Below are 115,343 nucleotides of genomic sequence, written 5' to 3'. Positions count from 1 at the left end.
ATGGCGACTTATCGATAGGGCAAATGTTTTTTAAACGAAGTGGTAATTTATACAGAGCTTATATTAACGATAATACCATTACGGTAGAGACAGATAAAGAAGGCACTGATAGAGAAGAATTTAAAGGTAATCTTTATGATTTTTTAATTGCTGAAGTTGATAATCTAGAAATGGATTATAGGGAATATTTGAAAAAATAGTAATATAACGGAGTTTAATATTTCACCTAAAATACAAGTATGAGTTATAGAGGATTAAAATGGTTGAAATTTAATTTTGTAATGCACCCAAAGGAGCTTAAAGAGGTATTTAATAATTTAAATTACTTTATAGCTATAACTAATAGAAGGATTAGCGAAGATTATCAAATACGAGATAAGGCTTCAATCTTTACCGATTACAAAGCATATTATGAAAAAATAATTTCAGGAGAGGAATGGTCAAAAGAAGATTGGAAATTGGATATCTACACTCAAATAACTGACAATCCTGAACTGGTAAATTATGAAGTTTTTGAGATAGAGGAAGAAAATGAAATTAAGAGGTATAAAAGAGCTATACAGCTTGAGCCAGTGATAAATGTAGCCCCTTTTAATTTGACCGTACAAAATGAAAAATTAAGTGTTGCATTTCATGATTCAACAAGAAACTCGAGCTTGGGTATTCAATTTAGTTATCCTAAAGAAATTCTCTATTTAAAAACGAATGAAGTGATGTTGACAGAACAGCTTTCTACTTTTCAATTGTACTCCGAATTAATCAAGCAAATTAAGAAAAAGTGTAAAAAAGCAAAAGCTATGAAAGAAGGGAAGGTGTTAAGACCTAATTTTTGGATAAGTGAATTAGCAATTGCAGAAGTTAATAGTAATGTCAATTTGAAGAGCAATGATATAATTTTAGTTTAACTGATGGTGTAAATACTTTCAGAATGGTTGTTTAACTAGACTAAAAAAGATATTTTTTGCTACCAGCTAAACATATAAATATGAATAAAACTATTATAGAATTTTTCAAAGAGATACTTACAATTATAGTCGGTATTTTGATTGCACTTTATATCAATAATTGGAATGAAGATCGAAAAGATGCAAAGTATATAGATCAGATATTTATATCAATGGATAAGGAGTTGAGAGAAACCAATAACGATATAGATGAAAAATTAGTTAGGCAAAGAACTTTAATCGATTCTCTAGAATTTTATATGAAAGATGATGAGTTATCGTTAAGCAAGGTAATTGAGAAATCAGAAGGTATTTTTGTTCCTTTAATTAAACTTAATTCTTGGAAAGCTATTTCTAATTCTAAAATTGAATTGATAGAGTATGATAAAATATCTGTATTGTCAGATATTGAGGAACAAAAAGAACTTTTGAAAATGAAAGCGGATAAACTTATAGATTTTATTTACGTGAATTATAAAGAGACCGGAGAAATTAAAAAGGAGTTTCTAAAAGTATACATGTTAGAGATTATAAGCACTGAAATAGATATTCAAAAAGATATTCGAAAAATAATTAAAGAGTAATGATAAAATAAGCATACTGTCTGTAACAATTGGATTTAAGATTTAAAAAATATAAATTGATTAAAATACTTAGAAAGCTATTCTGGTTATTACTTTATTTACTGTTCAACACGGCATTATTTTTCATTGAAGTACGTATTTTATTTGATACCAACGACTCAAGTAGTAGTGGTGTTTCTGGATTTGATTCGATTGATGCTCTATTAGTAGGTTTTAATGCTTTTTTTGATGTTTTGCAAAGCGTAGCACTATTGTTCTTTTTTTATGCATCTATAGCCTCGGCTATTTTTGCTTTACTACTATTTATTCCGGTGCAGATATATTTTATAAATCGGAAATTTAAAAACCATAGAAGAAAGTTTTTGTACAGTTTATTGGCTTCTTTTGCTTTAGTAATATTGTTGAAATTGCCAAAGTATATTTTTATGTTTATAGAAATGACTTATTCGTAAAACTACTTCAGATTTTTTTTTAGTTTAACTTGTTAGCTAATATTAAAAGATGAAATATAAATTATTATTAATCTTCACAATTTTCTTCTCAAAAGCTTCTGTTTCGCAAGTCGAGGATACTATACATGGGCAAGTAATTTCTTCCGTCACTAAATTTGCGCCAGAAGGAGGAATTTCTATTATTGAAAAAGGAACAATTAAGGGAACGATGGCAGATAGTACTGGGATTTTTAAACTAGTCCCAATTAAGAAAAGTGAAAAATATGATTTAGAAATTTCAGTGGGTTTTTATGGTACACTCAATTATGAATACTTATCTGAATGGACTAAAAGGAGAAAACCTAAATCTATAATTGTTTCAGCAACTTGTAACCTAGATAGCGTTATGCAAGATTGGAGAAAAACAGAAATAAAACTTTATATTATTGGTAGTATAGCTCCTGTTGCAAATTCGAAATCTGATAATAGATTTGAAAAAAAATACAAATTAAAATATTTTGATTTTGGATGTGAGCCAGCGGAAGTTTATGAATGTATAGAAAAATATAATAGACGTGCATTTATGTTTTTGGATTTGAAATATCAAGGTAAATGGAGAAAAAAAGTGCGTAAAGACGTAATTGGTTTGAACTAATATTTTTAATAAATATCTTCTAAGTAGAAAATGGTTCTGATTGATTTGTCGTTACGGAATAAGCCGTTTCAAACCACGTATGGTTTATCTTTAATTAAATAATTTAAAAATGGACATCACTCAAGACTGGAATAAGATAAGAACACATTTCAATAAGAGTTTCAATTCAAATTTTCATATTTCCGTTGCCTCAGTAGACGAAGAGAATAACCCGACTGTTACACCAATTGGTTCTTTGTTTTTAAATGATAATCAAACCGGATTTTATTTTGAAAAGTTTCCGAAGAAATTACCGCTACACGCGCAAATGAATAGAAACGTTTGTCTTCTTGGTGTAAACAGTAGTCGGTTCTTTTGGCTTGGAGCATTGTTCAAAGAAAAGTTTTCTGACTATCCGGCTTTAAAATTATATGGTGAGCTTGGTGAAAGAAGATTAGCGACTGCACAAGAAACAAAACGACTGAACCGAAGAATGCGAATGACCAAAGGCTTAAAAGGAAACACCTATCTATGGGGTAAGATGGAATATGTACGTGATATCAACTTCACTAAAGCAGAGAAAATAAATTTGGGTAAAATGACAGCAGGTTTATAAAATATAGTGAGAGTTTTACAACGGTAATTTTCAAATATTAAATGTGCCCCTTAGCTGTAATTAAAGAGCACAAAAAATAAATAATACTACTGGTGTTTTTCTTAAATAACCCCAAGTTTATAGAACTCTTCTAATTGAGAATTACAACTAAAATTAACCTCTAAATCTTTTATAATTCCTGTACCCACACCATATACCCAACCATGTAAAAATAATTCTTGTCCTCTTTCCCATGCGTTTTGTACAATAGAAGTTTTAGCAAGATTGTAAACCTGTTCCATAGCATTGAATTCAACAAAACGGTCAAAAAGCACCTCTTCATTTGTTATATCGCCGAGCTCTTTTTGATGTTGCCTGTAGACATCTCTAATATGTCTGATCCAGTTATCTGCTAATCCGTAAGATTTACTTCCCATGGCAGCTTTTACACCACCACACCCGTAATGACCACACACAATAATGTGTTTAATTTTAAGCACATTTACCGCGTAGTCTAAAACACTAAGCATGTTCATGTCTGAGTGTACCACCATGTTGGCTATGTTTCTATGTACAAAAACCTCACCAGGTTTACCTCCAATTATTTCGTTGGCTGGTACGCGACTATCAGAACAACCAATCCATAACAAAGGTGGTTGCTGACCTTTCTCTAATTTCTTAAAAAAATCTGGGTCATCATCCAATTTAGATTCGACCCATTTTTTATTATTTTCAATTAAGCTTTTATAAAAATCTAATTTCATATTCTTTTCTTTATACTATTAATGCTCTAAATGGAATACTTGGTGTCCGAAGTATCTTCTAAAACTGTCCGGATTATCTAAAGTTTCCTTTTCAGCAATCATTTTAATATTGATGTTATTATTCTTCGCCTTAATAGAAAATTCATCTAAATATTCAAGAATATCATAGTCAAGTATCTTTGTTTTTCTAAAATCCAATTCAAGATAAGAATCACTTTTTAAGGCATCTAGCTCTTTCATAATTGGGCCCTTGTTGATAAAGGTAACCTCTTCGGCAAAATTTATGTGAAATATATTTCTTTTACCGTTGTTCTCCTTTACCAGTAATTGGTGAGAGTTGTAATATGACTTTAAAAGAACTACAATTAAACCTACGGTTAACCCTATTAAAATACCCTTTAATAAATCTGTAGTTACAATACCGATTACCGTAATAATAAATGGAATAAATTGAGCTTTACCTAATTTATACATTTGAATAAAAGATTTAGGGCTAGCAAGCTTAAAACCTATTACCAAAAGAACACTCGCTAAAACAGCCTGTGGTATTAGGTTTAGTAGGGTAGGGATTGCAATGACACTTATAAGAATCAGTATACCATGCAAAATGGCAGAAAGTTTGGTCATGGCTCCGCTCATTACATTTGCAGAACTACGCACAACAACTTGGGTTATTGGTATACCACCAATTAAACCAGAAATACTATTTCCAATACCTTGGGCGATCAGCTCTCTATTGGTGGGTGTTTGTCTTTTTAAGGGGTCAAGCTTATCTGAAGCCTCAACACTCAATAAAGTTTCTAAGCTAGCTACAATGGCTATGGTGAAGGCTGTTATATATACCTTTTTATCTGCTAATGCAGAAAAATCTGGGAGTGTAAATTGCCCCATAAAAGAAGCTACATCTTTAGGTATAGGTACACTTACTAGCTGACTTTCGTGTAACTCAAGAAAACCAGATTTTCCAAAAGTGATATAAATTACTATTCCCGCAATTACAGCTATTAAAGGAGCAGGAACGAGTTTGAAAATTTTACTTTTTTTTGCTAGAATACCATCCCAAATCAACAATATGCTTAGTGAAATAATTGTAATTAATATGGCGCCAGGGGTAATTTGATCATGCAAACCGCTTAAATCGATTCTGTCGGTATTTACATCGCCGCTAAAGCCAAATGCTAGAGGAATCTGTTGAACGAAAATCATGATACCTATAGCACATAACATACCTTTAATTACCGCAGAAGGAAAATAATATCCAATTACGCCTGCACGAAATACACCTAGTAAAATTTGAATGATACCAGCCAAAATTACAGCGGTAAGAAAAAGCTCGTAGCTTCCTAAATCAGCAATAGCATTAAACACAATAACAACTAAGCCAGCAGCCGGACCACTGACCCCAATTGATGAGCCAGAAAGGTAACCGACTAAAACACCACCAATTAAACCAGCTATTAGTCCTGCAAAAGGCGGTGCTCCACTTGCTAAAGCTACACCTAAGCATAGTGGTAATGCGACAAAGAATACAACAAGACTTGCGGGTAAGTCTTTTTTCCAATGTTTGAATAAATTCATAAAAAATTTAAATTTGAATATATGAGAGATAGTCCCCAAATGATATGAAATACCATTAGGCGATTTATTTTAATAATTTAAGTGAAGTATTTACTATTGGTTATGCAGTAAGTGAAAAGTGAATTATTAACCTCTATATTCAGGTGGAGGTGTTGGTTGTGAGATTTCAATAATTTTAAAAGCCAAGTTTAGTTTTGTGTTAATCACAAAATTATTGGAGCTTAAATAAGCTTTTAAAAGATGCTTTTCTCGATGAGGTATGTCTATATCTAAAATTTCTTCATCAATGTCAGATTCAGATTCATCTGGATTATCTTGTTGTTCCATATCAAAAACAACAGCATTGTCTTCAGAATACCGTGACAATAACTCATTGGTTAGCCCTAGACTAAAAACAAGCAAAAGAATGCTAGAAACTATATATTGATGGAAGATTTTCAATTATTAGAAAAGTAAAATATTATAATTGTTAAATTATTCTCGTTAAATGTAGATATGTGTTATTAATATTGTACTAAAATTATGTTAAACAATAATGTTAATTAAATTAATTTTAGAAATAAACGAATTCGTTGCGAATATCGTAATCGTTAAACTAGTAGTTATGGGTTTTTAAATTGAAGTACGCTAGCGCTATAAGTAATTTATAAGCGGTATTTTTAATATCCACAAAAATAAGAACACTTTGAAACAGACCATAGCACGTGTAGCATTAGTAGTTGGTGATTACGATAAAGCCATTGAATTTTACACCAAGAAATTAGATTTTAATCTAATAGAAGATACCGACTTGGGCGATGGTAAACGTTGGGTCGTAGTAGCTCCGCCAGGGTCTAAAGAATGTTCGTTAGTATTGGCAGAAGCAGCTAACGAAAAACAACTGGCAAGTGTTGGTAACCAAACGGGCGGTCGTGTTTTTCTGTTTTTATACACCGATGATTTCTGGAGGGACTATTACAAAATGATGGAACGTAAAATCAAATTTGTGCGTTCACCAGAAAAAATGCCCTATGGTATGGTAGCCGTTTTTGAAGATCTATACGGTAACATGTGGGATTTATTGGAGCCTATTAAAAATCTACAACAAGAGCAGCAACAGCAACAACAATAATTAGTCGTTTTATCTCTACTAAAACATGTGGAAATATCTTAAAAGCATATTCAATTTCAAAGGTCAAATGCCTTTGACAGGTTTTAGTACTTCTAAGAACATTTTTACATTGAAAAATTTGTTGTGTGGTATTGGTAAATCTGAAATTCGCGAACAGGAAATTCTAATAAACGAGTATCCTTTTGAGCCATCGATTGCCTATCCTACAGCATTAATTTCTGCAAAAGATATCGAATGTATGTCCGTCGATTTTACGGTTTGTAAAATCCATGTAAAAGAAGATATTATATTTATTTCGGCAGAGTATAAAGAAAGATTAAAAGAGTTTGCAGTGAGTAACAATATCAGACTAATATCTCAAAGTTGGAACTGGGATTGGATTCTAGAACCTTACCTAGATACAGAATTTACTAAAGAAAATGAAGAACGTTGTTTGGCAAGACTTGTAGAAAATGGATTTACATCTTTAGAAATTGAAGCTATCAGGGCAGAAGTAAAAGACCAGATGTACGCCTATAATTTTGATACCATGTTGTGGGATTGGTGCAGTCTAGGTTTGTCTGATGTTCTTTCTGCTATGCGTGCTAAGTATTCTCAAGCGGAGTTTAGAGTTTTTTACAAAAGAGCATTGGAAATTGAAAAGCGTACATGAATCAGCACAGTATTTCACACAAATAAATTCAAATAAAAAGGCAAAAGTCAACATCTACTTTTGCCTTTTTTACTCGTATATAAATTTATAATCTAGCGTAAACAAGATTTAAGCATCCAAATTAATTTTTCTTGTCCTGATATTAAATCGCTTACTAAAGCGGCAGTTCCTTCATCATCGTTATCAGAAGACAACGCTATAATTTCTCTTTCTTGAATTAATAACTCGTTCAGGTTATCTATAATTAAAGATATACCAGTAGCTCCGTCAGTCACTTCTTTAATACTTCTAATGGTCTTATGCTCTAGGTAATCTTCAAACGTATGTAAAGGTTGTTGTTCTAAAGTTAAAATACGTTCGGCAATTTCATCAATTGTTTCATTTGCCTCAGTATATAATTCTTCAAACTTTTCATGTAAAAGAAAGAAATTGCTGCCTTTTACATTCCAGTGCATTCCTCTCAAGTTCATATAATGAATTTGATAATCTGCTAAAAGTGTGTTTAGTTTAGTACTGATAGCAATTTTATAATCTTGGTCTAATCCTAATTTAAGTTCTAAAGTTTCCATAAGTCTATTGTTTTAATTTCCTGATGTAAAATTACGCACAAAGCCCGTGTATTAGGGTAACAAAGGTTACACAAACAATACGTTTTACCTATACAACCATCGAATTTAAATAATGATAAAAGTTGTCTTTTAGGGTAATTGTAGTTCACAAAATAGATTCGTAAATTAGGAAGGTTAAAACGATACCGAACGAGCATGCAAATTCCTGAAATTCCTAATTTAATTCACTACGCGATTCCGTTTTTTACGGTGACAGTAATTCTAGAAGTTATTCTATCGGTTAAGGTAAAACTTCATGACTACGAGTTTAAAGATGCCGGTACATCTATTCTTATGGGTTTGGGTAATGTTGCCATAGGGTTGGTAACTAAGGGCATTGCGCTAGGGTTCTTTTATCTGTTGTATAATTTTTATCACATTTTTGAAATTCCGTTTGCTTGGTGGTCTTGGTTGATTTTACTTTTTGCAGAAGATTTATGCTATTACTGGTTTCATAGAACTAGCCATGTTAGCCGATTTTTTTGGGCGAGCCACGTGGTGCATCATTCCTCTAAAAATTACAATTTAAGCACCGCATTACGACAGTCGTGGTCTGGCGGATTTTATACCTTTATTTTTTGGACTCCGTTAGTACTAATCGGTTTTCATCCTGTAATGATTTTGGTACAGATGTCCGTCAGTCTTATCTATCAATATTGGATACATACCGAAATGATCAAAAAAATGCCCAAGTGGTTCGAAGCCATTTTTAATACGCCCAGTCACCATAGGGTACACCATGCTACCAATCCCCAGTACTTAGACAGAAATCATGCGGGAGTATTTATTATTTGGGATAGATTATTCGGCACCTTCGAGCCTGAAGTTGAAAAACCTGTTTATGGTTTGGTAACGAACATAAATACCTATAATCCTATTAAAATTGCCTTTGCAGAGTGGTACAAGATGCTAGGCGATTTCTTCACATCAAAAACTACATTGTCAAACAGGTTTAAATACCTTATGAAACCACCTGGGTGGAAACATGATGGTACTAGTATTCTTTCTACAGATTTAAGAAGGGAGTGGGAAGAGCAGAGGAACATGGATAGTTAAGTTTTTTCACGGTTTTTTATTCCTTGGTGATGTAACAATCGTGTTGATTAGTCGTCATATCATCAACCACCAGAAGAATGAACAATAAACTAGTAGCATATATAGGTATTTTAGGAGTTAGCTTGTTTGCAATTGCGGCAATTGTTGGTCCGTTATTAATTGATGATTACAGTGTGGTTAGTCAGTACATAAGCGAATCTTTTGCGTCTGATACTGAATATGGTTGGTATTTGCAGTTCTTCGGATATGTACCTAGCGGAATTCTCATTACCATTTTTTGTTTTAGTGCTCCTAAATATTTTCCAAGTTCCAAATTAATAGTAGCCGGATTTTTCGGATTAGCATTATTCTATGGATTAGGAACGTTACTAGTTGGATTTTTTCCGTGTGATGCAGGTTGCCCAACAAACGTCTTAGACTCTAGCCTATCGCAATTAATACATAATGCTATGGGTTCATTGACCTATATTTTTCTACCTATAAGTATTATCGCAATCGGACTCGGATTAAAGAAATTTGAAGGCTATAGTAAATTATCACAAATAGCAATGGCAACAGCTATCATTAGCGGAATTTTTATATTCATATTATTCTCCAATCCAGAATCAGATTACCGCGGCGTTTTACAACGCATTATAGAAACCTCGTTTATTACTTTTATGGTTTCTGGTGCTACAGCTATTAAAAATGGTACTATAGCAGAAAAATAGTATCTCTTTTAGTTTTAAGCCATTAGCGCTATTAATCTTAAATTATTTATTTTTGAGTACCATTAACGATACTTAAATATGAAAAAATTAAGCTTCTTACTAGTCATTATTGTGTTTACAATTTCATGTAAATCTGATAAAAAGAATGAAGAAAAAACTGAGGAGGCAGTAGCACCTACAACACAAGATGTTGAAGTAAAACAAGATGCTATAGAACCTACGGTAGATAAGCCAAAGGACGAATTATTTACAGATAATTTCGATTGGACTGAAATACCTTCATCGTCAGTGAATATAGGAGAGTTTCCATATTTAACTCCACCTGAAGGATTCTTTGTAAAAACAAAACAAGGAAAACCGGCAAAAGACGGTTTGACCAAGTTTTCTGATTTCGATAGGTTAATGATGTATACTGGCGAAGCATTTTACAATGCCGATGGCAAAATGGCAAAAATGCTGTATGGAATGTCGGAAAAAGGAAAAGCTTTTAACAAATTACTATTTGATAAGAGTGTAGACGGCTATTTAGAAAGTATAGGTGCTGAATTGATATTTAAAGGCAGTGTACCTAGAAAACAAATGTATGCACTTGATAAAATAGACCCCATGGCACAGAGCGACTATATTGTTGGTCGAGCCTATAATAGTGACCCCATTAGGCATTATGCATTGAATCATAAAAGCGGTAAAATAATGTTTCAGGTTTGGTCTAACAAGTATGGGGCAGAGGTAGGCGTTGTTGAATTAGAAGACTTTGTACAAACCATAAAACCACCTACGGCATCTGAAATGAAAGATGATATTGATACCAATGGTAAAGCTATTTTAAATATAAATTTTGATACGGATAAGGCAACTCTAAAACCAGATGCGTTAGAAATTGTAGATCAGATATTCATATTATTAGACTCCAATCCAGATTTAAAATTATCTATAGAAGGGCATACGGATAATACGGGTACAGATGAAAGAAACAAAGAATTATCAGAACAAAGAGCAAACACGGTAATGTATGCCTTAGCCGGTAAAGGAATTGACATTTCAAGATTAAAAGCTGCAGGTTTTGGTTCTGAAAAACCTTTGGTTTCAAATGAAACTGATGAAAATAAAGCTAAAAATAGAAGAGTAGAATTGGTGAAGATGTAATTTATATTTAGTATTAAGTACAAAGTAGTTAGTATTAAGTATTGTGTTTTTTGGTAATTGAGCGTAGCCGCAATTAGTGTGTTCCAAACAAACAGATAGCCGCGCTATGCTCGCTATGACGAACGGTTAAAAAAATCGTCTTTGCGAGGAGCTTTTCGCGACGTGGCAATCTGTTGAATTAAAGTAATAAAGTATGTTATAAGTACCTATGTCAGTCTGAGCGCAGTCGAAGACCTTTGTGAGTTAGAGAGAGTCCTCTCGTGTTCCAGTCCCTTCGACTGCGCTCAGGATGACAATACGTTTAAGCTATTGAGCGTAGACGAAGTGAAAGTGTTCCAAACAAACAGATAGCCGCGCTATGTTCGCTATGTCGAACAACGAGCAACGATTTAGGTCACTGAGCGGAGCCGAAGTGACCGGACAACGGACAACCAACAACTACTCCTTATAAACAACTCCATTTTTCATTACAAAAGACACATTTTTAACAGCTGAGATATCCTCAACCGGATTTCCTTTTACCGCAATAATATCGGCTAGGAATCCTTTTTTAAGATTGCCTAATTGATTTAAGTGAAACATGCTAGCATTGTTGGAAGTTGCGGATATTAAGACATCTAAAGGCTTCATTCCGTAATCTACCATTAATTCCATTTCACGATAATTTTCTCCGTGTGTAAAAACACCCACATCACCACCAAAAACAATTTGTACTCCAGAATCCAGCGCCATTTTAAAAGATTTGCGTTTTTGTTGTATACGTTCAGGTTCTGGGTCTGTCGCTTTGTTCCAACCTCTGTATTGTGTAATGGCATCACCAGCGGCAAGGGTAGGGCATAGTCCGATACCTTTATCTTTCATCATTTTAAAAATTTCAGGCGTACCACCATCACCATGCTCAATAGTTTCAACACCACCAAGTATTGCTCTTTTCATTCCTTCGGGAGTACCAGCATGTGCGACTACATATTTTCCTGCTGTAGTAGCGGTCGCCACCATTGCATTAATTTCTTCTTGTAAAAATGTCGCTTTAGAATCGGCACCGGGAGTCCAGCGATAATCCGCATAAATTTTTATTAAATCAGCACCGTTACCCATTTGTCTACGAACCGTTTCGATGCATTGGTCGACTCCGCTTGCGGCTTCAGCACCCAATGGTACGGTTACGCCGTCATGAAATCCTTTTGGGCCGTATGCTCCTGTAGCCACAATAGCAGGTCCGGCAACCAATAATCGTGGACCGACTATAATTCCGTCATCAATAGTTTTCTTTAAGTATACATCAGTATACCCGGCACCTTCGGCGCCTAGATCTCGCATAGTGGTAACACCTGCCAAAAGTGAATTTTTTACATGAACAGTACCTCTTACGGCACGCTCAACGGGAGATTCTTTTAATACCTGGTCATTCCAATCCGTTTCATTGTATGGGTGTAATAAAACATGAGAGTGACCTTCAATAATGCCAGGCATTAAAGTGCTGCCAGCCAAATCTATTTCTGTGGTGTTATCTGGTATTTTAATTTCTTTCGCATTTCCTGCATAGGTAATTTGATTCCCATCTACTAAAACCACCCAATTGGTATGTAATTCGGTGCCGTCAAATACTTGGTCTGGTTTTAAGAGTGTTTGAGCAGAACATAGACTTATAGAGAGTAAAAAGAAACATACTATTGATTTCATAAAAGTAGATTGTTTAGTTGGCAATGGCAGAATTTAATAAGTTATCTAAGTCCGTTCTGGTATGCTGATTTCCATTAGAAAGCACCATATAAATATCTTGTGTGCTTTTTATGTTTTCTAACGGATTACTGTTCAATAAAACCAAATCTGCAATTTTGCCTTCGGTAATAGTACCATAGTCTGCATCTTGTTTCAAAAATTTAGCTCCGTTGTAAGCGGATGATTTAAGGGCATCTAGAGGAGAAATTCCGGTAGCGACCATGGCTTGCATTTCTTTATGTAATGAAATACCAGGATACGTATAACTGTTATATGCACCGCTATCTGATCCAGCCAAAAGAGACACTCCGTATTCATTCAGTTTATAAGCAAGTCTGCCGAAAAAATCATCAAGTGCTTTACGGTCTTCCACCTGCTTTACGGTCGAATTTTTTACACGGTCAATTCGACCCTTATAGGTTTGTTGAATTCCGTCACTCATATATTTTAAATAGGTATCATTTGAATGATCAACTTCATCTAAATAGCTGAGCACTCCGCCAATATGCAGCGTAGGTACTACAAATACATTTTTCGATTTTAAATGCTCAAATGTATTCAAAGCTGTGGAGTCTGAGTATGAAGATTGGAGTAGGGGCATGGCATCCCAAAATCCGATTTCTTTATTAATTAATTGTTGTGTGATTTGTTTCTCTTGAGAAGAAGAGCCTTTCATAATATAATATAGATGTTCGACTGCATCAATACCGGCATCTATAGTAGCGTCAAGTTCAACTGTAAAAGGCATATGACCAGAAGTAATTAAACCACGCTTTTCTGCTTCCTGTATCACCTTTATGTAATTCTCACCCGAAATACGGCTATCGTAAATTTTGACAAAGTCAGACGGTATAGCTTGTAGAGAATCTAAAGCCTTAGAAATATCTTCATCAGTATCCACTTCTAAAGAACCGGCCCAAGTACCACCGGGTCCGTCAATTTTTGGTCCCGATGTAAAAATGGTAGGTCCTACGAGTTCATTGTTTTTAATAGCCTTTCGCCATTCTAAAACAGACGAAGTAAGATCGCCACCAGCATCACGTACTGTCGTAATTCCGTTAGCCATAAATAGCTTTAGGAAATTTTTATTTGCGCTAATTAAGGAATCACCACCTCTAAAATGTGTGTGGTTATCCCAAAAGCCAGGTACAATAAATTTACCTGTTGCATCGATCGTAGTTTCGGCTTCAATACTGGTCAAATCAGCATCAGAAGTTATTTTAACAATTCTATTATTGGTAATTAAAATGTTGGAAATAGAAACAGAACCGTTTTCCAAACTAATTACATTTCCATTTTTTATTAAAACATCACAAGTTATAGCCTTCTTCTCTTCACAACTGCTAAGTGCGATTATTAATATGAAAGCAATAAGCTTCGTTGTAAAAGGTAATCTCATTTTTGTTAGGTGATTTAGTAACGGAAAGTTAAATAGAAAATGTGGTAAATATTTGTTTACTATCTGATATTACATTGAAATTAAGACATCGATAAAGATTGTATACTTAATTAATAAAGTGATTTCAAAAACGGTATTAATTTTACTTTTTCATAGACTGCCATCCGCCACCATTTCTGTATTTAATATTATCAGCGGCGTGCTGTATAATTTCTTTAATTCTTTTAGACCTTGTTTCTTGGCGTTTTGCTTGGTTTAAAAAGTACAAAAAGCTTTTACGTTGGCTATGGGTAAAGTTTTTAAAGTTACTAAATGCATCAGGGTTTTTATCGAAAGCTAATTGTAATTCTTCAGGTATAACTCCGTTTTCTACATCATCCAAAGAAGTCCAAGAACCATTTTCTTTCGCCACTTTTATAGAGGCTAATCCTGCGGCATGCATTCTGCCATTAGCTTTTAACTCTTTTATATAGTTCTTATTGACTTTGCTCCAAACGCTTTTAGGTTTTCGCGGACAAAAGTATTGTCTTCGCTTACCTTTACCCAAGCTTTTTACGGTACTATCGATCCACCCATAGCATAGTGCAACTTGTACAGCTTCTTCCCATCGCATACTTTCGTTTTCATGAACTACAGCATAGAAAATAAGATGAACTCCCGAGTGTTCAGAATGGTTATTGTGCAACCAATTTTTGAATTCAATATCGTTTTTAAAATATAACTCGGGTATATTTAGCATAATTGTACTAAATGGTTAATAATCTATCATAAATGTACAATGATTAAAATAAAGTATTGGTTAATACAGATGTGCGCCCTATTTTTATGTTTTCTAAAATCAACAACAACAACAACAACAACAACAATTTACGTATGAAAAAAATCTTCATTGCGCTGCTTTTGGGCTTTGCGCTTATTATTGTCTCATGTGGTGGCAATAAACGAGAAGGAGAACCTAAAGTTTTGGTTTTCTCAAAAACAATGGGTTTTAAACATGGATCTATACCTGCAGGGGTTGCAGCCATTCAAAAGTTAGGAACAGAAAATGGTTTTGCAATCGATACTACCAAAAATGCAGAGCTATTTACAGATGAAAACCTAAAACAATATTCGGCTGTTATCTTTTTAAGTACAACGGGTAATGTTTTAGACCAATTTCAAGAAGCTGCTTTTGAGCGATATATTCAAGCAGGTGGTGGTTATGTAGGTGTACATGCTGCGGCAGATACCGAATATGACTGGGGTTGGTACAATGACTTGGCAGGAGCTCAATTTTTGAGTCACCCAAGGGGAATGCCGACGGCAGATTTTATTATTAAAGACAAAAATTTTGTTGCTACACAGTTTTTTACCGACTCTGTGTGGAACAGAACTGATGAATTGTATAATTACAAAAACATCAATCCTGATATAAACGTTCTTATGACTTTAGATGAATCTACCTATGAAGGCGGAAAGAACGGCGATTTTCACCCTATAGCATGGTATCATGATTTTGATGGCGGACGCGCATTTTACACAGGTGGCGGTCATGCTGATGCTAGTTTTACAGAAGATTTGTTTTTAAAGCATTTGTTAGGCGGAATTCAATATGCCATAGGTGAAAACTTAAATCTTGACTATTCGAAAGTAACTTCTCAAATACCACCAGATGCTGATCGTTTTGCAAAAGTAACATTGAGCGAAGGTCAGTTTTTTGAGCCTACAGAAATGGCTGTTCTGCCGAACGGTAATGTATTGGTAGCACAACGTAGGGGAGAAGTAATGTTATACAATGATGAGACAAAAGAACTTAGTGAAGTGCTTAAGCTTGATGTTTATAGCAAAACATTGAACACACCCGGTGTAAATGCAGAAGAAGGATTAATGGGCTTACAAAAAGATCCAGATTATGCCAATAACCATTGGATCTACTTATTCTACTCACCAACTGGTGACGAATGGGTAAACCGTTTGTCAAGATTCAAATTTGAAGATGGTAAGTTTGATGTAGCATCTGAACAAGTAATTATGGATGTGGACAGCCAAAGAGAAATCTGTTGTCATACCGGTGGTTCTATAGCATTTGGTCCTGATGGTTTACTATACCTATCTACAGGTGATAATTCTACGCCTTTTAATGAGAAAGGTGTTAAGTATGTAAATAACGGATTTGCACCTCTAAACGATATTCCTGGGCATGAGCAGTACGATGCGCGTCGTTCTTCTGGTAATACGAATGATTTACGTGGTAAAATCTTAAGAATAAAGGTAAAAGAAGATGGTACATATGATATACCTGAAGGAAACTTATTTCCAGTAGGTACAGATAAAACGAGACCAGAGATTTATACTATGGGTCATAGAAATCCGTATAGAATATCAATAGATATGAAAAGAGGATATGTGTATTGGGGCGATGTTGGTCCTGATGCAAGAGCAGATAGTTTAGGTGTTAGAGGCCCTAGAGGATATGATGAAATGAACCAGGCTAAAAAAGCGGGTAATTTTGGTTGGCCACTATTTATAGGAAATAACTTCGCCTATAATGCATACGACTATGAAACAGGAAAAACAGGTGCACCATTTGATCCTGAAAAACCTATAAATAACTCTCGTAATAATACAGGATTAACAGAATTACCACCAGCAATGCCAGCGTATGTGTATTATCCATATGTAGATTCACAAGATTTTCCGCAAACAGCTACAGGTGGTAGAAATGCAATGGCAGGTCCTACATACTATTCAGATATGTATCAAGGCGATGAGAAGCTTCCAAGTTATTACGACGGTAAGGTGATTATTTATGATTGGATGCGCGGTTGGATGTTTGCCGTTCATTTAGATGAAAACGGAGACTTTAGTAAAATGGAACCTTTTGCTCCCGAGGTCAAGGTCAATAGTTTAATTGATATGGAAGTAGGTCCTAATGGTAAAATCTACCTGTTAGAATACGGAAGCGGTTGGTTCTCTCAAAATGCGAATTCTTCTTTAGGATATATCGAATTCAATGGCGGTAACAGACCACCGTTAATCAATGAGGTTACTGTTAGTGAAACAGCAGGTAAAACTCCCTTAACAGTTAACGCAACAGTAGAAGCAAGTGATCGCGAAGATGATACTATTAAATATATATGGGATTTTGGAAACGGCGACACCAAGGAAACTACAGAGCCAAATGCTAGCTATACCTATGCAGATGCCGGCGTTTATAAGTTGAAAGTAACCGTTGCAGATGATAAAGGCGAAGAGGCAATTAGCGAAAGCACCAGTATTGTTGCTGGTAACTCAAGACCAGAAGTAGCTATCTCATTAGGTGATAGTACACCGGCATTTTATTTGCCAGGACAGAAAATTGCCTATGACGTTTCGGTAACAGATCCAGATGGTACTGAAATCGATGCAAGCAATATATTTGTAAGTGTCGATTATTTAGAGGGGATGGATAAGGTAGCCATGAATTTAGGTCATCAACAAGTTTCTGCAGCCGTTACTGGTAAAGCATTGACTCAAGCAATGGATTGTAAAACATGTCATAAAGAAGCAGAAGCTTCTATAGGACCAAATTACAAAGATGTTGCGGCGAAGTACAAAGAGCGTAAAGATGCCTTAAAGTACTTGCAAGGTAAAATTAAAACAGGAGGAGCAGGAGTATGGGGCGAGGTCACTATGCCAGCTCACCCTAATATAACATCAGATGAATCTAGACAAATCGGATTGTATATTCTTTCATTAAACGGAGATGATAAAAAAGTAAAATCGTTACCGGCTAAAGGAACAATTACAGCAGAATCTTCTGCACCAGGTAATATGTTGGTAATTACAGCTAGTTATACAGATGCAGGTGCCGAAGGTACTATACCATTAACAGGTTCTAAATCTGTTGTTATACCTGCTAAAACAGAAAAATAATATCAAATACATTGAATTGAAAAGCCCGCTAAATAGCGGGCTTTTTTATTACGAATAAATAACGATTAATACTAGCTTAGTTTCTTGCTGATTAGTTCGCCGATTTGCATTAGTAAGTCTATTTCAGGTGCTGTAAAGTCATAAGGTACAGGTTTTGCGATACCAATGGTACCATAAAGCTTTTCATTGAATAGTAATGGTGCGGCTAATGAACCTTCTACTTTAGTATCTTTTGCAGAGGGTCTGGCTACGCCAGAATCATCCGTTTGTAGATTACACATTTCAACAGGTTTTCTGCGTTCTGCAGCAATACCCGCCATGCCTTTTCCGATAGGTATAGTAGATAACTTTGGAATCAAAAACTCAGGAATACCTATTTGTGATTGAAGCTGCAATAAAGCGTCTTTATCTAAAAAATGTAAGGTACCGGTAGAGCAATCAAAATGCTCTAAAGTTATTTTTAAAAGGGCATCCCAATTAGGCGTATCCTTTGATAATTGAGTTTCTATAGCTGCTATAATTTCTTTAGAGTTGTTCATTTTATATATTTCTAAGGATTTTTCAATTCAAAATTAATGATTTCGCTGATTTCATTTGCTTTGTCAACAATCATAAAGTGTTCTCCACCTTCAATAAGTTTCATTTTAGTAATACCTCTAGCAGGAATCAATTTATCTTTTGTACCATTAATCTTTACAACGTTTAAAGATTGCTTTAAATTCTGCCAAGTAGTAAATTCTTGTAAAGCCCATTTCACAAAGTTTAAATCGGTATCATCCAATATCTCATAAAATAGTTTAGCATTTTTGGCTCCGATGATATACCTCGCAAGAAACCTTGGTGGATTGAATAGAACAGGAGGAATAAGCTTTAAAATTCTAGATTTGCCAACCCATTTATAAATGGGTCTTAATTCATTTTTTGTCTGTGCAGAAGAAATAAGAATTGCTTTTTTCGGTTGAAGTATTTGGTTTATTTCTGTAGCTATTAATCCGCCGAAACTAACTCCGATTAAGCAGAACTCAACATCGGTGTCAATAACTTCGCTAAGCCTTCTCGAATATTCTTTAATAGATTTGTTGTGGTAAGGAGTAATCCAATCTATTGCTATTAGCTCATAATCTAGAGTTAAATGATTAAAAACTCTTTGATCGGCACCTAATCCACTAATAGCGTATATTTTCAAAATAAACTTTTATATAAATCTTTCAAATCAATAATTTGGAAGATGAAAAATCTAATGATAAAGATACGTTTAATCTCTTTTTTAAGGTAATCTATATTACTCTATATTGTCTTTACCGGGTAGTTCTCTATAGGCATAATATGCAAGAACAGCATAGATAGCTTTTTCAATGGCAATTCTTATCGGAAACAATTCTTCTCCTAAAGACTCATCTATGGAGCGCAACTGCATGTAGTAATTACTAATAAGTGGATATTTTTTATTAGCTGCAATATGAGCATTTGCATTATTAAAAGCTTCCGTTTTTTGTTCCTTAATAGGTTTACAGGTAACTAAAATAGGTTTATTGTTTTTGTGCAACATGGCAGAAAAACCGAACAGTCTACAAATGAGTCCACGGTGTGCATATTCTGAGCAAAAGCCTTTAGAACTCGGAGCAATAACTTTATTCAAAACAGGACAGAGTTTATCCTCAGTATTATTTTGCAATTGCGCTAACCATTGTTCCGTTTCGCCATTTATTAAAAGATGATAGGCTAGTGGTAAAAATTCTAATGCAGTAGCATTGATGTCCGGTTTTAAACAGCATAGTCCGCAATTGGCAACACAGCTAAGTCCTGTAGATTGTTGAAAGGAGCCTAACTCCTTATCCAATTGGTTGAAAATACGATCTACCGCTTGAACTTTTTGATATATGGTCACTTACATGTTTAAGGTAGCGCGAAGGTAGGCTATGTTTTAATGCGGTAAACAATTTAAAAAATTAAATAACTAGTGATGATTATTGATTCTAACTTAGAAGTTAACGTTTTGATATTGAATATTTTAAAATGTTGTTATCAACTTAGAACTTTGAGGTCTTCAGGCGCAAAGGTTCTTGGTCTGTATTAAGGTTAATATGAAAACCAATGACACCTAATACCTGTTCTTCTTCAGTAAGAACTTGCACTTCCCATTCACCTGGCGTTACATTGCTTTTATAGGTATAACCTCTAAAACCGCCATCTCTACCACCTGTAATATCATAACCGATATCATCTACGGTTACCCATTCTTTGGTTTTGTCATTATATTTTCTCCACCGATGAAAAATGGACTTTTTTAAATCTGTAGGTGCAAAAATTGAAGAAAAAATATACACCCTTTGGTCTGGAGTATAGTTATAATCTAGTTTGTGTTTCCTCCAAAAAATGAACGATTCTTCAGATTCGTAGGTTACCTCATAGTTACCATTCTTTAATACAACATCATGGGCAACAATGCCTTTATCTAATGCTAATGGAACTGGTGGTATTAATCTTAGAAAATAGAACAGATTAATAATGCCGTAAATCGCTAAAATTATGGCAATCATTTTACCCAGTTTAATTTCTTTACGAGTACTCGGACTTTTGCTATAGATGAAGGTGAGAAGCACCAAGGTACTTACTAGGCTAACCGCACCGGAGATTAAGAATATGGTAGTATTTAATTCCTTCAAGAAAACAGGAATCATAAACGTGAAAAAAGTGAAACTAATAAAGTAATAGACTCCGAATTGTAAATATTTATTAGAGATTCTTTTTTTAAGAAACTCATTTGCAATAAGCAATAGCACAAGTATTATAAAGAATGATGCTGTTTTAGATAAAGAAACACTTCTAGAGAAGTAGATTACATAGGCACTAGATAATCCTCCGAAAAAGAACTGAATAGCTAAAGGCAAATATTCTTCATACCTGTCTAAGTAAGTATTTTTCCATTTACCATCATCAGCTAAATTATAGAGGTAAAGCGCAATAGATAAAGAGGTCATGTGTAGACATAAAACCGTAAGGTCATACGTACGGTCAATACGACCTAAAGTTAAGGTGTCAAAAATGAATCCTCCCATAAAGAACAGTATTGGCGCATATTTAGAATGCCTTCTTATAAAACTTCTGAAGGCACTATTTCTATATCTGGCAAGCGTTTTTTTCATGGAAACCTATCAAATAGATGCGGTAAAAATACCATAATTTAAAAAGGAAATTAGCCTGATATAATTTATGATGAACGCTAAAAATGAATATGTTGCAAAGTGGACTTTAAGGGTTAGTTTCAATATAGAAATTAGGGTCTACACGTAAGGTTTTAAAGCTGTCTTTCATTTTTTGCGATTGCCATTCGTTACTTGGTTCTAGCCAAACAGGGGTTTCATCTATATATACTTTTATAGGAAGGCTGAACTTCTCGACAGTATTTGTAAAACGATAGGATAGCTTTTTACCCTTCACCTTATACTCGAAAACCGGAATCTTGGTCGTTCTTAAGTACTGGTCAAAAAAGGGTTTTAAATCGCGATTCATTTCTATACCGATGACTTTTTCAATTTCGTCAGTAGTTACTGTTTTGTGATAGAATTCTGAATTAAGTCCGCGCAGAATAGTTCTCCATTTTCTATCATTATTTACCACCTGTCGCAGCGTGTGAAGAATATTAGAACCTTTATAATACATATCGCCACTACCTTCATGATTTACATTGTAGATGCCGATAATGGGTTTGTCATTTCTAATATTATTTCGAATACCCTGAACGTAGGCATTTGCGGCCTCGGTACCATAATGATAGTCTAAAAATAGACTTTCAGAGTAGCAAGTGAATCCTTCGTGGATCCACATGTCGGCAGCATCTTTATAAGTGATATTATTTGCAAACCATTCGTGCCCAGCTTCATGAATAATAATGAAATCGAATTTTAATCCCCAACCGGTACCCGATAAATCTCTACCTAAATATCCTTTTTGGTATTGATTACCATAAGTAACAGAACTTTGGTGTTCCATGCCTAAATAAGGCACTTCTACCAGTTTAAAAGAGTCCTCATAAAAAGGGTAGGCTCCGAACCAATGTTCAAAAGCTTGCATCATTTTCGGGGCATCTTTAAAATGTTCTTTTGCTTTCTCTAGATTATCTTTTAAAACATAATAATCCATATCAAGAGCACCTTTTTCTCCCTGATATATTTCATCGAAGTGGACATAATCTCCGATATTGACGTTAACACCATAGTTATTGATGGGGTTAGAAACAAACCAATTGTAGGTATTTGTTTCCTTATCAACACTTCTAAGACGACCGTTAGAGACGTTCATTAATCCTTTTGGTGCTTTTACGCTGATCAGCATACTATCAACCTCGTCATACATATGGTCTTTATTTGGCCACCAGACACTAGCGCCTAAACCTTGACACGAAGTAGCGACGAAATCTTTACCGTTAGCATCTTTTTTCCATGAGAATCCGCCATCCCAAGGGGCTCTAACCGCCTCTTTTGGGTGACCGGAATAGGAGACAATAACCTCATTAAAATCACCTACTTGCTGAGGTTTCGTTAGCTGTATAAAATGAGCATTTATGTTATGTATCACTTCAAGTTCGACTCCGTCTTGCATCACTTTTTCAATTTGCAATGGCGGTTGCAAATCTACCTGTAAAACTTGATGCGGTTTCAGCACTTTGTAGCGGATTGTATTGCTTCCGTTGATAAACTTATCATCAGGGTTAACAGCTATATCTAAGTGATAATAGTTAAGGTCCCACCATTCACGTTCAGGAGTAATGCTACCTCTAAGCGTGTCTTGTTCAGTAAATGTCTGTGCTTGAGAAAAAGTAAATATCCCAATGGTAAAAGCTATAAGTAGTTTGTTCATGTCTAATTTGGATTAAGCCTATCTGAAAATTCCGTTAGGAAAAACAACCGGACTCTCAAATCCGTCTTCGCCAACGGCAGAAACTCCGAAGAAGAAGTTGTCGATAACAATGCCTTCCAAAACAAATTCAGAAACATCACCTACATATCTACTATAATCCCAAGTAGGTGATGTGGTATCTCTCCAGTAAATTTTATATCCCTTTGCGCCATCAACCTTACTCCATTGAAATTTAGCTGCAGGTTCAACAATTCCGCCAATCTTAACCGTTTTAGGCGCAGGTGGAGCCCATGCGATAGATGCTAAGTTTATGGCGTTTACAGCCGTTAATTTAGCGGCATACTTAAAGTTTACATGTTCTAGAACATCGCCATAAGCAATACCATCTTCAACACGAATATTTTGATGTTGTTGCGTGTAGTTTTCGTGAGCTTCCATAATGCGAATACCCGGGAAACCTGCATCGTTAAAAGGTCTATGGTGGCCACCACGACCAAAACGATCCAGACGATAAATCATCATTGGGTTCATTTCTGGCATGTACTGCTTCACGTTTTTATGAACATAGCGTGCTAGTTGTCTAGATATTCCGTCTACTTCACCACCATAAAAACGTCGTGCTTTACGCTTCACTTCAGTTTCGGTCGGTGGTACAGGTTCAGAGAAAATTCTAAAATCTACATTACTTACCGTACCATCGACACCAGTAATATTACCGATCATATCATTATTGAAAATACCAATAACTTCCCAGCCTTTATCTTTTGCGTATTTAGCAATACCGCCACCGCCGAAAAGACCTTGCTCTTCACCAGAAAGCCCCATATAGATAATGCTATTCTCGAATTTATATTTTGATAATACGCGCGCAGCTTCAATAGTACCCGCCATACCGCTGGCGTTGTCATTTGCACCTGGAGAATCATCGGTAAAATTGGTTGGATCACTAACACGAGAATCGATATCGCCACTCACAATAATATAGCGATTTGGGTATTTTGTCCCTTTTTGAATAGCAAGCACATTAACTACTTCTACATCTTTTACAATACGGTCGTTAGCACCTTTTTTAACTAAGTCTTTTTGAAAGAAAACATTTAAACACCCATTACATTCAGCAGCGGTTTTTTCGAATTCACTTTTGATCCAACGTCTTGCTGCACCAATACCTCTGGTAGTTGAAACGGTATCGCTTAAGGTATGTCTAGTACCAAAATTGACAAGTTTAGTAACATCGTTTTCTATTCGTTCGGCAGAAACTGCATCGATAATATCATAAATACGTTGATCGGTTTGTGCAGTTAACGTAATGGCTGAGGTTAGTAACGTAAGCAATAATAATTTTTTCATTTCAAGATTTTTTGTCGAGTCGTGTTAGTATGGGTAATCGGTTTCTAAAATTAAGTAAAATATAGGCTTGAGCATAATTTCATGTATAAAAGTATAAGCGCATATAGTATAGTTTTAATAGGATAAAAAAGGTATTTCTTTTTATACAAGACTTGTCATCGCCTTTTGATCAATAAATAATATACACCAAACAACGGGCCTATAGCTAAAGGAATAAATAAAAGATCAATAGGGATGATCGATTGAAGTGATCCTAGAAGTTGAATACTAATAATAGTAATGGCAAAACCAATACAATTAACGAGTGTTAGTGCCGTACCTTTTAATTCGGGTGCCACGGCCGATGCCACCAAATTTGAGAATTGAGGTGAATCTGCAGTAACAGCAATGCCCCATAAACACCAACCTGCCAAGAATACATATATAGGAAGTGAAAATAGAAGTGGAGAAATTAAACATAGAAATCCCGATGCTATTAACGCTATCAATGCTACCTTCTTACTACCTATGCGTTGCGAAAGTATGCCGCCATAGGCACAAGATAATCCGCCGAGGGCAATGACGATTCCTGACCAAAGTGAGACCGAAATATCACTACCTGATTGAATTGCAAAATATTGAATGGCAATAGGTGTAAAAGCCCAAAAGGCATAGAGTTCCCACATGTGCCCAAAATACCCAAATGCTGCTTTTTTAAATTCAAAATTTTTAAAAAGCTTCGGACCAGCATCAAATTTTAAAGTAGTGCTTGCTACTCGATACGGTCCGTTGGGCACCAGTAAAAAAAGTAATAGTCCGCCCAATGCCGTAATACCAGAGGTTAACATAATGACCTTGTCTGGATGACTTGCTAGAGGACTTCCTTTAATTAAAAAAGGAAAAGCGGTGCCTAGAACTAATGCTCCGACTAAAAACCCCAATGCTTTGCCAAGTCCTTTTTCGTAGTAATCTGCCGCTATTTTCATTCCTACGGGATAAATACCAGCTAAAAAGAAACCCGTACTAAATCTCGCAAGTAATAAGCTACTCACGTTTAACTGCGGATAAATTAGTGTTAGATTAGAAACGGATGCTATAAAGGCGCAAATCATAAATACCTTTGAAGGAGAAAATCGATCTGCAATCATTAAAACTCCGAATATAAGAGTCCCGATGATGAATCCGAATTGTACAGAAGAAATAACATGGCTAACAATGTCTGCACCAAAATCTAACTTTTTAGTTAGTGATTCTAATATCGCATTCCCTGCAAACCATGTAGAGGTACAGGCGAACTGTGATAGAATTATAATCGGGAGAATATGTAGCTTTTGTTTCAATAGATTAATGTAAAAAAGTAACCTTGACTATTTTGTTATTTTCTATTTCATAAATACCAATGGAAGAATAAAAATTTCCGTCGAGGGAAATGAAATTCTCATCAATAACTATATTTCCGATTACAATTCTATTCTTCGTTTCACAATGAAATTTTGCTGTAGAACTGAATAAATCTTCATAATTCTTTCGCATATTTTCAATACCCACAGAAGGTATTATACCGTAAGTATCATAAACTATCACGTCTTTGGTATATGGATTTAAAAAAGCATCTATGTCTTGATCATTAATACCTTCAAGTTGTTTCTGAACAAGCACTTCAGGATTAATATCTATAGGTATTTCTTTTATAAAAGTCATGCTTTTTATAAGTCCGTCAACTTCATAAATCGCAACTTGTTGAAATTGTTTATCGCCAATGGTTATCTGTTCTTGATCAATAATGGTCTTTCCTAAATGTATTCTAGATGATACTTTTACATCAATATTTGGTGTACGATCATAAAAGCTTTGATATTTTTCCTTTAAAATTTCCCGCCCAAAGTACAGTATATCATTTGGGTAGTTTTTTACTAGAACATTTTCGGAAAAACAATTGGCAAATGCTTTTAAATCTCGTGCATTGAACGTTTCTACTTGCTTGTCAACAATTTTTTTTTGAGAATCTTTAGAAACAAAACTTAGATATTTTCCTTTTGGACTAATTGCTAATCTAGAGACCCCGTTGACATCTGGATGATTGATTTGGTACGCCAACTTCCATTCTGTATCCGTTTTGGGGTCAAAAGATAGGATTCTAGATTCATTGGCAGTAAGCAATCGACCATTGTTCATCCAACAAACATCTTCAGAATCTCCTAAAAGGGTTGTGATAATCTTTGTTTCTTTAGAATTTGGGTTTAGCGATGCATTAGTAGCATTCTCGCTTTCTTTTGCTATAAAACTTATTAGCTCTGTATCGGGAATTTTATGCAACGATCTACCCACATTTTTCTGCGCAGTATAATGGGTGTTCTCTTTAAGGTTATACACCACCAAATCCATACGATTTTCGATCAAAACCGTGCAAACAATAATATCAATAGAAAACCAAACATGATAGCCCACTTTTAAATCTGGTAATAATACCTTTGAATCACCAGTTTTCAAATCATACGCGTATAAACGTTGTAACCCATCTTCGTCTAAACGAACAGCAGAAACAGCATCTCTACCCGGAATTTTTAAAGGAGAATATTCACTGCCATTTGGTGTATTAGAAAGCCAAGTTGTTGTTTTGTCGTTTACATCATAAAGAGCGATATCTGTTTGATTATTTCTAGTTGATGCAAATAGAATTTTATCATCAGAAAAAAATGAAGGTTGATTATCATAACCTTCATTATTAGAAATATTTATTGGAGTGCCAATTTTTAAAGAATCATTTGACCAATTTAAACTTGCTAGATATACTTCTGTACCTTGTTGAGCATAAGAGTTAAGGCAACAAATAACACTTACAAATGCAATATTGAGAATTTGTTTCATTGTAAATAGTATGTGAGTAACGTTATTTTTTGTCGGCAAATCTCTTCAAAATTGCACGTACATTTTTAGTGTTATCAACAAAATACCTTGCTTGTGTTTTTTGGCGCCCCACTTTCACGGTAATAGAATCTTCAGGAAGCTCTTGAAACATAAATTCATCGGTCCAATCATCACCAATTGCAAAAACAAAATCGTACTCATGTTCAGTATACACACGCATAGAGGCTCTACCTTTATTTACGTTGCTACTTTTAATTTCCATCACTTTGTTTCCATTTAAGACACTTAAGTCATCATTGGCAATAAGACTTGTCAATACCGTATTTAGTTCAACAGAACGCTTTTGACCAAAGTCTGGATCTGTTTTTCTGTAATGCCAAGCTAGAGAATAATTTTTCTCTTCAATAAAACTACCAGGTGTGCGATCAACAAAAGATTCTAACACTGGTAGAATTTTCTCCATCCAGTCTTTCTTAACCGTTTCTAACATTCTAAATTCCTCGCCACCTTGCGAGATCCATACGCCATGCTCAACGATCATGTTGTATTTTTTAGGCAAGAACCATTTAGTGAACGTTTCTTTATCTCGCCCGCTTATTAAATACATGTCTGTATTTGGTTGCGAAGAAATGGCATCTAAAAGTTTATATAATTCTTCATCTGGCGAAGCCTTTTGTGGGTCTGGATGAAACCCTGCCAAAGTACCGTCATAGTCTAAAAAGACCAATCTTCTTTTTGCTTTATTATAATCATCCATTACCGTGTTCAGAATGTCTGCAGATAGTTTTCTAGATTTATAGGTTTGATCTTTTTCTTTTTGACCCACTAAAGAGAACATAAAGTCGTTCGCCCATTTCTCTACATTATAGCGCTCTAATCTCTTTTGTAATAAGGTATTTCTAGAAATCTGTTCTTCTTTGGGCATATTTATAGCCTCGTTCAAAGAATCTGCTATCTGTTCAAAGTTGTTAGGGTTGATCAATAACGATTCGTTCATTTCATTGGCAGAACCAGCCATTTCGCTAAGTATTAAAACTCCCGTTTTATCAGTTCTGGTAGCAATATATTCCTTAGCAACTAAATTCATACCATCTCTAATTGGTGTCAACCAAGCAATATCAGAAGACGTATACAGGTCAATTAAGTTCTCAAAAGGCATAGATCTGTAGAAATACCAAATCGGTGTCCAGCTTACTGTTGAAAGTTCGCCATTAATACGACCTACCAATTCATCAACTTCTCGCTTTAATAATTGGTATTGTGGTACGTTCGAACGAGAAGGTACAGCAAGAATGATAAGTCTTACTTTTTCTTTATACTGCGGATATTTGTTTAAAAAGTATTCAAATGCTTTTAATCGCTTTGCAATACCTTTAGTGTAATCTAAACGGTCAATCGATAAAAAGAATTTTGCATCAGGTGCCGATTTTTTATGGGTGTCCAATCGTTTTTGTAGTTCAGACTTTTCGTCTTCGCTACGTTGCGAATGCTCTTTGGCAGCATCGCTGAATTTTTTATAATCGATACCCATGGGGAAAGAGTCTACCTTAATTACCCTATCATCTAAGTAGATATCATTAAAACTTACCTCTAAGCCTAATAACCTTCGTACAGAGCTTAAAAAGTGACGTTCATAGTCATAGGTATGAAAACCGATTAAATCTGACCCTAATAAGCCTTGTAATACTTCTTCACGCCAAGGTAGCGTTCTAAATATCTCATAAGAAGGAAAAGGAATGTGTAAAAAGAATCCGATAGAAATATCTGGTCTTTGGGCACGAACCATTTGCGGTACCAACATTAATTGGTAATCGTGAATCCAGATTGTATCATCGTTATCGGCTTTTTCAAGAATGGCATCGGCAAATTTCTGATTAACCGCTTTGTAAACCTCCCAGCTTTCAAGCTCAAATTCAGCGTATTCTAAGAAGTAGTGGAATAGTGGCCATATGGTTCTATTGCTAAATCCGTAGTAAAAACCATCAACTTCTTTTTCTGTAAGATTTACTTTAGAAGATCCATGTTCAGCAAGTGCTTTATCAATTTTAGGTATTAACTCTTCAGGTATTTCCTCATCTGTCAATCCGCTCCAGCCAATCCAAAGGCTATCTCCACCTGAGTGCACAGATTTCATTCCGGTAGCTAAACCACCAACACTTGGTACTGCAGTAATGTCTCCATTGCTAATTTGTAATTGTACAGGTAGTCTATTTGAGATAATGATAGTTTTCGCCATAAAAGAGATTTTTTTGCTACTTCTTGATAATTATTTCTCTAAATTTCGGGAAAAAGGAGGGTATTACCAATTGAAACCTCATATGAATTAAGATTTTTATTGAATGGATAATTTAGACTACGGAATAATAGGGAATTGTAGAAGTGCAGCATTAATTTCAAAGACAGGAAGCATCGAATGGTGCTGCTTACCAGAATTTGATAGTCCATCTATCTTTGCAAAATTACTAGATGAGGAGATTGGCGGTAGTTTTGAAATCAATGTAGATGATAGCTATGTGATTACCCAAAAATATGAGCAATTCACGAATATATTAATCACTTCTTTTAAATCTGGCGGTGACCATTTTGAGATCCATGATTTCATGCCACGTTATAGAAAAGAAGGCAATGCCTACCATGCGCCACCAGAGTTAATTAGATATTTTAAACATGTGTCAGGTGCTCCAAAATTTTCAGTAGTATATGACCCTAAGCTTGAGTATGCTATGGGTAAAACTGAATCATTTATAAAGAAAGATTTTATAGCAAGTCTTACACATGACGTAAAATTCGATACTATATTTTTGTATACTTCTTTTGATAAGAAGACTATTGTAGATAGTGGTGAAATTGAGCTAAAAGAAGATGGTTATATTTTAGTAGGTTACAATGAAAAACTATTGCTACCTACTACAGATAGGGCTTACTTAGATTTACAAAATACAAAGGTATATTGGTTGAATTGGTCTAATTTGACACCTACCTATGAGAAATTCAACGAAGAAATTTCTAGAAGTGCACTTACTTTAAAGCTGTTAAGCTATGATAAAACAGGTGCAGTTTTAGCGGCAGCAACCACATCATTACCAGAAACAATAGGTGAAGTACGTAATTGGGATTACCGATTCTGTTGGATCCGCGATGCATCAATGGTAATTAAGGTAGTATCAGAATTGGGGCATAAGAACGTTGCAAGACGTTATTTACAGTTCATTATAGATTTAATACCAGATAAGGCCGAGAAGCTTCAAATTATGTATGGTATTAATAAAGAAAAGAAGCTAACTGAAGTAACCTTAGAACATTTAGCAGGTTATAAAGGTTCTAAGCCTGTAAGAATAGGTAATGCAGCTTACCACCAAAAGCAAAATGATATTTATGGTATACTAATGGATGTTATCTACGAGCAGATGGCGAAATTTAGTGTGGATATTGATAATGGAGAAGATCTTTGGGCGATTACAAAAGGAATCGTTTGGATAGTAAGTAATAATTGGAAGGATGCCGATAAAGGTATTTGGGAATTCAGAACAGAAGATAGACATTTTACATTCTCAAAAGTGTTATGCTGGACAGCTTTGGATCGCGCCATAAAGGTTGCTGAAATGCTTGGTAAAAAACATAAAATTGAGAAATGGGAGCCTATTAGAGCAGAAATCTGGAAAGATATATATGACAATGCTTGGAACGAAGAAGTAGGTGCATACACACAGTCTTATGGATCTAAAGAGTTAGATGCATCAGTATTATTGATGGAGTCTTACGGTTGTATAAAAGCTAAAGACGAAAGATACATAAGTACAGTACATGCCATAGGGAAGGAGTTGAATAATGACGGATTGCTTTATCGATATAAAAACGAGGATGATTTTGGTTTGCCTTCATCATCATTTACAGTATGTACATTCTGGTATATAAATAGTTTATTTAAAATAGGAGAACGTAAAAAAGCGTTGGAGTATTTTGAGCGATTATTGAGTTACAGTAATCATTTAGGTCTCTTTAGTGAAGATATTGATTTTAAGACGAAACGATTGTTAGGAAACTTCCCGCAAGCGTATTCGCATTTAGCGTTAATAGAGTGTGCAATCAACTTCTCTAAAAAAGAAAGTGAAGATCAAATGCTCGAGTCTTTAAGAGAATAATTAACCAGTAGCAACGGACTTAATTTTTTGTATTAAGGCTTTAAAATGAAGCGCTGTGGTAAACGGATTCATCACCGTAATACGCATGTAATGCGTACCTTTTAGTTTCGTCTGTACAATATAAAATTCGCCATCTTCTAAAAGAGATTGGCGAATTTTTACATTAAGAGCATTTGTATGTTCTTCATCCATATTAGTAGGGCAATACCTAAAACAAACAATATTGGACATTGGCTGTAAAGCCAATTCGAAATTAGGCTCCTCTTTAATAAGCTGAGCAAAGTGAGCACCCAAATCATATAGTTCGGTAACATTTGCATCAAAAACTTCTTCACCGTACAATTTTAGGAGCGTGAACCAATGAATAGCCATCATATTTTTGGTGCATTCAAACGTGCGTTTACCAGAGTTATACCAATCTTCATGCTCAGAATCTGTAAGTAGGTAATCTGCTTTCTGGCTAAAAGTGGCGTTAGCATTTTTAACATCTTTATAGAGTAGGGCAGTGGTCAGCGCTGGCATTAGCATCATCTTATGTCCGTCGATAACAACAGAATCTGCCAATTCAATGCCTTTTAGGGTGTGCTTGTATTTTTTGGAGAAAATTCCCGCTCCGCCATGAGCACCATCAACATGAAACCAAATATTTTGTTTTTTAGCAAATCCACCAATCACTTCTAAATTATCAAAAATGCCGGTCGCAGTAGAAGGAGCGCTACCAACAATAGCGAATATTTCAATTCCCTTTTCTTGTGCTTCTTTAAATTTTGACACCATTAAATCGGTATCCATTCTAAAATCTTTGGTTACAGGAACTTTAATTATTCCCTGGTCGCCCAATCCCATAATTCTTGCGGCACGATCAACGCAATAATGCGCTTCTTCGCTTACCATAATGCCTAATTGATTTTGGTTGCCCTCGTTCCAAATATCCCTTTTAGTAATCGCTTTTCGTGCACTTAATAACGCGGTTAAATTTGCTAAAGTTCCGCCTGAGGTTAAGAATCCTCCAGATGTATCATTGAAACCAATTTTCTTGCAAATCAATTCTATGATAATGCGTTCAATAGCATTAGAAGACATACCCATTTCGTAAACCGCAGTCCCGTTATTTAATAATGAACTAATTAACCCAGTGAGTGCAGTAATTGGAGCTGGCGGACTCACTTGATGTCCCATATACTTAGGGTGGTGTACGTAGGTGGTACGTTTTATTATTTCTGGAAAAAGGTCTGTTTCAATACCATCAGCTAAAAATTTCTTCCAGAATTCTAGTTCCTCCTCAGGTTCTTTCCAATTGATTGTATTACGAGAAGAAGCATTCAGTTTATCCTCTAAGTGAGAAGTCAATTGGTCGATTAGAATATGACCATTCGAATTAAATTCGGAAGTATTATAAACCTGTTCTAATAATTTTTTATACATGGTTTAAAAGTAGTCGCAATATCAATATTTACCAAACAAAAAAACCGCCCCAATTGGGACGGTTTAGTATTCAAGTTACCAAACAACAAAAGGTAATCTGAATTAGTCAAACGTATAACCGTTATCTGCAGCAACCTTATCGGCAATTTGTGTGCGTAAGGCAACTACATTAGGGTAGTTTGTATATTTAGTGAAACGTTTAAGTCCCATTAACATCATTCTTTGCTCATCACCTTCGGCAAAAGAAACGATAGCTTCTTTACCTTTATTGATGATAGTTTCAGTAGCATTAAACAAATATAGTCTAGACATCGCTATTTGAGTAGCTTGTGCTTCTTCTCCAAATCGTTTTGCATTTTTCTCGGTACGTAATAAAGCAGATTCTGCCATGTATACTTCAATAAGAATATCAGATGCAGCCAACATTAATTGTTGGTGATTTTCTAATTCTGCTCCGTATTTCTGAACCGCAGATCCAGCAACCATCAAGAAAACCTTTTTAAGTCTCTTCAAGATATCTTTTTCTTCAGCGAATAGTTCAGAAAAATCTGGAGTATCGAAAGAAGGAATCCCCATTAATTCTTCACCAACTGCCGTAGCAGGACCTAAAAGATCAACATGACCTTTCATTGCTTTTTTCACTAGCATACCTACTGCCAACATTCTGTTGATTTCGTTTGTACCTTCATAGATACGGGCAATTCTTGAATCTCTCCAAGCAGATTCCATCGGAGTATCAGCACTGAAGCCCATACCTCCAAAAATCTGAATACCTTCATCTGTAGTTTTTTGACAATCTTCAGAAACAGCTACTTTAAGAATAGAACATTCAATAGCATATTCTTCAACACCTTTAAGTTCAGCCTCTTGGTGTGTATTGCCTTCAGCTTCGCGCATTGCAATACGATCTTCTATATTTTTAGCAGCACGGTAACTTGCAGATTCATCAACATAAACGCTAGTTGCCATTTCGGCAATTTTAGACTTAATAGCGCCAAAGTTCATAATCGGAGTTTTGAACTGAATACGCTCATTAGCATATTTAGTAGCTTCACCGATAACTCTTCTTTGTGCATCTAAACAAGCAGCCGCTAATTTTATACGACCTACGTTTAATGCATTCATTGCAATTTTGAATCCGTTACCTCTTGTAGATAACATATTCTCAGCAGAAACTTTAGTTTCATTAAAGAATACCTGACGCGTAGAAGAGGAGTGAATACCCAATTTCTTTTCTTCATCACCTAAGGTAATACCGTTACTTGGGTCATTTTCTACAATGAAACCAGTAATATTTTTATCATCTTCAATACGAGCAAATACGATAAACATATTACAGAAACCTGCGTTTGAAATCCACATTTTCTGACCTGTAATACTATATGATTTTCCGTCATCAGAAAGAACAGCTTTAGTTTTTCCTGAGTTCGCATCAGAACCAGCACCTGGTTCAGTAAGGCAATAAGCGCCAAACCATTCTCCAGAAGCTAATCTTGGTACATATTTTTGTTTTTGCTCTTCAGATCCATAAAGTGTAATTGGCATAGTTCCAATTCCTGTATGCGCTCCAAAAGCAGTACTGAAAGAACCAGTTGCTCCAGAAATGTAATCACAAACTAACATGGTAGAAACAAAGCCCATACCCATACCACCGTATGATTCTGGAACAGCCACACTTAATAATCCTAATTCACCAGCTTTACGCATGGTTTCTTCTGTAAAAGCGTAGTCTTTATTCTCAAAACGCTCCCAATGTGCCCAAAGTTCTCTGTCAACAAATTCTTTGGTGCTCTCACGCATCATGCGTTGCTCTTCATTCAAATCTTCTAATGTGAAAACATCTTCACAATTGGTTTCTTTGACAAGGAACTGTCCTCCTCTAAGAATATCTTTTTTTGCTGTATCTGTACTCATGTTGTTAATAGTATTTAGAAGTTAGAATTGAGAAAATAGAAAAGAGATTTATGATAGGCTATTTTGAAAGCCCATGGTCATTTTCTGAAATTCTTCAATTTTATCTTCAAGTAATTTTAATTTATTATCAGTTATATAATTTCTATTATTAGCTATCAATATTTGTGTTTCTAATTCAAAAGAAGAACCTAAAGAGATACTTAAAAATGACTAAAAGATTTATCTGTTCTTGCCGACCCTTCTGCAATATTACTTGGGATTGAAATTGAACACCTACTCATTTGAGAGCTTAAATCGAATCTTTCATGTTTGGGAAAACTTAATAGTACATCTGAAATGTCATTAGCTATCTCTAAACCTAGCTTCCAATTTTCAAGTTTCTATAGTTATGCCTCAAAGCCATTAAGTATGAATCTTTAATCTTTAATCTCTTTTCTATTTTCTAATTATTTAATTTAAAAATTCAAATATTCCAGCAGCGCCTTGACCTGTACCTACGCACATGGTAACCATACCGTATTTTCCTTGCATATCTCTTTTACGCATTTCATCAAATAATTGTACAGATAATTTTGCTCCGGTACATCCTAGTGGGTGACCAAGTGCAATTGCACCACCATTTACGTTTACGATATCTTGATTTATTTTCAACTCACGCATTACCGCTAAAGATTGCGAAGCGAAAGCTTCATTCAATTCTATTAAATCAATGTCGTTAAGCTTTAAGCCTGCTTGTTTTAATGCCTTTGGAATAGCGGCAATAGGACCAATACCCATTATTCTAGGTGGTACACCGGCAGCAGCATAATTTACCAATCTTGCGATAGGTTCAAGATTTAATTCTTTCACCATTTCTTCACTCATTATTAAAACGAATGCTGCACCATCACTCATTTGCGAAGAGTTACCAGCAGTTACACTTCCGCCAGCAGCAAAAACTGGGCGAAGTTTATTTAAAACCTCTACAGAAGTTCCTTTTCTTGGACCTTCATCTTTGGTTACTGTATACTTACGGTGTGCTTTTTTTCCGTTAGCATCTAAATAGGTCTCTTCGACTTCAATAGGTGCTATCTGACTTTGAAAACGGTCTTCGGCTTGTGCTTTCAATGCTTTCATATGAGAGTTGTAAGCAAAATTATCTTGGTCTTCCCTAGATACTTTGTACTCATTTGCTACAGCTTCAGCTGTATTACCCATTCCCCAGTAATAATCTTCATGACCAGAATTTGCCAAGTCATAGTTCAATTCTGGTTTATTACCTGTCATTGGAACAGAGCTCATACTTTCTGCACCACCAGCAATAATACAATCGGCCATACCGGCTTGAATTTTAGCTGCGGCAACACCAATAGTTTCTAAGCCTGATGCACAGAATCTATTTACCGTTACACCTGGTACATCAACAATATCTAATCCCATTAATGAAATTAGTCTTGCCATGTTCAAACCTTGAGAACCCTCTGGCATCGCATTACCTACGATGACATCATCAATACGTTTTTTATCAAATTGTGGCAATTCCTTCATCATATACTCGATGGTTTCGGCAGCCAATTCATCTGTTCGCTTAAAACGGAAAACACCCTTCGGAGCTTTTCCAACAGCAGTTCTATATCCTTTTACTATATATGCAGTTTTCATTTTTTATGCTTTAGGCTATTAGCTTTTAGCTATTAGCATTTAATTGTTGTTTTATAATAGACTGATAGCTAATTGCTACAGGCTAACAGCTACGTAATTTTAGTTACGTAATGGCTTACCCGTTTTCAACATATGCTGAATACGTTCTAGAGTTTTTCTCTCTGTACATAGCGATAAGAAAGCTTCACGCTCTATATCTAATAGATATTGCTCAGATACTAATGTAGGTTCTGATAAATCACCACCTGCCATTACATAAGCAAGTTTATTTGCGATTTTCTTGTCGTGTTCGCTAATATAGTGGCTTGCTTCCATAGCATCTGTACCTACAACGAACATACCTAAGGCTTGTTTACCTAGTACTTTAATATCATTGCGAGCTGCTGGCTGCGTATATCCAGATTCTGCCATTAAAATTGCATGTGCTTTTGCAGTTGCAATTTGACGGTCTTTATTAACCACTACAACATCTTTACCTTTTTGAAGCAATCCTAAATCAAAAGCTTCGTAGGCAGAAGTAGATACTTTAGCCATACCTATTGTCAAGAAATATTCTTGCAATACATTTAATTCAACATCACCTTTCTTAAAAGTGTCTTGTGCACGTAATGCCATTTCTTTAGAGCCACCTCCACCAGGAAGAACACCAACTCCAAATTCTACAAGTCCCATATAGGTTTCAGCTGCCGCAACAACCTTATCTGCATGTAGTGAAATTTCACAACCACCACCTAATGCCATACCATGTGGAGCAGAAATTGTTGGAATAGCAGAGTAACGCATACGCATCATCGTATCTTGGAACATTTTTATTGCCATGTTCAGCTCGTCATATTCTTGCTCGACTGCCATCATGAAAATCATACCAATATTTGCACCTACAGAGAAATTCGGAGCTTGGTTACCAACGACCAAACCTTGAAAATCTTTTTCGGCCATGTCTATTGCTTTATTCAAGCCAGCTAAAACATCACCACCAATGGTATTCATTTTAGATTGGAATTCTACATTTAAAATTCCATCACCTAAATCTTCTACTACAACACCAGCATTTTTAAATACCTCTTTAGATTTTCTAATGTTATCTAAAATGATAAATGAATCTTGTCCAGGAATTTTTTCCATGGATTTTTTCGGGATATCATAAAAATATGTACTTCCTTCTTTTACCGAGTAAAAAGAATCTTTACCGGCAGATTTCATTTCTTGAACCCAAGCAGCAGCTTCTAAACCTTCAGCTTTAATAAATTCAAGACCTTTATCTAAACCAACGGCATCCCAAATTTGAAATGGACCATGTTCCCAGCCAAAACCAGCTTTCATGGCATCATCAATTTTATAAAGCTCATCTGTAATTTCAGGTATTCTATGAGAAACGTAAGCGAACAACTGTCCGAAACTCTTACGGTAGAATTCACCTGCTTTATCTTTTCCACCACAAAGTACTGCAAAGCGATCAACTACTTTGTCAACCGTTTTTGTTAATTCTAATGTGGCAAATTTTGCACTCTTTTTAGAACGATAATCCATCGTTTCTAAATCAAGCGTTAATATTTCAGTTTTACCTTTTGCATCTTTCGATTTCTTATAGAAACCTTGTCCTGTTTTACTACCTAACCATTTGTTCTCCATCATGGTATTGATGAAATCTGGTAGTTTAAATAAATCGTGACGCTCATCATCTTTACAGTTATCATAAATACCATTGGCAACGTGTACCAAAGTATCTAAACCAACAACATCAACAGTTCTGAATGTAGCAGATTTTGGTCTACCGATTACAGGACCAGTAAGTTTATCAACCTCTTCAACCGTCATATCCATATCCTTAACCATATGGAAAAGGCTTTGAATACTGAAGATTCCAATTCTATTACCTATAAATGCCGGGGTATCTTTAGCAACTACAGAAGTCTTACCTAAGAACTTTTCTCCGTATCCATTTAAAAAGCTTAATACATCAGCATCTGTTTTAGGACCAGGAATGATTTCAAAAAGTTTTAAGTAACGTGCAGGGTTAAAAAAGTGGGTACCACAAAAGTGCTTTTGAAAGTCATCACTTCTACCTTCAGACATAAATTTGATAGGAATACCAGAAGTGTTGGAAGTAATTAAAGTACCCGGAGTACGATACTTTTCAATATTTTCAAATACTTGTTTTTTAATATCTAATCGTTCAACAACAACTTCAATAATCCAATCAACTTTAGATATTTTTGAAATATCATCTTCCATATTACCTGTAGTAATACGGTTTGCAAATTTTTGATGATAAATAGGTGATGGTTTTGATTTCAACGCTGCCGTTAAAGAATCATTTACCATTCTATTGCGAACTACCTTATCTTCTAAGGTTAAACCTTTCGCTTTCTCTTTGTCATTTAGTTCTCTAGGAACAATATCTAACAATAAAACCTCTACGCCAATATTTGCAAAATGACAGGCTATACCGCTACCCATTATTCCTGAGCCAATGACCGCTACTTTTTTAATGTGCTTGTTCATGTACTTTATGCTGTATTAATTTGATAAGTTGTATTAAAATAATTTTTTGTCTGCAATTAGTTTATTGATGGCATCTGTCACTTCAAAAAAACTATCAAGTTTTTCATCTGTCACTTCATTTTTTACTGCCTCATTAAATCTAAGAACTGTACTTTTAGAATCGTTTCTTTTCTCTAGTCCGAAGTCTGTTAAATAAATAAGAACGCCTCTTCCATCTTTAGGGTTAGGTTTTCTTAAAATTAGACCTTTTTGTTCCATACTTTTCAAGATCCGAGAAAGGCTAGTCGCTTCCATTCCCATTTTTGGACCTAGGGAAGTAGATGGTGTGCCCGTTTTTGGATCAATACTCAGTAATGTGAAGCCAACAGCCATAGTAGAATCAAAATTCTTTGCTTCTTCATTATACATTCTAGCTACTGCTTGCCATGTAGCTCTCAACGCATAATCTATCGTTGCTTCTTTCATACTCCTTTAGTTGGTTCCCAAATATAAGAAAATTTATTATGCATGCATAATAAATTTTCTTATATTTTAGTTAATCAGATGTTACTAGTGTAACTTAAGGTGAGGTATCTTATCTAATGTTTTAAAGGTATATTTATTGTATAGAGGTATGTTTATTAGCTAGATACATTGAAAATATTTTTTTGTTATTTAGCTACCCTTCTCAATTTTTTTTGAAATACTTAGATAAAAAACAAAAGCCCAACTAAATAACTTTTTCAAGATTTAGTTGGGCTTCATAATTTATTACTATTAAACTATTGTATGATTGATTAATAATCAATGCTCATATATATCATTATATAGAGCGATATATTTTTGCTTAATTATCTTTCTTTTCATTTTCATAGTAGGTGTCAGGTGTCCTTCTTCCATACTCCAAACATCAGGGGTTAGTCTAAACTGTTTAATTTTCTCCCACTTTGCAAAACTTTCATTTGCTTGAGCTACTTCTTCCTCAATTCTGGCAATAACTTTTTCGTTAGTTGCGATATCGCTATTATCACCTACAGAAATGTTCTTTCTTTTAGCCCATTCCTTAATATGTTCAAAATTTGGTTGTATTAATGCGGCGGGCATTTTTTCGCTTTCACCGACTACCATAATTTGCTCTATGAATTGCGATTGTTTAAAGCGATTTTCTAAAAGTTGCGGAGCGACATATTTACCACCAGAGGTTTTAAACATTTCCTTTTTACGATCTGTAATTTTCAAGAATCCGTCACTATCTAATTCACCGATATCTCCGGTTAAGAAATAGCCATCAACAATAACTTCTTTGGTTTTTGCTTCATCTTTATAATAGCCTAACATAACTTGTGGACCCTTAATGCAGATTTCACCATCAGCAGCTATCTTAACTTCGGTGCGATCAATAGGTTTACCAACACTACCAATTCTGAATCCGCCTTCGCGCATGTCATTAACCGATATTACGGGTGAAGTTTCAGATAATCCGTACCCTTCCATGAGTCCGAATTCCGCAGCATTAAATATTCGAGATAATCGCGGTTGTAAAGCTGCGCTACCAGAGGCAATTAAACCTAGGTTACCTCCTAGGCCTTCTTTCCACTTACTGAAAATTAATTTTCTGGCAATAGAAAGTTGTGTTTCGTACCACCATCCATTTTGACCGTATGGTTCGTATCTAAGACCCAAGTCTACAGCCCAAAAGAATAGTTTCTTTTTAATACCTGTAAGCTCTGTTCCTTTGGCATAGATTTTATCATATACCTTTTCTAAAAGGCGAGGTACCGCTGTCATAACATGCGGACTAGTTTCTTTTAAGTTATCGCTGATTTTATCTAAAGATTCAGCGTAGTAAATAGAAACACCTCTAAATTGATATAGGTAAATTAACATTCGCTCATATACATGGCATAAAGGCAAGAAGCTTAATGCTTTTGTTTTTCCATCTTCAATTGGGAAGCGCTTAGAGCTTTCAATGGCATTAGTTACAAGATTATTATGTGATAACATAACACCTTTAGGTCTACCTGTAGTACCTGAAGTATAAATTAATGTTGCCAAATCGTTTGGTGTTACGGCATTCATTGATTTTTGAACTTCATCTTGGTTTGAAGTATCTGCACCTAATTCTAAAACCTTACTCCAATTATCGCAATTAGAAAGTTCTTCAAAAGAATATACATTTTCTAAGCTTTTGACCTGGTCTTTAATTGAAAGCACTTTTTCATATACTTCATCGCAAGAAACAAAACAGAATTTCGCTTCAGAATGATTAAGCACATAGGCGTAATCTTCTTCAGATATTGTTGGGTAAATGGGCACATTCTGTGCACCCAACTGAAGAATACCGATGTCCATAATATTCCACTCAGTTCTATTGGTGAGTGATATTACGGCAATCTTGTCATTAGGTTTTACCCCAAGGCGTAAAAGCCCACGGCTAATGGTATTTGCTTTATCAATATATTCTTGAGTAGATGTTTTTATCCACTCTCCATTTTTTTTTGACACCAATGCCTCTTTTAAGGCATGCTTTTCAAGCTGATAATATGGAAAGTCAAAAAGACGGGTTACTTTTTGCATATTTAATTTCTAATAGGATATGCAAAATAGTGAAAGAACTCGATATTTTAAAATTGTATTGTTAAATAAACTGGCATCTTATTACAATATTCTTAATTCTAGACTTTTATACTGCAAAGCATCGAAAATAGCCATTCAACTACAATAAATTGTATTTGAGCGTGTTATGTATACATCTCAAGTATTTGTAGGAAATTTCTTTAAATTAATATTATAGATTAGCAAAGAAATATTTATCCTAAAAAGTAGAAATTATGGAAAAAAACTACATCTCTATATTCTTAAAACAGGTAATAGCTACTGTTTCTGGTCTTATACTATCCTTAAATATGTATGCTCAATCAGAACCATTTAACTGCGACTTTAACGCTTACTTGTTTCAATATAATGATATATATGCCTTGGATTTAGCTTCGGGTAGTTCATATTTGGTTGCTGAAAATATTACTCCCGGTAATGTAAACGGTGTAGGTTATAACCCAACAGATGGATATTTGTGGGGATATCTATCAACCCCTTCCAGTACTATAGTTAGAATTGGCAAAAACTACAATGTAGATCAGTATACGATACCAGAGTTGCCAACAGGTAATAAATATGTTGGCGATATATCACCAGACGGTGTTTATTATTTTAAAGCAGGAGGCTCCTCTTATTACAAAGTAGATATCAATCCTGATTCACCAACCTATCTTGAGTATTTAGGAGCATTTCAATTAAGTCAAAGTTTAGCTATAGCAGATTGGGCTTTCAATGCGGCAGATGGTATGTTGTATACTGTAGAAGGCAATAGTAGAAAACTTTATAAAATTGATCCCGAAACGGGTAAAGTCTACAATTTGGGCGAAGTACCTATTCTTGAAGGTTTAAAATACACTTTTGGAGCTGTTTATTTTGATGTAGATGGTAACTTCTATATTTCTGCCAACCAAACAGGTTCGGTTTATAAAATTGAGGAGGTACAAAATATTACGGACGGAAATATGAATTCAAATATTTTTGCTTTTGGTCCTGCAGCATCCAGTAATGATGGTGCGCGTTGCCCTACAGCGCCTGTACCGCAAGAAGATTGCATAAACGGATTAGATGATGATGGTGATGGACTAGTGGATTGCGATGACCCTTCATGTTCTGGTGTTGCCGCATGCCCTGTAATCGTTACTACTTCTAGCGCCAATAAAGGTGGATTAGAAAGTAATGATAGGCTTGCAAACTTAATTAGTAAAAGAAACTTCAATAGAGCAAAAACCAATTATGTTTTTGATAAAGTAAATGCCAAGAAGGTGGTAAAGAACACTTTTTATGGTCTAAGCTCTAAAACAGCAATTAATGAAATTCCTTTAAATTCCTTAGTGCCATTGGGCGTTGTTGGTGAAACAAGTACCATAGAATCTTCACCAAGCGATTTACTGGATTTAACGAATGCATCAGATATTTACTCAGTAGATTATTTAAACGGTTCTGAAAACTTGGGATCCTTAATGGTCATTAAAACAGATAACAAGGTCTATGAGCATAGCAAATTTATTTGCGACCGTTTTCTAGGGGCACAATTACTTTCTGTTTCAAATATTCAGTTACGAGAAAAAGATTTTATCAAGTCCATTATTAAACAACCGGACGGTAGTCTTGAATTTGCTCTTACTTTCTCAGCTAGGGTAAATGCAGATGAAAATTTCACCATAGAATCGCATTGGAACATTGATGCCTATGTAGGCGATACTGCTTATTACAATTTTCAGATATGGTCTAATTCAGTAGATGACTTATTATTGCTAGCCGATGAAATTTTAAATCTTATAGAGGTTAATGCAGCTATCACCCAGTATAACGGGTCTACACCTCCACCAGTATTCGTAAAGTCTGCCAGCTATAAAAATGGTGAAGTTTTATTGAACTTAGTGAACAATAACAATTCAGAAAGTATTAATCTAGAAGGAGGTTTGAAACTTACTGAAACTAGCGATACCGAAGTATTGGGAGTAACCGCAGATATAGACGGTTATTTAGATTCTGTAGCTTTAAAAACAGGAACCTTGTTCGATTTAGGTTTTAGAATAAGCGCAGGTTTGGGCACAACACCAGATGATCTTTTTGTAGCCGATGCTCCATGGGGCTTAGATGATTCTGCCGAAGAAACTACTGTAGCTACTTATGAAGTGTTACCAGCAGATGGACCGTATGTTGGAGAAGGGTATCCTATAGAAAGAAATATAAAATTAGAAGGTAGTACTAGTAACTATTTAGGTGTATACCGCGCTTTGAGTCCGAGGTTTGCAGCTGTCGATTTAAGTGAATATGGCAAAGTAAGTTTTGAAGCAAAAGGAACAGGTAGTTTAGATGTGCAGTTGATAAAAGGTGATGGTTCAATTTATAAAACTACTATCAGTTTAGAAAGTGAAATGGATGAATACACCTTATCTGCAACCGATTTTAAAAATGACTCAGATGCAGGTACTGATTTCTCTGATATAAAAGTGCTTTCTTTTAATCTAGTTGCTGAAAATGGGTATGCAGAAGAGAAGTCGATGGAGTTACAGCATATAGATTTTCATAATCGTGAGCTGGGTCAAGAGTTTGTAGATTCAGATTTGAATAAGTCGATTGTATATCCGAACCCAATGATAGAAAGTACCAGCTTGTATTTTTACGAAGAAAATGCAGATACTTATCAATTTGATATTTACTCTTTGAGCGGTAAATTACTTGGTAACCATCATATGGAAGGTGAAAGTAATGCAGGGCAGAATGAAATAACAATAGAAAGAAAAGACCTATCCCCAGGGTTATACCTATACAAACTACAGAACTCTAATGAGAAAACATGGAGCGGTAGATTGTTGGTTAGATAATACGTTTTGGTTGTAAAAAAAGCTGTGTACCCCAGACATGGGAGTGCACAGCTTTTATATTTATATAGGTTTATGGGATTACTTCTGATTAATAACCCACTCTTTTGCATTAGTAAAAGCCTCTATCCATGGTGAAACTTCATCAGTTCTATCCGTTGGATAATGTGCCCAGTTCCATGGAAAAATAGAACGTTCAATATGTGGCATCGTTACTAAGTGACGACCCGTTTTATCGCAAAGCATAGCGGTGTTGAAATCACTACCATTCGGATTTGCCGGATAACCTTCGTAACCGTATTTAGCAACAATATCATAATTTTCTTCAGACTGTGGTAAAGCAAATTTACCTTCACCATGAGAAATCCAAACGCCAAGTTTACTACCCTCTAAAGAAGAAAGCATGACAGAGTTGTTTTTCTGAATTTCTACGGATGTAAAGTTACTCTCGTGCTTATGAGAATCGTTGTACGTCATTTTACCGTGAGATTCATGCTCCGGATTAATTAAATCCAACTCCATAAATAACTGGCAACCATTACAAATACCAACAGATAACGTATCTGGTCTAGCAAAGAAGTTTTTAATAACCGTATTTGCTTTCTCGTTGTATTTAATAGCGCCAGCCCATCCTTTTGCACTACCTAGCACATCGGAGTTAGAGAAACCACCAACAGCACCTAAAAATTGAATATCCTCAAGATTCTCACGACCAGAAATTAAATCTGTCATGTGAACGTCTTTTACATCAAATCCGGCTAAATACATCGCATTTGCCATTTCACGCTCAGAATTACTTCCTTTTTCACGTAGAATCGCTGCTTTTGGTCTCATTTCTGCTCCAGTTAGACTTCGACTTGGAAGTTGTAACGGTGTTGTAGAAGGGAATTTATATGCTAAAGGCTGAACCTTATAATTATCAAATCTATCTTTAGCCAAACCATTTGCAGTTTGCTGATTGTCTAGTAAGTATGATGTTTTAAACCAAGTATCACGAAGGGTTTCAATTTTGAGTCCCATTTCCATACCATTGTTTTTAACGGTAAGGGTGGCTTCATTGGTAACGGTTCCTATTTTCTTAGCATCGATATTTTTAGACTTCAAAATCCCTTCAATGCTATCATCTTTCGCTTGAAAAACAATACCAGCGTTTTCAGAGAACAATACTTTAATCGTATCAGCTTCACCTAAACTCGTTAGGTCAAGATTCGCACCTAAATTAGTGTCTGCAAAACATAACTCTAAAAGTGTAGTAATTAATCCGCCAGAAGCAACATCATGTCCGGCAATGATTTTATCTTCCTTAATTAAAGATTGAATCGTATTAAAAACAGTTTTGAAGTAAGCAGAATCAGTAATTGTAGGTGTTTCGTTACCAATACTATTTCTAGTCTGCGCAAAAGAAGAACCACCTAATTTATAATTGTCTTTAGATAGGTTGATGTAATAAATAGAACCACCATTTTTCTGTAAAACCGGTTCAACAACCTTGGTGATATCACTACAGTTACCAGCAGCAGAAATAACTACGGTACCAGGAGAGATGACATCGCCATCTTTATATTTTTGTTTCATGGAAAGGGAATCCTTTCCTGTAGGAACGTTAATACCTAAATCGATAGCAAATTCAGAAACTGCTTGTACGGCTTTATATAGACGAGCATCTTCACCTTCGTTTTTGCAAGGCCACATCCAGTTAGCGGAAAGAGACACAGAAGCCAATCCGTCTTTTAGCGGAGCCCAAACTAAGTTGGTCAATGATTCTGCAATACTATTTTTACTACCAGCAGCGGGATTGATCAATGCAGAAATAGGGGAGTGCCCAATACTAGTGGCAATACCTTCTTTTCCTTTGAAATCTAACGCCATTACTCCGCAATTGTTTAAAGGAATCTGTAACGGACCAACACATTGTTGTTTTGCTACTCGACCACCGACACAACGGTCCACTTTATTTGTAAGCCAATCTTTACTAGCAACAGCTTCCAATTGAAGAACTGCGTCTAAGTATTCATGAAAGAATTCTAATGAATAATCTGCATTCTTATAATCACGAATAACCGTCTTATCTGTCATAACAGTTTTAGGAGAACTGCCGAACATATCAGACAAAGCTAGATCCATCGGCTTAGCACCGTTAGTTTTAGATTCAAAAGTAAAACGGTCGTCACCAGTAACATCACCAACCTCATACATCGGCGAACGCTCACGGTCAGCAATGCGCTTAAGGTGATCAATATCTTTTTTACCAATTACAAGACCCATACGTTCTTGAGATTCGTTACCAATAATTTCTTTGGCAGATAGGGTAGGGTCACCAACAGGCAATTTGTCTAAATCTATTTTACCGCCAGTCTCTTCAACCAGTTCTGATAGACAATTTAAGTGTCCGCCAGCACCATGATCGTGAATAGAAACAATGGTGTTTACATCGCTCTCAACCATACCACGAATAGCATTCGCAGCTCTTTTTTGCATTTCAGGATTAGAACGTTGTACAGCGTTTAGTTCGATAGCAGAGCTAAATTCGCCCGTATCTGCACTAGAAACTGCAGCGCCACCCATACCAATTCGGTAATTGTCTCCGCCTAATATTACTATTTTATTACCTGTTTCAGGTTTGTCTTTTATTGCTTGTTCTATTTTTCCGTATCCGATACCACCAGCTTGCATGATTACTTTATCATACCCTAAGCGACGTTGACTGAGCGTAGCCGAAGTCTTATTTTCTTCGGATGATTCAAACGGAGTAGAAGCTTCGTCATATTCAAACGTAAGAACAGAACCAGTAATTAATGGTTGTCCGAATTTGTTTCCAAAATCAGAAGCACCATTAGAAGCTTTTATAAGAATGTCCATAGGAGTTTGGTATAGCCAATCTCTCTCTTGCATTCCTTGTTCCCAAGGTCTTTCTTTTTCTAAACGAGAGTACGCGGTCATATAAACTGCAGTACCAGCAAGAGGTAAAGAACCTTTACCACCAGCTAATCGATCTCTTATTTCTCCACCAGCACCAGTTGCAGCACCATTAAAAGGCTCTACAGTTGTAGGGAAGTTATGTGTTTCTGCTTTTATTGAAATTACGGAGTCAAACTCCTTTTCTTGATAAAAGTCTGGCTTGTCTGCTGTTTTAGGAGCAAACTGCATTACTCTAGGTCCTTTTACAAAGGCAACATTGTCTTTATAAGCAGATACTATTTCATTCGGAAACTCTTGAGATGTTTTCTTAATCAATTTAAATAGCGAAGAAGGCATTTCTTCACCGTCAATAACGAAAGTGCCATTGAATATTTTATGTCTACAATGCTCAGAATTTACTTGGCTGAATCCGAATACTTCAGAATCGGTAAGCTTTCTGCCTAGTTTTTCGCTGAGGTCCTCTAAATAATTAACTTCTTCATCATTAAGTGCTAAGCCTTCTTGTTTGTTGAAAGCAGCAATATCTTCAATATTTAGAATAGGTTTTGGTGCTACATGAATATCGAAAACCTCTTGTTTTAGAGTGCTATATTTCTGAGAAATCATAGGATCGAATCCTGTAAATTTTTCTTCTACAGCGTTAAATTCTTCAATACGAATAATTCCAGAAACACCCATATTCTGAGTAATTTCTGTAGCATTCGTACTCCAAGGAGTAATCATTGCGGCTCTTGGACCAACAAAAAAGGCGTCAAGAGACGCCGCATTTATTTTAGGTTGGTTGCCGAACAACCATATAAGTTTACTTATATCTTCAGATGAAAGTTCTTTAGCGGTCTGTACCGCAAAAACCTTTTTGCTAGGTTCCCCAAAAAAGTGAATCATTGTAGTGTGTCTGGTATTGATTTTTGAAATACAAAATTAAGGCTTTACTGGTAACTATTTACGGGAATCTGAAACACTTTTAAACAGTAATTGTTAATGAAATTAGTGAGAATTTGTTTTACCTTTATCCATCACAATTATTGATGACATAAAGTTTTACTTTGTAGTATGAAAATTAGATTTTTACTATAATTATAATATTAGTATGTTTGTTAGACTTAAAATAATTGATAAGAGAAACGACAAATTGTAGTTGTTTAAAAAATTAAAAAAGCATGGCAAAGGAAAATAATGATGCACAGGCACTTGATTATTGTATGAATATGATAGATAGTAAATGGAAGTCCATAATTCTGTATCATGTAAATAAAGGCACCAATCGTTTTAATAAGCTGTTTGCAGAAATTGAGGGTATAAACCGCCAGATGTTAAGCAAGCAATTAAAGTCTTTAGAACGTACGGGTATTTTGGATCGTACTTTGTATGGTGAGATTCCGCCACGTGTAGAATATACATTGACGCCGTTGGGCAAATCTTTACTTCCGGTTGTGAAGGCGATGACCAGCTGGGGGCAAAAACAAATAGCTGCGACTGTGGCAATTCCTGAAGCTAAAGAGGTTAAAGAGGTTAAAGAAGTAGTTGAAATTCAAGAGTTACCCGAAGTTAAAAAAACTCCAGAAGTACCTGAAATTCAAGAATTACCCGAAGTTAAAAAAACTCCAGAAGTTCCGCAAAATCAGCAGTTGCCACTTTTTTAATTCCTCCTTAGAATTATCTCATAAGTTTTCAAATGTGGATTTTAATACCATGTAAAATCCTATTACAGCAAAATTGATTGCTCTGATTTTGAATTAGATAAAAATTGGTGGTTTGCGCACGCGTCACAATCAATTTATGTAACTTCTAGCAACTAATTCAAATAACCACCATGAAACAAAGAACTACACTATGTGCATTCGCATGTTGTTTGCTCGCCCTTAGTGGCGTGTACGCACAAAAGAAAAGATCAAACAAACAAATTGAAAAGCTAAAAACGGAGGTTGCCGAAATTGTCGAGGAGAATAAAAAGCAATCTCAGGTAATGGTCGACAAGATTTTTAGTTTTTCAGAATTAGGTTTTCAAGAAGTAGAATCTTCTAAATATCTGACAGGAATTTTAGCTGAAAACGGATTCGAAATAGAAAACTCCATCTCAGGAATTCCCACCGCTTGGTTTGCAACTTGGAGCAATGGTGAAGGACCTACAATTGCTTTGGGCAGTGATGTGGATTGCATTCCAAAAGCATCCCAATATCCGGGTGTGGCATATCATAAGCCAATAGTGGAAGGAGCTCCGGGTCATGGTGAAGGACATAATTCTGGTATTCCGATGAATATTTCATCCGCCTTAGCGGTTAAAAAAATTATGGAACGTGAGAATATTGGAGGTACGCTTCTGGTGTGGCCAGGTATAGCCGAAGAGCTTGTAGCTGCTAAAGCATGGTATGTACGAGATGGTCGTTTTGATGATATTGATATGTGTATTTTCACCCATGTGGGTAATAATCTAGGAGTCTCTTACGGACCAACAAGAGGTACGGGGTTGATATCAGTTGAATATGCCTTTGATGGCGAAGCTGCTCATTCTGCAGGCTCACCATGGAGGGGGAAAAGTGCTTTAGATGCTGCCGAATTAATGAATGTAGCTTGGAATTATAAGAGAGAACATCTACATCCTCTAAAACGTTCACATTCTATATTTACAGATTCTGGGGATCAACCCAATGTAGTGCCTTCTAAAGCAGCTATCTGGTTCTATTTTAGAGATATTAAATATGAGGGAATCATGGAAATGTATGCCATAGCAAATGATATGGCTAAGGGTGCAGCATTAATGACAGGCACAACCATGACCTCTAAAGTTTTGGGTACTGCATGGCCAAGACATTATAATAAGGTAATAGCAGAAACCATGTATTCTAATATAAAAGAGGTTGGACTGCCAGAATGGTCAGCAGCTGATCAGCAGTTGGCAAAAGCGGTGCAAACAGAGGTTAATTCAGAGAAAATTGAAGGTTTGCCTGTAAAATTAGATGAATTAGGACTCCCGGTTCTAGAGCCTATTAGCGGTGGTTCTGACGATATTGGTGACGTATCTTGGAAAGTGCCAACAGTAACGTTGAGGTACCCAAGTAACATACCTGGTCTACAAGGCCATCATTGGAGTAATGCGATAGCAATGGCAACACCAATAGCCCATAAAGGCGTGGTAGCAGGGGCAAAGGTAGAAGCTATGACGATTATAGACTTTTTATTAAAGCCAGATTTAATGAAAGGCGCGTGGGACTATTTTAATAATGAGCAGCAAAAAGATACCAAATATCAACCTATGATTTCTGAAAGTGATATGCCGCCAATTTATTTAAATAAAGACAAGCAAGATCAGTTTAGACCAGAATTAGAAAAATTCTATTACGATGAAACCAAATACGATACATATTTAGAGCAATTAGGTATCGAATACCCGACATTGAAAGATTAGGTTGTTAAATACTATCCATAAAAAAAGCCTTTTAGTTCAATTGAACTGAAAGGCTTTTTAAGTTATATAAAAAGGGGACTTAGATTTTCTTCTCTAGCAATGCCATATAGAATCCGTCAAACCCACTTTTAGAAGCGTATATTTTTTTGTCTTTCACCAAGGTGAAATCTTTACCCTCTTCAGACTTTAAAAAAGACTGAACCTGATGGCTATTTTCTTGAGGTAGAATAGAACAGGTGGCATATACCATTTTACCACCTGGTTTCACAATTTTACTGTAGCTTCTAATAATATCGTGTTGTGTCTTTACAATTTTATCAAGAAACTCTGGTTGCATTTTCCATTTAGAATCTGGGTTTCTTCTAAGAACTCCCAATCCTGTACAAGGGGCATCGATAAGAACTCTATCGGCGCTACCATAAAGTTTTTTATAAACTTTAGAAGAGTCTATTTCACGAACTTCAATATTATGAGCACCATTACGTCTAGCACGTCTTTTAAGTTCTTTCAATTTACTACCGTAAATATCCATAGAAATCAATTGACCTTTGTTTTCCATTAAAGCGGCTAAGTGCAAAGATTTACCACCAGCACCGGCACATGTATCAACAACGCGCTGCCCAGGTTCAACATCTAAAAATTCGGCAACCAACTGAGACGAAGCATCTTGAACTTCAAACATTCCGTTTTTGAAAGCTTGAGTAACAAATACATTTGCTCTCTCAACCAATTTCAATGCAGAAGGATGGCCTTTTACAGGTTCAGCAACTATATTCTCTTCTAAAAGTGCTTTACGTAATTCTTCTTTGTTAGTTTTTAATGTATTTGTACGTAAAATAACATCTGCAGGTACATTAAGTTTAGCTAACTCTTCGGTCCATAATTTTTCACCCAAAGCTTTTACGCATAACTCATCGATCCAATCTGGCACAGCCTCTCTATATTTTCTTATTTGAGAAAGTTCGTCGAATTTACCTTTAATTCTTCTTTCTGGCGTTGGTTCTATCTGTTTCCAATCTGGTAAACTAATACCTTTTAAAACTGCCCAAACTGCCCACATACGAAACAGGTCTGGTCTGCTAAAAGGAGCTTTAACTTCTGCTATTTCAGTATATAAACGCTTGTAACGTACCATTTCATAGGTAGTCTCGGCAATAAAGCCACGGTCGCGAGCGCCCCAACGTTTGTCGTATCGTAGTACTTTTTGAACCACCTTATCGGCGTATTCATTTTCGTTAAATATTAGGTTTAAGGCGTCGATTACGGCAAACACCAAATTTCTGTGTAATTTCATTAGAAGTGATATTATTTTACATGGTCAGAAGATTTGAAGCCGTCATTGTATTGATTATCGATTAAATAGGCTTTAGTCCTCCAAAAAATTATGGCTGCAAAGGTATTGTTTTAGAAGCGATTCCATTTATTTTTGATCAACTTTATACCATAATCCTATGCGTTATACTTTTCTTTTGATTGTTTTGATGGTTTCATGTTCAGAAAGTGTGCAGCCAACTACTTTTAATACGGTGGATATAGAAACAGTGTATTCAGATTCTTTAAGTATTCGAGCTATAGAACTTATGGGTAATAGTTTAGCCTTCGCTGCTAATAAAGGCACTTTTGGTACTGTAGATTTAGCTACTGGTAAAGTGCGTGTGAATGTTGAAAAATACCATACGAGCGTACCGGCATTTAGAGCAGTCGCACAAACATCGACCGATTTCTTTATGCTTTCTATAGAATCGCCAGCACTATTATATAAAACGGGAGATAATGGTCGAATGGAATTGGTGTATAAAGAGGAGGGAGAAGGCGTGTTTTATGATGCTATGACCTTTTTGAATGATAAAGACGGAATTGCAATAGGAGATTCTGTCAACGGATGCTTAACTGTTATAATTACTTCGGATGGTGGAAACACGTGGTCTAAGCTACCATGTTCACAATTACCAGAAGGTATAGAAGGTGAGGGGGCTTTTGCGGCTAGTAATACAAATATCAAGACAATAGGTGATAACATTTGGATGGCAACCACGTCTGGAAGAATTCTGTTTTCTCCGGATAAAGGCAAGTCATGGGAAACTTATCAGACTCCCATTAAAAATGCCGAAACAACTGAAGGTATTTATTCCATAGATTTCCATGATAAAAATTTAGGATTTGCAATTGGCGGAGACTACACCAATCCAGATAATGCTATGGCTAACAAAGCAATCACAAAAGATGGTGGAAAAACTTGGAGCTTGGTAGCTGACGGCAATGCCCCAGGTTATAAAAGTTGTGTGCAATTTGTTCCGGGTACTAATGGAACAGGACTTGTAGCTATTGGTTTTACAGGAATTTCGTATTCATCAGATATGGGTAAAAGTTGGAAAGAACTATCAAAAGAGCCTTTCTTTACTATACGTTTTAAAAATGATACTGTAGCCTATGCTGCTGGTAAGAACCGTATATCTAAATTAACTTTCAGGTAATTATCTACCGCCTTTATTCTGGCGATACTGCTTCATTAATTGACGCTTGAATTCTTCTTCTGATCGTAATAGTAAAAGTGTCTTCTTTGCGGAAATAACTTTACTGATTTTCTTAAGAAAATCGTTGTCCAATACTTCTTCTTCCTCTTCTATTTGCATATGAAGCGCTAGAAGTTTTTGAGCTTCTTTTTCAGAAAGCGTGTCAGCATCTTTTATTTTGCTTTTAATTTCTTGATGACCTTTTTTACGTAAAGCATTTCTTTTCTCTTGGTACTCATTGTACACAGGCCAAAATTCTTGAGCTTCTTTTGTACTCAAAGAAAGCTTTTCAGTAATGAAAGCTACTTTTAAGGTATTTATTTTCTCCCAATCTTGGTTTCTCTGTCCAAAAGAAAGGGTAGTTACAAGTAAGAATATTGTAATTATAAATTTATTCATTGTAGTCAATATTTAGTTCATCAAAATCACTAACATTTTCATTTAAGTAATCGAGAAGGTTATCGCTCTCAATAGGAGAGCTTAAAAAATCTGAATATTCAGTATTCGTTACTGGCAAAACTTCAGCAATCTCATAAGGTGAAAGCTCAAAATCGTTATTTTCAAAATAGGCTTCAATGTCAGCATTCGCTAAATCGCTGAAATTTAATTCACTTGAAGAGTTCCAGTTATATCCTAAAGCTATTAATACAATAGCGGCAATTGATGCAGCTACAGCTATTATTTTCTTAATAGGAAAAAGTGGAATTACCTTTGGTTCATTATCAAGCTTTCCTTTAAGAGATTCATTGAACGACTCAAAATAATTATCAGGTACCTTAAATGCATTATCCTTTGGGATAGTGCTTTCAGTTTTAGATAATTTATCCATTAGTTTATCCTCAAAACTATCGAAATAGCCTTCTGGAGTTTTAAACGGAATTTTGTTCTTTTTGTTCATGATACTAGTTTGACAATCAATTGTATAAAAGGTTTAATCTTCTTTTAAATACTGTTCTAATTTTTTTACTGCTAAGTGATAAGAGGCTTTTAAGCCACCTACTGAAGTATCTAGAATTTTAGAGATTTCTTCATATTTCAACTCTTGAAAATACTTCATATTGAAAACCAATTTTTGCTTCTCGGGTAAAGTTGCAATCGCTTTCTGAAGTTGAAGTTGAATTTCATCTCCCTCAAAATAAACATCAGCTTCTAGATTAGATACTAATTTATTTTGATAGTCTGTATCAGATACGCCCTGTAATTTTGCTCGTTGCTTTATATAATTTAAAGCCTCATTAGTTGCAATACGGTACATCCAAGAGAAGAGTTTGCTATCTCCTTTAAATCCGTCTATGTTTTTATAGACTTTAATAAAAGTGTTCTGTAAAACATCATCAGCATCGTCATGGCTTAATACAATACTTCGTATCTGCCAATATAAGCGTTCTTTATAGGTATTAACTAATACCTCAAAAGCCTGTGCTTGCTTGCTTTTAGTTTTTAAATCTAATACTAATGTTTCCTCTTCAATCACCTATAAATGAGGTTTGTTTATTCTTAGACAATGAAATTAGGGAAAGGTTTAATCATTCCGAATGATATTTGATGCTTTTTAATAGGTATCCTAATAATTATATAATCTATCCGTTGTAAAATAAACCAAAACTTATTTTTATGATTTTAAAGAAGAATTTTTTATTGATTTGCCTTTTTATAACTGCATTTTCTGTCATCTCATGTAGTGATGATAATGAAGATGTAATGGAACAAAACGAAGAGGAAACTGCAGAACTTGCTAGTTTTGTACTTTATGAAAATGTTGAATTTGAAGTTGATACAGACGGATTAGATACTAAACGCTTTTTTTCTACAACAACAGGCGATTTGTATTCTTATGATGAAATTGATGCTGATATAGCGCCAACTATTGATTTAGCATGGTACGATATGAGTCCGTCAAATCCTGGTTTCTTATTTTGGATGAGTCCTGATGATTTGTTTCAAGATGAGCAAATAGAAGGTGGTACAACGACCAAAATGGAAAATACGGCAAATCAAATGACGGTTGAGGAATTTGATGCTATAACCGACGAAAGTGCACTTGTTGATTTAGTAATTGAGAATGAAGACGAGGCAATGGGACCTCAAGATTATCCGGTTGTTGTCTTATTTGAGAATGCAGCAGGACATAAAGGTGCTATTAAAATGAAGAGTAACGACGGTCAAATTATGATTGTAGATATAAAGGTTGCTCGATAGTTTAAGCCTTATTCATAAAAAAATTAAAAAAGCCATCTAAAAAGATGGCTTTTTTAATTTGTAAACTTTAAAAATAATCAGGTATAAAACTTATACCAAAGATTGCATTTGCACTAGTTTCTTATACGTGCCTTTGAGTTCTAAAAGTTCAGCATGAGTTCCTTGTTCTACAATCTCGCCTTTTAGAAGTACTACAATCATATCTGCATTTTGAATGGTAGAAAGACGGTGAGCAATGACAATAGACGTTCTGTTTTTCATCATTTTTTCAAGAGCATCTTGAACCAGACGTTCGCTTTCAGTATCTAAAGCAGATGTAGCTTCGTCTAATATCATTATCGGCGGATTCTTTAAAACCGCTCTAGAAATAGACAATCGCTGTTTTTGTCCGCCACTTAACTTATTACCGCTATCACCAATATTAGTTTCGTAGCCTTTAGGTAGATCCATTATAAAATCATGTGCATTTGCAATTTTAGCGGCTGCAATAATTTCTTCGTCGGTAGCATTTTCTTTTCCTAATCCGATGTTGTTTTTAACGGTATCATTAAATAGAATAGAATCTTGAGTAACCAAGCCTAATAGACCACGAAGCGATTTTTTACTGAGGTTTTTAATGTTATTCCCGTCAATACTAATGTCTCCTTCATTAACATCGTAAAAACGAGTAACAAGATTGGCAATGGTACTTTTTCCACTACCAGATTGCCCGACTAGGGCAACTGTTTTACCTTTTTCAACGGTTAAATTGAAATTCTTCAACACATAATCATCTTCATATTTGAAAGAGATATTGTTGATGTTAACGGCTGTGCTAAAAGTTTCTTGTTCAATAGGATTTTCAATTTCAGAAATCGGATTCTTGGTTTCCAGAATCTCCATAACACGTTCGGCTGCCGCATTACCTTTTTTAACGCTATAAGAAGCTTTGCTTATAGCCTTTGCGGGTGTTAATATTTGATATGACAACGTCATGTAGGTAATGAACAAACTGCCTTCAAGAGTTTTTTCCACTAAAACCATTTGTCCACCATACCATAGAATTACACCAATGGCTGCAATACCAAAAAATTCACTTGTAGGCGAAGCTAAATTTTGCCTGTTAAGTAAACTATTTGAGAAATTAAAAAACCTTTTAGTGGAAGCTTGAAATTTCTTAGCAAATACCGATTCGGCATTGAATGCTTTGATGACTCGCAAACCGCCTAATGTTTCCTCTAAAATAGATAAGAAGTAACCTTGTTCATTTTGAACCTTGTCAGATTTTCGTTTTAAAGATTTACCGATTAACGAAATTAAAAATCCGGAAAGTGGGAGAAATAGAAAAACGAACAAAGTCAATTTAGGACTTATAGCCAACATGGCTATAATCGTAAATACAATCGTCAAAGGTTCTCTAACAATCAGTTCTAATATAGATAGAAATGAATGCTGAATCTCTAATACATCTGAGGTAATACGGGCAATAGTATCACCTTTTCTTTTTTCGGAATAATATGATATGGGTAATTCTACAGTTTTGTCGTAGAGCTCATTACGTAAATCTTTTAGCACGCCATTACGTAAAAACGTAATGAAATACATGGCTAAATAATTAAATAAATTTTTTAAAAGGAACATGGTGATAATTAAACCAACCATAAGCATAAGTATTTCACCTGAGTCTTTATGTTCCCCTTGTTCCGTTATGAAAAAGTTTAAAGAATCAGTTACGTAGTCCTCAATATTGGATATACCATTCCATTTCGGTTTTGTGTAAACCTTTTTTGTTTTGTCGAATAACACCGTCAACATTGGAAACAATGAAATCATCGCCAATGTTGAAAACAGTGCATAAAAGATGTTAGATATAATGTTTAAAATCGCATATATCTTGTAGGGCTTCGCAAAGCGAAGAATCTTTTTGAAATAGTTCATTAAGCTAAATTAAGCTCAGCAAGAATACTCTTGACTTTATTGTCAAGTTCTGCTGCCACTTTTTTATAATCTTCAGTTTTTTCTAATTTCGTATTCGTGCTGATGTAGAATTTCACCTTAGGTTCCGTTCCACTTGGTCTTGCTGCTATTCTAGTTCCGTCTTCAGTTTCGTAAATTAAAACGTTAGATTTTGGAATATCAATAGTTTTCTCTTCGCCAGTCAATACATTTTTAGCAATTGAGGTATTATAATCTTCAATCCACTTTACTTTAGAACCAGCAACAGATTCCACAGGGTTTTCCTTAAAGTCTTTCAACATCTGCTTAATCTCTTCAGCACCGCTAATCCCTTTTTTGGTAATAGAAACTAAATGCTCTTTATAGAAACCATAATCAACATAACATTGAATTAAATCTTTGTAGAAAGAACTTCCATTAGCTTTTGCTTGGCTAGCAATTTCACACGCCAATAGGGTAGAGGTAACTGCATCTTTATCACGAACAAAATCACCTACCATATAACCAAAGCTTTCTTCACCACCACCAATAAAATCTGACTGTGGAAAATCTTTGATCATTTTACCAATCCATTTAAAACCAGTAAGCGAAGTTTTGAATTCGACACCGTATGCCTTAGCCATAGCCTCCATCATTGGGGTAGATACTATTGTTGTAGCTATAAACTCATTTCCTTTAAATCCTTTTTCTTTTCTCTTTTCAAGAAGAAATTTTGTCATTAAAACCATAGCTTGGTTTCCGTTGACAATTTCCATTTCTCCATCAAGGTTACGAACGGCAATACCTAAACGGTCACTATCAGGATCCGTACCTACAACCATGTCAGCACCAATTTCTTCTGCCTTTTTAACAGCCATAGAAAGCGCCTCAGGTTCCTCAGGATTCGGAGACTTTACCGTTGGGAAATTTCCGTCTGGTTTAGCTTGTTCTTCGATAATAGTTACATTTTCATATCCGCCACGTTTTAATACTTCTGGTATAGCGGTAATTGAAGTTCCGTGTAATGATGTGAAAACAATTTTGAAATCATCTTTACCGGCAGCATTGAAATTTCCTGCAGCTACTGACTGTGAAATAAAAGCTTCATCGACTTCCTTATCAATTACTTGAATTAGGCTATCATTTGCTTCAAACTTTATATCTTCAAAAGCAAGAGAATTAATTTCAGAAACTATAGCTCCGTCTTGTGGTGGTACAATTTGTCCGCCATCTGTCCAATATACTTTATACCCATTATACTCTGGTGGGTTATGAGATGCGGTAAGTACAATACCGGCATGACAATTTAAATGTCTAACTGCAAACGAAAGTTCTGGGGTAGTACGCAAATCTGAAAAAAGGTATACTTTAATATTGTTTGCAGAAAATACTTCAGCTACAATTCTAGCTAGCGTATCGCTATTATGACGACAATCAAAAGCAATAACTACTTTAATTTCTTCGCCTTTGTAAACTTTGTTTAAATAATTACTAAGTCCCTGTGTGCTTTTACCCAATGTATATTTGTTAATACGATTGGTGCCCACGCCCATAACGCCTCTCATACCACCGGTACCGAATTCCATATTTTTATAGAAACGGTCATTCAGTTCTTCTTTATCGTTGGCGATAAGGTGTTCAATTTCTTTTTTTACAGCTGGGTCGAAAAAATCGGTAAGCCAGGTTTTAGCAGTATCAAGGATGTTATCCATTTGGTTTATAGTTTTATGTGCATTTAAGTTAGTGAGAATTTTACTATTCTAAAAGTGCGGTGTTTATTTCTTCAGAGACAATATATCTTTTTTCTTCTTTCTTAGAACGAATTAATATTTCGCCAAGAAAACCAGCTAAGAACAACTGAGTTCCTATAACCATGGCTATCAGTGAAATATAAAATTGAGGTCGGTCTGTAATTAATCTTCCAAACTTGTTGATGAATAATTTATCGATACCTAAATAGATAGCAAATCCGAATCCGATCAAAAACATTAAAACGCCCAATGCGCCGAATAAGTGCATAGGTCGTTTACCGAATCTAGATACAAACCAAATGGTCAGTAAATCTAGAAAGCCATTTATGAAACGTTCCATTCCGAATTTTGTTTTACCGTATTTACGAGCTTGGTGTTGAACTACCTTTTCTCCAATGTTAGAAAAACCAGCATTTTTGGCAAGGACAGGAATATATCTGTGCATTTCGCCAGATACTTCAATGTTCTTTACAACATCATGCGCGTATGCTTTTAGACCACAGTTAAAATCATGCAATCGAACACCAGATGTTCTTCTAGCTGCCCAATTGAATAATTTTGAAGGGGTATTTTTAAAGACGATAGAATCGTACCGTTTCTTTTTCCAGCCAGATACCAATTCGTAACCTTCGTTAGTTATCATATTATATAACTCCGGAATTTCTTCTGGGTTATCTTGCAGATCGGCATCCATGGTGATGATAACATCGCCGCTTACAGCTTTAAATCCGGCATGTAGCGCTTGCGATTTACCGAAGTTACGTAAAAAATGAATTCCTTTAACAGCGGGGTTTTTCTCAGATAATGCGGTGATAATCTTCCATGAGGCATCTGTGCTGCCATCATCAACAAATAGTATTTCATAAGAAAAATGATTGGCTTGCATCACAGATACAATCCAATCATGAAGTTCTTTAAGTGACTCTTCTTCGTTAAGTAAAGGAATTACTATTGATAATTGCATGCGCGACTTGTGGTATTGCCTCCAAAAATACTACAATTACTTAGCATTAATAAGCAGCTTCTTCTTTTTTCAGAATTAATCCTGTAATTAAGCTGATGATTAAAGCAATAAGAACATTTATTATTAAACCTACAGGGTACATGATCCAAGCTAGTCCTTTTTGCATTTCAATGCCTTGGTCAATTTGTTCTTCAGTAAGACTAGGGTTGTCTTTCATTGCTTTTATCTTACCTATTTCATATACCTTATCTAAATAATCGGGTTCTATTAGGTTAGATTGTATGAAAAACCATAGCAGTCCAACAATGCCAGCTATCAACGCCACACCTGCACCAACTTTTAAAGCTTCAGAAATGGACAATAATCCGCCACCTGCTTTTTTAAATTGTAGAATTGCCAGCACAATTCCGGCAGCTAATATTACTATTTGTATAATTTGTACAGAAGTCACTTGCTCGTAATGCATGTCCATTACAAAAAGCATAACCGCGAATACAACACCTACAAGACCTGTAAGTAAGCCGTAATTCATTGCAAATTTTCCTGTTTTAGGTTCGTTTTCTTCCATGATATATAGTGATTATAGGTTGTTTTGTATATTAGTACTGCAATTATATAGAATGTTACAAATGTGGTAAAATTTAATTTTAATATTTTTTTTAGATTTCTAATTGTGCATTTGTAGAATTTCACTATTTTTGCACCCTTAAAATGAGTGCCCGTCGGAATGGGTGCGTTAAAGTTTTTAAAATGAAAAAAGATATACACCCAGAAAATTATAGGATAGTGGCCTTTAAGGACATGTCTAATGAAGAAGTATTTTTGACTAAATCAACAGCTGACACTAAAGAGACTTTAGATGTAGATGGTGTTGAGTATCCATTAGTAAAATTGGAAATTTCAAGAACTTCTCACCCGTTTTACACTGGTAAAGCTAAATTCTTGGATACAGCAGGTCGTATCGACAAGTTCAAGAACAAGTACAAGAAATTTGTTAAAGAAGAGAAAAAAGAAGAAGAATAGTATTTTTATTCTTTCTAATAAATATAACGCCTTCGAAATTTTCGAAGGCGTTTCTTTTGCATTTAACTTTTAAATAAAGGAAGTTGTCTATTAAATATAGATGCTCTACGGATATTTGTTAATTTTGAAAAAAAATCATCTTGTATGAACTTTATTCTTTTTGATGGTCCTCGTAGGAATCATCTTTTGCCCTTCACTTTTACTCGTCCCGTTTCAGAAATTCGAGTGGGTATTATGACCTTGAAAGAGCGTTGGGAAGCATTTTTAAAAATTTCGGTCACATCTTTGACTGAAGAATATTTAAGTATAAAATATCCTGTTAATTTAGAAGAATCTAATGTTTTTATAGATGCTTCGGTATTACCATCTAAAGAGTTGCTAAAAGCGGTAAAAGCTTTGCGATCGGGTGAAAGGTTAATGTCGGGCGAATTGGTAATAGCTTATTTAGCTGCGACTTCTAAAAATGTAGATGAATTAAGTAATTTCAATATAGTTGAATTTAAAGATGATATTGTTCAAATCAATAACACCTGGGATATTTTCGATAAAAATGCAGATATCTTACAGTTTGATTTTGATTTCATTACAAAAGGAAGAAAAAGTCAACCTATTTCAGACACTAATCGATTAATACACCCAGAGCGTATATTTCTGGAAGAAGGAGCAAAAGTTGAGTTTAGCATTCTAAATGCTACTGGCGGACCTATTTACCTAGGTAAAAATTCTGAAATCTGGGAAGGAAGTCTAATACGTGGTGGCTTGGCACTTTGTAACAATGCTATCATAAAAATGGGAGGTAAGCTCTATGGAGCTACAACTATTGGTCCGTTTAGTAAGGTTTGTGGTGAAGTTAGCAACTCGGTTATTTTTGGATATTCAAGTAAAGGTCATGAGGGATATTTAGGGAATGCCGTATTAGGAGAATGGTGTAATATAGGTGCAGATTCAAATAACTCAAACCTAAAAAATAATTATGCGAAAGTCCGTTTGTGGAATTATGCTACCGAGAGTTTCGAGCAAACAGGATTACAATTTTGTGGTCTGATGATGGGTGACCATAGTAAGACAGCTATTAATACGATGTTTAATACAGGTACTGTAATTGGAGTAAATTCTAATATTTATGTCCCTGGGTTTCCTAGAAATTTTGTTCCAAGTTTTAGTTGGGGTGGGGCATCTGGGTTTACGGCATATCAGCCTGCAAAAGCATTTGATGCGGCTAAAGTAATGATGGCTAGAAGAGGGGTGGAGTTTGATGAAGTTGAAGCCAATATTTTATCCCATGTATTTGAACTAACAAAAAAATGGAGAAAGTATTAAGTATTTAGAATTGAAATTCAATTACTTAGCATGTTACTGCTAATTGTAGTTTAGGTATTTTTACACGCTCAAAGAGATTATTAGATGAAGAAAAAAGTGGCTTTTTACACTTTAGGATGTAAGTTGAACTTTTCAGAAACATCTACCATAGCCCGAAGTTTTGCAGATGAGGGGTTTGATAGGGTAGACTTTTCAGAAGAGGCAGATATGTATGTTATTAATACATGTTCAGTAACCGATAACGCTGATAAAAAATTTAAAACCATAGTTAAAAAAGCGCAGAAGATAAATCCCGATGCTTTTGTTGCTGCTGTGGGTTGCTATGCTCAATTAAAACCAGAAGAACTTGCTGATGTTGATGGAGTAGATTTGGTTTTGGGGGCTACAGAAAAATTCAAGATTACCGATTACATAAATGATTTAACCAAAAATGATCATGGTAAGGTTCATTCTTGTGAAATAGCAGATGCCGATTTTTATGTAGGTAGTTATGCTATTGGAGATAGAACAAGGGCGTTCTTAAAGGTTCAAGATGGTTGTGATTATAAATGCACGTATTGTACAATACCTTTAGCACGCGGTATTTCTCGAAGCGATACTTTAGAAAACGTTTTAAAGAATGCAGTTGATATATCTGAGCAGGGTATTAAGGAAATTGTTCTAACTGGGGTAAATATTGGAGATTACGGTAAAGGGGAGTTTGGTAATAAAAAGCATGAGCATACTTTTTTGGATCTTGTTACCGCTTTAGATGATGTAGATGGTATTCATCGTTTAAGAATTTCATCAATTGAGCCAAACCTTTTAAAGAATGAAACAATTGAGTTTGTTTCTCAAAGTAAAACCTTTGTACCTCATTTCCATATTCCTTTGCAGAGTGGTAGTGATGATCTTCTTAAGTTGATGAAGCGTCGTTATATGACGAATCTTTATAAAGAACGCGTAGCGAAAATTAGAGAGGTAATGCCTAATTGCTGTATTGGTGTTGATGTAATCGTTGGTTTCCCTGGTGAGACCGAAGAACATTTTTTAGAAACGTATCACTTTTTGAATGATTTAGATATTTCTTATTTACATGTTTTTACGTATTCGGAAAGAGATAACACTCCCGCTGCTACAATGGATGGTGTTGTGCCTAATAAAGTAAGAAGTAAAAGGAGTAAAATGTTACGCGGATTATCTGTAAAGAAGAGACGAGCGTTCTATGAGAGTCAATTGGGTAACGAGTTAACTGTATTGTTTGAGGGTGAGAATAAAGAAGGCTATATTCATGGGTTTACTGAGAATTACGTAAAAGTAAAATCAACTTGGAATCCCGAATTGGTAAATACCTTACATAAAGTGAAGTTGACTGAAATTGATAAGGACGGTCTGGTTCGGTTTAATTTTGTAAACGAAAAAGTAGAAGCATAAAAAAAGCCTTTCATTTGAAAGGCTTTTTTTTATTAGATACGAATACCGATAGGTAACATTTCTTTGTATTGTCTTCTGTTCTTTCGAAGAAATCCTGCGATATGAGGACTAGTAGGTACAACTCTAAGGTTTCTATCTTGAATAATATTTAAAACAGCTTTTATGAAGTTTTCTCTAAAATCTTCATCTGTAATTTCCTCAGGAACAACTAGCTTGGTAAGAAATATCTTTCTTTCTTGAGAAGAATATTCAATTCTGGCAAGATGACCATCTACAGTAGTTTCAAATTGTCGCAGAAAAGAATTGTCATTAATGATAACGTCGTTCATATAGAAAATTTTAGTTTTGTTGTTAGACAAAAAAATTACGATGTTCTCATATCGTAATTTATCATTAGGGAATGCTGTATAAAATATAACATATCAAATTGCATATGTTTTTCACATTCTCTTACAAAAGTAGTTAAAAAATACTTAATTTCCTAGTTTTCACTACGCTTCGTGACTATGACAGATAATGTAATTCATGTGTATTGTATGCCTGGTATGGCAGCAAGTCCTGCTATTTTTGAGTATATAAAATTACCCGAAGAAAGCTTTGAGCTTCATTTTTTAGAATGGAGTATTCCTTTAAAGGGTATTTCATTCGTTGATTATGCAAAAAACATGTGTAGTAAAATACAACACAATAATGTGGTATTGTTGGGGGTTTCGTTAGGCGGGCTCCTAGTCCAAGAAATGTCTAAATATATTGAGGTAAGAAAAGTGATAATTGTATCGAGTGTAAAAACTAGATATGAGTTACCAAAACGCATGATATTTTCGAGATATACCGGTGTTCATAAACTGCTTCCTACAGGTTTGGTTAATAATGTAGAATTATTAGCTAAATACGCATTTGGCGAAAGTGTAACCAAACGTCTTTCGTTGTATGAAAAGTATTTATCCGTTAGAGATAAAAGCTATATAGATTGGAGTATAAATGAGTTGGTAAATTGGAAACAAGAGGTGCCTTGTGAAAAATTGGTGCATATACAAGGTGAGAAGGACCCTGTGTTCCCAATTGAAAATTGTGGTAATTGTATACATGTGCCCAATGGAACCCATACCATGATAATACATAGGGCAAAGTGGTTTAACGAGAACTTGCCAACAATTATTTTGGAATAAGATAGTTCTATATATACCTTTGGTAGACTAAAGTGTTGGTAGAAATAATTTAAAATATAAAATTCATGAAAACTATTAAGAATATATTGATGTTGTTGGGTGTAGTATTTGTAGCAGGTACATTAATATTTGCTGTGGGAAATACTGATGGAATTGTGAGTAATGATAGAGTGGTTGCAAATGATAGTGTTCAGAAAAATGTATCTAAATCATATAAGATTTCTTCTATAGATATACCAGCTGATTTAAATTTTGCAGGAGAAATAGTTCCTCAAGCAGATCCAGAAATTATGGAGCGTATAGATCGCGAATTTTTGGTGAATACGTATTGGCAATCAAACGCAGTATTACTAATTAAAAGAGCTAATAAGTTTTTTCCTGTGATAGAGCCAATTTTGGCTAAAAACGGAATTCCTGATGATTTTAAATATTTAGCTGTAGCCGAAAGCGGATTGACGAATGTAGTTTCGCCAGCAGGGGCAACTGGCTTTTGGCAGATAATGCGAGAAACCGGTAGAGAATATGGCTTAGAGGTAAATTCAAATGTAGATGAACGTTACCATTTAGAAAAGTCTACAGAGGTTGCTTGTAAGTACTTAAACAGATGGAAAGACAAATATGGTAGTTGGGCATTAACTGCTGCTGCTTATAATGCAGGACCAGGCGCTATCAATAAATATATGGGTATTCAGCAAGTAGATAATTACTGGGATTTGTTACTTGGTAGTGAAACAGGTAGATATGTATTTAGAATTATGGCGATTAAAGAAATCCTTTCTAATCCAGAAAAGTATGGTTTTCATATCGAGAAAGAAGATATGTACGAAGCGGTACCGACTTTTACAGTAGAAATAGATAAGCCAGTAAGTGACTTCGCTAATTTTGCACAAGAATATGAAATCAACTACAAAATATTAAAGCGCCACAATCCTTGGTTGAGAGAGGCGCATTTAAATAATAATTCTCGTAAAAAGTATACTGTAGAAATTCCTAATAAAGGATATTATAGAGAAACTAAATAAGATTAGATTTTCTTCATTTGTTGTTGCATCATTTTAATTTGATCCGTCAACATATTGTTTTTGTCTAATTTTTTGGCTTCGTTAAGTAGCATAGTAGCTTCTCTCTTGCGACGTTTTTGCATAGATATACCTGCTAGGCTCAATTTTGCCATAGCAACATCATAATCCATTGTTAAGCCAAGCTTTAGTGCTTTCTTAAAGTATTTCTCAGCTTGGGTTAAATTGGTTTGAGAGAATATAATACCGTGTAGGTAATTATAGTAGCCTTGTTGTTTAACGGTTAGTGCCCCTTCAGGATTTTTAATTTTATCTAGCCAATTCTTTGTTCCGGTTAAATCTTGCTTACGCATTCTTAAAAAAGCCAAAAGAATAATCTCATTTCTAAAGTAAAGAAAGATAAAAATTAAGGATAGTAGAATTAAAAATATACCATTTCCGATGTTACCTTCTATAAACTGGTACACAGAAAAAGCGATTATAAGTCCTGCAATGATTAATTTTAAATTTTTATTGAACATATTTTAAGTTTTTATTTCTCGATGATAGTTTGATTGTAATTTTGAAATTAATCGTAACCCTAATAAAATAAAGCGATTTCGGCGCTAAATTTCAATTCGGGCAAAATTAATCAAAAGCTTCGTTTTGTGACGTACGGATTTATAAAAATATTTTTTTCATATCACTTGTTAAAGAAAAAACTCTTTGTATATTTGCGCCCAGTTTCACAGAGAATTCTGAATAATTCAATTTAAATAGAAAAGGTTTAAGAGATGCCCGGACAAAAAAGAACATATCAGCCGTCAAAAAGAAAGAGAAAGAACAAACATGGTTTTCGTGAGCGTATGGCTTCCGTAAACGGTAGAAAGGTTCTTGCAAGAAGAAGAGCAAAAGGAAGAAAGAAATTGACTGTTTCCTCTGAAACAAGACATAAGAAATAATGATTGCATAGTTTTTAAAATATATTAGGTGTTACTTTTTTTAAAGTAGCACCTTTTTTTTGTCCAATTCCCAAAATACTCAACTCAAAAATGCCAAAAAGAAAAGATTTAAAGTCAATTTTATTAATAGGATCAGGCCCTATTGTTATCGGTCAAGCATGTGAATTTGATTACGCAGGTAGTCAATCTTTACGTTCGTTACGTGAAGATGGTATTGAAACTATTTTGATAAATAGTAACCCTGCAACTATTATGACAGATCCTTCAATGGCGGATCATGTTTATTTAAAACCATTAACTACGAAATCTATTGTAGAGATTTTAAAAGCTCACCCTCAGATAGATGCAGTTTTACCAACCATGGGAGGTCAAACAGCGTTGAATCTTTGTATAGAAGCTGATAAAAAAGGAATTTGGGAAGATTTCGGTGTAGAATTAATAGGTGTTGATATCGATGCCATTAATATTACCGAAGATAGAGAGCAGTTTAGAGAATTGATGTTGAAGATAGGTGTTGGTATGGCGCCACAGGCTACGGCAACTTCTTTCTTAAAGGGAAAAGAAATTGCTCAAGAGTTTGGTTTTCCTTTAGTAATTCGAGCTTCTTATACACTTGGTGGGGCAGGAGCATCAATAGTTTATAAGCCAGAAGATTTTGACGAGCAATTAAGTTATGGTTTAGAGATTTCTCCTATTCATGAGGTGATGATCGATAAAGCCCTAATGGGGTGGAAAGAATATGAATTAGAGCTTCTAAGAGATAAAAACGATAACGTTGTTATTATATGTGCTATAGAGAATATGGATCCAATGGGTATTCATACAGGAGATTCTATAACGGTAGCACCTGCAATGACATTATCTGATAGAACATATCAGAAAATGCGCGATATGGCTATACATATGATGCGTAGTATAGGTGATTTTGAAGGTGGATGTAATGTGCAGTTTGCTGTTAGTCCTGATGAAAAGGAAGATATTATAGCAATTGAAATTAATCCAAGAGTATCAAGATCATCCGCTTTAGCTTCAAAAGCAACTGGCTACCCGATTGCAAAAGTGGCAACTAAATTGGCGATAGGGTACACTTTAGATGAATTAGATAATCAGATTACAAAATCAACATCCGCATTATTTGAGCCAACATTAGATTATGTAATTGTAAAAATACCACGTTGGAACTTCGATAAATTTGAAGGTTCTGACCGTACTTTAGGTCTGCAGATGAAGTCTGTGGGAGAAGTTATGGGTATAGGTCGTTCTTTTCAGGAGGCATTGCATAAAGCAACCCAATCTTTAGAGATTAAGCGAAATGGCTTAGGTGCTGATGGTAAAGGATATAAAAATTATGATCAAATAATAAGTAAGCTTACTATTCCTAGTTGGGATCGTGTGTTTGTAATTTACGATGCAATACAATTGGGTATTCCACTAAGTCGTATTCATGAGATTACAAAAATAGATATGTGGTTCTTAAAGCAATATGAAGAACTTTACTTTTTAGAAAAAGAGATTTCTAAGTATACGATTGCCACACTTTCAAAAGATTTATTGTTAGAAGCGAAACAAAAAGGTTTTGCCGATAGACAAATTGCCCATATGGTAGATTGTTATGAAAGTGAAGTATATAACAAACGAACAGAACTAAATATTAATAGAGTTTATAAACTTGTTGATACTTGTGCGGCAGAGTTTAAGGCGATGACGCCATATTATTATTCCACTTTTGAGGCTGAAATAGAAAAGCCAGATGGAACTCGTTACGTTGAAAACGATAGTATAGTTACCGATAAGAAGAAGATTGTAGTTCTTGGGTCAGGGCCTAATAGAATAGGACAAGGTATAGAATTTGACTACTGTTGTGTTCATGGAGTTTTAGCAGCTGCTGAGTGTGGTTATGAGACTATTATGATTAACTGTAACCCTGAAACGGTTTCTACAGATTTTGATACAGCAGATAAGCTTTATTTTGAACCAGTTTTTTGGGAACATATTTATGATATTATTCGTCATGAAAAACCAGAAGGGGTAATAGTTCAACTAGGTGGTCAAACGGCTCTTAAACTAGCTGAGAAATTATCTAAATATGGTGTAAAGATTATCGGAACTAGTTTTGATGCTTTAGACTTAGCAGAAGATAGAGGTAGGTTCTCAGAAATGCTATTAAAGAATAATATTCCTTTTCCAAAATACGGTATTGCGGAAACTGCAGATGAAGCTTCTGAATTAGCGGATAAGTTAGATTTTCCGTTATTAGTTAGACCTTCATATGTATTAGGAGGTCAGGGAATGAAGATTGTTATCAATAAAGAAGAGCTAGAAGAACATGTGGTTGATCTTCTTAGAAAAATTCCAAATAACAAATTATTACTAGATCATTACTTAGATGGTGCTATAGAAGCCGAAGCAGATGCAATCTGTGATGGTGAAGATGTGTATATCATAGGTATAATGGAGCATATAGAACCTTGTGGAATTCACTCAGGAGATTCAAATGCAACATTACCACCATTTAATCTTGGTGAATTGGTAATGCAGCAAATTAAGGATCACACTAAAAAAATTGCGCTAGCTTTAAATACAGTGGGCCTTATAAATATTCAATTTGCAATTAAGGACGAGGTAGTTTATATCATTGAAGCTAACCCTAGAGCATCTCGAACAGTACCTTTTATAGCGAAAGCCTATAAAGAGCCATATGTAAATTATGCTACTAAAGTCATGTTAGGCGAAAAGAAGGTAAAAGATTTTAACTTCAATCCGCAATTAGAAGGCTTTGCAATTAAGCAACCAGTATTCTCTTTCAACAAATTCCCTAATGTAAATAAGAATTTAGGTCCTGAGATGAAAAGTACAGGAGAAAGCATTCTATTCATTGATAGTCTTAAAGACGATGAATTTTACAACCTTTATGCAAGACGTAAAATGTACTTAAGTAAATAGTCTTATTGTTAGACTTATAATATAGTAGAAGGGGAACTTTAATTTATTTAAAGTTTCCCTTCTGCATATAATCTTCTAATTTCTTTTTTATCAAATTTACCGACACTTGTTTTAGGTACTTCATCTATAATAACATAATTGTCGGGTATTTGATAGCTAGCAAATTCTTTGGATAAAAAATCTTTCAACTCTTCGGTCGATACATGTTTATTCTTATCGGCTAAAACCAATGTAGCTAAAGGTCTTTCAGACCATTTTTTATCAGGTATTGCAATTACGGCGGCTTCTCTAATATTTGCATGCGACATCAGGGCTAATTCAAGTGCGACACTAGATATCCATTCACCACCACTTTTTATTAAATCTTTGGTGCGATCAGTAATTTCCATATATCCATTTGCATCGATTGTGCTTACATCACCAGTTCTAAACCATCCATCATTAGTAAAGTTGTCGCGGCTATTAGTCTTAAAATAAGACTTAATAACCCAGGCTCCTTTAACCTGTAGTTCTCCCATTGTTTTTCCATCACGTGGAGCTACTTTTCCGTCATCACCAATTATTCGCATTTCTATGCCTGGAAATTCAATTCCTTGTTTTGCTCGTACTTTTATTTGTTCTTTATAACTAAGGCTGTCATGTTTTCTTTGAAGTCTACTAGCTGTACCAAGTGGAGAGGTTTCAGTCATACCCCATGCTTGAACTCCTTTAATACCGAAATCCTTTTCAAAGTTTTCTATAAGACTACCAGATAGGGCAGAGCCGCCAACTAAATATTCTTCTAAGGCAAGTTTTGTTTTCGGCGGATTCTTTTTCATTTCTTCATACACGCCCCTCCATATAGACGGTACTCCGTTAGCTTTGTTGATATTTTCACTTTCAAGAATTCTAATAATGGCATCTGGGTGTAAGTGTAAAGAAGGCATTACCATATCTGAACCAGTTAACAGACACATATAAGGAAAACCCCATGCCATCACATGAAATTGAGGAACAACAAGTAATATTATATCGTTATTACTGTAATTACCCGCATTTGGCGATAAAATGGTCATAGCGTGTAAGTACGTTGATCTATGGCTATATAAAACTCCTTTTGGCATACCGGTAGTACCACTTGTGTAGCACATGCCGCTTGCATCATTTTCATTTATGGTTGGCCATTCAATAGAGTCTAATTGTTCTCCTATTAAATCTTCGTAATGTATAGTATTGGGTAGGGTGGTTGTAAACCCTTTTGGGGCATTGATAATTATATATTTTTCTACAGTCTCTAGTTTAGGAGCTATTTTTTCTAAAAGAGGAACTAGGGTGGCATCAACAAAAATTACTTTGTCTTCAGAGTGGTTGATTATAAACTCTGTTTGTTGGGATGATAATCGTATATTAATGGTATGGCAAACAGCACCTATACCGGGTATTCCGTAATATAGTTCTACATGTTGATAATGATTCCAAGCAAATGTGCCAACCATATCACCTTTAGTTATTCCTAGTTTGTTTTTTAGTGCATTAGCAAGCTGACAACAACGCTTGTATAGTTTTCCGTAGGTGTATTCATGTCTGCTTCCGTCGGGTAAGTATGAAATCAATTTTTTATCAGGAAAAGCGTTATTCGCATATTTTAAGATAGTGTTTGTAGTAAGTGGGTAATCCATTATTAATCCGTTCATAAAAACATGCTTTAAGTTTAAATAATTGCTTGACCCTTAAATTTAATCAATTTATATTGAGATATCATCACAATTTTAACAGATGCTAATGCGAATTAATGTAGTTACCTCATAATCTGGATAATCCCTTTTTAAGGTTAAAAAATTATTTTATCAGGTAATTCCATTTTGACCTTTATTACTAATCTTGTTTTGTTAAAGCAAAATTGTAAAGGTTGAAAAAAATTGTTCTCATTATAGTTTTTTTGATGGTGCTATTTGCATCATTTACATACTGGTCATTGTCTAGTACCAGTAAAACATTCGATACCTGTGAGATTATAGGGCTTTCTGATGTTGATGAGATAGATTTTAAAAAGTATGATTCTGTTTTAGTTGCTGCAAGTACTTTATATGAAGCTAATGATATCAAAAATCTAATGCAGGGCGAGCAGTATAGAAATGCATGGTCCACACCAATAAAAGTTTCTATTTTGTACCTTAACGATATAAGAGGTAATGCAAGAGTTTTAGAAGAAGGTGGCGGACAGCAAACGCATTCATTGAAGTTACGGAAAGATGACGGTACCTTGATGACGTTGCGCAGTGTTTCTAAAGACCCTTCACCATTAGTACCGAAGATCGCACATACATTAGGTATAGAAAATATTGTGGTCGATGGTATTTCTGCTCAACATCCTTATGCTGCACTAGTAGTGTCTGAACTTTCAAAAAGGGCTAAAATTCTAAATACGATGCCCAAGTTGGTGTTCTTGCCAAAACAAGAGCAACTTTCAGATTATAACGATAAATATGGAAATCGACTTTTTCTTTTAGAATATGAAACAAAAGGTAAAGCAAAGTGGTTAGGTCTTAAAAATGTAGATTCTTTGATGGATACAGATGACTTACAAAAGTTGAAAATAAAGAATCCGAACAAGGTTAGTATACATGCAAATTCTTTGGTTAGAGCACGTTTATTTGATTTGTTAGTAGGTGATTGGGATCGTCATGCTAAACAATGGGGCTGGGCTATTGAAAATAGGGTAGACTCAATTATTGCCATTCCTTTACCGTGCGATAGAGATAATGCCTTTTTTAATCTTGAAGGTGTTTTGCCTACAATAATTTCTAACAACACATTTCTACCAGAGGTGCAATCTTTTGAAAAGGAAATCGATTTTTTATCCGGTCTGGTATCTCCTTTTGATATTTATTTTATGCGAGATATACCGCCATCGGTATTTGAAGAAGAAGCTAGGGTTTTACAAGAATTGTTGACAGATGAAGCTATTGAGGCATCTTTCTCGGTATGGTCAAATGAAATTTTTGAATTGGATGGAAAAGAACTCATTGCTAAAATCAAAAGTAGAAGAAACAATCTTGTAGATTATGCAATACTATTTCAGCAAGAATTAGTGGAAAGTGAAGCATTGACCAAAGCTTTAAAAGGATCTGAAGATGTAAAAATGACCAAAGCTCAAATGGCATGTTTTGATTGCGCTAGTGAGTAATCTTCGCATAGAATATTTGAATTAACAAACTTGAAGTTATGAATGAAACTGTATTGGTAGCAGCTGAAAAATATATAAAAAACTTGTTATCTGATCAGATGAACAAGAACTTTCTTTATCATAGCCAAGGTTACACCAATAAAACAGTCAATAAAGCCAAAAAAGTATTAGAATTTTCAACTACTGAAAGTTTTGATAAAAATAATGTATTGTTGTCTACATGGTTTCTTCATGCGGGTTTTGCTGTGGATTATAACAATCATATAAAAGAGAGTGTAAAATTAGCGTCCAGTTTTTTAAAAGACAATAATTGTGAACAGCATGATATTACTATTGTAACACATTTGATAGAAAGTGGATGGCAAAATGATAAGCCTACTAATGATGCTGAAGCCATTGTAAAAGATGCTTGTTCCTGGTTTTACGCATCGGACGACTTCGAAGAGATGCTTCAATTATTACGGTTAGAGCTGGAAAATTTTAATGAAACCATTCCTGATTTAGATACGTGGAGATTAAATTATTTAGAAAAACTTCGAATAGAACATCGATATTATACAGATTTTGCGAAAGAAAATTGGCAAGAGCAAAAAGAAGAAAATATACTTGCCTTAATTTCTAAATTACAGAAGTCTGAAAAAACCGAAAAGAAAGAAATATTAAAAGCAAAATTAAAAGATGAGAGTCCGCAACGCGCAATTCAATCCTTATACCGTATTGAGCTTAGAAATCATATAAAATTGAGTGATATAGCTGATACTAAAGCGAATATCTTACTATCTGTAAATGCAATTATTATTTCGCTATTATTGGCCAATCTAATACCAAAATTAGATTCACCTTCAAATTCATATCTAATATATCCGACAGTAATTTTTGTGCTTTTTAGTATCGCTTCTATGATTATGTCTGTTTTGGCTACACGACCAAAAGTGAGTAATAACGATGTGGTAGATGAGGATATTAAGAAGAAGGATACTAATTTCTTGTTCTTTGGAAATTTTCATACGATGGAGTTGAGTGACTTCAAATCAAAACTAAGAGATATTATAAAAAGCAAAGAATCTATATATGATTCGTTAAGTATGGATTTATATTATCTGGGGAAAGTATTACAAGAGAAATATAGATTGTTACGGTGGACGTATACGGTGTTTCTCATTGGCGTTATACTATCGGTTATTGCATTTGGTTTTGCGCTAAAATATTATGGTATGGAAGATGAACTTTTAGATGCTGTAACGCCATTGCCAAAATAAAAGATATCAGTTAAACCATACCGCATACTTTTTGCGTCGAAGCTCAAGTGCCAATTGCTCTTCCAATTTCAAAGCTTCGGCTTTTGTTTTAATTGGGTCGATATGATTAAAAAGACTGCCGCGTAGATACAAACCGTATTTCTGTACAATTTTTGAAGATATATTATGTCCTTTTTTACTTAAGGTTCCATTTTTATGTTGATCAAAACGCTCTTTAGGTGTTTTGCTTGTCATGCCAACATAAAGGCACTCTAATACGCCGTTAAATTGCGGATTCGCCTCTCTAAATTTTCTATTCTCGGTAAACACTTTTTTAGATAATTCAATAACGTAAATAGAATACATATGTTAAGTATGAATTGTAGACTATAATTGCCTAGTGGTGTTTTAAAGTAAGTAAATAAGTTACTCAATTATCTCAATACCTTCTGTAGTAAAAGAAAAAGCTTGTGCGCCTAAACCACCAACCATGACTGCTTGAAACAACGGATTGAGTTGTTTTTTAGAGTACCAATCAATCAAAAAATTAGCGCCACTACCGCCAGAAGTATCTTGTTGTTCAATAACATAATCAATAGACTCCATTGGAGTAAGATAAATAGGGGAGTCGATATAACTTCTAACCAAATCGCCTTGTGTATTGTAGTAATCTATTTTGCTTACGAATAGACTATCCTTTAAACTTGTGTTTCTAATACTTAAGGTAGCGGTAAGTAATGTTCTAGTATCTCTGGTTTGGTTGTATATATCAGAATATATAGGCACATAAACCTGCCTAACAAGAGAATCTATTAAAATAGCATTTGCCTTTCTATCAAGAGTATGGTTATCTAGAATTTCAACCGGAACTTCTTCTTTTGAAACCTCTTTACACGATAGTACAGTCGTAGCCACAATCAGTGAAAGGCAAATGCTATTTAAAACAGTTTTATATTTTTTCAAATGTTGATTTTTAATCTTCCCATTCTGTATGAAAAATACCTTCACGGTCTAAACGCTCATAAGTGTGAGAACCAAAGTAATCGCGTTGCGCTTGAATAAGGTTTAAAGGTAATTTGCTAGAAGTGTAGGCATCAAAATATGTAAGTGAATTTGATAGGCCAGGTAACGGAATACCGTTTTGAGCACCAAAAGCAACTAGTTCTCTAGCAGCATCAACCGTTTCTTTTACTTTGCTTACAAAATTTGGAGAAAGTAAAAGGTTTGGCAAATTAGGCTCAGCTTTAAAAGCTTCAGTAATATCGGCTAATAAACCAGCACGTATAATACAACCTGCTCTCCATATTTTTGCGATTTCAGAAATATCTAAATCGTAACCGTATTCTCTAGATGCATCTGCTAATTGGTGAAGACCTTGAGAGTATGTAATTATGAATGAAAAGTATAACGTTTTTTCGGTAAGCGCTTCTAGTTTCTCTTTGTCCATATGAGAAACAAAAGGTCTGTCATATAAAGCATCAGCCTTAATTCTTTCGTTCTTTAAAGCAGAAAGTTCACGCATGCTAACGGCAACATCTATTGATGGTACTGGTATACCAAGATCCATTGCATTTTGACTAGTCCATTTACCGGTACCTTTTTGTTTTGCTTTATCTAAAATTTGATCAACTAAGCGTCCTTTGACTAAATCATCTTCTTGCTCGAATATTTCAGATGTAATTTGAACTAAGAACGATTGCAATCTACCATCGTTCCATTTTGCGAAAGTGCTGTGCAATTCATCATTGTTGTAGTCACCACCTTTTTTAAGAACATCATAAATTTCAGAAGTCAGCTGCATTAATCCATATTCAATACCATTGTGTACCATTTTCACATAGTTACCGGCAGATTTTGGACCTAAATAAGCAACACAAGGTTCGCCGTTATATTTGGCAGATACTGCTTCAAAAATTGGTTTAATATGTTCGTATGCAGATTTTGAACCACCTGGCATAATACTCGGACCTTTACGAGCACCTTTAGCACCACCTGAAACACCTGCTCCAAAAAAGTTAATGCCTTTCTGTTGTAAATAAGCTTCTCTTCTGTCGGTATCGGTAAAGAAAGAATTTCCACCATCAATAATAATATCTCCTTTATCAATATGTGGCAAAAGTGATTCTATAACACCATCTACAATTTTACCCGCAGGTACCAATAACATTATTTTACGTGGTTGCTTTAAGTTTTTTACAAACGTTTTTATGTTGCTAGAAGCGCTTACTTTTTCTTCATCTCCTCCTAAAGTCTTTAAAGCCTCTACTTTTTCATCATCTAAATCATATCCGTAGGCAGAAAATCCGTTGTCAGCTACATTGAGGATAAAATTTTGTCCCATTACTCCAAGACCTACTAAACCAAAATCGTACATAAATTGAATGTTTTATAATTAGAATACATCAAAATGTTACAATTCTTAATTATTTATTGTTAGTAACATAATGAGAATCAAAAATAATTTAAAATATTGACTTTAAATCCAAATTGTATCTTAATAACGCCCTATAATGGCTTACTTTTTAAGATATTTGAAGAATAAAGAATATCAACCTATAATGAAGAAGACAGAAAATCAAATGCTCGTAATCTTTGGAGCATCAGGAGATTTAACGGCAAGAAAACTTATACCAGCTATTTTCAATTTATATAAGGGAAATGATCTCCCAGATAATTTTGTAGTACTGGGTGTAAGCAGAAGTGATTTAGGCGATTTAAAATTTAGAAATAAGGTAGTTCTAGAAAGTCCTTATTTAGAAAAGGAGCGTAAAGAATTCGATGCAGATTATATTCAAAAATTTGCAGATAAGCTTTTTTACGAAGACCTAGGTTCAGATTATGATACATCTTACGAACGTCTAGAAAAGCGTATATCAGATTTGGATCAGAAATATGGTACAGCAGGTAATCATATGTTTTACCTATCTACACCGCCAAGTTTATATGAGCCGATAGCAAAGAATTTATCGGATCAAGGTTTAAATGAAGAATCTACGGGTTGGAGAAGAATTATTGTTGAAAAGCCATTTGGTTATAGTTTAGAATCTGCCAAAGAATTAAATGACGGTTTACATACCTATTTTAAAGAAGGTCAAATATTCAGAATTGACCATTACTTAGGTAAAGAAACAGTTCAGAACTTATTGGTAACCCGTTTTGCCAATAGTATTTTTGAGCCACTTTGGAACAGAAATTATATACACCATGTAGAAATCACCAATGCCGAAAGTGTTGGTGTAGAAAAAAGAGGTGGGTATTACGATAAATCTGGTGCATTGAGAGATATGTTTCAGAGTCATTTATTACAGATAGTAGCTTTAATTGTAATGGAGCCACCATTGAGTGCCGATGCAGAAGAAATTCGTAATGAGAAATTGAAGGCATTGAAGTCACTTAGGCTTATGAATGACGAGAAGACTCTTTTTGAAAATACCATTAGAGCACAATATGTGTCTTCTAAAATTGACGGACAAGAAGTAAAAGGATATCGTGAAGAGGACGGTGTTGATGAAAATTCAACTACCGAAACCTTTGCTGCTGTAAAATTCTTTGTAGATAACTGGCGTTGGGCAGATGTTCCTTTTTATGTAAGAACAGCTAAACGTATGCCTACAAAAGTTACTGAGGTAGTGATTCATTTTAAAACGCCGCACCATCAAATTTTTAAGGAATCTGGTATTAGTAACAAGGATAATAAATTGGTTATTCGTATTCAGCCAGATGAAGGTATTTTAATAAAATTCGGAGTAAAAGTACCTGGACAAGGGTTTGAGGTTGAGCGTGCTAATATGGATTTCTACTATTCTAGCTTAACAGAAACACATGTAATGGAAGCTTACGAACGTCTATTATTAGATGCGATGCAAGGTGATGCTACTTTATATGCAAGAGCAGATGAAGTTGAAGCTGCTTGGGCATTTGTAGATCCAATTTTAGATTATTGGAAAAATGGTAAGGATGTAAAAATGTACGGTTATGCAGCCGGAGTTTGGGGTCCTGAGAATGCCAATGAGCTTATAGAAGGTGTAGGAGAATGGAGAAACCCTAGCGAGAATTTAGCAGATGAATCTGGTTACTGTGTAATTTGCTAGTAGGGTAGAAGATTAATTTAATTGTTGATAGAAAATGGAATTAAAAGTTTATCAAAATAAAGTAAAGGTCGCTGAAGAGTTTTCTAAATATTTGATTGAAAAATCAGATACTCAGAAGGCTTTTCACATTGCCTTATCTGGTGGTAGTACGCCTAAAATTGTATTTGACGTATTAGCAGAACAGTTTTCTACTGATGTCGATTGGAAAAACATTCATTTGTATTGGGGCGATGAAAGATGTGTAGCACCCACTGATGATGAGAGTAACTATAAAATGACGATAGAACACCTAATTTCTAAAGTAGATATACCACGGGAGAACATTCATAGAATAAAAGGAGAAAACAATCCTAAGGAAGAAGCCAAACGTTATGGCGATTTGTTGGATAAAGAATTACCAAAAGCATTAGGGTTACCTCAATTCGATTTAGTGATTCTTGGTATGGGCGATGACGGTCATACGGCATCTATTTTTCCACATGAGATAAATCTTTGGGTTTCACCCGATAATTGCGAAGTAGCTATTCACCCAGAATCTGGTCAAAGACGAGTTTCACTTACCGGTAGAATAATCAATAATGCTAAAACTGTAGCTTTTTTGGTAACTGGCGAAAGCAAGGCAGAAAAGGTAAAAATTATTATAGATAGGGAAGAAGGTTATTTAGAATACCCTGCTAGTCACGTAGCACCTAAAACAAAAGACTTGGTCTGGTTTTTAGATGCTGCCGCGGCAAAGCTTCTTACTTCATTTCAATCTTAATATTTTCAGATTGAAGCTCTTTTAAATAATCTTCAGAATTAAAAGATTTAGATTCAAATTTAGTGTCTCTTTCTTGAGCTTCTAATTTACGGTATTTGCTACGTGCAAATCTTCTGACTCCTTGATCATCAGAAATTATTAATCCTGGTACGGGAACATTTTTACCATCTGTTCCCTTTGCTACCATAGTAAAGTAAGAGGAGTTACAGTGTTTCTTTGTGCCAGATGTAATATTTTCTGATTCTACACGAACACCAACTACCATAGAGGTACGCCCTGTATAATTAATACTTGCCTTCAAGGTAACCAATTCTCCCACTTCAATAGGGTTCAAGAAATTTACTCGGTTAACCGATGCTGTTACACAGTATTGCTGCGAATGTTTAGATGCGCAAGCAAAGGCAATTTGATCCATTAGGTTCAGGATATGTCCACCATGTACTTTTCCTCCAAAATTAGAATGGGATGGAAGCATCAACTCTGTTATAGAAACTCTAGACTCTCTTACGCTTTTAAACTTTTCCATAGACTTAATAGTTTCTTTCTTAATTTCTGACATGAGGTGATTTTTCTGCTTGAACTTCGGTAACAAAATATTTAGAATCACCAAGCCAAAAGAAGGTTGTATAGCGTTCTACGTAGCTTACTTTTACATACTGACCTTGATATTCTTGTAATTTTTCAATTACTTCTTTGTCTTTGTCCAATACAGAAAAAGAGAATATTTGAGCGCCAGAAATTCCTTGGCTTATTTCACCTTCCCAAGTTTTTGCCATGACACCTTTATGACTAATTTTAATGAGTTCTCCTGAGCGTACACCCTCACTAAAGGTTACAAAGTATATAAAGGCGTAATACAGCGCACCAATAAAGACTACGCTTAATAAAAGTAATGATACTATCTTTTTCATGTGTTTAGTTTTAATATATTATTAATGGTTGGTTTTATAGTTTTAATTTAGGTTCTTCTTCGAAATCGTCATCTTCAACGGCGCGATTAATTAATGATTCGGGAATAGATTTTTTCGCTTTCGCACCCATTTTTTTAAGCTTTTCTATACTAGTGATAATGTTGCCACGGCCATCGACTAATTTATTCATTGCTCCACGGTATTCATCTTTAGCGTCGTCCATTTTCTTGCCTACTTTCATTAAGTCACCAACGAAGCCTTCAAATTTATCATAAAGAGCACCCGCTTGTCGTGCAATTTCAATAGCATTTCGTTGTTGCTTCTCATTATTCCACATGCTATCAATGGTGCGCAAGGTAGCAAGAAGTGTTGAAGGAGTAACAATAATAATATTTTGCTCAAAAGCTTTATTGTATAAAGAATTATCTTGATTTATAGCAATAGCAAAGGCAGGTTCAATAGGTACGAACATTAAAACAAAATCGGGACTCTCCATTTCATATAAATCCTCATATTTCTTGGCAGATAATTGATCTACGTGTCTTCTAAGGGAGTTGATATGGTCTTTTAAGAACTTCTCTCTGAGTTCATCTTCAGCATTTACATAGCGCTCGTAATCGGTTAAAGATACTTTAGAATCCACCACCATTTTCTTACCATCAGGCAAGTTGATGATAACATCTGGTAGTACGCGGCTGCCATCTTCTCGAGTAAAGCTTTGCTGAACGGTATATTCACGGTCTTTCTCTAAACCAGATTTCTCTAACACACGCTCCAATACCAGCTCGCCCCAGTTACCTTGCATTTTACTGTCACCTTTTAAAGCTTTGGTCAAGTTCTCTGCTTCTTGGGTAATTTTAATGTTCTGAGTCTGCAGGTTTAGTAATTGCTCTTTTAAAGCCGAATGTATACTGATGTTTTCTTTCTGACTTTCTTCGACTTTCTTTTCAAAAAGGAGGATTTTTTCATTTAACGGAGTAAGAATGTTTTTGATATTCTTTTCATTACGTTCCGTAAATTTTAAGCTCTTTTCTTCTAATATTTTATTGGCAAGATTTTCAAACTCCTTCGTAAATTTCTCTTGAAGCTTTTCAACTTCCTGTTTTTGCTCTTTATTCTTTTGCTGCAAGTTTTCTAAATCTGCCTGATAGCGTACAATCTGATTGCCTAATTGCTCTTTATCTGCCTGTAGCTGTAGTTTACGATTCTCACTTTCTTTTAATCTATCCTGAAAAACAGAAAGGTTATTAAGCATTTGTTGCTCACGTTCTTCTAAAGTGCTTTGACGAGATTTCGTTTTTAGAAGCTGAATATAGTTACCTAAAAAATATCCTAAGGCAAGACAAAGGATTCCTATTATTAAATAAATATAAATTTCGTTCATTGGTGTGCTAACCTAATCGGGTAAAGATACTTGATTGCATAGTAAAGTTTAAAAGAGCCGGTATATTTTAATTAACATACCATATCTAAATTCTTATATATGTTAAAATATCTATTTCTTAATTCTAAAAGAACCGGTATTTGGGTCAAAAGAAATAGTGTCAGTGGGGAAGAGGGAATTAAAACTGTTATTTGCTATCAGATTACAAGGTTGATCAAAAGCATTGTTAGTTCCATCTAAAATCAACATTTTATCGCATAATTGAATAGCGAGTTCGATTTCGTGGCTTGTAAATAAAATGGATTTGTTCGTTTCATGAGCTATAGATTTTAATAGTTTTAAAATCTGAACTTTATGATATAGATCTAGATGTGTAGTAGGTTCATCAAGTAGAATAATATCGGTATCTTGAATTAGGGCACGAGCAATAAGTACACGTTGTAATTGACCATCACTCAACTGAAAACATTTTTTATCTAAGAAAGGCTCTAGTTCTAAAAGAGCAATACTTTTATTAATAATTGAAATATCGTCATCAGCCAATTTACCTAGCCAATTTGTGTATGGTTGTCTGCCCAAAGCCAATAGCTCATAAACAGATAGATTTTTAGAGGCAATAGGTTCTGTAAGAACTACGCTTATTTTAGAAGCTATTTGTAGTTCGTTATAGGTTTTTAAATCTTTTTCTTCAATGAGTATTGCACCAGAAATTTTTGGCTGAAAATTGCCTAAAGTACGAAGTAATGTAGATTTACCGATGCCATTTACACCAACAATAGCTGCGAGTTCCCCTTTCTGTAGTTCAAAAGAAATAGCAGAAGCAATGACTATATCATCATACCCAATAGATAGGTCGGCAACTTGTAAAATACTATTTAATTTTTTGTTGTTGATGACTTTAGTTTTATATTAAAATATCATTTTTCTTTTTCGTACCAGTAACCATATTACCACTGGTGCTCCTAATATACTGGTAATAGCATTAATAGGTAAAACACTAACTGAGCCCGGTAGTTGGGCAATGGTATCGCAAACCAACATTAATATCGCTCCACAGCAAAGTACAGCGGGTATTTGAATTTTATGATCCGTAGTGTGAAATAGTTGTTTGGTAATGTGTGGTACGGCTAATCCGACAAAGGCAATAGGACCGGCAAAGGCAGTAATTGATCCCGCCAATAACCCTGTGGCAATTATAATTATATAGCGCGATTTCTGTAAACCTATGCCTAAGCTCTTAGCGTAATTCTCCCCGAGCAAAAAAGCATTTAAAGGTTTAATGGAAATGATGCTTAGAAAAATTCCTATTATAGTACAAAGCGCGACTATTAGTAATTGTGCCCAAGATAAATTACCTAAACTACCAAATGACCAAAAAATGTATTGTTGTAATTTTTCAGCTTTAGAGAAATATGAAAGTACGCTTACAATAGCAGCTGTTATACTGCCAAACATGAGTCCGATAATCAATAGCGCCATGGTATCTTTTACTTTAGCTGCAACCACAAGAACTAGTGCTAATACTAGAAAACTACCAAGACTAGATGCTATGGCAAGTGTAATATCATTAAAAGTGGAAAAGGTAAATGCGCCAGAAAATAATGAAGTCCCCATAATTAAGAGCGCAGCACCTAAACTAGCGCCAGAACTAATGCCAAGTACATATGGCCCGGCTAAGGGGTTTCTAAACAAGGTCTGCATCAACAATCCACTAAGTGAGAGTCCGCCGCCGACCAATATAGCTGTTATCGCTTTTGGTAGTCTATATTCCCAAATGATATAGTAGCTAGAAGAGTCTTTAGTTGCTGTTTCAAATAACGTTTTTAGAGTATCTACGAATGAAATGTTTACAGAGCCTAAGCAAATATTTACAATAAAACATAATAGCAATACGACTAGTAAGGCTATGAAATGAAAATTGTATGTTGATTTTTTTGACAATTAAAGTAGTGGCTTAAAAAAGAAGGGTTCGTAGTTTGGCAGTAGCCCTGGGTGCAAAATATGAATTAAATCTTTTAGAACAAGGTCTGGTCTTTGCGGCCCCAGTTCATAGTATAAAGTTCCTCCGGTTTCACCTTTTGTATTTGCCGTGGTAAATATTTTTCTGTTTTTAAAGGCATCAAACTGTGTATAATGCAGACTAGATGATTCCATTTCTTGGTAAGTGGCTAATTGTGCAGGTCCGATCCAATACTCGGCATGTTGCCCTACATCAAGAACGCTCTCCCAACTTAACGAAAGACTTCCGTTTTCATCCGTAGAACTCCATAAGTAATCAGCATTGGCATCTTCAAGAAAATTCGCTGCCCAACTTTTCCCACCAGGTAAATACCATATATCTTTAAACATAGCTCCACTTAGAACGGTAGGTTTTTTTTTGGTCTCAGAAGCTAGTTTTTTGGCTTCTAGGTAAGATGCTTCAATTTTATTAAAAACAGCATTTGCTTCATTGGTTTTATTAAAAAAAGGAGCGAAGAACTTAATCCATTCGGCTTTACCTAAAGGAGTTTCTTCTACCCAATCGCCATTATAAACTACAGGGATATTAGCACGTTGTATGGTTTCATAGGTACTATTACCGTCGTTAATGGCAAAGCCAAATATAAGGTCTGGCTGCAACGCCAAAACTGCTTCAGTATTGATACTTTCATTGACACCTAATTCTTTTATTTTTCCAGAATCGATTCTCTCTCGCGCAGCTGTAGATGAAATATATTTGGTATCGGGAAAGCCAATAAGTTGATGTAGAACTCCCAACTCTTCTAAAGCAGGAATATGAGTAGTTGAGGTTACCACGATATTTTCAACAGGCGTTGAAATGATGGCATCATATTCATTTTTGTTTAGTGTTACGCTTGTTTGAATTTCTTTGGGGACTAAAGCATAGGTGTGGGTAGTTTCGGCATTTGCCCAAGGCTTTAAAACCTTGATGACAGTAATGCCACTACTCTGAGTTTCAATTTTAAAACCATTGGCATATTGTATAGGTGTAATGCTAGCAGCGGTTTCATTCGAAAATGGGTCTTTTTTCTCTTGCTTGCATCCGCATAACAAAAGAAGGTAACTTATAAAAAGTAAGTGTTTAAACATGGTGGTGGTTTGTCTATTTTTCAAAAGTAGTATTATAAAAGTTTACTTAGAAAGATTAAACTAAATGTTTACTTTCGCCATGAATTTTGGTTTTCATTGCTTTTGGTGATGAAATTAAAAGGGAATCTAGTGAAAATCTAGAACTGTTCCCGCAACTGTAAGTTTATTTCAAACCTATCTATTGGCAAATAGATTTTGTTTGATACTTCTTTTTAAGAAGGTACTATTTTCTTCAAAGTCACTTTGGGATCCAAACCGGTTTGGAAAACATGGGAAGGCAGAATAGTATTAAACAAGTCAGGAGACCTGCCTTATTCAAACGAACATTGTTAAACTTTCGGGATAAAGGTTTGCGTATGGGTACAGACATACTACGCTCCCGTTTATGAATTTAAACGAATGAAAAATTATTTATTGTGGCCTGCGGTCACTGTATTGTTATGTGCAAAAGTAGGAGCACAGCAAGAGCAAAATTCTACAAAAACGTTACAATTAGATGAGGTTGTCGTTAGTGATTCGCGTTTTGAATTAAAGCGTGAAAATTCGGGTAAGACCGTTATTACCATTTCTCAAAAGGAATTGGAACAAAACCAGGGACGTTCGGTTGCTGAAATTATTAACACGAAAAGCGGAATTGAAATTAACGGCACCAGAAGTTATGCTGGTCAGAACCTTTCTACCTTTGTTAGAGGCGGTAATAATCGCCAAGTTTTGGTCATTATTGATGGTATACAAGTATCTGATCCATCGGGTACAAGTGCAGAGTATGATTTAAGATTATTGAATGCTGCTCAAATTGAAAGTATCGAAATTTTAAAAGGCGCAGCGAGCACGCTTTATGGAAATTCAGCAGCAACGGCGGTAATTAATATTACGACGAAGAAAGCGAAGAAAGAAGGTCTTGCATTAGATGTCATTTCAAGTTTCGGAACCAACCAAACGGAAGATGATCAGAATTATAATATTTCTGATATTTCGAATACGGTAAACTTAACAGCTAAGCATGGAAAATTATCTGTTTTAGCATCTGGAGGTCATCAATTTACAGATGGATTATCGGCTGCAATAGGTACGGAATCAGACGAAGTTTCTAGAATAGATGGCAACTTAAAAGTAGGATATCAATTTTCTGAACGCTTTGAGCTAAACGCATCGGCCTTCTATAACAAATTGAATAGTGATTTTGATAACGGTTTCCCTATTGAAGATGCAGATTTCTATTTTACAAGTGAGCAATCTCGTTTTGGACTAAGTTCTGCTTACAAGTATGAAAATGGAAGTATTAACGTAAATACAGCATTTAATCAGATAGCTAGAGCGTTTGAATCTAGCTTTCCGGCAACTTATGATTCTCAATCTTATGTATTGGATGTTTTTAATAAATACACGTTTTCAGATAATATTCATACCATAGTTGGTGTAAATTATATAGACAATCAAACTTTATTTAGCGAGGAATACAATTCTAATACAATTGATCCTTATTTAAATGCAGTGTATGTTGGTGAGCAAGGTATTAATGTAAATGCTGGTGTTAGATTAAACAACCATAGTGACTATGGTTCTAATTTCATTTACAACATTAATCCGTCATACAGAATAGCTATTAACGACGGATACTTGAAATTTATAGGTAGCTATGCAACATCATACATTGCACCTAACTTATCACAGTTATATGGTCCGTTTGGGGCGAATCCTGATTTAGATCCAGAAGAAGATACTACTTTAGAAGGAGGTATCGAATTTAAAATATCAGATGCATTTACCATTAATGCACTTTATTTTAATAGAACCGAAGAAGATAGAATTGATTATGTTACAATTGATTTTACAACTTTTGAAAGTCAGTATAGAAACTCTGCTGAAACCGCACATTTTAATGGAGTAGAAGTAGGCCTAAATTCAGAACTAACTAAAGGGCTAACTTTTGATGCTAATTATACCTATACCAATTCTAAAGAAGATTTGGCATTGAGAGTACCTAAAAGTAAAATCAACGCTACTATTGGGTATGCTATAAAAGAGAATACATATGTTGGACTCTCTTATCAGTATGTATCCGATAGAACCGATACTGATTTTGCTACATTTTCAAGCGTAACTTTAGATAGTTTTAGTTTAGCAAATTTACAATTGAGGCATCAGTTTTGTAGTAATCTAACTGCATTCTTGGCAGTCGATAATCTTTTAAATGAAGAGTATACAGAGGTAGTTTCGTTTACCACTAAAGGACGAAATGTTCGTTTAGGGTTTAAGTTGAGTTTGTAATCCAAAAAAAAAAGGACAGCCAATTGGCTGTCCTTTTTTTCTTTCTTTTATGATTAGTAGTTTTTTAGAACTCCAAATCAAAAACCGTATCATCTACCATTTTATCGCTCATAAAGCTGTTCTCTTTAGAACTGCTAATAATATTGATAGGGTATTTAACGGTAAAATCGCGTTTACCAGTAGCACCTGTTATCAATTCAATTGCCTTCGCTAACAAAGGCTCATTTTCCTCGCCTAAAATACCAAGGTTGCTATAATCTTCTTTCAACTCATAATCTGGCTGTAAACCGCTTGTAAAGTCAAAGAAACCATCAGCATTTTCGTTTCTACCTATTAAGGGTTGAATAGCCCATTGATTATCTGGGTTAATATTGTTTACCCTTGATGGAGTGTACAAGTAAGAATTATCTCGGTCATCAACTAGAGTAGTAGAGAACTCATTTTTTCCTCTAGTTAAATCACCAATTTGAATTACGTCCATATATGGTTCTAGGCTGTTAATCAACAGCTCACTTGCAGAGGCAGAACTAGAAGAAGTCAAAACATATAATTTAGTCAATCCTAAAGTATTGATATTTTTTCCATTAACCTTATCTGCAAAATTAATTTCTAATTGGCTGTCATTAAATTGCTCTTGAAGCTTATCGTTGTAACGCTTTCTTAAAAATAAATCAGACGTGTTAGTACCATAAATCATACTGGCCAATAAACGCGTTGTGTTTACAGATCCACCAGGGTTATAACGTAAATCCATTACAAGATTGGTAATTCCTGCAGATTTCAAATCTTCAACCGCTGAATACAAATCATCATCATATTCATTAGTAAACTGGTTATACATGATGTAACCAATATTTTCACCTGCAATTGTAAAAGACTTAGCTATAAAAACCGGGTTTTCAGCTAGACCTTCTTGTTTTGTAAGCGAAACTTCCACGTCGTTTGGTGTAATGTTACCATTGTCAAAATCTGCCATATTTAAGGTGTAGGTGTCGTTCTCACCAAAAAGCAAATCGATATAATTTGAAGTAGTTAATGTTTGACCATCAACACCAGTAAAAAGGTCACCACGTTGAATTTCGACTGTGCTGGCATTTGAGTTTGGAACAATGTAACGAACGAAGCCAAAAATATCTTCGCTGTCTTGTAAACGAACTAGTCCGAATTCTAGACCATTGCTTTTAGATATGCCTGCAAGTGAATTGGTAAGTTCTCTATAATCTTCATTATAAAAACTAAAGCGATCTTCTATATATTGCAATTTGCTGTCAAAGAAAGCAGCAGGGTCATCGGCAGAGTTTAAAAAAGCGGTATATTCTGCTCTACCTTCTGCAGTACTTTCAAAACGGTCATCTGCTAAGTCATCGATATTTGCCTGCCAGAAATACCAAAAGTTCATGGCTTTCCACATAAAATCTTGTACTTCAACATCTGCCGAGCCATCTGGGTCTACCGTGTTTGGTAAAGATAAATCGTCATCTTTTGAACACGAAAAGGCAATTGCAGCAACTAATAATACTAATATCTTCTTCATAAATAGGGAAACTGAAATGTTTTAAATTTATTTCTTTTCAGCTACAGGAATTTTAGAAACAGGTATACTATTGTTTAATAATAGTACTGTATTTCTAGGATTGTAAAGCTTAGAACTTGAAACCACGTTTGCAGGCAATAGTACATCGAAATTACGTTTACCACTGACACCTGTAATTTCTTGAATAGCTCTTGCAAATAAAGGCTCGTCAGCATTTCCAAGAACACCTAGATTGGTAACATCTTCATCAAGTTCAATATCAGGTACTAAACCATCTACATAATCGGTAAACCCAGCGCTATTTTCAACTTGACTGATAATAGGCTGTAATCCCCATTGTACGTTAGGGTTAATATTATCGACTCTCTCAGCATCATAAACATTACCACCTTCTGGATCATCAACAAATAATACAGATCCTTGATTTTTACCAACAGTAGTACCACCGATATGAACAACATTTATATAAGGTGCTAAGCCGACCATTACCAATTCACTAGCAGAAGCCGAACCTTCAGCTGCAATAATATAAACTCTATTTAAATTTAATGTATTTAAAGGTGCATCAGAATTTCCGTCAAAAGCACCTGTAGTACTCACAAAATAATTTTCTGAAGATTCACCGAATTGTGCCTGTAATTTTGCATTATACACAGTTTTATAAAGCAAGTCTGATGTATTCGTACCCTTGATTAAACTGGCAAGTACAGCAGCTGTAGAGCCTCTACCGCCTGGGTTATATCTTAGATCTAATACTAAGTCGTTAACACCTTGTGCAATAAAATCTGCAAATACGGCATTCATGGCATCTTCAGAACCAGAAACAAATTGATTATACATTAAATAGCCAATTTTTTTGTCACCAGAAGTAATAACATTATTTACGTGAATAGGGTCTTCAACCAAGCCTTCAGTTTTAGTTAATGTAACTTTTCTGTCACTAGCACTAATACCACCATCGACAATTTCAGCCATATTTAGAGCGTAGGTATCATTACTACCAAAAAGTAAATCAATATAATTATCTACGGTTAAGGTCTGTCCGTCAACACCAATAAACAGGTCGCCTCTTTTTATATCTTGACCAGATGCATTAGAATTTTTAACAACATATTCCACAAAGCCAAATAAATCGTCTGTACCTGAAATACGTCCTAAACCAAATTGTAAACCGTTACTTTTAGAAACACCAGCAGAACTGTTTACTAATTGAGTATAATCTTCGTTGTAAAAAGTGAATCTGTCTTCAGAAAATAATAATTTGTTTTCCAAAAAAGCTACCGGCTCAGAGTTTTCAGTTAAATATTCTTCATAGGCAGTCTGTGTATCAAAACGATCATCTGCTAAATCTGGAACATCACCTTGCCAGAAATAATAAAGATTAAGTGTTTGCCAAAAAAAGTTTTGGACTTCAATATCTACAACTTCAGGTACTTCTTCTTCGGGTGTTTCAACAACTTCTTCTTCAATAACAGTATCATCATTATTACAAGAGGTAACAACAAATCCTAAACATAGGAGGGACAAGAAAAATTTTTTCATAGCTTCTTTTTAATTACAATGTATGGTTATGAACATTCAAATATTAGAACATTCATAAGTATACCAAAAATAAACGTTTAAGTAAGTACGTATATAATTAGTATAAGGATGTTAAATTTACTTACAAGTCAATTAAATAAAAATTAATTGTAACAAAAATCGTTGTACATCGTCTTCTTTTTGTAAACCGATAAGAAAGTTTACGAACAGCCAAACCAAAATGAAACAAGCGGAGTTTTTAAATACTGTATTACCATTTAAGGATAAGTTGTTCCGTATGGCCAAAAGATTGTTGGTGTCAACGGAGGAAGCTGAAGACGCAACACAAGAGATATTAATTAAGTTGTGGTCCAAGAAGAATAAAATGGAGAGCTATAACAATGTAGAAGCTTTTGCCATGACCATGACCAAAAACTTTTGTTTAGATAGATTAAAATCTAAGCAAGCCGGTAATTTGAAATTGGTACATACTAATTACACAGATGCTAGTACTTCGTTACAAAGCGAAATAGAAGCAAAAGATAGTATTAGTTGGGTAGAACGAATTATGGCTGAATTACCAGAGCAGCAAAAAATGGTATTACAATTGCGAGATGTAGAACAATACGAATATGAAGAAATAGAGAAATTACTGGATATGAAACCTACAGCCATACGTGTTGCTTTATCCAGAGCACGAAAAACCGTAAGGAAAAAATTAATGGAAAAGCATAATTATGGAATTGCATAATATAGAAAAATTAATAGAAAAGTATTTTGAAGCGACCACTACGGTAGCCGAAGAAGAAAAGCTGAGAAGGTATTTTTCAGAAGATGAAGTCGCTCCTCATTTAGAGCAGTATGAATCTTTGTTCAATTACTTTACGAAAGCAAAAGAAGAACGCTTTACAAAGCAGGTGCCATTAAAACCTAGAAAAAATTATTTGAAATGGGTATCCGTTGCAGCGATAGCAGTCTTTATGGTAGGGCTTTATTTCTATCAGCCAACACCACCTCCCGTTACTTTAGCAGATGAGTATACACCAGAGGAAATAGAATCTGCAAAAGAGGCTTTAGCCTTATTAGCAATGAATTTTAATAAAGGTACAGAGCAACTGTATTATTTAGAGGAATTTGAAAAAACAACGAATAAATTTTTAACGAAAAATAATTAAAATGAAAAAGATATTAGTATTAACGCTTTTGGTGTTAGCCCCTGTAATTATAAATGCTCAAGATATTTTTGAGAAGTATGAGGATAACGATAAGGTAACTTTTGTTGCCATGCAGCCAAAAATGTTTCAGATGTTAGGTAAAATGAGCGTTAGTTCAGATGATCCCGAAGCAAAAGAATTTTTTGAGTTGGTTAATTCTATAACCAGTTTTAAGGTAATAACTACCGAAGATGCGGCTATTTCTAAAGATGTTGATAGCTGGGTTACAAACAGGCTTAGCAGCTCTTCTTTTGAAGAACTAATGAGGGTTCGTGATGGTAGCTCTAATGTAAAATTTTACGTTAAAGAAGGTAAAGACAGCGATCATGTAAAAGAACTTTTAATGTTTGTAACCGGTTTAAAAGATGTTGATATAGATATCAATGGTAAAAAGTTAGAAACTGTTCTTTTGTCCTTGACTGGAGATATTAACTTACGTTCAGTATCGAAATTGACCGATAAAATGGATTTACCAGGTGGTGATCAATTAGGCAAAGCAGCAAATAAGGGGAACTAAATAGTATTTAAAAGTGTTGGCCCCTTAATTTCAGCACTTTTTAAAAAACAAACATTCATCAATTCATCAATCGCCAAAACCTAAATAGGGTAGCGGCATTAAAACAACAATCATGAAAAAAGTAGCAGTAGTAATTTTAATGGCAATTTTACCCGTATTGGGTTTTTCTCAATCTGTATTCGATAAATATGAAGATATGGATAATGTAGGGTCTGTAATTGTAAATAAAGGTATGATCGACCTAGTTTCTAAATTAGGCGGCATGAGCGACGACGCAGAGGCTCAGGAGTTTATGGATATAGCTAGCGGACTAAGAAATGTAAAAGTTTTTATGACCGAAGATGCTTCTGTAACGGCAGATATGACATCAACCGTAAAGAGATACCTTAAGTCTTCGAAGTTAGAAGAGTTGATGCGCGTAAAAGATCAAGATGTCAACGTAAAGTTTTATGTGAAAGACGGTAAAAAGAAAGATCACGTATCAGAATTATTAATGTTTGTTAGTGGTTTAGAGAATGTAGATGTAGGGCATAATGGACGTAAACTTGAAACAGTATTAGTGAGCCTTACCGGTGACATCGATTTAAATAAGATAGGTACTTTGACCAATAAAATGGATTTACCTAAAGATTTGAACAAAGCATCGGGTAAATAAAAAATATTTAAAAAGGTCTTCTATTTAACAGGAGACCTTTTTATAATTTAAAAAGAATAATATGAAAAAAGTATATTTAATAATGATGTTGGTGCTAGGTTTTACCATTGCATCATGCTCGTCAGAACAGAGTTTGCAACAGTATTATATTGCAAGTGCAGAGAATCCTAATTTTATGTCTTTTGATTTGCCTTCGAGTTTGTTAGATTTAGAAACAGCAAATTTAACCGAATCAGAGAAAGAGGCAGCTTCATCTTTAAAGAAGTTGAACGTTTTAGCATTTCAGAAAAAACCAGAAAACGAGGCAGATTATTTAGTTCAAAAAAATGTGATAAAATCAATACTTAAAAGTGACGATTTTAGTGAGCTAATGAAAATGAATACTCCTTTTGGAAAAGCTACCATACAATTAAAGGGCGATGATGATACCATCGACGAACTTGTCATATATGGCGACAACGATGAAAAAGGTTTGGTTTTAGTTAGGATTTTAGGAGATGATATGAACCCAGCGAGTTTAATGCAATTAGTTAAAGCAGTAGAAAAATCTGATTTTGATGGGAAAGGATTGGAACAACTTGGAGATTTGTTGAAAGGCTAAGTTTATAGTATATTTAATTTAAATACAGCCCGTTACATTATTGTAACGGGTTTTTTGTATCATAAAATTGAAGTTTATCTCCTTATTAATGTGACCAATCGAGAAAATTGGTGTCATAATAAGTGAGAATATATACAAACAACCTAAACAAACATTTAAAAATGGAAAACGCACAAGTATGGATTGACAAAGGAATTGGAATGGCAATGGAATATGGACCAAAGGTTCTGATGGCCATTTTAATATATATAATCGGTTCTTGGGTTATAAAAAAGTTAATTGGTGTCACTAGAAAAGGGATGACTAAGCAGGATTACGATGAATCATTGCAGAAGTTCTTGTTAAGTTTAGTGAAATGGGCGCTTACAATATTTCTGATTATTACGGTTATTTCAACCTTAGGTGTTGAGACTACAAGTTTTGCAGCAGTAATTGCAGCAGCTGGTTTGGCAATTGGTCTTGCTTTGCAAGGTTCTCTTTCTAATTTCGCTGGTGGTGTATTGCTAATAATTTTCAAGCCTTATAAAATTGGAGATTTGATAGAAGCACAAGGTGTTCTTGGTAATGTAAAAGAAATCGAGATTTTTACTACCAAATTGGTAACACCAGAAAATAAGTTAGCGATTGTTCCTAATGGTGCAATGGCAAACGGTAATATCGTAAATTATACTGCCGAAGGTAAAATTAGAGTTGATACTACAGTAGGTGTAGATTATGGTTCTGATTTACAAAAAACAAAAGATGTGTTATTGGCAATGTTAAAGGCAAATCCTCAAGTATTGCAGGATCCTGCTCCATCGGTTAACGTATCTGAATTGGCAGATAGTTCTGTAAACTTAGCTGTACGTCCTTTCTGTAAGCCAGAAGATTACTGGGATGTATACTTTGCTACTATTGAAGGAACTAAGAAAGCGTTGGATACTGCAGGTATTGAAATTCCTTACCCACACGAAGTTAATATTAGTAAATAAATTAGTCTAGTTAGTTGATTAAAAGCCCGTTGAACTTGCTCAACGGGCTTTTTTAATTTAGCGCTATAATAGATATTTAATCTTTAGCAATCTGTAGATTGTTTTTTCCAAAGTCCAATGTTCTAATTGGAAACGGAATATTGATATCTCTCTGATCAAAATGCTTCTTAATAATTTTAATCGCTTTATGTCTAGCTGCATGCTCTTGCTTTACATTGATGCAATCTGCCCAAAAACGCACCATAAAGTTGATAGAACTATCGCCGAACTCCGTAAAAAAGAATTCTACATTTTCGTCATCATTCTGCTTAAAATTATCGGCAATGATTTTTACCGTTAAGTCTTCTACCATTTGTAGGTCACTTTCATAACCTACACCACAATTCACAAAAATTCTATTTCTTTCATTCATGGAGTAATTGGTGAAAGATCCATCTATGAATTTAGAATTAGGTATAACCACTATGTTATTATCTGGCTGTTTAAGTATGATGTTTCGTAGACTTATTTCGGTAACAAAACCAGAAACACCATCAGCATTAATAAAGTCATTAATTTTAAGCTGTGGCATAAACGAGAGTATAAGTCCGCCAAAGGTATTACTAAGTGTTCCTTGCAGTGCTAAACCTACGGCAAGACCTACAACACCTGCACCTGCCAATATGCTTGTTAATACTTTGTCAAGATCTAAGACACCGAGAGCAATGAAAAATCCGATTAAAATAATGGTAACGAATATTACTTTTGCTATTATTTCTTGAATAGAGACTTGAGATATTTTTCTTAGAATGGTTCTTTTAAGAATTTTACGTATTCCTCTTGCCAGAAAATAAAACAGAAACATGACCAAAATTGCCATGGCGAAGTTTGGTAATTTTAAGATGATTGCTTCTAGCCAACCATCTAATTTATCCCATAAATTACTTACTGATTCTTCAACTGAGAAATTTGTTTGCATACAATTTTAGTTTTGCGTTCACTCGAAATATATATGATGTGAGGCACAATCTAAAATGCATATCGCCCTAAACGGGCGATATGAAGTATATGAACTAAAGAAAAGTTTTAATGCATTAAAACCGGCTTAAATTCCAGTGTAGTTACTAGGCGATATTTGTTTTAATTCATTCTTGATTGCATCAGAAACTTCTAAAGTATCAATAAAGTTTGCAATAGAATCTTTATTGATTTTCTCGTTTGTACGTGTAAGTCCTTTTAAAGCTTCGTATGGATTTGGGTAGCTTTCACGTCTTAATATGGTTTGAATAGCTTCAGCTACAACAGCCCAGTTATTCTCTAAATCTTGCTCAAACTTCACTTTGTTTAAAAGTAGTTTGTTCAATCCTTTTAATGTAGATTGAAAAGCAATAATTGTATGTGCAAAAGGAACACCAACATTTCTAAGAACTGTACTGTCAGTTAAATCTCTTTGCAATCTCGATACTGGTAATTTAGCCGACAAGTGCTCAAAAATAGCGTTTGCTATACCAAGGTTACCTTCAGAGTTTTCAAAATCGATAGGATTTACTTTGTGTGGCATGGCTGAAGATCCAACTTCGCCAGCTTTTATTTTTTGTTTGAAATAATCCATAGACACATATGTCCAGAAATCGCGATCAAGATCTAAAATAATAGTGTTGATTCGCTTAAGGCCATCAAACAAAGCAGCCAAATGGTCGTAATGTTCTATTTGAGTAGTAGGGAATGAATGTTGAAGTCCTAATTTCTCTTGCACGAATTCTTGACCAAAAGCTTTCCAATCTATCGAAGGGTAAGCCACTAAATGAGCATTGAAATTTCCGGTAGCTCCACCAAATTTTGCAGCACTTGGAATATCGTTTAATAAATTAAACTGCTCTTTTAAACGAACAACGAAAACCATAATTTCTTTTCCTAGGCGAGTAGGTGAAGCAGGTTGACCGTGTGTTCTTGCCAACATAGGTATATCTGACCATTCTAAAGTTAATACATCTAACTTTTCAAGTAACTCAAAATATTGAGGTACATATACTTCGTTCATTGCCTCTTTAATTGAAAGCGGAATCGCAGTATTGTTGATATCTTGAGAAGTTAATCCGAAATGAATAAACTCTTTAAATTCTGATAAATTTAAAGCATCGAAAGCCTTTTTAATAAAGTACTCAACCGCCTTAACATCATGATTGGTAGTTCTCTCTATCTCTTTAATTTCTTCAGCATCTGCAGTAGAAAAATCAAGATAAATTTTTCTAAGGGTATCAAACTTTGACGTATCAAATGAAGAAAGTTGTGGTAAAGGAATTTCACAAAGTGCAATAAAGTACTCTATTTCTACTCTAACTCTATATTTTATTAGTGCTTCTTCAGAAAAGTAAGCAGATAAAGATTTGGTTTTAGAGCTATAACGACCGTCAATAGGTGAAATGGCATTTAGTGCATTAAGAGACATAATGTTTGGTTAAATTAATAAGGGGCAAATATACCTAATCGTATCAAAGTTTAAAACCATAAGTACTTTAAGTTATGGTCAATTACAATGATTTAATGAACAATTTTTAAAGCTTCTTAAATGCACTACTTTTTTTCTAGAACTTTTAAGGTCATTCTTGCTCTAGCCTTGTATGCAGCACTGCCGCTCTCGTAGTTTTGTTCTAGTATTTGTTGCAATTCTGGATGAATCCATTTTATTCTTCTACCTATTAGTAGAAGTGTGGTCATGGAATATGCTTTTGGGGCAACTTTATAATCACCGATCAACCAGTCGAAAGCAGCTTCGGTTATGATGTTTAAATGATTTGTGGTTAATTTTTGTATTGATTTTACTGATTTTTTTGAAAATTCGTTTATCACCAATAACTGACAGATTTTTGAAGCAGGGCGAACAGAAGATTCTAATGAAATATGTTTTAACGATTCGGTAAATACATCAATATGTATTAAAATATAATGCAAATTTATTTTGGCAACACTTTCTAAAACCCAACCCGCTTTACATGATATTGGGTCTACATCTTCTTTAATTATTTCAATAAGAATGGGAATTAAATGGAGATTACCTTCAATTTTAGATGCCACTTTAGTACGATTTTCTCTTGAAGCACTTACATAATTCAATGCTTCATAAAGTTCTTCCTTGGTCATAAAATTGTATCTTTAATTTTCATTTCCCCCAAATATGAAATTACTAAAAAAAATTAGCCTAGGTGTCGTTGTTGTGTTTGTGGCCATGCAGTTTTTCAGTCCTACAAAAAATATAACTGCCGGCAAGCATGCAGAAGCTTTTATAAAGCAGACAAACCCATCGCCAGAACTTAAAAATCTTTTTGAAACTTCTTGTTACGATTGTCATAGCAACAATACAGAATACCCGTGGTATAATAATATTGCCCCGATTTCATTTTTGCTGGCAGATCACGTTAAGGAAGGTAAAGAACATTTGAATTTTTCTGAATGGGAAAATTATTCTTTAGATAAAAAAGACCATTTGTTAGAGGAGATAGAAGAGGAAGTGCTTAATGGAAATATGCCTTTATCTCAATACACCTTATTTCATAAAGATACAGAGCTTACTGCCAATGAAGTTAATAAATTGGTAGAGTGGGTAAGGCAGACGCGAATTATTTATCAATTAGGGAAGCAACCAAAGTAGGAGTTCCGGCTACTGCAGTTTCTGCTATAATGGTTAAATTGTTTTTATGGGATTTTGAGATGGCGGGTTTTGGGTCTATAAAATAAATTGGCGTTTCGCCATCAACAAAATCAATTAAACTTGCTGCTGGGTATACTTGCATAGATGTACCGATAATAATTAAGTAATCTGCTTTTTCGGTAATAGAAATAGCATCTTCTAAAAGGGGTACAGCTTCACCAAACCATACAATATGTGGTCTTAATTGATAACCGTTTTTACAAGTGTCGCCTAGTAAAATATCTTGCTTACAATCAAAGATTTCATTGGTAGAATTAGTACTTCTTGATTTTAATAATTCGCCATGAAGATGTAGAACTTGAGAACTACCGGCACGCTCGTGTAGATCATCTACATTTTGAGTTATAATCTGAACATTGAAATGTGTTTCTAAAGCAACCAATGCTTTGTGTGCAGCATTTGGTTCAACAGTTAGCAATTGCCTTCTTCTTTGGTTGTAAAACTCTAAAACCAATTTAGGATTGTTTTGAAATCCTTCAGGTGTGGCAACCTCCATAACATCATGCCCTTCCCATAATCCATCAGCATCTCTAAACGTTTTTAGTCCGCTTTCGGCAGAAATTCCCGCACCAGTTAATACCACAATGTTTTTCATGAGCTTTGATAATATGTATAAAAATATACTTTTCTTATCTTGGGGGCATGATTGATGTGAACCTTTTAGCATATTTAGAAGAATTTATTTCAGAAAATAGAAAACAGCGTTTTGTTGATATTTTGGCTGAACGCACAAACTACTTGACCGTAGCGGTAGAAGATGTATTTCAAATGCATAATACAAGTGCAGTGGTAAGGAGCTGTGAATCTTTTGGTGTTCAGACTGCGCATTTGATAGAGGATAGAAACGGTCAACATTTAGATGAAGAAATTGCCATGGGAGCTCAGAAATGGGTAGATATAAAACGGTATCAAAATTCAAAACAAGTAATTGATTCGTTGCGAGAAAAAGGGTATAAAATAGTAGCTACTAGTCCGCATGCAGATAGCTCGTTATTACAAGATTTTAAACTGGATAGTAAAACGGCTTTGTTTTTTGGGACAGAGAAAAATGGATTAAGTGATTATGTATTAGAAAATGCAGATGCCTATTTAAAAATACCTATGGTAGGTTTTACCGAGAGTCTTAATATTTCTGTTTCTGCTGCCATTATACTTCAGCATTTAACCACGCAATTAAAAGCTTCGGGTGTAGATTGGAAATTAACAGATGAAGAAATGCTAGAAAGACGATTAAACTGGACAAAAAAGTCAATTAAGAGTATCGATGACATTTTAGAGCGATATAAGTCTGATAATTAAATTTTTACTAACTTGTTAATCAACAATTAATTAGATGACAAATGTATACCGTATTCATAATTCTCGGAGTAATAGTGGCATTGGTTATTTTCTTGGCATTAATAGCTCCCAAAAGTTATCAAGTTTCTAGAAATATAGAATTAGAACATCCACCGGAACAAGTGTGGCCTCATTTAAAGTTTTTAAAGAAACAGCAAGAGTGGTCGCCATGGGCAAGGAAAGATCCAAATATGAAATTGACGTTTACTGGAGTTGATGGTGAGATAGGCGCTACAAGCCACTGGAACGGAAATAAAGATGTTGGTGAAGGCGAACAAGAAATTACTAGAATAGTAGAAGGCGAACGTATAGAACAAGATTTGCGTTTCTTAAAACCTTACAAGTCGAAATCTGATTGTTATATGACTATTGAAGAGCATGAAGTAAATAAAAGTAAAGTTACTTGGGGATTCACTGGTAAGAATAAGTTCCCAATGAGTATAATGATGGTTTTTATGTCTATGGACAAAATGGTTGGTAAAGACTTCGAACAAGGATTAAACAATCTTAAACATAATTTAAATAGTCAATTATGATAGTATGGTTTGAAATACCCGTAGCAAATATGGAGCGTGCTCAAAAGTTCTATGAGTCCATCTTAGATGTTTCTATTACGGTGAATAATTTTGGGGAGTTTGTAATGGGCCTATTTCCAGATAAACAAGTTATTGGTCAGGCAAATGGCGCCTTGGTTCAGCATGAGCAATACAAGCCTAGTGTGGACGATGGGGTACTGGTGTATTTGGCATGTGATGACGCTGCGATAGTTTTGGGTAAGGTTGAAAAAGCCGGCGGACAAGTATTGCAGCCTAAAACCGAAATAGGCGAAGGACACGGATTCATGGGGCTTTTAAAAGATACTGAAGGCAATAGAATTGCGGTTCATTCTAATGCCTAATATAAATCTTAATTGCTAAGCTCTAACAAGACAACGTCAAAATCATTATCTAGTATAACTTTGTTTTTGTCAACCGTTACTTCAGTTTCGGAAAAGCGGTCGTATAATTTTGTGCCATCACCGAAAATACCTTTTACAGAAATAGATTTTTTTCCTTTTACTATGTCTAAAGCGATAACTACTTTATCTACATAATCATCTTTAGTGAAGTGTCTGCTAAATATGTAAGGTGCTTTCGAAATTCTTTTGTGAATACCAGCACCTATTGAAGGATGGTCATTTCTAAAGGTTCCTAATTTCTGCCAATAGCTTAAGGTTTCTTTTGTTTGTGGTAAACTGTCCAACTCATTCCAATTCATAAACGAGCGCAATGTGGCGTCACCTTGCGTGCCTTCTATTACTAGACTACGAGCAGTTTCATCACCATAATAGATTTGAGAAGCTCCAGGAGTTAGCAATAATACATTTGCAGCTCTTTTGGGGTCGGTTCTTTCTTGATCGAAAGGTTGACCGTCGTCATGAGAAGTAAGGTAATTTAAAACACTCTTATCTTTAAAAGTAGTATGTAATAGTTTGCTGTACTTGGTAAAAATAGTTTCATAATCCTTTTTGGCATCCGTCTTTAATTCGAAATTTATAAGACTTTTAAATCCGTTATCGAAATAGTTTACTTTTTTGTCACCAAGGTCAAATTCTTGTCCGCCAGAAATTCCGTAATTATAAACTTCACCAACCATGTAGAAAGGGTTATCGTCTAATACCTTGTCGTTATTTTTCTTTTTCCAAAGTTCAAAAGCAATAGACGCTTCTTTATATAATTCTGCCCATGAGTTTTCATTGGCATGTTTAACAGTATCAACTCTAAATCCGTCAACACCATATTTATTAACGTAATCGGTTAGCCATTTAATAATATAAAAGCGAGGTGCTCTGGGGTAGCCGGTACGGTCAAAAAATAATTCTAGTTCATCTAATTCTTGACTAAGTCTACCTTCGCTTTTCCACTTTGCAAGAAGAGCATCTGGCAAATTTACTGTAGCATCAGATTCGGTTAAAATATCAGGTAGATTCGCAACCAAAGTACAAGCGGTAGTATTCTCGTATGTAGTAAATTCGCAGCTAGGGGAGGTGCGCACCCATTCTTCTGGCCAAACAGGATCTTCTTCGGTTACAGGCCCCGTATGATTTAATACAACATCCAATAAAATTCGAATACCATTTTCATGGGCAGTTTTTATTAGCGTATCTAAGTCTTTATCGGTTCCGAAATTAGGATCAAGAGCTGTCCAGTCTTTTGCCCAATAACCATGATAGCCATACGTATTGCCAGTGCCTTCATCGGTAGCACCGTGAATTTGTTCAACAACGGGAGTGAACCAAATGGCGTTTACGCCAAGGTCTTTGAAATAGCCATCTTTAATTTTTTCTGTAATACCTTGAATGTCTCCGCCTAAAAAACCTCTGAGTTCTCCGGTTTCTTCGTCACGCTCAAAATTTAGATCGTTAGCAGTATTTGCGTTATTGAATCGATCTGTAAGAAGAAAATAAACGGTAGCAGCTTCCCATTGAAAATTGGGGTTCTTTTTAGGGGTTTCAACTGAATCTTTAACTACAGCAATAGTTTCTGATTTTTCTTTGCTCTTAGGTTGGCAAGAAATCAATGCTATAGAAAATAGCCCTAATAAGAATACGTTTTTCATTTCCCTGTTATTTGCAATAAAACTATAACAAGGATTTCACTTTAAAAAATATTATTTCTTTCTATTTAAAACTTTATACTCTTCATAACAGCTACTAATAGCATCAAGTATCTGAAGATCATTGGCTGTAGTGATAAAAGATTTAGAATAATTGCAGTTATTTAGAATATCTTGAATATCAACTTTCTCTAACTGAAGAAATTCGGTAAGCGTTTCTCTATCAAATTTAGAAGCGAGAAGATTACGAATATCATCGTCTTCTCTCATTTGCCTAAGTTTACGCATTTGCGCAGGTTTTTTACCAAAAAGGTTACGCAACAAATCTGCTGGGTTTAATATGGCACCCAATACCTTTGTAACGGCACTAGGATTTTTATTACCGCCTTCATAGCTAACACCTAAGCCCGATATACTGTATTGATAAGCATTGTTAATAGGAAGGTTCTTTACGTCGATTTCTAAGTACCCAGTTAGCTGATAAGGTCTAACAATAACTTCTTCTAGAGCATAAGCAAGCTCTGTTAGTGCTATTTCGGTATTTTCAAATTTGAACATATCGTTCGTTACCCTAATTTTCTGTGATTTAAAACCAAGAAATGAAAAGTAAAGGGTGTCGTTTACTGCAGCAGTAATTGAAAACTCACCTTTTTCATTGGTAATTGTTCCGAAAACTTGGTTCAAGTTAACAACGTGTACGCTTTCAAGGGGTTCATCAGATTGGGCGTTTACGACAACGGCACTAAGGCGTTGACCTTCTTCCGTTTCTTGAGAGAAACCTATTAGTGAAAGAAAAATAAGAGTAAGCGATAAAAAGTATTTCATTGTACTGACAGCGTAATTAGGTTGCAAACAAAACAAAAAAAATACGCCGAAGCGTATTTTTAATATACAATTAACTAAAAGAAATCACCTTTTCTTTTTGTGCTGCGTCTTTTTCCGGAGTTAGGACTGCTAGATTCACTACGGTCGCGTCTTCTACCTTTAGACTCGCCACCGCCATCTCTTCTGCCTCTTCCGCCACGGTCATCATCTCTTCTGCCGCCACTTCTTTTTCCTCTGAAGCCACCGCCGCTTCCACCGCTTCTGCGATTTCCGCCACCACCGGGATTTTTAGAAACTTCTACATTAACAAATCTTCCATCAACTTTAAACTCAGTGAATTTTTCAAGAATTTGTTGGGTAGATTCACTTTCAGTATTAAAAAATGAAAAACTTTCCTTTACATCAACTTTAAAGACATCTTCTTGTCCAAGTCCTACAGTATCTCTAATAAAGTCTTTAAGAGACATCCAATCATAACCATCTTTTTCACCAACGTTTATGAAATAACGAACAGCACCACTAGTTGGTATTTCACCACCTCTTCGACCGTCACTTCTTTCTCTACCGCTGTCAGAAGAATTTAAATCTTTAGACTTATTATAGTAGTTAGAGAACCTTGTAAATTCGGCAGATATTAATTTCTTTATTAATTCCTCACGGTCGATACCTTCTAAAATCTCATTGATTTCAGGTAAATAAGGATCAACATCAGAATTAGTTTCAGTATCCTTTATTTTATTGGCTAAGTGATGTAATTGAATACCACAAATTTCCATTCCCGAAGGAACTTTTTTCAATTCAAATTTTTGATTGATTTTGTTCTCTATAGCTCTAATCTTACGTTGTTCGCCACGAGTAACAAGAACCATCGATATACCAGATTTACCAGCTCTACCTGTTCTACCACTACGGTGGGTATAAGTTTCGATTTCGTCTGGTAATTGGTAATTGATCACATGTGTAATGTCATCAACATCAATACCACGTGCAGCAACATCAGTTGCTACAAGCATTTGAATTTGTCTTTTACGAAAAGAGTTCATCACCAAATCTCTTTGGTTCTGACTTAAATCTCCATGTAATGCACCTGCGTTGTAACCGTCTTCGATTAAATTTTCGGCAACTTTTTGAGTATCACGTTTTGTTCTACAGAAAATAACTGCAAATATATCTGGGTTTGTATCAGCTAATCTTTTTAAAGCTGGGTAACGATCTCTACCGCCAACAACATAATACTCATGTTGTACGGTTGATGCTCCAGAGTTTTTTGCACCCACTGTAATTTCTTTTGGAGAATGCATGAATTTTTTAGCAATAGTAGCTACTTCTCTAGGCATCGTTGCAGAGAACAACCATGTTGATTTTTCATCGGGCGTACCAGAAAGAATATCTTTGATATCTTCCATGAAGCCCATGTTCAGCATTTCGTCAGCCTCATCTAGAACACAATAGTCTATGCTCGAGATATCAACAAGACGTCTACTGATCATATCTTTCATTCGACCAGGGGTAGCAACAATAATTTGCGCGCCTCTTTTAATTTGTCTTGCTTGGTCTGTAATACTTGCACCACCATAAATGGCGACTACATTGATATTACGCTCGTATTTTGAATACGCTTGCATTTCTTTCGTGATCTGTAAGCATAGCTCACGAGTAGGTGATAGTATTAAACCTTGTGTGGTTCTACTATTACTATCAATTTTTTGAATTAATGGAAAACCGAAAGCGGCAGTTTTACCTGTACCTGTTTGCGCTAGGGCAACTAGATCGGTTTCACTTTCCAGTAAAATTGGAATTGCTTTTTCTTGAACTTCTGAAGGGGTTTCAAAACCCATATCAGTAATAGCATCTAATAAGGACTTCTGCAGTCCCAGTGCTTCAAACTTTGTCATAAATATGTATACTAAATCGCAAATATGAATGTTGCATAGAGCGATTATCGTATATAACCTATTTAGACTCAGGGCAACACATGCTATACCAGCGGCGTTAATTAAGCGGCAAAGGTACTGCTAATAATTGAATCAGTATAATTTATTAGAAAGTAATACTACGGAGCTAGCGTATAGCCATATATAGATAGGAAAGTGCCCGTAATACCAAAGATAATCATAAGCACAATTAATCCTTTTTGCAGCGCTGGGCTATCATAAATAATGATACAAACGGCGCCAAGTACTATGCAAATTTGATAAAATAGTAATGCATAGTCGAATTTTTTGGTAGCGTAATCATAGGTTTGTGTTAATTTTTCCCATTGTTTAACTCCGGTAATAATACCCATTTTACCCTCTATGTCTTGAACCCAGTTTTCTTCGCCTACATGTTTTGATCCTAGTAAGATTTCTGTTTTTTCTGATTCGTACTTTACTATTTTATCTTTTACAATAGCTATTTTTCGTTCTATTACCGGTCTGTTTTCTTCAGTGACAATACCGCTTTCAATTAAAGTGCTTAAGTAGTCAAGTTCACTTTCTTTCAAACTTTCTTTAATACTTTTAGATTGGTACCAACTAGAATAGCTCACTACATTGTTGTGGGCAATCATCATTTCTTCTTCTAATTCGCCATTCACCATTTGTGATATTGCCATAAGTGCGGCAAATAAAGCAATGAGTACACCGCCAATAGCTTCTGCTCGTTCTGATGCAACTGATACAACTACAGTTTCGCCGTTGTCTTTTTTATTTATCATGAATACTATTTAAATAGGTAATCAACTTTTTAAATGCCAATGCTCTATGGCTTATTTTGTTTTTAATGGATAATGGCAATTGCGCAAAAGTTTCTTTGTAGCCGTTTGGTAGAAAGATAGGGTCGTATCCAAAACCGTTATCTCCTTTTTTTGTTTCTATAATTTCACCATGTATGCTTCCATCAAATATATGGGTTTTACCATTTAAATTTAAGGCGATTACAGTGTTGAAGTAAGCGTTTCGATTCTGTTTATCGCTTAAGTTGGCTAATAGTTTGTCCATATTAGCGTTTGAATCATTTTCGGCACCTGCATATCTTGCTGAATATACGCCTGGTTCACCATTTAGAGAATCTACAATAAGGCCGGTGTCATCAGCAAAGCAAGGTAGTTGATACGTATTTGTTATAAAATCTGCTTTTATTCTTGCATTACCCTCTAGGGTGGTAGCAGTTTCGGGTATATCGGTAGTACAACCAATCATATCTAAACTAACTAGCTCGATATATGATGGCACCAATTGCTGAATCTCTTTTAATTTGTTTGGGTTGTGAGTGGCGAATACAAGCTTCATGGGAACATTTTGAAATCTAGTTTGTCAATTTACAGCATCAAAAGTAGTAATTTTATAAAATGGAGTTAAAAGTACCACCGGCTTTAGTGTTTTTGTGTTTCGGATTGATGATGTATCTATTGGCAGAATTTTTACCGATAGGTTATTTTGATTTTTATGGAAGAATGTTGCTTACCAAAATTTTAGTGGGTATTGGTATTTTAATTGGCGTACTGGCATTGTTTCAGTTTAAAAGAGCAAGTACGACCATAGATCCAACAAAACCAGATAAAGCTTCTAATTTAGTTGTTGGCGGGATTTTTAAGTTTTCTCGAAATCCTATGTATTTGGCACTGCTTCTTGTGCTGTTGGCTTTAGGTGTTTTTTTAGGAAATGCTTTCAATACACTGATCGCTGCGGGGTTTGTAGGGTATATGAATCGATTTCAAATTATACCAGAAGAACGAATTCTCTTAGAAAAATTTGGGCGTTCCTTTAAAGATTATTGTATATTAACAAGGCGTTGGTTTTAAGTAGTTTTTATTGATTTATATTAATCACCGCGTTAATATCGATAAATATTAATCAATTAGCTTATAATTTAATATATTAGCGTTTTAACTAATAATCATGATAGCCATAATTACCGGAGATATTATTAATTCTGAAAAGCATCCTAGTTCGCAATGGATCGATTTGTTGAAGAATTACTTTAACCAATTTGGTGCTTCGCCAATGAATTGGGAGATATACCGTGGCGATGAGTTTCAGTTAAAAGTCACCGAGAGAAATGCACTATTTACTGCCATTCGAATAAAAGCAATGCTAAAAACCATAAAAGGTTTAGATGTAAGAATGGGAATCGGTATAGGTTTAGAAACCTATATTGGTACAGGTGTAACCGAATCTAACGGACCTGCATACCAGCGATCTGGGCGTAACTTCGAAACACTTAAAGAGAGCAAAATAAACCTTAGTATTGCAACAGGAGAAATTAAAAATGATCGAACTTTAAATTTAATGCTACGCTTAGCATTAGATTTTATGGATGATTGGAGTGTAGTTTCTGCAGAAATAGTAACATTGTCATTAGACTACCCGCATTATTCACAAAAAGAAATTGCACAACAATTAGGTATTAAACAGTCTGCCGTAAGTCAGCGTTTAAAAAGAGCAAGATTAGATTTGGTTTTAGATGTATTGTCATATTATAAAGAATTAATTACCAGTAAATAAATATGTTGATTTTTATAAAACTAGTATTGGCTCATTTAATCGGAGATTTTGTTTTACAACCTACACGATGGGTACTTCACAAGCAATCGAATAAGATAAAATCTAAGTTCCTCTACCTGCATGTGCTATTGCATTTTGCATTATATATGCTTTTTCTTTGGGATTTGTCGCTCTGGAAAATTGCCTTAATAGTAACCATAGCTCATTTTGTCATTGATGTATTGAAATTATATTCAAATGATTTATTTAAGAGTAAAAGCATTCCGTTTTTTATCGATCAGATTTTGCATATACTAGTCATATATTGCTGTGCTTTTTACACAGATCTATACGCTCATACCATGTCCTTATTTGAAAATTTAGACTGGTATTTGGTTACAGCCATCGTTTTTGTTACTTATCCCGCAGCAATTATAATGGGTATGATCTTAGAGGGAATGTCTAATCAGATTGAGACAGATCATAAATCGTTGCCAAATGCAGGTAAGTATATTGGCATGATAGAAAGACTATTCGTTTTAATATTTATAGTAATAGGCAGGTGGGAAGTTATTGGCTTGTTGATAGCTGCGAAATCTGTTTTTAGATTCAATGACCTAAAAGAGCGCAATAATAGAAAGCTAACGGAGTATATTTTAATAGGTACTTTAGTAAGTTTTGGCTTAGCAATCTTGGCGGGTCTTCTCTATATATCTTAAATAAAAGCATAATGTCGTCACGGTATTTTTTACTCTGTTTGTTGTTAATAACCTTATCTCAGGCAGTTAGTTCCCAGTCAGGCAAATTCGAATCATTTGATGGCACAGAAATCGCATATACCGATGAGGGTAGTGGAGAGGCGATATTGTTACTACACGGATTTATAAATTCTAGACAATCTTGGGATAAAACGGCTTTAAAGAAAGATTTGCTGAATGCAGGTTATCGCGTAATCATTCCCGATTTACGTGGTAATGGAGATTCAGATAAACCTCAAACTGAAGAAGCATATCAAGACAATGCCGAAGTAAAAGATGTGTTGTTATTGATGAATCATTTAAATATTGAGAAATACAAAGCTGTCGGTTATTCAAGAGGAAGCATTGTTTTGGCAAAATTACTGACGGAAGATGATAGCATAGAGAAAGCAGTTTTAGGTGGTATGGGTATAGATTTTACAAATGCCGATTGGGATAGAAGAATCATGTTCGCAAAAGCCTTTGATGACGAAGTAAATGAGATGACAAAAGGTGCGGTAGATTACGCAAAATCTATTCACGCAGATTTACGCTCATTACATTTGCAACAAAAATTTCAACCTGTAACCTCGGTAAGCGAATTAAATAAAATAGAGATAGACGTAAAAGTAATTTGTGGTGATGAAGATAATGACAACGGAAATGCACAAGAATTAAGTACTGCATTTAAAAACGGTAGCTTAAAAAGAGTACCTGGTGATCATAATGGAGCGTATAAAACTATAGGCTTTTCATTAGCTGTTCTTCAATTTTTAGATTAAATCATTGTCATTTTGTCAATTTGCATCATAACATAACCTTTTTGTTTTATTTACAGGATATCATTTATCAGGATAAATTAAATTTTTACTTTTGCTTCTTATTTTAATAACAAAAATTCTTATCCAACCAAAATAGAACAATGGTAGAAGTTAGTAGAAAATACGTTTTTGATTTCGATAGTACATTGACTAGGGTAGAAGCGCTAGATGTTCTTGCCGAAATGACTTTAGAAGGAAGATCTAACAAAGACGAGGTTATTAAAGAAATACAGGATATCACCAATTTAGGTATAGATGGTGATATTTCGTTTACCGAGTCTTTAGAGCGTCGAATTAAGTTGTTACATGCTAAAAAAGAAGATTTAGACGGATTGGTTGATAACCTTAGAAATAAAATATCTAAGTCTATAGCTGCGAATAAAGATTTTTTTGAAAAGTATGCAGATGATATTTATGTAATATCATGTGGTTTTAAAGAGTTTATTGATCCTATTGTAAAAGAATACAATATACCATCTGATCGAGTGTATGCAAATACGTTTAAATTCGACGAAGAAGGTAATATCATCGGTTTCGATGAAAAGAATGTGCTATCTCAGCATAATGGCAAAATAGATTGCTTAAAGCAAATGAATCTGGACGGGGAAGTTCAGGTGATTGGAGATGGTTACAGTGATTATGTAATGCGCGAAGCAGGTATAGCACATAAGTTTTTTGCATATACTGAAAACGTGCATAGAGAAAAAGCCGCTAACAATGCGGATTATGTTACACCAAGTTTAGATGAATTTTTATTTGTGAACAAGTTGCCAAGAAATATCTCGTACCCAAAGAATAGAATTAAGGTTCTATTATTAGAAAATGTGCACACAGCTGCATTCGATAATTTGTCAGAAGACGGTTTTTCCGTTGAGCTGATTAAACATAGCTTATCTGAAGAAGAGCTGCTAGAAAAAATCAAGGGCGTTCACGTGCTTGGTATCCGCTCTAAAACACAAGTTACCCAAACTGTTTTAGATGCTGCCGATAAATTATTGGTAGTAGGTGCTTTTTGTATCGGTACTACCCAAATAGATTTAGAGACTGCTAAGAAAAAAGGAGTGGTAGTTTTCAATGCCCCTTACAGTAATACAAGATCTGTAGTGGAATTGGCTATAGGTGAGATCATTATGTTAATGCGTAGTGTATTTGATCGTAGCAGAGAGATTCATGATGGGCAGTGGCAAAAAACAGCTGCTGGGTCAAGAGAAGTTCGTGGTAAAAACTTAGGTATAGTAGGTTATGGTAATATTGGTAAGCAATTATCAGTTTTGGCAGAAGCCATGGGTATGCGTGTTTATTATTATGATGTAGATGATAAATTAGCTTTAGGTAATGCAGTAAAATGCAATACGCTAGAAGATTTATTAAATGTGTCTGATGTGGTTACATTGCATATAGATGATAATAAAGCAAACAAAAACTTCATTGGTGCCCGTGAAATAAAGCAAATGAAGAAAGGTGCTATGTTAATAAACCTTTCTAGAGGCTTTGTAGTTGATATCGATGCCCTTGCTGAAGGATTAAAAGATGGTCATATTGGTGGTGCGGCAGTAGATGTTTATCCAGATGAGCCTGCTAGTAATGGAGATTTTCATACAAAATTACAAGGCTTTGCTAATGTAATTCTTACTCCGCATGTTGGTGGTAGTACAGAAGAGGCGCAGCGAGATATAGCAGATTTCGTTCCTAATAAAATAATGGATTATATCAATTCTGGTAACACGGTTGATGCCGTTAATTTCCCGAACATCCGTTTGCCGAAACAGAATAAATCTCACCGATTCTTGCACATACATAAGAACGTACCGGGTATTATGGCTAAAATCAATAAGGTGTTAGCAGAGTACGAGTTAAATATCAATAGCCAATATTTGTCTACTGATAATGAAGTGGGCTATGTAATTACAGATTTAGATAAAGAGTATAATAAAGATGTTATTAAGGCTTTGAGAAAAGTTGAAAATACTATCAAATTTAGAGTGCTATACTAGGTCTTGTAGAGACTTTTAAAATCAATAGAAGTAAATTTATTTTATAACTAAAGTGCAAGTTGAAAAACTTGCACTTTTTTTTTGACCAGTTTTGTGCTATTCATTACAACATTTTTAATTCTACAAGGTTATGGTAATGATACAATTACATTCTGTAGGAAATATCTTTAATTATGTGGAAAAAGATTTTATCGAAATTAAAATCTGGTAAAAGTTTCAATAACTATTACTTGCTGGTTTTTACTGTGATTGTATTAACGATAGTAATACAGTCAATAATACAGTATTCTCTAGCTAGACAAAGACAAGATGCGTTGAGAATAAATGTTGCGGGTAGGCAAAGAATGTTATCACAGTTAATTGTTAAGAGTGTATATGAATGTAGGTATAGTACTTGCGACTATGGACAATTACGTTTGGCGATGACAAAATTTTCAAATGCAAATACAGCATTGCAAGAAGGTAATGATGCAACCGGAATTCCTGTCTTAGATAATGATGAAATTCAAAAAAACTTTGATAAACTACAACCGCATCTAAATTTTATTTTAGAATCAACAAATGACTTTAATCAATTAGAATCTATTGATTTAGAGAAATTATCAGCTGCATCTGATCAGTTTTTAGTAATTATGGACACCATTGTTAATCAATTTCAAAAAGTGTCTGAAGAAGATATTAAAACGCTGATGATTATAGAATTAGAGCTTGCAGTATTTTCTTTGTTGATATTAATACTGGAGATATTCTTTTTTATCAATCCATCGATTAAAAAAATTACGATTCAAAATCAGAAATTAAAAGAAATAGCGTGGCATCAAACACATGCTTTTAATTCTCACATGAAAAATATTAAGAATTACAATCATGTGCTTAAGATTGAAAAAAATGTGGAACATAAAGAAGAGCTCATCTCTTTTCTAATGGAAGAACTTACTGATTTAGAAGGTGTTTCTGAGAATATGGTTAAATCACTAGAGAAACAAGCTTAGTTTGCTCTACTACTCCTTATTGCATTATTTTATTGATGATGATAAGGCTCATTTTTTAGAATAGTATACGCCCTATAAATTTGCTCGGTTATAAATAAGCGAACCATTTGGTGAGAAAAGGTCATTTTTGATAAACTTATTTTTCCAGAAGCCTTGGCGTAGATTTCATTACTAAATCCGTAAGGTCCACCAATTAAAAAAACTAGTTGTTTAATACCAGAATTCATCTTTTTTTGTAAAAAAGTAGAAAACTCAACAGAAGTATGCTGTTTTCCTTTTTCATCAAATAAAATTAAAACATCTGTAGATGCTAATCTTTTGAGAATAAGTTCGCCTTCTTTATCTTTCTGCTGGTCTTCAGATAAGTTTTTGGTCTTTTTTAAATCTGGTATGAGTTCAATTTCAAAATTGATGTAATGCTGTAATCGTTTTTGATATACCTCAATGAGTTCTTGTAGTTGAGAGCTGTCGGTTTTGCCAATAGCTAAAAGTTTTATAGTCATATGCCAAAAGTAAATCAATTTCGCAAATGGATTTGTAAATTAGCAATACAATAGATTTAATACATATGATTTCAGAAGAACAATTTAAAGAAGAGATTACATTAATCATAGCAAATGCCATTCGTGAAGATGTTGGTGATGGTGATCATAGTTCGTTGGCTTGCATTCCTGATACTGCTACTGGTAAAGCAAAATTATTAGTAAAAGATGAAGGAATCATTGCCGGAGTAGATTTTGCTGAGCTTGTATTTTATTTTGTTGATCCTAGTTTAAAGATAGAAGTTCTGATTAAAGACGGTACACCGGTAAGTCATGGCGATATCGTGTTTTATGTTGAAGGTAGTTCTCAAAGCATATTAAAAGCTGAGCGTTTGGTATTGAATGCAATGCAAAGAATGAGTGCCATAGCGACGAAAACCCATATGTTCGTTAATCTGTTGAAAGGTACTGGCACAAAAATTCTAGATACCAGAAAAACAACACCAGGTATTCGTGCGCTAGAGAAGTGGGCGGTAAAAATTGGTGGTGGAGAAAATCACAGATTCGCATTGTACGATATGATTATGCTAAAGGATAACCATATCGATTTCGCTGGCGGAATTACAAAAGCAATCAATAAGACTAAAAACTACTTGAAAGAAACGGGTCGTGATTTAAAGATTATAGTTGAGGCAAGAAACTTAGACGAAATCAAAGAAATTTTAGAGACAGAAGGAGTGTATCGAATATTGATAGATAATTTCAACTATGAAGATACGCGCACAGCTGTAAAATTAATTGGTAATACGTGTTTAACCGAATCATCGGGCGGTATAAATGAAAAAACGATTAGAGATTATGCAGAATGCGGTGTAGATTATATTTCTTCGGGTGCATTAACACATTCGGTTTATAATTTAGATTTGAGTTTAAAAGCAGTGTAGATGTCTTTAGAGGTCGAAGAAAAGCTAGAAAAAATTCCTATTGTAAATTGGTTGGTCAGGTTTTTAAAACAAATCAGGCTGCCCGGTTTTGAGGGACTTTCTGTTTACGACCTTATAGAAATGTATGTGCTTGGTATTTTAAGAGGTACTTTGTCTACGCGAGCCAGTGCTATAGCCTTTAGTCTATTTATGGCACTATTTCCATTAATCATTTTTATGGTGACTTTGGTGCCTTTTTTGGTGTCCTATATAAGTATTGAGCATGGCGATTTTGATGTACAGTTCCAGTTGTTTTTAGAGTCATTTTTACCAAGTGCCACCGGTGATTATTTTGGTGAAGTATTTACACAGATAAAAGATCAAAAACGAGGTGGCTTATTGTCATCGGCATTTTTACTTTCGATATTTCTTATTGCGAACGGTGTAAATTCCATATTCGGAGGTTTTGAAACATCGTATCATATCGACTTAACACGACATTTCTTTAGGCAATATTTATATGCTTTGATGGTCGGTTTAATTTTGGCAATATTAATTATAGTAGGGTTTGTAGCGTATATATACTTTGAATTTTATGTCTTAGGGTATTTGTCTGAGTTTGCAGCAAAGCAAGGCGGTTATATTTTAGGTGAAGATGAAGTAGTGGGTGTGCAAATTGCTAAAGTATTATTCTTTATAATTCTATCTTATTTTACTACTGCAATACTTTATTATTTTGGAACGAGAGAAGGTAAGCAAGCAAAGTTTTTTTCTTTTGGAGCCCTAATGACTACTACCTTGTTTTTATTAACATCATATCTCTTCGGTATATATGTTGAAAAGTTCGCTAGGTACAATGAATTATATGGGGCGTTAGGAGGATTATTAATTTTAATGGTCTACATATGGTTAAATTCTAATATATTGCTACTTGGGTTCGAGCTGAACGCATCGTTGAATACATTACGTAAAATCACAAAAAAGAATGATAAATAAGAGCATACAGTTAACTATTCTATTCACGGTATTTATTACAATGAGCATTTCTGCTCAGTCCGTTTTTGGTAAGTGGAAAACAATTGATGACCGCACAGGTTTGCCAAAAGGTGTAATTGAAATTTATAAGAAAGAAGGAAAAATGTATGGCAAGGTCATTAAGATTTTGGAAGAAGGGCAAGAAGGAAGGATTTGTGATAAATGTGATGGAGAATTAAAAGATAAGCCCGTAACCGGTATGGAAATTATTACCGACGGTGAGTTACATGATGATGGTGAATGGAAGGGTAAACGATTATTTGATCCAGAACAAGCGATGACTTTTCGTTTTAAGATATGGTTGAATCCAGAAAATGCAGATGAGTTAAAAGTGCGCGGGTATTTGGCATTTATCTACAGAACCCAAACCTGGATACGTGTGGAGGGATAACTATGGCAAACTTTATTAATGTAATATTACCAATTCCGCTTGAGAAAAGTTTTACGTACAGTGTAACTGAAGAAGAGGCGGCATTGCTGAAACCAGGTATGCGTGTTGCGGTACCATTTGGTAAATCTAAAATATATACAGGGTTAGTTCAAAGCATTCATAATAATCCGCCAGAAGTCTATGAGGCAAAAGAAATTCATGAGTTATTAGATGAATACCCTATTGTAAATGAGCCCCAGCTTAAACATTGGGAATGGATAGCTTCTTATTACATGTGTACCTTGGGTGAAGTGGTACGCAGTGCGCTACCTAGTGCCTTTTTATTAGAAAGTGAAACCTTAGTTCTTAGAAATACGGAATACGAAATAGATGAAAATAAACTTTTAGACGATGAGTTTTTGGTGTTTGAAGCGTTACAACATCAAGCTATACTAAAGGTTCAAGAAGTTTCTGCTATAATAGACCGTAAAAATGTATTACCTATTCTTCAACGATTATTAGAGAAAAAAGTAATTGTTTTAAAAGAAGAAGTATATGATCAATACAAACCAAAGTTGGTTCGGTATGTTAAATTGGGAGCAGAACATACATCCGATGAAAAATTAGAAGAATTATTAAATTCACTTACCAGAGCGCCCAAGCAAAGTCAAGTAGTACTGTCCTTATTTCAATTACAGGGAAAAAGTCAAAATCCGATAAAGGTTTCTGAACTTGAAAAATCTAGCAACACCTCTAAAGCGGTAATAAAATCACTAGTCGATAAGGGAATTTTAGAGGAGTATTTTATTAAGACCGATAGGGTCAATTATGATGGTGATCCAGATAATTCTGACACTAAAGATTTAAATGAATATCAAGAAACAGCCTTACTAGATATAAAAGCTTCTTTTGCAGCCAATAAAGTTACCTTATTAAAAGGGGTGACATCTTCGGGTAAAACTGAAGTGTATGTAAAACTAATAGAAGAATGTCTTGAAAAGGGGTTGCAGGCATTGTATTTATTGCCAGAAATAGCCTTAACCACACAACTTATAGGTAGGCTGCAAGAGTATTTTGGTGAAAAAATTGCTATTTACCATTCTAAATATAATGTTCAAGAACGTGTAGAAGTTTGGCAAAACGTGTTACAGGCAAAACCTAAAGCACAATTGGTAATAGGTGCGCGTTCGGCAATGTATCTGCCTTTTAGTAAGTTAGGGTTGGTCATTGTAGATGAGGAACACGAGAGTTCTTTTAAACAATTTGATCCGGCACCAAGATATCACGCTAGAGATGCTGCAATAGTATTAGGTCATTTACATAAGGCAACTATTCTATTAGGTTCGGCAACACCAAGTGTAGAAAGTTATTACAATGTGCAAACGGGTAAATATGGTTATGCAGAAATAACAAGACGTTATGGTAATGTGCTAATGCCAGAAATGGAGTTGGTAGATATTAAAGAAGCTTCTAGAAAAAGAAAGATGAAGGGTCATTTTTCTGAGCGTCTTTTTATGGAAATGGAAGAAACCTTAAAAGAAGGTGCGCAAATCATACTTTTTCAGAATAGACGTGGTTTTGCACCATTAATGGAATGTTTAACATGTGGTCATACGCCACAATGCCCAAATTGTGATGTAAGTTTAACGTATCATCAATATAGAAATCAATTACGTTGCCATTACTGTGGTCATCATACGGCATTGCCAGAAATTTGTTTTGCATGCGGCAGTCCAGATTTA

At 34.8% G+C, this 115,343-nt stretch carries 105 protein-coding genes, 1 pseudogene and 1 riboswitch (2 of these 107 running past the window's edge); of the genes and pseudogenes, 50 read left to right on the top strand and 56 right to left on the bottom strand.

The window, feature by feature from the left end; translation table 11 throughout:
- The 6 genes from ACJJVT_RS07110 to ACJJVT_RS07085 form a co-directional block, all read left to right on the top strand.
- On the top strand, positions 1-200 hold the end of the coding sequence (locus ACJJVT_RS07110) for a hypothetical protein (protein ID WP_405397515.1). 334 nt of this gene lie to the left of the window's left edge; 200 of the gene's 534 nt are visible here — the last part of the coding sequence; the start codon falls outside the window, past its left edge; its stop codon occupies positions 198-200.
- Positions 201-239: 39 nt separating this feature from the next.
- Positions 240-905: a hypothetical protein gene (locus ACJJVT_RS07105; RefSeq protein ID WP_405397514.1), complete on the top strand. Its 666-nt coding sequence runs from the start codon at positions 240-242 to the stop codon at positions 903-905.
- An 80-nt stretch (positions 906-985) separates the two neighbouring features.
- On the top strand, positions 986-1,528 hold the full coding sequence (locus tag ACJJVT_RS07100; RefSeq protein WP_405397512.1) for a hypothetical protein: 543 nt from the start codon (positions 986-988) through the stop codon (positions 1,526-1,528).
- A gap of 56 nt (positions 1,529-1,584) precedes the next feature.
- Complete coding sequence (locus ACJJVT_RS07095) at positions 1,585-1,980, top strand: hypothetical protein (RefSeq protein ID WP_405397510.1); 396 nt, start codon at positions 1,585-1,587, stop codon at positions 1,978-1,980.
- Between the two features lie 49 nt (positions 1,981-2,029).
- The gene (locus ACJJVT_RS07090; RefSeq protein WP_405397508.1) at positions 2,030-2,614 is read left to right on the top strand and encodes a hypothetical protein; all 585 of its coding nucleotides are present in this window, start codon (positions 2,030-2,032) and stop codon (positions 2,612-2,614) included.
- Positions 2,615-2,723: 109 nt separating this feature from the next.
- Positions 2,724-3,209, top strand: a complete 486-nt coding sequence (locus ACJJVT_RS07085) for a hypothetical protein (protein WP_405397507.1) — start codon at positions 2,724-2,726, stop codon at positions 3,207-3,209.
- A gap of 101 nt (positions 3,210-3,310) precedes the next feature.
- Here the strand turns inward: ACJJVT_RS07085 and can are convergent, their stop codons facing one another.
- From can to ACJJVT_RS07070, 3 genes are all read right to left on the bottom strand, one after another.
- Positions 3,311-3,952: a carbonate dehydratase gene (gene can, locus ACJJVT_RS07080; RefSeq protein ID WP_405397506.1), complete on the bottom strand. Its 642-nt coding sequence runs from the start codon at positions 3,950-3,952 to the stop codon at positions 3,311-3,313.
- A gap of 18 nt (positions 3,953-3,970) precedes the next feature.
- Entirely contained in the window at positions 3,971-5,530 is a 1,560-nt protein-coding gene (locus ACJJVT_RS07075; RefSeq protein WP_299800057.1) for a SulP family inorganic anion transporter, read from the bottom strand.
- 126 nt (positions 5,531-5,656) lie between these two features.
- Positions 5,657-5,971, bottom strand: coding sequence for a hypothetical protein (locus ACJJVT_RS07070; RefSeq protein ID WP_405397505.1), 315 nt, complete (start codon positions 5,969-5,971; stop codon positions 5,657-5,659).
- A 244-nt stretch (positions 5,972-6,215) separates the two neighbouring features.
- On the opposite strand from ACJJVT_RS07070, the gene ACJJVT_RS07065 reads away from it, so the two are divergent.
- Together ACJJVT_RS07065 and ACJJVT_RS07060 are read left to right on the top strand one after the other, a co-directional pair.
- Positions 6,216-6,641, top strand: coding sequence for a VOC family protein (locus ACJJVT_RS07065; RefSeq protein ID WP_405397504.1), 426 nt, complete (start codon positions 6,216-6,218; stop codon positions 6,639-6,641).
- Between the two features lie 25 nt (positions 6,642-6,666).
- A complete protein-coding gene (locus ACJJVT_RS07060) occupies positions 6,667-7,293 on the top strand; it encodes a hypothetical protein (protein ID WP_405397502.1) in 627 nt (208 codons plus the stop codon).
- 92 nt (positions 7,294-7,385) lie between these two features.
- On the opposite strand, the gene ACJJVT_RS07055 is transcribed toward ACJJVT_RS07060, so the two are convergent.
- Positions 7,386-7,862, bottom strand: coding sequence for a DNA starvation/stationary phase protection protein (locus tag ACJJVT_RS07055; protein WP_324026597.1), 477 nt, complete (start codon positions 7,860-7,862; stop codon positions 7,386-7,388).
- A gap of 195 nt (positions 7,863-8,057) precedes the next feature.
- Here ACJJVT_RS07055 and ACJJVT_RS07050 point away from each other — a divergent pair, with 195 nt between their 5' ends.
- The 3 genes from ACJJVT_RS07050 (at position 8,058) to ACJJVT_RS07040 (ending at position 10,813) form a co-directional block, all read left to right on the top strand.
- Positions 8,058-8,957 (top strand): sterol desaturase family protein, encoded by a 900-nt coding sequence (locus ACJJVT_RS07050; protein ID WP_405397501.1) that lies wholly within the window; start codon positions 8,058-8,060, stop codon positions 8,955-8,957.
- A gap of 77 nt (positions 8,958-9,034) precedes the next feature.
- Entirely contained in the window at positions 9,035-9,667 is a 633-nt protein-coding gene (locus ACJJVT_RS07045) for a DUF998 domain-containing protein (protein ID WP_405397500.1), read from the top strand.
- A gap of 78 nt (positions 9,668-9,745) precedes the next feature.
- A complete protein-coding gene (locus ACJJVT_RS07040) occupies positions 9,746-10,813 on the top strand; it encodes an OmpA family protein (RefSeq protein ID WP_405397499.1) in 1,068 nt (355 codons plus the stop codon).
- Positions 10,814-11,251: 438 nt separating this feature from the next.
- Here ACJJVT_RS07040 and ACJJVT_RS07035 read toward each other — a convergent pair whose 3' ends face one another.
- The 3 genes from ACJJVT_RS07035 to ACJJVT_RS07025 all read right to left on the bottom strand — a co-directional run bounded on the left by ACJJVT_RS07035 (position 11,252) and on the right by ACJJVT_RS07025 (position 14,673).
- A complete protein-coding gene (locus ACJJVT_RS07035; protein ID WP_405397498.1) occupies positions 11,252-12,496 on the bottom strand; it encodes an amidohydrolase family protein in 1,245 nt (414 codons plus the stop codon).
- Positions 12,497-12,509: 13 nt separating this feature from the next.
- Positions 12,510-13,934 (bottom strand): amidohydrolase family protein, encoded by a 1,425-nt coding sequence (locus tag ACJJVT_RS07030; protein ID WP_405397496.1) that lies wholly within the window; start codon positions 13,932-13,934, stop codon positions 12,510-12,512.
- A 142-nt stretch (positions 13,935-14,076) separates the two neighbouring features.
- Entirely contained in the window at positions 14,077-14,673 is a 597-nt protein-coding gene (locus ACJJVT_RS07025; protein WP_405397494.1) for a YdeI family protein, read from the bottom strand.
- A gap of 134 nt (positions 14,674-14,807) precedes the next feature.
- Between ACJJVT_RS07025 and ACJJVT_RS07020 the strand changes: the two genes are divergently transcribed.
- Positions 14,808-17,828, top strand: a complete 3,021-nt coding sequence (locus ACJJVT_RS07020; RefSeq protein WP_405397492.1) for a ThuA domain-containing protein — start codon at positions 14,808-14,810, stop codon at positions 17,826-17,828.
- Between the two features lie 71 nt (positions 17,829-17,899).
- Here the strand turns inward: ACJJVT_RS07020 and ACJJVT_RS07015 are convergent, their stop codons facing one another.
- The 9 genes from ACJJVT_RS07015 to ACJJVT_RS06975 form a co-directional block, all read right to left on the bottom strand.
- A complete protein-coding gene (locus ACJJVT_RS07015) occupies positions 17,900-18,367 on the bottom strand; it encodes a GAF domain-containing protein (RefSeq protein ID WP_405397491.1) in 468 nt (155 codons plus the stop codon).
- Positions 18,368-18,378: 11 nt separating this feature from the next.
- Positions 18,379-19,014 carry an alpha/beta hydrolase gene (locus tag ACJJVT_RS07010; protein WP_405397490.1) on the bottom strand — a complete coding sequence of 212 codons (636 nt, stop codon included), beginning with the start codon at positions 19,012-19,014 and terminating at the stop codon, positions 18,379-18,381.
- Between the two features lie 96 nt (positions 19,015-19,110).
- Positions 19,111-19,716: a YkgJ family cysteine cluster protein gene (locus ACJJVT_RS07005; protein WP_405397488.1), complete on the bottom strand. Its 606-nt coding sequence runs from the start codon at positions 19,714-19,716 to the stop codon at positions 19,111-19,113.
- Positions 19,717-19,858: 142 nt separating this feature from the next.
- Positions 19,859-20,974: a DUF2914 domain-containing protein gene (locus tag ACJJVT_RS07000; protein ID WP_405397486.1), complete on the bottom strand. Its 1,116-nt coding sequence runs from the start codon at positions 20,972-20,974 to the stop codon at positions 19,859-19,861.
- Positions 20,975-21,080: 106 nt separating this feature from the next.
- The gene (locus ACJJVT_RS06995) at positions 21,081-22,688 is read right to left on the bottom strand and encodes a M1 family metallopeptidase (protein WP_405397484.1); all 1,608 of its coding nucleotides are present in this window, start codon (positions 22,686-22,688) and stop codon (positions 21,081-21,083) included.
- Positions 22,689-22,706: 18 nt separating this feature from the next.
- On the bottom strand, positions 22,707-24,038 hold the full coding sequence (locus ACJJVT_RS06990) for a M28 family peptidase (RefSeq protein ID WP_405397483.1): 1,332 nt from the start codon (positions 24,036-24,038) through the stop codon (positions 22,707-22,709).
- 155 nt (positions 24,039-24,193) lie between these two features.
- Positions 24,194-25,357: an MFS transporter gene (locus ACJJVT_RS06985; RefSeq protein ID WP_405397482.1), complete on the bottom strand. Its 1,164-nt coding sequence runs from the start codon at positions 25,355-25,357 to the stop codon at positions 24,194-24,196.
- A gap of 4 nt (positions 25,358-25,361) precedes the next feature.
- Positions 25,362-26,885, bottom strand: coding sequence for a steroid delta-isomerase (locus tag ACJJVT_RS06980; protein ID WP_405397481.1), 1,524 nt, complete (start codon positions 26,883-26,885; stop codon positions 25,362-25,364).
- Positions 26,886-26,907: 22 nt separating this feature from the next.
- Positions 26,908-29,121, bottom strand: a complete 2,214-nt coding sequence (locus ACJJVT_RS06975) for a bifunctional alpha,alpha-trehalose-phosphate synthase (UDP-forming)/trehalose-phosphatase (RefSeq protein WP_405397480.1) — start codon at positions 29,119-29,121, stop codon at positions 26,908-26,910.
- A 103-nt stretch (positions 29,122-29,224) separates the two neighbouring features.
- On the opposite strand from ACJJVT_RS06975, the gene ACJJVT_RS06970 reads away from it, so the two are divergent.
- Positions 29,225-31,027: a glycoside hydrolase family 15 protein gene (locus tag ACJJVT_RS06970; protein WP_405397478.1), complete on the top strand. Its 1,803-nt coding sequence runs from the start codon at positions 29,225-29,227 to the stop codon at positions 31,025-31,027.
- Here the strand turns inward: ACJJVT_RS06970 and ACJJVT_RS06965 are convergent, their stop codons facing one another.
- The 7 genes and pseudogenes from ACJJVT_RS06965 to ACJJVT_RS06935 form a co-directional block, all read right to left on the bottom strand.
- Complete coding sequence (locus ACJJVT_RS06965) at positions 31,028-32,452, bottom strand: pyridoxal phosphate-dependent decarboxylase family protein (protein WP_405397476.1); 1,425 nt, start codon at positions 32,450-32,452, stop codon at positions 31,028-31,030. It abuts the gene before it with no gap.
- Between the two features lie 102 nt (positions 32,453-32,554).
- Entirely contained in the window at positions 32,555-34,366 is a 1,812-nt protein-coding gene (locus ACJJVT_RS06960) for an acyl-CoA dehydrogenase family protein (protein WP_405397474.1), read from the bottom strand.
- Positions 34,367-34,414: 48 nt separating this feature from the next.
- Positions 34,415-34,704 (bottom strand): annotated as a pseudogene (locus ACJJVT_RS06955) (four helix bundle protein).
- A gap of 112 nt (positions 34,705-34,816) precedes the next feature.
- On the bottom strand, positions 34,817-36,007 hold the full coding sequence (locus tag ACJJVT_RS06950) for an acetyl-CoA C-acyltransferase (protein ID WP_036155119.1): 1,191 nt from the start codon (positions 36,005-36,007) through the stop codon (positions 34,817-34,819).
- A 99-nt stretch (positions 36,008-36,106) separates the two neighbouring features.
- Positions 36,107-38,512, bottom strand: a complete 2,406-nt coding sequence (locus ACJJVT_RS06945) for a 3-hydroxyacyl-CoA dehydrogenase NAD-binding domain-containing protein (protein ID WP_405397473.1) — start codon at positions 38,510-38,512, stop codon at positions 36,107-36,109.
- A 33-nt stretch (positions 38,513-38,545) separates the two neighbouring features.
- Positions 38,546-38,977 carry a MarR family winged helix-turn-helix transcriptional regulator gene (locus ACJJVT_RS06940; protein WP_073244959.1) on the bottom strand — a complete coding sequence of 144 codons (432 nt, stop codon included), beginning with the start codon at positions 38,975-38,977 and terminating at the stop codon, positions 38,546-38,548.
- 318 nt (positions 38,978-39,295) lie between these two features.
- Entirely contained in the window at positions 39,296-41,068 is a 1,773-nt protein-coding gene (locus ACJJVT_RS06935) for an AMP-dependent synthetase/ligase (RefSeq protein ID WP_405397472.1), read from the bottom strand.
- Positions 41,069-41,322: 254 nt separating this feature from the next.
- Here ACJJVT_RS06935 and ACJJVT_RS06930 point away from each other — a divergent pair, with 254 nt between their 5' ends.
- A complete protein-coding gene (locus tag ACJJVT_RS06930; protein WP_405397471.1) occupies positions 41,323-43,920 on the top strand; it encodes a DUF6923 family protein in 2,598 nt (865 codons plus the stop codon).
- Between the two features lie 78 nt (positions 43,921-43,998).
- On the opposite strand, the gene purL is transcribed toward ACJJVT_RS06930, so the two are convergent.
- Entirely contained in the window at positions 43,999-47,721 is a 3,723-nt protein-coding gene (purL, locus tag ACJJVT_RS06925; protein WP_405397469.1) for a phosphoribosylformylglycinamidine synthase, read from the bottom strand.
- A 275-nt stretch (positions 47,722-47,996) separates the two neighbouring features.
- On the opposite strand from purL, the gene ACJJVT_RS06920 reads away from it, so the two are divergent.
- Complete coding sequence (locus ACJJVT_RS06920) at positions 47,997-48,479, top strand: winged helix-turn-helix transcriptional regulator (RefSeq protein WP_405397467.1); 483 nt, start codon at positions 47,997-47,999, stop codon at positions 48,477-48,479.
- A 170-nt stretch (positions 48,480-48,649) separates the two neighbouring features.
- Positions 48,650-50,242 (top strand): amidohydrolase, encoded by a 1,593-nt coding sequence (locus ACJJVT_RS06915; protein WP_405397466.1) that lies wholly within the window; start codon positions 48,650-48,652, stop codon positions 50,240-50,242.
- Between the two features lie 79 nt (positions 50,243-50,321).
- On the opposite strand, the gene ACJJVT_RS06910 is transcribed toward ACJJVT_RS06915, so the two are convergent.
- Positions 50,322-51,536 carry an RsmB/NOP family class I SAM-dependent RNA methyltransferase gene (locus ACJJVT_RS06910; RefSeq protein WP_303599869.1) on the bottom strand — a complete coding sequence of 405 codons (1,215 nt, stop codon included), beginning with the start codon at positions 51,534-51,536 and terminating at the stop codon, positions 50,322-50,324.
- Between the two features lie 157 nt (positions 51,537-51,693).
- Between ACJJVT_RS06910 and ACJJVT_RS06905 the strand changes: the two genes are divergently transcribed.
- On the top strand, positions 51,694-52,716 hold the full coding sequence (locus ACJJVT_RS06905; RefSeq protein WP_405397464.1) for a WD40/YVTN/BNR-like repeat-containing protein: 1,023 nt from the start codon (positions 51,694-51,696) through the stop codon (positions 52,714-52,716).
- Here the strand turns inward: ACJJVT_RS06905 and ACJJVT_RS06900 are convergent, their stop codons facing one another.
- Genes ACJJVT_RS06900 through ACJJVT_RS06890 form a run of 3 tightly spaced genes read right to left on the bottom strand, consistent with a single transcriptional unit; the run spans position 52,717 to position 54,229 of the window.
- Entirely contained in the window at positions 52,717-53,154 is a 438-nt protein-coding gene (locus tag ACJJVT_RS06900) for a hypothetical protein (protein WP_405397463.1), read from the bottom strand.
- Entirely contained in the window at positions 53,147-53,653 is a 507-nt protein-coding gene (locus ACJJVT_RS06895; RefSeq protein WP_405397462.1) for a hypothetical protein, read from the bottom strand. The genes ACJJVT_RS06900 and ACJJVT_RS06895 overlap by 8 nt, the downstream gene beginning before the upstream one ends.
- A gap of 33 nt (positions 53,654-53,686) precedes the next feature.
- Positions 53,687-54,229, bottom strand: a complete 543-nt coding sequence (locus tag ACJJVT_RS06890) for an RNA polymerase sigma factor (RefSeq protein ID WP_405397460.1) — start codon at positions 54,227-54,229, stop codon at positions 53,687-53,689.
- 140 nt (positions 54,230-54,369) lie between these two features.
- Between ACJJVT_RS06890 and ACJJVT_RS06885 the strand changes: the two genes are divergently transcribed.
- A complete protein-coding gene (locus ACJJVT_RS06885; RefSeq protein ID WP_405397458.1) occupies positions 54,370-54,954 on the top strand; it encodes a hypothetical protein in 585 nt (194 codons plus the stop codon).
- 90 nt (positions 54,955-55,044) lie between these two features.
- Here ACJJVT_RS06885 and ACJJVT_RS06880 read toward each other — a convergent pair whose 3' ends face one another.
- Genes ACJJVT_RS06880 through ACJJVT_RS06865 form a run of 4 tightly spaced genes read right to left on the bottom strand, consistent with a single transcriptional unit; the run spans position 55,045 to position 60,151 of the window.
- The gene (locus tag ACJJVT_RS06880; protein ID WP_405397457.1) at positions 55,045-56,871 is read right to left on the bottom strand and encodes an ABC transporter ATP-binding protein; all 1,827 of its coding nucleotides are present in this window, start codon (positions 56,869-56,871) and stop codon (positions 55,045-55,047) included.
- A complete protein-coding gene (locus ACJJVT_RS06875) occupies positions 56,871-58,580 on the bottom strand; it encodes a phospho-sugar mutase (RefSeq protein WP_405397456.1) in 1,710 nt (569 codons plus the stop codon). The genes ACJJVT_RS06880 and ACJJVT_RS06875 overlap by 1 nt, the downstream gene beginning before the upstream one ends.
- 43 nt (positions 58,581-58,623) lie before the next feature.
- Positions 58,624-59,583: a glycosyltransferase family 2 protein gene (locus tag ACJJVT_RS06870; protein ID WP_299317776.1), complete on the bottom strand. Its 960-nt coding sequence runs from the start codon at positions 59,581-59,583 to the stop codon at positions 58,624-58,626.
- 46 nt (positions 59,584-59,629) lie between these two features.
- On the bottom strand, positions 59,630-60,151 hold the full coding sequence (locus ACJJVT_RS06865) for a DUF4199 domain-containing protein (RefSeq protein ID WP_405397454.1): 522 nt from the start codon (positions 60,149-60,151) through the stop codon (positions 59,630-59,632).
- Positions 60,152-60,333: 182 nt separating this feature from the next.
- Here ACJJVT_RS06865 and ACJJVT_RS06860 point away from each other — a divergent pair, with 182 nt between their 5' ends.
- The 3 genes from ACJJVT_RS06860 to mtaB all read left to right on the top strand — a co-directional run bounded on the left by ACJJVT_RS06860 (position 60,334) and on the right by mtaB (position 63,339).
- Positions 60,334-60,606, top strand: a complete 273-nt coding sequence (locus tag ACJJVT_RS06860) for a type B 50S ribosomal protein L31 (RefSeq protein ID WP_133687890.1) — start codon at positions 60,334-60,336, stop codon at positions 60,604-60,606.
- 144 nt (positions 60,607-60,750) lie between these two features.
- Positions 60,751-61,926: a GlmU family protein gene (locus ACJJVT_RS06855; RefSeq protein ID WP_405397452.1), complete on the top strand. Its 1,176-nt coding sequence runs from the start codon at positions 60,751-60,753 to the stop codon at positions 61,924-61,926.
- Positions 61,927-62,010: 84 nt separating this feature from the next.
- Positions 62,011-63,339 carry a tRNA (N(6)-L-threonylcarbamoyladenosine(37)-C(2))-methylthiotransferase MtaB gene (gene mtaB / locus ACJJVT_RS06850; protein WP_405397450.1) on the top strand — a complete coding sequence of 443 codons (1,329 nt, stop codon included), beginning with the start codon at positions 62,011-62,013 and terminating at the stop codon, positions 63,337-63,339.
- A 32-nt stretch (positions 63,340-63,371) separates the two neighbouring features.
- Here the strand turns inward: mtaB and ACJJVT_RS06845 are convergent, their stop codons facing one another.
- The gene (locus tag ACJJVT_RS06845) at positions 63,372-63,668 is read right to left on the bottom strand and encodes a GNAT family N-acetyltransferase (protein WP_405397449.1); all 297 of its coding nucleotides are present in this window, start codon (positions 63,666-63,668) and stop codon (positions 63,372-63,374) included.
- 177 nt (positions 63,669-63,845) lie between these two features.
- Here ACJJVT_RS06845 and ACJJVT_RS06840 point away from each other — a divergent pair, with 177 nt between their 5' ends.
- Complete coding sequence (locus ACJJVT_RS06840; RefSeq protein ID WP_405397447.1) at positions 63,846-64,508, top strand: alpha/beta hydrolase; 663 nt, start codon at positions 63,846-63,848, stop codon at positions 64,506-64,508.
- A 65-nt stretch (positions 64,509-64,573) separates the two neighbouring features.
- Complete coding sequence (locus tag ACJJVT_RS06835; RefSeq protein WP_405397446.1) at positions 64,574-65,530, top strand: lytic transglycosylase domain-containing protein; 957 nt, start codon at positions 64,574-64,576, stop codon at positions 65,528-65,530.
- A gap of 2 nt (positions 65,531-65,532) precedes the next feature.
- Here ACJJVT_RS06835 and ACJJVT_RS06830 read toward each other — a convergent pair whose 3' ends face one another.
- Positions 65,533-66,048 (bottom strand): hypothetical protein, encoded by a 516-nt coding sequence (locus tag ACJJVT_RS06830; protein WP_073244915.1) that lies wholly within the window; start codon positions 66,046-66,048, stop codon positions 65,533-65,535.
- Positions 66,049-66,300: 252 nt separating this feature from the next.
- Between ACJJVT_RS06830 and rpmH the strand changes: the two genes are divergently transcribed.
- Together rpmH and carB are read left to right on the top strand one after the other, a co-directional pair.
- A complete protein-coding gene (rpmH, locus tag ACJJVT_RS06825; RefSeq protein WP_027067351.1) occupies positions 66,301-66,468 on the top strand; it encodes a 50S ribosomal protein L34 in 168 nt (55 codons plus the stop codon).
- 90 nt (positions 66,469-66,558) lie between these two features.
- The gene (carB, locus tag ACJJVT_RS06820; protein ID WP_405397445.1) at positions 66,559-69,411 is read left to right on the top strand and encodes a carbamoyl-phosphate synthase large subunit; all 2,853 of its coding nucleotides are present in this window, start codon (positions 66,559-66,561) and stop codon (positions 69,409-69,411) included.
- A 47-nt stretch (positions 69,412-69,458) separates the two neighbouring features.
- Here carB and ACJJVT_RS06815 read toward each other — a convergent pair whose 3' ends face one another.
- The gene (locus ACJJVT_RS06815) at positions 69,459-71,084 is read right to left on the bottom strand and encodes a long-chain fatty acid--CoA ligase (protein WP_405397443.1); all 1,626 of its coding nucleotides are present in this window, start codon (positions 71,082-71,084) and stop codon (positions 69,459-69,461) included.
- A 248-nt stretch (positions 71,085-71,332) separates the two neighbouring features.
- Here ACJJVT_RS06815 and ACJJVT_RS06810 point away from each other — a divergent pair, with 248 nt between their 5' ends.
- Positions 71,333-72,577 (top strand): hypothetical protein, encoded by a 1,245-nt coding sequence (locus ACJJVT_RS06810; RefSeq protein WP_405397442.1) that lies wholly within the window; start codon positions 71,333-71,335, stop codon positions 72,575-72,577.
- A gap of 38 nt (positions 72,578-72,615) precedes the next feature.
- Positions 72,616-73,836 carry a Pycsar system effector family protein gene (locus ACJJVT_RS06805; RefSeq protein ID WP_405397441.1) on the top strand — a complete coding sequence of 407 codons (1,221 nt, stop codon included), beginning with the start codon at positions 72,616-72,618 and terminating at the stop codon, positions 73,834-73,836.
- 6 nt (positions 73,837-73,842) lie between these two features.
- Here the strand turns inward: ACJJVT_RS06805 and ACJJVT_RS06800 are convergent, their stop codons facing one another.
- Genes ACJJVT_RS06800 through gndA form a run of 3 tightly spaced genes read right to left on the bottom strand, consistent with a single transcriptional unit; the run spans position 73,843 to position 76,189 of the window.
- Positions 73,843-74,181 (bottom strand): GIY-YIG nuclease family protein, encoded by a 339-nt coding sequence (locus ACJJVT_RS06800; RefSeq protein ID WP_405397439.1) that lies wholly within the window; start codon positions 74,179-74,181, stop codon positions 73,843-73,845.
- 60 nt (positions 74,182-74,241) lie between these two features.
- Positions 74,242-74,778: a DUF3124 domain-containing protein gene (locus ACJJVT_RS06795; RefSeq protein WP_405397437.1), complete on the bottom strand. Its 537-nt coding sequence runs from the start codon at positions 74,776-74,778 to the stop codon at positions 74,242-74,244.
- Positions 74,779-74,788: 10 nt separating this feature from the next.
- Positions 74,789-76,189, bottom strand: coding sequence for an NADP-dependent phosphogluconate dehydrogenase (gndA, locus tag ACJJVT_RS06790; RefSeq protein ID WP_405397436.1), 1,401 nt, complete (start codon positions 76,187-76,189; stop codon positions 74,789-74,791).
- Positions 76,190-76,373: 184 nt separating this feature from the next.
- Between gndA and zwf the strand changes: the two genes are divergently transcribed.
- Positions 76,374-77,906, top strand: coding sequence for a glucose-6-phosphate dehydrogenase (gene zwf, locus ACJJVT_RS06785; protein WP_405397434.1), 1,533 nt, complete (start codon positions 76,374-76,376; stop codon positions 77,904-77,906).
- Positions 77,907-77,940: 34 nt separating this feature from the next.
- The gene (gene pgl / locus ACJJVT_RS06780; protein ID WP_405397432.1) at positions 77,941-78,666 is read left to right on the top strand and encodes a 6-phosphogluconolactonase; all 726 of its coding nucleotides are present in this window, start codon (positions 77,941-77,943) and stop codon (positions 78,664-78,666) included.
- Here the strand turns inward: pgl and ACJJVT_RS06775 are convergent.
- The 6 genes from ACJJVT_RS06775 to ACJJVT_RS06750 all read right to left on the bottom strand — a co-directional run bounded on the left by ACJJVT_RS06775 (position 78,647) and on the right by ACJJVT_RS06750 (position 84,075).
- Positions 78,647-79,192: an acyl-CoA thioesterase gene (locus tag ACJJVT_RS06775; RefSeq protein WP_405397543.1), complete on the bottom strand. Its 546-nt coding sequence runs from the start codon at positions 79,190-79,192 to the stop codon at positions 78,647-78,649. The two genes, pgl and ACJJVT_RS06775, sit on opposite strands and share 20 nt — an antisense overlap.
- A gap of 19 nt (positions 79,193-79,211) precedes the next feature.
- Positions 79,212-79,577 carry a 6-phosphogluconate dehydrogenase gene (locus ACJJVT_RS06770; protein WP_405397430.1) on the bottom strand — a complete coding sequence of 122 codons (366 nt, stop codon included), beginning with the start codon at positions 79,575-79,577 and terminating at the stop codon, positions 79,212-79,214.
- 34 nt (positions 79,578-79,611) lie between these two features.
- Positions 79,612-80,961 (bottom strand): DNA recombination protein RmuC, encoded by a 1,350-nt coding sequence (gene rmuC, locus ACJJVT_RS06765; RefSeq protein ID WP_405397429.1) that lies wholly within the window; start codon positions 80,959-80,961, stop codon positions 79,612-79,614.
- Positions 80,962-81,072: 111 nt separating this feature from the next.
- Positions 81,073-81,774 (bottom strand): ABC transporter ATP-binding protein, encoded by a 702-nt coding sequence (locus ACJJVT_RS06760; protein WP_405397541.1) that lies wholly within the window; start codon positions 81,772-81,774, stop codon positions 81,073-81,075.
- A gap of 96 nt (positions 81,775-81,870) precedes the next feature.
- On the bottom strand, positions 81,871-82,902 hold the full coding sequence (locus tag ACJJVT_RS06755) for a FecCD family ABC transporter permease (protein ID WP_405397428.1): 1,032 nt from the start codon (positions 82,900-82,902) through the stop codon (positions 81,871-81,873).
- Entirely contained in the window at positions 82,903-84,075 is a 1,173-nt protein-coding gene (locus tag ACJJVT_RS06750) for an ABC transporter substrate-binding protein (RefSeq protein WP_405397426.1), read from the bottom strand.
- 46 nt (positions 84,076-84,121) lie between these two features.
- Positions 84,122-84,380: riboswitch (cobalamin riboswitch) on the top strand.
- 70 nt (positions 84,381-84,450) lie between these two features.
- On the opposite strand from ACJJVT_RS06750, the gene ACJJVT_RS06745 reads away from it, so the two are divergent.
- Positions 84,451-86,322: a TonB-dependent receptor plug domain-containing protein gene (locus ACJJVT_RS06745; RefSeq protein WP_405397424.1), complete on the top strand. Its 1,872-nt coding sequence runs from the start codon at positions 84,451-84,453 to the stop codon at positions 86,320-86,322.
- Between the two features lie 64 nt (positions 86,323-86,386).
- Here the strand turns inward: ACJJVT_RS06745 and ACJJVT_RS06740 are convergent, their stop codons facing one another.
- Positions 86,387-87,856 carry a S41 family peptidase gene (locus ACJJVT_RS06740; RefSeq protein ID WP_405397422.1) on the bottom strand — a complete coding sequence of 490 codons (1,470 nt, stop codon included), beginning with the start codon at positions 87,854-87,856 and terminating at the stop codon, positions 86,387-86,389.
- Positions 87,857-87,883: 27 nt separating this feature from the next.
- Positions 87,884-89,398 carry a S41 family peptidase gene (locus ACJJVT_RS06735; RefSeq protein WP_405397420.1) on the bottom strand — a complete coding sequence of 505 codons (1,515 nt, stop codon included), beginning with the start codon at positions 89,396-89,398 and terminating at the stop codon, positions 87,884-87,886.
- A 220-nt stretch (positions 89,399-89,618) separates the two neighbouring features.
- On the opposite strand from ACJJVT_RS06735, the gene ACJJVT_RS06730 reads away from it, so the two are divergent.
- The 6 genes from ACJJVT_RS06730 (at position 89,619) to ACJJVT_RS06705 (ending at position 93,335) form a co-directional block, all read left to right on the top strand.
- Positions 89,619-90,128: an RNA polymerase sigma factor gene (locus tag ACJJVT_RS06730; RefSeq protein ID WP_405397419.1), complete on the top strand. Its 510-nt coding sequence runs from the start codon at positions 89,619-89,621 to the stop codon at positions 90,126-90,128.
- The gene (locus ACJJVT_RS06725; protein ID WP_405397417.1) at positions 90,115-90,552 is read left to right on the top strand and encodes a hypothetical protein; all 438 of its coding nucleotides are present in this window, start codon (positions 90,115-90,117) and stop codon (positions 90,550-90,552) included. The genes ACJJVT_RS06730 and ACJJVT_RS06725 overlap by 14 nt, the downstream gene beginning before the upstream one ends.
- Position 90,553: 1 nt before the next feature.
- Entirely contained in the window at positions 90,554-91,108 is a 555-nt protein-coding gene (locus ACJJVT_RS06720; protein ID WP_405397415.1) for a DUF4252 domain-containing protein, read from the top strand.
- Positions 91,109-91,220: 112 nt separating this feature from the next.
- Positions 91,221-91,763: a DUF4252 domain-containing protein gene (locus ACJJVT_RS06715; protein WP_405397414.1), complete on the top strand. Its 543-nt coding sequence runs from the start codon at positions 91,221-91,223 to the stop codon at positions 91,761-91,763.
- Between the two features lie 61 nt (positions 91,764-91,824).
- Positions 91,825-92,364: a DUF4252 domain-containing protein gene (locus ACJJVT_RS06710; protein ID WP_405397413.1), complete on the top strand. Its 540-nt coding sequence runs from the start codon at positions 91,825-91,827 to the stop codon at positions 92,362-92,364.
- Between the two features lie 161 nt (positions 92,365-92,525).
- The gene (locus ACJJVT_RS06705; RefSeq protein ID WP_405397412.1) at positions 92,526-93,335 is read left to right on the top strand and encodes a mechanosensitive ion channel family protein; all 810 of its coding nucleotides are present in this window, start codon (positions 92,526-92,528) and stop codon (positions 93,333-93,335) included.
- Positions 93,336-93,411: 76 nt separating this feature from the next.
- Here ACJJVT_RS06705 and ACJJVT_RS06700 read toward each other — a convergent pair whose 3' ends face one another.
- The 3 genes from ACJJVT_RS06700 to ACJJVT_RS06690 all read right to left on the bottom strand — a co-directional run bounded on the left by ACJJVT_RS06700 (position 93,412) and on the right by ACJJVT_RS06690 (position 96,455).
- On the bottom strand, positions 93,412-94,293 hold the full coding sequence (locus tag ACJJVT_RS06700) for a mechanosensitive ion channel family protein (protein ID WP_405397410.1): 882 nt from the start codon (positions 94,291-94,293) through the stop codon (positions 93,412-93,414).
- Between the two features lie 126 nt (positions 94,294-94,419).
- Positions 94,420-95,763 (bottom strand): adenylosuccinate lyase, encoded by a 1,344-nt coding sequence (purB, locus tag ACJJVT_RS06695; protein WP_405397408.1) that lies wholly within the window; start codon positions 95,761-95,763, stop codon positions 94,420-94,422.
- A gap of 125 nt (positions 95,764-95,888) precedes the next feature.
- Positions 95,889-96,455 (bottom strand): adenylosuccinate lyase, encoded by a 567-nt coding sequence (locus ACJJVT_RS06690; RefSeq protein ID WP_405397407.1) that lies wholly within the window; start codon positions 96,453-96,455, stop codon positions 95,889-95,891.
- Between the two features lie 34 nt (positions 96,456-96,489).
- On the opposite strand from ACJJVT_RS06690, the gene ACJJVT_RS06685 reads away from it, so the two are divergent.
- Positions 96,490-96,963: a heme-binding domain-containing protein gene (locus ACJJVT_RS06685; protein WP_405397405.1), complete on the top strand. Its 474-nt coding sequence runs from the start codon at positions 96,490-96,492 to the stop codon at positions 96,961-96,963.
- On the opposite strand, the gene ACJJVT_RS06680 is transcribed toward ACJJVT_RS06685, so the two are convergent.
- Positions 96,932-97,618 carry an SIR2 family NAD-dependent protein deacylase gene (locus ACJJVT_RS06680; RefSeq protein WP_405397404.1) on the bottom strand — a complete coding sequence of 229 codons (687 nt, stop codon included), beginning with the start codon at positions 97,616-97,618 and terminating at the stop codon, positions 96,932-96,934. The two genes, ACJJVT_RS06685 and ACJJVT_RS06680, sit on opposite strands and share 32 nt — an antisense overlap.
- A gap of 47 nt (positions 97,619-97,665) precedes the next feature.
- On the opposite strand from ACJJVT_RS06680, the gene ACJJVT_RS06675 reads away from it, so the two are divergent.
- Genes ACJJVT_RS06675 through ACJJVT_RS06665 form a run of 3 tightly spaced genes read left to right on the top strand, consistent with a single transcriptional unit; the run spans position 97,666 to position 99,259 of the window.
- Entirely contained in the window at positions 97,666-98,322 is a 657-nt protein-coding gene (locus tag ACJJVT_RS06675) for a TrmH family RNA methyltransferase (protein WP_405397403.1), read from the top strand.
- A gap of 41 nt (positions 98,323-98,363) precedes the next feature.
- Positions 98,364-98,897, top strand: a complete 534-nt coding sequence (locus tag ACJJVT_RS06670; protein ID WP_405397401.1) for an SRPBCC family protein — start codon at positions 98,364-98,366, stop codon at positions 98,895-98,897.
- A complete protein-coding gene (locus ACJJVT_RS06665; protein WP_405397399.1) occupies positions 98,894-99,259 on the top strand; it encodes a VOC family protein in 366 nt (121 codons plus the stop codon). Before ACJJVT_RS06670 ends, ACJJVT_RS06665 begins: the two co-directional genes overlap by 4 nt.
- 8 nt (positions 99,260-99,267) lie before the next feature.
- On the opposite strand, the gene ACJJVT_RS06660 is transcribed toward ACJJVT_RS06665, so the two are convergent.
- From ACJJVT_RS06660 to ACJJVT_RS06640, 5 genes are all read right to left on the bottom strand, one after another.
- On the bottom strand, positions 99,268-100,959 hold the full coding sequence (locus ACJJVT_RS06660) for an alpha-amylase family glycosyl hydrolase (protein ID WP_405397398.1): 1,692 nt from the start codon (positions 100,957-100,959) through the stop codon (positions 99,268-99,270).
- A 51-nt stretch (positions 100,960-101,010) separates the two neighbouring features.
- On the bottom strand, positions 101,011-101,781 hold the full coding sequence (locus ACJJVT_RS06655) for a carboxypeptidase-like regulatory domain-containing protein (RefSeq protein ID WP_405397396.1): 771 nt from the start codon (positions 101,779-101,781) through the stop codon (positions 101,011-101,013).
- A 74-nt stretch (positions 101,782-101,855) separates the two neighbouring features.
- Positions 101,856-103,676, bottom strand: a complete 1,821-nt coding sequence (locus ACJJVT_RS06650; protein WP_405397395.1) for a DEAD/DEAH box helicase — start codon at positions 103,674-103,676, stop codon at positions 101,856-101,858.
- A gap of 158 nt (positions 103,677-103,834) precedes the next feature.
- Positions 103,835-104,479 (bottom strand): DUF4337 domain-containing protein, encoded by a 645-nt coding sequence (locus tag ACJJVT_RS06645; RefSeq protein ID WP_405397393.1) that lies wholly within the window; start codon positions 104,477-104,479, stop codon positions 103,835-103,837.
- Positions 104,469-105,053, bottom strand: a complete 585-nt coding sequence (locus tag ACJJVT_RS06640; RefSeq protein WP_405397392.1) for a non-canonical purine NTP diphosphatase — start codon at positions 105,051-105,053, stop codon at positions 104,469-104,471. Before ACJJVT_RS06640 ends, ACJJVT_RS06645 begins: the two co-directional genes overlap by 11 nt.
- Before the next feature lie 59 nt (positions 105,054-105,112).
- Between ACJJVT_RS06640 and ACJJVT_RS06635 the strand changes: the two genes are divergently transcribed.
- From ACJJVT_RS06635 to ACJJVT_RS06610, 6 genes are all read left to right on the top strand, one after another.
- A complete protein-coding gene (locus ACJJVT_RS06635) occupies positions 105,113-105,565 on the top strand; it encodes a methyltransferase family protein (RefSeq protein WP_405397391.1) in 453 nt (150 codons plus the stop codon).
- 97 nt (positions 105,566-105,662) lie between these two features.
- Complete coding sequence (locus tag ACJJVT_RS06630; protein WP_303599449.1) at positions 105,663-106,268, top strand: SatD family protein; 606 nt, start codon at positions 105,663-105,665, stop codon at positions 106,266-106,268.
- 2 nt (positions 106,269-106,270) lie between these two features.
- Entirely contained in the window at positions 106,271-106,966 is a 696-nt protein-coding gene (locus tag ACJJVT_RS06625; RefSeq protein ID WP_405397390.1) for a DUF3307 domain-containing protein, read from the top strand.
- Between the two features lie 11 nt (positions 106,967-106,977).
- Entirely contained in the window at positions 106,978-107,766 is a 789-nt protein-coding gene (locus tag ACJJVT_RS06620; protein ID WP_405397389.1) for an alpha/beta fold hydrolase, read from the top strand.
- A gap of 140 nt (positions 107,767-107,906) precedes the next feature.
- The gene (gene serA, locus ACJJVT_RS06615) at positions 107,907-109,799 is read left to right on the top strand and encodes a phosphoglycerate dehydrogenase (protein WP_405397388.1); all 1,893 of its coding nucleotides are present in this window, start codon (positions 107,907-107,909) and stop codon (positions 109,797-109,799) included.
- Between the two features lie 173 nt (positions 109,800-109,972).
- Positions 109,973-110,791 (top strand): type IV pili methyl-accepting chemotaxis transducer N-terminal domain-containing protein, encoded by an 819-nt coding sequence (locus ACJJVT_RS06610; RefSeq protein WP_405397387.1) that lies wholly within the window; start codon positions 109,973-109,975, stop codon positions 110,789-110,791.
- Positions 110,792-110,820: 29 nt separating this feature from the next.
- On the opposite strand, the gene rlmH is transcribed toward ACJJVT_RS06610, so the two are convergent.
- Positions 110,821-111,294, bottom strand: coding sequence for a 23S rRNA (pseudouridine(1915)-N(3))-methyltransferase RlmH (gene rlmH / locus ACJJVT_RS06605; protein ID WP_405397386.1), 474 nt, complete (start codon positions 111,292-111,294; stop codon positions 110,821-110,823).
- 65 nt (positions 111,295-111,359) lie between these two features.
- On the opposite strand from rlmH, the gene nadC reads away from it, so the two are divergent.
- The 4 genes in view from nadC to priA are tightly spaced (at most 2 nt apart) and all read left to right on the top strand, a layout consistent with a single transcriptional unit that may run on beyond the window.
- On the top strand, positions 111,360-112,217 hold the full coding sequence (gene nadC, locus ACJJVT_RS06600; protein WP_405397385.1) for a carboxylating nicotinate-nucleotide diphosphorylase: 858 nt from the start codon (positions 111,360-111,362) through the stop codon (positions 112,215-112,217).
- Positions 112,218-113,192, top strand: coding sequence for a YihY/virulence factor BrkB family protein (locus ACJJVT_RS06595; RefSeq protein ID WP_405397383.1), 975 nt, complete (start codon positions 112,218-112,220; stop codon positions 113,190-113,192).
- A complete protein-coding gene (locus ACJJVT_RS06590; protein WP_405397381.1) occupies positions 113,182-113,622 on the top strand; it encodes a DUF2147 domain-containing protein in 441 nt (146 codons plus the stop codon). Before ACJJVT_RS06595 ends, ACJJVT_RS06590 begins: the two co-directional genes overlap by 11 nt.
- Before the next feature lie 2 nt (positions 113,623-113,624).
- On the top strand, positions 113,625-115,343 hold the 5' portion of the coding sequence (priA, locus tag ACJJVT_RS06585; protein WP_405397380.1) for a primosomal protein N'. It continues 738 nt past the right edge of the window; 1,719 of the gene's 2,457 nt are visible here — the first part of the coding sequence; it begins with the start codon at positions 113,625-113,627; the stop codon falls past the right edge of the window.

The sequence above is a fragment of the Maribacter sp. Asnod2-G09 genome, from assembly GCF_045063795.1.
In the GTDB taxonomy this organism is placed as follows: Bacteria; Bacteroidota; Bacteroidia; order Flavobacteriales; family Flavobacteriaceae; genus Maribacter.
This window is presented reverse-complemented; position numbering and strand designations above follow the sequence as displayed.

Bases quoted from the DNA above. Each gene is read 5' to 3' on its own strand.
- ACJJVT_RS06685 (WP_405397405.1), top strand. From the start codon at position 96,490: ATGAAATTACTAAAAAAAATTAGCCTAGGTGTCGTTGTTGTGTTTGTG.
- ACJJVT_RS06730 (WP_405397419.1), top strand. From the start codon at position 89,619: ATGAAACAAGCGGAGTTTTTAAATACTGTATTACCATTTAAGGATAAG.
- ACJJVT_RS06670 (WP_405397401.1), top strand. From the start codon at position 98,364: ATGTATACCGTATTCATAATTCTCGGAGTAATAGTGGCATTGGTTATT.
- ACJJVT_RS06870 (WP_299317776.1), bottom strand. From the start codon at position 59,583: ATGCAATTATCAATAGTAATTCCTTTACTTAACGAAGAAGAGTCACTT.
- rlmH (WP_405397386.1), bottom strand. From the start codon at position 111,294: ATGACTATAAAACTTTTAGCTATTGGCAAAACCGACAGCTCTCAACTA.
- ACJJVT_RS06940 (WP_073244959.1), bottom strand. From the start codon at position 38,977: ATGAAAGAAGCAACGATAGATTATGCGTTGAGAGCTACATGGCAAGCA.
- ACJJVT_RS06715 (WP_405397414.1), top strand. From the start codon at position 91,221: ATGAAAAAAGTAGCAGTAGTAATTTTAATGGCAATTTTACCCGTATTG.
- ACJJVT_RS06635 (WP_405397391.1), top strand. From the start codon at position 105,113: ATGGAGTTAAAAGTACCACCGGCTTTAGTGTTTTTGTGTTTCGGATTG.
- ACJJVT_RS06895 (WP_405397462.1), bottom strand. From the start codon at position 53,653: ATGAACAAAAAGAACAAAATTCCGTTTAAAACTCCAGAAGGCTATTTC.
- carB (WP_405397445.1), top strand. From the start codon at position 66,559: ATGCCAAAAAGAAAAGATTTAAAGTCAATTTTATTAATAGGATCAGGC.
- ACJJVT_RS06960 (WP_405397474.1), bottom strand. From the start codon at position 34,366: ATGAGTACAGATACAGCAAAAAAAGATATTCTTAGAGGAGGACAGTTC.
- ACJJVT_RS06990 (WP_405397483.1), bottom strand. From the start codon at position 24,038: ATGAAAAAATTATTATTGCTTACGTTACTAACCTCAGCCATTACGTTA.
- ACJJVT_RS06885 (WP_405397458.1), top strand. From the start codon at position 54,370: ATGATTTTAAAGAAGAATTTTTTATTGATTTGCCTTTTTATAACTGCA.
- ACJJVT_RS06665 (WP_405397399.1), top strand. From the start codon at position 98,894: ATGATAGTATGGTTTGAAATACCCGTAGCAAATATGGAGCGTGCTCAA.
- ACJJVT_RS06945 (WP_405397473.1), bottom strand. From the start codon at position 38,512: ATGAACAAGCACATTAAAAAAGTAGCGGTCATTGGCTCAGGAATAATG.
- ACJJVT_RS06800 (WP_405397439.1), bottom strand. From the start codon at position 74,181: ATGTATTCTATTTACGTTATTGAATTATCTAAAAAAGTGTTTACCGAG.
- ACJJVT_RS06740 (WP_405397422.1), bottom strand. From the start codon at position 87,856: ATGAAGAAGATATTAGTATTATTAGTTGCTGCAATTGCCTTTTCGTGT.
- ACJJVT_RS06725 (WP_405397417.1), top strand. From the start codon at position 90,115: ATGGAATTGCATAATATAGAAAAATTAATAGAAAAGTATTTTGAAGCG.
- ACJJVT_RS06720 (WP_405397415.1), top strand. From the start codon at position 90,554: ATGAAAAAGATATTAGTATTAACGCTTTTGGTGTTAGCCCCTGTAATT.
- ACJJVT_RS07045 (WP_405397500.1), top strand. From the start codon at position 9,035: ATGAACAATAAACTAGTAGCATATATAGGTATTTTAGGAGTTAGCTTG.
- ACJJVT_RS06910 (WP_303599869.1), bottom strand. From the start codon at position 51,536: ATGAAATTACACAGAAATTTGGTGTTTGCCGTAATCGACGCCTTAAAC.
- ACJJVT_RS06655 (WP_405397396.1), bottom strand. From the start codon at position 101,781: ATGAAATACTTTTTATCGCTTACTCTTATTTTTCTTTCACTAATAGGT.
- ACJJVT_RS07020 (WP_405397492.1), top strand. From the start codon at position 14,808: ATGAAAAAAATCTTCATTGCGCTGCTTTTGGGCTTTGCGCTTATTATT.
- ACJJVT_RS06995 (WP_405397484.1), bottom strand. From the start codon at position 22,688: ATGAACAAACTACTTATAGCTTTTACCATTGGGATATTTACTTTTTCT.
- ACJJVT_RS06935 (WP_405397472.1), bottom strand. From the start codon at position 41,068: ATGCAAAAAGTAACCCGTCTTTTTGACTTTCCATATTATCAGCTTGAA.
- mtaB (WP_405397450.1), top strand. From the start codon at position 62,011: ATGAAGAAAAAAGTGGCTTTTTACACTTTAGGATGTAAGTTGAACTTT.
- ACJJVT_RS06905 (WP_405397464.1), top strand. From the start codon at position 51,694: ATGCGTTATACTTTTCTTTTGATTGTTTTGATGGTTTCATGTTCAGAA.
- ACJJVT_RS06630 (WP_303599449.1), top strand. From the start codon at position 105,663: ATGATAGCCATAATTACCGGAGATATTATTAATTCTGAAAAGCATCCT.
- ACJJVT_RS06815 (WP_405397443.1), bottom strand. From the start codon at position 71,084: ATGAACGGATTAATAATGGATTACCCACTTACTACAAACACTATCTTA.
- ACJJVT_RS07060 (WP_405397502.1), top strand. From the start codon at position 6,667: ATGTGGAAATATCTTAAAAGCATATTCAATTTCAAAGGTCAAATGCCT.
- ACJJVT_RS06690 (WP_405397407.1), bottom strand. From the start codon at position 96,455: ATGACCAAGGAAGAACTTTATGAAGCATTGAATTATGTAAGTGCTTCA.
- ACJJVT_RS07040 (WP_405397499.1), top strand. From the start codon at position 9,746: ATGAAAAAATTAAGCTTCTTACTAGTCATTATTGTGTTTACAATTTCA.
- ACJJVT_RS06625 (WP_405397390.1), top strand. From the start codon at position 106,271: ATGTTGATTTTTATAAAACTAGTATTGGCTCATTTAATCGGAGATTTT.
- ACJJVT_RS06735 (WP_405397420.1), bottom strand. From the start codon at position 89,398: ATGAAAAAATTTTTCTTGTCCCTCCTATGTTTAGGATTTGTTGTTACC.
- purB (WP_405397408.1), bottom strand. From the start codon at position 95,763: ATGTCTCTTAATGCACTAAATGCCATTTCACCTATTGACGGTCGTTAT.
- ACJJVT_RS06620 (WP_405397389.1), top strand. From the start codon at position 106,978: ATGTCGTCACGGTATTTTTTACTCTGTTTGTTGTTAATAACCTTATCT.
- ACJJVT_RS06775 (WP_405397543.1), bottom strand. From the start codon at position 79,192: ATGGAAAAGTTTAAAAGCGTAAGAGAGTCTAGAGTTTCTATAACAGAG.
- ACJJVT_RS07085 (WP_405397507.1), top strand. From the start codon at position 2,724: ATGGACATCACTCAAGACTGGAATAAGATAAGAACACATTTCAATAAG.
- ACJJVT_RS06930 (WP_405397471.1), top strand. From the start codon at position 41,323: ATGGAAAAAAACTACATCTCTATATTCTTAAAACAGGTAATAGCTACT.
- serA (WP_405397388.1), top strand. From the start codon at position 107,907: ATGGTAGAAGTTAGTAGAAAATACGTTTTTGATTTCGATAGTACATTG.
- ACJJVT_RS07090 (WP_405397508.1), top strand. From the start codon at position 2,030: ATGAAATATAAATTATTATTAATCTTCACAATTTTCTTCTCAAAAGCT.
- ACJJVT_RS06880 (WP_405397457.1), bottom strand. From the start codon at position 56,871: ATGAACTATTTCAAAAAGATTCTTCGCTTTGCGAAGCCCTACAAGATA.
- ACJJVT_RS07050 (WP_405397501.1), top strand. From the start codon at position 8,058: ATGCAAATTCCTGAAATTCCTAATTTAATTCACTACGCGATTCCGTTT.
- pgl (WP_405397432.1), top strand. From the start codon at position 77,941: ATGGAATTAAAAGTTTATCAAAATAAAGTAAAGGTCGCTGAAGAGTTT.
- ACJJVT_RS06920 (WP_405397467.1), top strand. From the start codon at position 47,997: ATGGCAAAGGAAAATAATGATGCACAGGCACTTGATTATTGTATGAAT.
- ACJJVT_RS07030 (WP_405397496.1), bottom strand. From the start codon at position 13,934: ATGAGATTACCTTTTACAACGAAGCTTATTGCTTTCATATTAATAATC.
- purL (WP_405397469.1), bottom strand. From the start codon at position 47,721: ATGATTCACTTTTTTGGGGAACCTAGCAAAAAGGTTTTTGCGGTACAG.
- ACJJVT_RS06970 (WP_405397478.1), top strand. From the start codon at position 29,225: ATGGATAATTTAGACTACGGAATAATAGGGAATTGTAGAAGTGCAGCA.
- can (WP_405397506.1), bottom strand. From the start codon at position 3,952: ATGAAATTAGATTTTTATAAAAGCTTAATTGAAAATAATAAAAAATGG.
- ACJJVT_RS06640 (WP_405397392.1), bottom strand. From the start codon at position 105,053: ATGAAGCTTGTATTCGCCACTCACAACCCAAACAAATTAAAAGAGATT.
- ACJJVT_RS06975 (WP_405397480.1), bottom strand. From the start codon at position 29,121: ATGGCGAAAACTATCATTATCTCAAATAGACTACCTGTACAATTACAA.
- ACJJVT_RS06845 (WP_405397449.1), bottom strand. From the start codon at position 63,668: ATGAACGACGTTATCATTAATGACAATTCTTTTCTGCGACAATTTGAA.
- rpmH (WP_027067351.1), top strand. From the start codon at position 66,301: ATGCCCGGACAAAAAAGAACATATCAGCCGTCAAAAAGAAAGAGAAAG.
- ACJJVT_RS06595 (WP_405397383.1), top strand. From the start codon at position 112,218: ATGTCTTTAGAGGTCGAAGAAAAGCTAGAAAAAATTCCTATTGTAAAT.
- ACJJVT_RS06610 (WP_405397387.1), top strand. From the start codon at position 109,973: ATGTGGAAAAAGATTTTATCGAAATTAAAATCTGGTAAAAGTTTCAAT.
- ACJJVT_RS06980 (WP_405397481.1), bottom strand. From the start codon at position 26,885: ATGAAACAAATTCTCAATATTGCATTTGTAAGTGTTATTTGTTGCCTT.
- ACJJVT_RS06590 (WP_405397381.1), top strand. From the start codon at position 113,182: ATGATAAATAAGAGCATACAGTTAACTATTCTATTCACGGTATTTATT.
- ACJJVT_RS07055 (WP_324026597.1), bottom strand. From the start codon at position 7,862: ATGGAAACTTTAGAACTTAAATTAGGATTAGACCAAGATTATAAAATT.
- ACJJVT_RS06915 (WP_405397466.1), top strand. From the start codon at position 48,650: ATGAAACAAAGAACTACACTATGTGCATTCGCATGTTGTTTGCTCGCC.
- ACJJVT_RS06705 (WP_405397412.1), top strand. From the start codon at position 92,526: ATGGAAAACGCACAAGTATGGATTGACAAAGGAATTGGAATGGCAATG.
- zwf (WP_405397434.1), top strand. From the start codon at position 76,374: ATGAAGAAGACAGAAAATCAAATGCTCGTAATCTTTGGAGCATCAGGA.
- ACJJVT_RS07000 (WP_405397486.1), bottom strand. From the start codon at position 20,974: ATGAAAAAAACGCTTGCCAGATATAGAAATAGTGCCTTCAGAAGTTTT.
- gndA (WP_405397436.1), bottom strand. From the start codon at position 76,189: ATGTACGATTTTGGTTTAGTAGGTCTTGGAGTAATGGGACAAAATTTT.
- ACJJVT_RS06865 (WP_405397454.1), bottom strand. From the start codon at position 60,151: ATGGAAGAAAACGAACCTAAAACAGGAAAATTTGCAATGAATTACGGC.
- ACJJVT_RS06700 (WP_405397410.1), bottom strand. From the start codon at position 94,293: ATGCAAACAAATTTCTCAGTTGAAGAATCAGTAAGTAATTTATGGGAT.
- ACJJVT_RS06835 (WP_405397446.1), top strand. From the start codon at position 64,574: ATGAAAACTATTAAGAATATATTGATGTTGTTGGGTGTAGTATTTGTA.
- ACJJVT_RS07105 (WP_405397514.1), top strand. From the start codon at position 240: ATGAGTTATAGAGGATTAAAATGGTTGAAATTTAATTTTGTAATGCAC.
- ACJJVT_RS07035 (WP_405397498.1), bottom strand. From the start codon at position 12,496: ATGAAATCAATAGTATGTTTCTTTTTACTCTCTATAAGTCTATGTTCT.
- ACJJVT_RS06840 (WP_405397447.1), top strand. From the start codon at position 63,846: ATGACAGATAATGTAATTCATGTGTATTGTATGCCTGGTATGGCAGCA.
- ACJJVT_RS06660 (WP_405397398.1), bottom strand. From the start codon at position 100,959: ATGAAAAACGTATTCTTATTAGGGCTATTTTCTATAGCATTGATTTCT.
- nadC (WP_405397385.1), top strand. From the start codon at position 111,360: ATGATTTCAGAAGAACAATTTAAAGAAGAGATTACATTAATCATAGCA.
- ACJJVT_RS06810 (WP_405397442.1), top strand. From the start codon at position 71,333: ATGGTGCTATTTGCATCATTTACATACTGGTCATTGTCTAGTACCAGT.
- ACJJVT_RS06745 (WP_405397424.1), top strand. From the start codon at position 84,451: ATGAAAAATTATTTATTGTGGCCTGCGGTCACTGTATTGTTATGTGCA.
- ACJJVT_RS06950 (WP_036155119.1), bottom strand. From the start codon at position 36,007: ATGAAAACTGCATATATAGTAAAAGGATATAGAACTGCTGTTGGAAAA.
- ACJJVT_RS06860 (WP_133687890.1), top strand. From the start codon at position 60,334: ATGAAAAAAGATATACACCCAGAAAATTATAGGATAGTGGCCTTTAAG.
- ACJJVT_RS06900 (WP_405397463.1), bottom strand. From the start codon at position 53,154: ATGAATAAATTTATAATTACAATATTCTTACTTGTAACTACCCTTTCT.
- ACJJVT_RS06650 (WP_405397395.1), bottom strand. From the start codon at position 103,676: ATGACAAAGTTTGAAGCACTGGGACTGCAGAAGTCCTTATTAGATGCT.
- ACJJVT_RS06805 (WP_405397441.1), top strand. From the start codon at position 72,616: ATGAATGAAACTGTATTGGTAGCAGCTGAAAAATATATAAAAAACTTG.
- ACJJVT_RS06675 (WP_405397403.1), top strand. From the start codon at position 97,666: ATGATTGATGTGAACCTTTTAGCATATTTAGAAGAATTTATTTCAGAA.
- ACJJVT_RS07015 (WP_405397491.1), bottom strand. From the start codon at position 18,367: ATGAACAACTCTAAAGAAATTATAGCAGCTATAGAAACTCAATTATCA.
- ACJJVT_RS06710 (WP_405397413.1), top strand. From the start codon at position 91,825: ATGAAAAAAGTATATTTAATAATGATGTTGGTGCTAGGTTTTACCATT.
- ACJJVT_RS06770 (WP_405397430.1), bottom strand. From the start codon at position 79,577: ATGAAAAAGATAGTATCATTACTTTTATTAAGCGTAGTCTTTATTGGT.
- rmuC (WP_405397429.1), bottom strand. From the start codon at position 80,961: ATGAACGAAATTTATATTTATTTAATAATAGGAATCCTTTGTCTTGCC.
- ACJJVT_RS07100 (WP_405397512.1), top strand. From the start codon at position 986: ATGAATAAAACTATTATAGAATTTTTCAAAGAGATACTTACAATTATA.
- ACJJVT_RS06875 (WP_405397456.1), bottom strand. From the start codon at position 58,580: ATGGATAACATCCTTGATACTGCTAAAACCTGGCTTACCGATTTTTTC.
- ACJJVT_RS06965 (WP_405397476.1), bottom strand. From the start codon at position 32,452: ATGTATAAAAAATTATTAGAACAGGTTTATAATACTTCCGAATTTAAT.
- ACJJVT_RS06855 (WP_405397452.1), top strand. From the start codon at position 60,751: ATGAACTTTATTCTTTTTGATGGTCCTCGTAGGAATCATCTTTTGCCC.
- ACJJVT_RS06680 (WP_405397404.1), bottom strand. From the start codon at position 97,618: ATGAAAAACATTGTGGTATTAACTGGTGCGGGAATTTCTGCCGAAAGC.
- ACJJVT_RS07025 (WP_405397494.1), bottom strand. From the start codon at position 14,673: ATGCTAAATATACCCGAGTTATATTTTAAAAACGATATTGAATTCAAA.
- ACJJVT_RS06830 (WP_073244915.1), bottom strand. From the start codon at position 66,048: ATGTTCAATAAAAATTTAAAATTAATCATTGCAGGACTTATAATCGCT.
- ACJJVT_RS07075 (WP_299800057.1), bottom strand. From the start codon at position 5,530: ATGAATTTATTCAAACATTGGAAAAAAGACTTACCCGCAAGTCTTGTT.
- ACJJVT_RS06645 (WP_405397393.1), bottom strand. From the start codon at position 104,479: ATGATAAATAAAAAAGACAACGGCGAAACTGTAGTTGTATCAGTTGCA.